This window comes from Mesorhizobium sp. B2-3-15 (genome assembly GCF_006442875.1).
GTDB classification, from domain to species: domain Bacteria; phylum Pseudomonadota; class Alphaproteobacteria; order Rhizobiales; family Rhizobiaceae; genus Mesorhizobium; species Mesorhizobium australicum.
In genome coordinates this window covers 56,960-167,321 of record NZ_VFVO01000003.1, presented here as the reverse complement: position 1 = coordinate 167,321, position 110,362 = coordinate 56,960, and the positions used below count along the sequence as shown (strand labels likewise).

113 protein-coding genes, 1 tRNA gene, 1 other RNA gene, 2 pseudogenes and 1 riboswitch (2 of these 118 cut by a window edge) are annotated in these 110,362 nt (G+C 64.2%); of the genes and pseudogenes, 49 read left to right on the top strand and 68 right to left on the bottom strand.

Annotated elements, in window-relative coordinates; genetic code table 11:
• The 15 genes and pseudogenes from nuoN to FJ954_RS07910 form a co-directional block, all read right to left on the bottom strand.
• On the bottom strand, positions 1–725 hold the 5' portion of the coding sequence (gene nuoN, locus FJ954_RS07980; RefSeq protein WP_140661006.1) for an NADH-quinone oxidoreductase subunit NuoN. Its footprint begins 712 nt before the window's first position; only the first 725 of its 1,437 coding nucleotides appear in the window; the start codon lies at positions 723–725; its stop codon lies off the left edge, out of view.
• Between the two features lie 19 nt (positions 726–744).
• Positions 745–2,250, bottom strand: coding sequence for an NADH-quinone oxidoreductase subunit M (locus FJ954_RS07975; RefSeq protein ID WP_140661005.1), 1,506 nt, complete (start codon positions 2,248–2,250; stop codon positions 745–747).
• On the bottom strand, positions 2,250–4,223 hold the full coding sequence (gene nuoL / locus FJ954_RS07970; protein WP_140661004.1) for an NADH-quinone oxidoreductase subunit L: 1,974 nt from the start codon (positions 4,221–4,223) through the stop codon (positions 2,250–2,252). The genes FJ954_RS07975 and nuoL overlap by 1 nt, the downstream gene beginning before the upstream one ends.
• Before the next feature lie 10 nt (positions 4,224–4,233).
• Positions 4,234–4,542 carry an NADH-quinone oxidoreductase subunit NuoK gene (gene nuoK / locus FJ954_RS07965; protein WP_023798863.1) on the bottom strand — a complete coding sequence of 103 codons (309 nt, stop codon included), beginning with the start codon at positions 4,540–4,542 and terminating at the stop codon, positions 4,234–4,236.
• Between the two features lies 1 nt (position 4,543).
• On the bottom strand, positions 4,544–5,164 hold the full coding sequence (locus tag FJ954_RS07960) for an NADH-quinone oxidoreductase subunit J (RefSeq protein WP_015317347.1): 621 nt from the start codon (positions 5,162–5,164) through the stop codon (positions 4,544–4,546).
• A 235-nt stretch (positions 5,165–5,399) separates the two neighbouring features.
• Entirely contained in the window at positions 5,400–5,891 is a 492-nt protein-coding gene (gene nuoI / locus FJ954_RS07955; protein WP_015317346.1) for an NADH-quinone oxidoreductase subunit NuoI, read from the bottom strand.
• The gene (gene nuoH / locus FJ954_RS07950) at positions 5,891–6,934 is read right to left on the bottom strand and encodes an NADH-quinone oxidoreductase subunit NuoH (RefSeq protein ID WP_015317345.1); all 1,044 of its coding nucleotides are present in this window, start codon (positions 6,932–6,934) and stop codon (positions 5,891–5,893) included. Before nuoH ends, nuoI begins: the two co-directional genes overlap by 1 nt.
• 2 nt (positions 6,935–6,936) lie before the next feature.
• Entirely contained in the window at positions 6,937–9,018 is a 2,082-nt protein-coding gene (gene nuoG, locus FJ954_RS07945) for an NADH-quinone oxidoreductase subunit NuoG (protein ID WP_140661003.1), read from the bottom strand.
• A gap of 73 nt (positions 9,019–9,091) precedes the next feature.
• Positions 9,092–9,787 carry an NADH-ubiquinone dehydrogenase gene (locus FJ954_RS07940; protein ID WP_140661002.1) on the bottom strand — a complete coding sequence of 232 codons (696 nt, stop codon included), beginning with the start codon at positions 9,785–9,787 and terminating at the stop codon, positions 9,092–9,094.
• Positions 9,788–9,852: 65 nt separating this feature from the next.
• Positions 9,853–11,157 carry an NADH-quinone oxidoreductase subunit NuoF gene (gene nuoF, locus FJ954_RS07935; RefSeq protein WP_015317342.1) on the bottom strand — a complete coding sequence of 435 codons (1,305 nt, stop codon included), beginning with the start codon at positions 11,155–11,157 and terminating at the stop codon, positions 9,853–9,855.
• Positions 11,158–11,179: 22 nt separating this feature from the next.
• Positions 11,180–12,181, bottom strand: a pseudogene (gene nuoE, locus FJ954_RS07930) (NADH-quinone oxidoreductase subunit NuoE); the annotation flags it as partial.
• The gene (locus FJ954_RS07925; RefSeq protein WP_015317340.1) at positions 12,182–13,372 is read right to left on the bottom strand and encodes an NADH-quinone oxidoreductase subunit D; all 1,191 of its coding nucleotides are present in this window, start codon (positions 13,370–13,372) and stop codon (positions 12,182–12,184) included. It abuts the pseudogene before it with no gap.
• Positions 13,372–13,974 carry an NADH-quinone oxidoreductase subunit C gene (locus FJ954_RS07920; RefSeq protein ID WP_140661000.1) on the bottom strand — a complete coding sequence of 201 codons (603 nt, stop codon included), beginning with the start codon at positions 13,972–13,974 and terminating at the stop codon, positions 13,372–13,374. Before FJ954_RS07920 ends, FJ954_RS07925 begins: the two co-directional genes overlap by 1 nt.
• Positions 13,975–13,978: 4 nt before the next feature.
• Entirely contained in the window at positions 13,979–14,560 is a 582-nt protein-coding gene (locus FJ954_RS07915) for an NADH-quinone oxidoreductase subunit B (RefSeq protein ID WP_015317338.1), read from the bottom strand.
• Positions 14,551–14,916, bottom strand: coding sequence for an NADH-quinone oxidoreductase subunit A (locus FJ954_RS07910; protein WP_010910112.1), 366 nt, complete (start codon positions 14,914–14,916; stop codon positions 14,551–14,553). The genes FJ954_RS07915 and FJ954_RS07910 overlap by 10 nt, the downstream gene beginning before the upstream one ends.
• Before the next feature lie 335 nt (positions 14,917–15,251).
• Between FJ954_RS07910 and FJ954_RS07905 the strand changes: the two genes are divergently transcribed.
• The 8 genes from FJ954_RS07905 to FJ954_RS07870 all read left to right on the top strand — a co-directional run bounded on the left by FJ954_RS07905 (position 15,252) and on the right by FJ954_RS07870 (position 25,073).
• On the top strand, positions 15,252–16,451 hold the full coding sequence (locus FJ954_RS07905) for a winged helix-turn-helix domain-containing protein (protein ID WP_140660999.1): 1,200 nt from the start codon (positions 15,252–15,254) through the stop codon (positions 16,449–16,451).
• 29 nt (positions 16,452–16,480) lie between these two features.
• Positions 16,481–16,688, top strand: a riboswitch (cobalamin riboswitch).
• Between the two features lie 37 nt (positions 16,689–16,725).
• Complete coding sequence (locus FJ954_RS07900; RefSeq protein WP_140616490.1) at positions 16,726–17,154, top strand: DUF1636 family protein; 429 nt, start codon at positions 16,726–16,728, stop codon at positions 17,152–17,154.
• Between the two features lie 2 nt (positions 17,155–17,156).
• A complete protein-coding gene (gene cobW, locus FJ954_RS07895; RefSeq protein WP_140660998.1) occupies positions 17,157–18,194 on the top strand; it encodes a cobalamin biosynthesis protein CobW in 1,038 nt (345 codons plus the stop codon).
• A gap of 19 nt (positions 18,195–18,213) precedes the next feature.
• Entirely contained in the window at positions 18,214–21,588 is a 3,375-nt protein-coding gene (gene cobN, locus FJ954_RS07890; protein WP_140660997.1) for a cobaltochelatase subunit CobN, read from the top strand.
• Entirely contained in the window at positions 21,585–22,922 is a 1,338-nt protein-coding gene (gene cobG / locus FJ954_RS07885; protein ID WP_140660996.1) for a precorrin-3B synthase, read from the top strand. The genes cobN and cobG overlap by 4 nt, the downstream gene beginning before the upstream one ends.
• 2 nt (positions 22,923–22,924) lie before the next feature.
• Positions 22,925–23,557 (top strand): precorrin-8X methylmutase, encoded by a 633-nt coding sequence (locus FJ954_RS07880; RefSeq protein ID WP_140660995.1) that lies wholly within the window; start codon positions 22,925–22,927, stop codon positions 23,555–23,557.
• The gene (locus tag FJ954_RS07875) at positions 23,554–24,312 is read left to right on the top strand and encodes a precorrin-2 C(20)-methyltransferase (protein ID WP_140660994.1); all 759 of its coding nucleotides are present in this window, start codon (positions 23,554–23,556) and stop codon (positions 24,310–24,312) included. Before FJ954_RS07880 ends, FJ954_RS07875 begins: the two co-directional genes overlap by 4 nt.
• A complete protein-coding gene (locus tag FJ954_RS07870; RefSeq protein ID WP_140615799.1) occupies positions 24,309–25,073 on the top strand; it encodes a precorrin-3B C(17)-methyltransferase in 765 nt (254 codons plus the stop codon). The genes FJ954_RS07875 and FJ954_RS07870 overlap by 4 nt, the downstream gene beginning before the upstream one ends.
• Here FJ954_RS07870 and FJ954_RS07865 read toward each other — a convergent pair.
• The gene (locus FJ954_RS07865; protein ID WP_140660993.1) at positions 25,037–25,804 is read right to left on the bottom strand and encodes a cobalt-precorrin-6A reductase; all 768 of its coding nucleotides are present in this window, start codon (positions 25,802–25,804) and stop codon (positions 25,037–25,039) included. The two genes, FJ954_RS07870 and FJ954_RS07865, sit on opposite strands and share 37 nt — an antisense overlap.
• 1 nt (position 25,805) lies before the next feature.
• Here FJ954_RS07865 and cbiE point away from each other — a divergent pair, with 1 nt between their 5' ends.
• The 8 genes from cbiE to FJ954_RS07825 all read left to right on the top strand — a co-directional run bounded on the left by cbiE (position 25,806) and on the right by FJ954_RS07825 (position 32,634).
• Positions 25,806–27,047 carry a precorrin-6y C5,15-methyltransferase (decarboxylating) subunit CbiE gene (gene cbiE / locus FJ954_RS07860; protein WP_140660992.1) on the top strand — a complete coding sequence of 414 codons (1,242 nt, stop codon included), beginning with the start codon at positions 25,806–25,808 and terminating at the stop codon, positions 27,045–27,047.
• On the top strand, positions 27,044–27,430 hold the full coding sequence (locus tag FJ954_RS07855; RefSeq protein WP_140660991.1) for a cobalamin biosynthesis protein: 387 nt from the start codon (positions 27,044–27,046) through the stop codon (positions 27,428–27,430). The genes cbiE and FJ954_RS07855 overlap by 4 nt, the downstream gene beginning before the upstream one ends.
• Entirely contained in the window at positions 27,427–28,191 is a 765-nt protein-coding gene (cobM, locus tag FJ954_RS07850; protein WP_140660990.1) for a precorrin-4 C(11)-methyltransferase, read from the top strand. The genes FJ954_RS07855 and cobM overlap by 4 nt, the downstream gene beginning before the upstream one ends.
• A complete protein-coding gene (cobA, locus tag FJ954_RS07845) occupies positions 28,188–29,006 on the top strand; it encodes a uroporphyrinogen-III C-methyltransferase (protein ID WP_140660989.1) in 819 nt (272 codons plus the stop codon). Before cobM ends, cobA begins: the two co-directional genes overlap by 4 nt.
• Positions 29,003–30,316 carry a cobyrinate a,c-diamide synthase gene (locus tag FJ954_RS07840; RefSeq protein WP_140660988.1) on the top strand — a complete coding sequence of 438 codons (1,314 nt, stop codon included), beginning with the start codon at positions 29,003–29,005 and terminating at the stop codon, positions 30,314–30,316. The genes cobA and FJ954_RS07840 overlap by 4 nt, the downstream gene beginning before the upstream one ends.
• A gap of 4 nt (positions 30,317–30,320) precedes the next feature.
• A complete protein-coding gene (gene cobS / locus FJ954_RS07835; protein ID WP_140660987.1) occupies positions 30,321–31,097 on the top strand; it encodes an adenosylcobinamide-GDP ribazoletransferase in 777 nt (258 codons plus the stop codon).
• A gap of 37 nt (positions 31,098–31,134) precedes the next feature.
• Complete coding sequence (gene cobT, locus FJ954_RS07830; RefSeq protein ID WP_140660986.1) at positions 31,135–32,145, top strand: nicotinate-nucleotide--dimethylbenzimidazole phosphoribosyltransferase; 1,011 nt, start codon at positions 31,135–31,137, stop codon at positions 32,143–32,145.
• 90 nt (positions 32,146–32,235) lie between these two features.
• Positions 32,236–32,634 carry a hypothetical protein gene (locus FJ954_RS07825; RefSeq protein WP_140660985.1) on the top strand — a complete coding sequence of 133 codons (399 nt, stop codon included), beginning with the start codon at positions 32,236–32,238 and terminating at the stop codon, positions 32,632–32,634.
• Positions 32,635–32,706: 72 nt separating this feature from the next.
• Here FJ954_RS07825 and FJ954_RS07820 read toward each other — a convergent pair.
• Both FJ954_RS07820 and FJ954_RS07815 read right to left on the bottom strand, forming a co-directional pair.
• A tRNA-Lys gene (locus tag FJ954_RS07820) sits at positions 32,707–32,782 on the bottom strand.
• Positions 32,783–32,888: 106 nt separating this feature from the next.
• Positions 32,889–33,797 (bottom strand): PhzF family phenazine biosynthesis protein, encoded by a 909-nt coding sequence (locus FJ954_RS07815; protein ID WP_140660984.1) that lies wholly within the window; start codon positions 33,795–33,797, stop codon positions 32,889–32,891.
• Between the two features lie 101 nt (positions 33,798–33,898).
• On the opposite strand from FJ954_RS07815, the gene FJ954_RS07810 reads away from it, so the two are divergent.
• The 4 genes from FJ954_RS07810 (at position 33,899) to FJ954_RS07795 (ending at position 37,482) form a co-directional block, all read left to right on the top strand.
• Positions 33,899–35,185 carry an efflux RND transporter periplasmic adaptor subunit gene (locus FJ954_RS07810; protein ID WP_140660983.1) on the top strand — a complete coding sequence of 429 codons (1,287 nt, stop codon included), beginning with the start codon at positions 33,899–33,901 and terminating at the stop codon, positions 35,183–35,185.
• A gap of 4 nt (positions 35,186–35,189) precedes the next feature.
• On the top strand, positions 35,190–35,897 hold the full coding sequence (locus FJ954_RS07805; protein WP_140660982.1) for an ABC transporter ATP-binding protein: 708 nt from the start codon (positions 35,190–35,192) through the stop codon (positions 35,895–35,897).
• Positions 35,894–37,111: an ABC transporter permease gene (locus tag FJ954_RS07800; RefSeq protein WP_140660981.1), complete on the top strand. Its 1,218-nt coding sequence runs from the start codon at positions 35,894–35,896 to the stop codon at positions 37,109–37,111. The genes FJ954_RS07805 and FJ954_RS07800 overlap by 4 nt, the downstream gene beginning before the upstream one ends.
• A gap of 131 nt (positions 37,112–37,242) precedes the next feature.
• Positions 37,243–37,482, top strand: coding sequence for a hypothetical protein (locus FJ954_RS07795; protein ID WP_140660980.1), 240 nt, complete (start codon positions 37,243–37,245; stop codon positions 37,480–37,482).
• A 60-nt stretch (positions 37,483–37,542) separates the two neighbouring features.
• On the opposite strand, the gene FJ954_RS07790 is transcribed toward FJ954_RS07795, so the two are convergent.
• The 4 genes from FJ954_RS07790 to FJ954_RS07775 form a co-directional block, all read right to left on the bottom strand.
• Positions 37,543–37,968, bottom strand: a complete 426-nt coding sequence (locus FJ954_RS07790; protein WP_140660979.1) for a type II toxin-antitoxin system VapC family toxin — start codon at positions 37,966–37,968, stop codon at positions 37,543–37,545.
• Positions 37,965–38,219: a plasmid stabilization protein gene (locus tag FJ954_RS07785; RefSeq protein ID WP_140615778.1), complete on the bottom strand. Its 255-nt coding sequence runs from the start codon at positions 38,217–38,219 to the stop codon at positions 37,965–37,967. Before FJ954_RS07785 ends, FJ954_RS07790 begins: the two co-directional genes overlap by 4 nt.
• 80 nt (positions 38,220–38,299) lie before the next feature.
• Positions 38,300–39,016: a hypothetical protein gene (locus FJ954_RS07780; protein ID WP_140660978.1), complete on the bottom strand. Its 717-nt coding sequence runs from the start codon at positions 39,014–39,016 to the stop codon at positions 38,300–38,302.
• Positions 39,017–39,022: 6 nt separating this feature from the next.
• Positions 39,023–40,135, bottom strand: a complete 1,113-nt coding sequence (locus FJ954_RS07775) for an endonuclease/exonuclease/phosphatase family protein (RefSeq protein ID WP_015317313.1) — start codon at positions 40,133–40,135, stop codon at positions 39,023–39,025.
• Positions 40,136–40,324: 189 nt separating this feature from the next.
• Here FJ954_RS07775 and FJ954_RS07770 point away from each other — a divergent pair, with 189 nt between their 5' ends.
• Positions 40,325–40,906, top strand: a complete 582-nt coding sequence (locus FJ954_RS07770) for a BA14K family protein (RefSeq protein ID WP_015317312.1) — start codon at positions 40,325–40,327, stop codon at positions 40,904–40,906.
• A gap of 78 nt (positions 40,907–40,984) precedes the next feature.
• Here the strand turns inward: FJ954_RS07770 and ilvC are convergent, their stop codons facing one another.
• The 3 genes from ilvC to FJ954_RS07755 form a co-directional block, all read right to left on the bottom strand.
• On the bottom strand, positions 40,985–42,004 hold the full coding sequence (gene ilvC / locus FJ954_RS07765) for a ketol-acid reductoisomerase (protein ID WP_140660977.1): 1,020 nt from the start codon (positions 42,002–42,004) through the stop codon (positions 40,985–40,987).
• 26 nt (positions 42,005–42,030) lie between these two features.
• Positions 42,031–42,684, bottom strand: a complete 654-nt coding sequence (locus tag FJ954_RS07760; protein WP_181177773.1) for a TetR/AcrR family transcriptional regulator — start codon at positions 42,682–42,684, stop codon at positions 42,031–42,033.
• Between the two features lie 148 nt (positions 42,685–42,832).
• Positions 42,833–43,291 (bottom strand): MarR family winged helix-turn-helix transcriptional regulator, encoded by a 459-nt coding sequence (locus FJ954_RS07755; RefSeq protein ID WP_140660975.1) that lies wholly within the window; start codon positions 43,289–43,291, stop codon positions 42,833–42,835.
• Positions 43,292–43,391: 100 nt separating this feature from the next.
• Here FJ954_RS07755 and FJ954_RS07750 point away from each other — a divergent pair, with 100 nt between their 5' ends.
• Positions 43,392–44,129, top strand: a complete 738-nt coding sequence (locus FJ954_RS07750; protein WP_140660974.1) for a glutathione S-transferase family protein — start codon at positions 43,392–43,394, stop codon at positions 44,127–44,129.
• Here the strand turns inward: FJ954_RS07750 and FJ954_RS07745 are convergent.
• Both FJ954_RS07745 and FJ954_RS07740 read right to left on the bottom strand, forming a co-directional pair.
• Positions 44,077–45,342: an NAD(P)/FAD-dependent oxidoreductase gene (locus tag FJ954_RS07745; protein ID WP_140660973.1), complete on the bottom strand. Its 1,266-nt coding sequence runs from the start codon at positions 45,340–45,342 to the stop codon at positions 44,077–44,079. The genes FJ954_RS07750 and FJ954_RS07745 overlap by 53 nt on opposite strands.
• A gap of 53 nt (positions 45,343–45,395) precedes the next feature.
• On the bottom strand, positions 45,396–45,806 hold the full coding sequence (locus FJ954_RS07740) for a helix-turn-helix domain-containing protein (RefSeq protein ID WP_015317307.1): 411 nt from the start codon (positions 45,804–45,806) through the stop codon (positions 45,396–45,398).
• A gap of 135 nt (positions 45,807–45,941) precedes the next feature.
• Here FJ954_RS07740 and FJ954_RS07735 point away from each other — a divergent pair, with 135 nt between their 5' ends.
• The gene (locus FJ954_RS07735) at positions 45,942–46,832 is read left to right on the top strand and encodes an SDR family oxidoreductase (RefSeq protein ID WP_140660972.1); all 891 of its coding nucleotides are present in this window, start codon (positions 45,942–45,944) and stop codon (positions 46,830–46,832) included.
• A gap of 34 nt (positions 46,833–46,866) precedes the next feature.
• Here the strand turns inward: FJ954_RS07735 and FJ954_RS07730 are convergent, their stop codons facing one another.
• From FJ954_RS07730 to FJ954_RS07715, 4 genes are all read right to left on the bottom strand, one after another.
• Positions 46,867–47,907: an aldehyde reductase gene (locus FJ954_RS07730; RefSeq protein WP_140660971.1), complete on the bottom strand. Its 1,041-nt coding sequence runs from the start codon at positions 47,905–47,907 to the stop codon at positions 46,867–46,869.
• A 36-nt stretch (positions 47,908–47,943) separates the two neighbouring features.
• Entirely contained in the window at positions 47,944–49,863 is a 1,920-nt protein-coding gene (locus FJ954_RS07725) for a potassium transporter Kup (protein ID WP_140660970.1), read from the bottom strand.
• A gap of 191 nt (positions 49,864–50,054) precedes the next feature.
• Positions 50,055–51,968 carry a potassium transporter Kup gene (locus FJ954_RS07720; RefSeq protein ID WP_015317303.1) on the bottom strand — a complete coding sequence of 638 codons (1,914 nt, stop codon included), beginning with the start codon at positions 51,966–51,968 and terminating at the stop codon, positions 50,055–50,057.
• Between the two features lie 96 nt (positions 51,969–52,064).
• Positions 52,065–52,805, bottom strand: a complete 741-nt coding sequence (locus FJ954_RS07715; protein WP_140661190.1) for a pyridoxine 5'-phosphate synthase — start codon at positions 52,803–52,805, stop codon at positions 52,065–52,067.
• A 160-nt stretch (positions 52,806–52,965) separates the two neighbouring features.
• On the opposite strand from FJ954_RS07715, the gene FJ954_RS07710 reads away from it, so the two are divergent.
• Positions 52,966–53,394, top strand: a complete 429-nt coding sequence (locus FJ954_RS07710) for an STAS/SEC14 domain-containing protein (RefSeq protein ID WP_015317301.1) — start codon at positions 52,966–52,968, stop codon at positions 53,392–53,394.
• Between the two features lie 30 nt (positions 53,395–53,424).
• Here the strand turns inward: FJ954_RS07710 and FJ954_RS07705 are convergent, their stop codons facing one another.
• The 9 genes from FJ954_RS07705 to FJ954_RS07665 form a co-directional block, all read right to left on the bottom strand.
• Complete coding sequence (locus FJ954_RS07705) at positions 53,425–54,552, bottom strand: ATP-dependent RecD-like DNA helicase (RefSeq protein WP_140660969.1); 1,128 nt, start codon at positions 54,550–54,552, stop codon at positions 53,425–53,427.
• A gap of 126 nt (positions 54,553–54,678) precedes the next feature.
• Positions 54,679–55,044, bottom strand: a complete 366-nt coding sequence (locus FJ954_RS07700; RefSeq protein WP_015317299.1) for a nitrile hydratase accessory protein — start codon at positions 55,042–55,044, stop codon at positions 54,679–54,681.
• Complete coding sequence (gene nthB, locus FJ954_RS07695; protein ID WP_140615756.1) at positions 55,031–55,690, bottom strand: nitrile hydratase subunit beta; 660 nt, start codon at positions 55,688–55,690, stop codon at positions 55,031–55,033. Before nthB ends, FJ954_RS07700 begins: the two co-directional genes overlap by 14 nt.
• A complete protein-coding gene (nthA, locus tag FJ954_RS07690) occupies positions 55,687–56,292 on the bottom strand; it encodes a nitrile hydratase subunit alpha (RefSeq protein WP_015317297.1) in 606 nt (201 codons plus the stop codon). The genes nthB and nthA overlap by 4 nt, the downstream gene beginning before the upstream one ends.
• 78 nt (positions 56,293–56,370) lie before the next feature.
• Positions 56,371–59,532: an efflux RND transporter permease subunit gene (locus tag FJ954_RS07685; RefSeq protein WP_140660968.1), complete on the bottom strand. Its 3,162-nt coding sequence runs from the start codon at positions 59,530–59,532 to the stop codon at positions 56,371–56,373.
• On the bottom strand, positions 59,529–60,791 hold the full coding sequence (locus FJ954_RS07680; protein WP_140615751.1) for an efflux RND transporter periplasmic adaptor subunit: 1,263 nt from the start codon (positions 60,789–60,791) through the stop codon (positions 59,529–59,531). Before FJ954_RS07680 ends, FJ954_RS07685 begins: the two co-directional genes overlap by 4 nt.
• A 235-nt stretch (positions 60,792–61,026) precedes the next feature.
• Positions 61,027–61,623 carry a LysE family transporter gene (locus tag FJ954_RS07675; protein ID WP_015317294.1) on the bottom strand — a complete coding sequence of 199 codons (597 nt, stop codon included), beginning with the start codon at positions 61,621–61,623 and terminating at the stop codon, positions 61,027–61,029.
• 364 nt (positions 61,624–61,987) lie between these two features.
• Positions 61,988–62,563, bottom strand: a complete 576-nt coding sequence (gene ilvN / locus FJ954_RS07670; RefSeq protein ID WP_013894763.1) for an acetolactate synthase small subunit — start codon at positions 62,561–62,563, stop codon at positions 61,988–61,990.
• Between the two features lie 78 nt (positions 62,564–62,641).
• Positions 62,642–64,438, bottom strand: a complete 1,797-nt coding sequence (locus FJ954_RS07665; RefSeq protein WP_140660967.1) for an acetolactate synthase 3 large subunit — start codon at positions 64,436–64,438, stop codon at positions 62,642–62,644.
• Between the two features lie 445 nt (positions 64,439–64,883).
• Between FJ954_RS07665 and FJ954_RS07655 the strand changes: the two genes are divergently transcribed.
• Positions 64,884–66,692: an NAD(P)/FAD-dependent oxidoreductase gene (locus tag FJ954_RS07655; protein WP_140660966.1), complete on the top strand. Its 1,809-nt coding sequence runs from the start codon at positions 64,884–64,886 to the stop codon at positions 66,690–66,692.
• Here the strand turns inward: FJ954_RS07655 and FJ954_RS07650 are convergent.
• The 3 genes from FJ954_RS07650 to FJ954_RS07640 are packed head-to-tail and all read right to left on the bottom strand — an operon-like array spanning position 66,680 to position 68,635.
• Positions 66,680–66,874 carry a hypothetical protein gene (locus FJ954_RS07650; RefSeq protein ID WP_140660965.1) on the bottom strand — a complete coding sequence of 65 codons (195 nt, stop codon included), beginning with the start codon at positions 66,872–66,874 and terminating at the stop codon, positions 66,680–66,682. The genes FJ954_RS07655 and FJ954_RS07650 overlap by 13 nt on opposite strands.
• A gap of 28 nt (positions 66,875–66,902) precedes the next feature.
• Complete coding sequence (locus FJ954_RS07645; RefSeq protein WP_140660964.1) at positions 66,903–67,487, bottom strand: HD domain-containing protein; 585 nt, start codon at positions 67,485–67,487, stop codon at positions 66,903–66,905.
• Positions 67,484–68,635 (bottom strand): gamma-butyrobetaine dioxygenase, encoded by a 1,152-nt coding sequence (locus tag FJ954_RS07640; protein ID WP_140660963.1) that lies wholly within the window; start codon positions 68,633–68,635, stop codon positions 67,484–67,486. Before FJ954_RS07640 ends, FJ954_RS07645 begins: the two co-directional genes overlap by 4 nt.
• 118 nt (positions 68,636–68,753) lie before the next feature.
• Here FJ954_RS07640 and FJ954_RS07635 point away from each other — a divergent pair, with 118 nt between their 5' ends.
• Positions 68,754–69,635, top strand: coding sequence for a LysR substrate-binding domain-containing protein (locus tag FJ954_RS07635; protein ID WP_140660962.1), 882 nt, complete (start codon positions 68,754–68,756; stop codon positions 69,633–69,635).
• A gap of 10 nt (positions 69,636–69,645) precedes the next feature.
• On the opposite strand, the gene FJ954_RS07630 is transcribed toward FJ954_RS07635, so the two are convergent.
• From FJ954_RS07630 to FJ954_RS07620, 3 genes are read right to left on the bottom strand one after another with little or no spacing between them, the layout of a single operon-like run.
• Entirely contained in the window at positions 69,646–70,176 is a 531-nt protein-coding gene (locus FJ954_RS07630) for a GNAT family N-acetyltransferase (RefSeq protein ID WP_140660961.1), read from the bottom strand.
• Between the two features lie 42 nt (positions 70,177–70,218).
• On the bottom strand, positions 70,219–70,527 hold the full coding sequence (locus FJ954_RS07625; protein WP_140660960.1) for a hypothetical protein: 309 nt from the start codon (positions 70,525–70,527) through the stop codon (positions 70,219–70,221).
• A gap of 4 nt (positions 70,528–70,531) precedes the next feature.
• Positions 70,532–71,095: an XRE family transcriptional regulator gene (locus tag FJ954_RS07620; protein WP_140660959.1), complete on the bottom strand. Its 564-nt coding sequence runs from the start codon at positions 71,093–71,095 to the stop codon at positions 70,532–70,534.
• A 154-nt stretch (positions 71,096–71,249) separates the two neighbouring features.
• Here FJ954_RS07620 and FJ954_RS07615 point away from each other — a divergent pair, with 154 nt between their 5' ends.
• Positions 71,250–73,082 carry an ATP-binding protein gene (locus tag FJ954_RS07615; protein ID WP_140615730.1) on the top strand — a complete coding sequence of 611 codons (1,833 nt, stop codon included), beginning with the start codon at positions 71,250–71,252 and terminating at the stop codon, positions 73,080–73,082.
• Between the two features lie 253 nt (positions 73,083–73,335).
• On the opposite strand, the gene FJ954_RS07610 is transcribed toward FJ954_RS07615, so the two are convergent.
• Together FJ954_RS07610 and miaA are read right to left on the bottom strand one after the other, a co-directional pair.
• The gene (locus FJ954_RS07610) at positions 73,336–74,130 is read right to left on the bottom strand and encodes a GGDEF domain-containing protein (protein WP_140660958.1); all 795 of its coding nucleotides are present in this window, start codon (positions 74,128–74,130) and stop codon (positions 73,336–73,338) included.
• Positions 74,131–74,235: 105 nt separating this feature from the next.
• On the bottom strand, positions 74,236–75,201 hold the full coding sequence (gene miaA / locus FJ954_RS07605) for a tRNA (adenosine(37)-N6)-dimethylallyltransferase MiaA (RefSeq protein ID WP_140660957.1): 966 nt from the start codon (positions 75,199–75,201) through the stop codon (positions 74,236–74,238).
• Between miaA and serB the strand changes: the two genes are divergently transcribed.
• Together serB and FJ954_RS07595 are read left to right on the top strand one after the other, a co-directional pair.
• The gene (gene serB, locus FJ954_RS07600) at positions 75,191–76,078 is read left to right on the top strand and encodes a phosphoserine phosphatase SerB (RefSeq protein ID WP_140660956.1); all 888 of its coding nucleotides are present in this window, start codon (positions 75,191–75,193) and stop codon (positions 76,076–76,078) included. The genes miaA and serB overlap by 11 nt on opposite strands.
• On the top strand, positions 76,075–76,647 hold the full coding sequence (locus FJ954_RS07595; protein ID WP_140660955.1) for a GNAT family N-acetyltransferase: 573 nt from the start codon (positions 76,075–76,077) through the stop codon (positions 76,645–76,647). Before serB ends, FJ954_RS07595 begins: the two co-directional genes overlap by 4 nt.
• Positions 76,648–76,677: 30 nt before the next feature.
• On the opposite strand, the gene FJ954_RS07590 is transcribed toward FJ954_RS07595, so the two are convergent.
• From FJ954_RS07590 to FJ954_RS07565, 6 genes are all read right to left on the bottom strand, one after another.
• Positions 76,678–78,195 carry a DegQ family serine endoprotease gene (locus tag FJ954_RS07590; RefSeq protein ID WP_140660954.1) on the bottom strand — a complete coding sequence of 506 codons (1,518 nt, stop codon included), beginning with the start codon at positions 78,193–78,195 and terminating at the stop codon, positions 76,678–76,680.
• A gap of 144 nt (positions 78,196–78,339) precedes the next feature.
• The gene (locus FJ954_RS07585) at positions 78,340–78,528 is read right to left on the bottom strand and encodes a DUF2065 domain-containing protein (protein WP_015317277.1); all 189 of its coding nucleotides are present in this window, start codon (positions 78,526–78,528) and stop codon (positions 78,340–78,342) included.
• Between the two features lie 6 nt (positions 78,529–78,534).
• Positions 78,535–79,488, bottom strand: a complete 954-nt coding sequence (locus tag FJ954_RS07580; protein WP_140615721.1) for a protease modulator HflC — start codon at positions 79,486–79,488, stop codon at positions 78,535–78,537.
• Positions 79,488–80,603, bottom strand: coding sequence for an FtsH protease activity modulator HflK (gene hflK, locus FJ954_RS07575; protein WP_140660953.1), 1,116 nt, complete (start codon positions 80,601–80,603; stop codon positions 79,488–79,490). The genes FJ954_RS07580 and hflK overlap by 1 nt, the downstream gene beginning before the upstream one ends.
• Positions 80,604–80,778: 175 nt before the next feature.
• Complete coding sequence (locus tag FJ954_RS07570; RefSeq protein ID WP_140660952.1) at positions 80,779–81,297, bottom strand: dihydrofolate reductase; 519 nt, start codon at positions 81,295–81,297, stop codon at positions 80,779–80,781.
• Positions 81,297–82,310 carry a DUF4424 domain-containing protein gene (locus tag FJ954_RS07565; protein WP_140660951.1) on the bottom strand — a complete coding sequence of 338 codons (1,014 nt, stop codon included), beginning with the start codon at positions 82,308–82,310 and terminating at the stop codon, positions 81,297–81,299. Before FJ954_RS07565 ends, FJ954_RS07570 begins: the two co-directional genes overlap by 1 nt.
• A gap of 181 nt (positions 82,311–82,491) precedes the next feature.
• On the opposite strand from FJ954_RS07565, the gene cobF reads away from it, so the two are divergent.
• Positions 82,492–83,253, top strand: a complete 762-nt coding sequence (gene cobF / locus FJ954_RS07560; RefSeq protein ID WP_140660950.1) for a precorrin-6A synthase (deacetylating) — start codon at positions 82,492–82,494, stop codon at positions 83,251–83,253.
• Between the two features lie 89 nt (positions 83,254–83,342).
• Here cobF and FJ954_RS07555 read toward each other — a convergent pair whose 3' ends face one another.
• From FJ954_RS07555 to modA, 4 genes are all read right to left on the bottom strand, one after another.
• Positions 83,343–83,684: a winged helix-turn-helix domain-containing protein gene (locus tag FJ954_RS07555; protein ID WP_140615713.1), complete on the bottom strand. Its 342-nt coding sequence runs from the start codon at positions 83,682–83,684 to the stop codon at positions 83,343–83,345.
• A 74-nt stretch (positions 83,685–83,758) separates the two neighbouring features.
• Positions 83,759–84,871, bottom strand: coding sequence for a molybdenum ABC transporter ATP-binding protein (modC, locus tag FJ954_RS07550; protein WP_140660949.1), 1,113 nt, complete (start codon positions 84,869–84,871; stop codon positions 83,759–83,761).
• Positions 84,868–85,572, bottom strand: a complete 705-nt coding sequence (modB, locus tag FJ954_RS07545; protein ID WP_023782669.1) for a molybdate ABC transporter permease subunit — start codon at positions 85,570–85,572, stop codon at positions 84,868–84,870. Before modB ends, modC begins: the two co-directional genes overlap by 4 nt.
• A 41-nt stretch (positions 85,573–85,613) precedes the next feature.
• The gene (modA, locus tag FJ954_RS07540; protein WP_015317268.1) at positions 85,614–86,408 is read right to left on the bottom strand and encodes a molybdate ABC transporter substrate-binding protein; all 795 of its coding nucleotides are present in this window, start codon (positions 86,406–86,408) and stop codon (positions 85,614–85,616) included.
• Positions 86,409–86,561: 153 nt separating this feature from the next.
• On the opposite strand from modA, the gene FJ954_RS07535 reads away from it, so the two are divergent.
• Positions 86,562–86,771, top strand: a complete 210-nt coding sequence (locus tag FJ954_RS07535) for a molybdopterin-binding protein (protein WP_015317267.1) — start codon at positions 86,562–86,564, stop codon at positions 86,769–86,771.
• Between the two features lie 11 nt (positions 86,772–86,782).
• Here FJ954_RS07535 and FJ954_RS07530 read toward each other — a convergent pair whose 3' ends face one another.
• Both FJ954_RS07530 and FJ954_RS07525 read right to left on the bottom strand, forming a co-directional pair.
• Positions 86,783–87,577, bottom strand: coding sequence for a thymidylate synthase (locus FJ954_RS07530; protein ID WP_015317266.1), 795 nt, complete (start codon positions 87,575–87,577; stop codon positions 86,783–86,785).
• A gap of 173 nt (positions 87,578–87,750) precedes the next feature.
• A complete protein-coding gene (locus FJ954_RS07525; protein ID WP_015317265.1) occupies positions 87,751–88,062 on the bottom strand; it encodes a DUF2853 family protein in 312 nt (103 codons plus the stop codon).
• 168 nt (positions 88,063–88,230) lie between these two features.
• On the opposite strand from FJ954_RS07525, the gene ssrA reads away from it, so the two are divergent.
• The 3 genes from ssrA (at position 88,231) to FJ954_RS07510 (ending at position 89,791) form a co-directional block, all read left to right on the top strand.
• Positions 88,231–88,591, top strand: a transfer-messenger RNA (tmRNA) gene (ssrA, locus tag FJ954_RS07520).
• Positions 88,592–88,697: 106 nt separating this feature from the next.
• Positions 88,698–89,264, top strand: a complete 567-nt coding sequence (locus tag FJ954_RS07515; protein WP_140660948.1) for an AAA family ATPase — start codon at positions 88,698–88,700, stop codon at positions 89,262–89,264.
• Between the two features lie 89 nt (positions 89,265–89,353).
• Positions 89,354–89,791 carry a VOC family protein gene (locus FJ954_RS07510; RefSeq protein WP_140660947.1) on the top strand — a complete coding sequence of 146 codons (438 nt, stop codon included), beginning with the start codon at positions 89,354–89,356 and terminating at the stop codon, positions 89,789–89,791.
• 105 nt (positions 89,792–89,896) lie between these two features.
• Here the strand turns inward: FJ954_RS07510 and FJ954_RS07505 are convergent, their stop codons facing one another.
• Positions 89,897–91,102: a multidrug effflux MFS transporter gene (locus FJ954_RS07505; protein ID WP_140660946.1), complete on the bottom strand. Its 1,206-nt coding sequence runs from the start codon at positions 91,100–91,102 to the stop codon at positions 89,897–89,899.
• A 184-nt stretch (positions 91,103–91,286) separates the two neighbouring features.
• Between FJ954_RS07505 and FJ954_RS07500 the strand changes: the two genes are divergently transcribed.
• The 4 genes from FJ954_RS07500 to FJ954_RS07485 all read left to right on the top strand — a co-directional run bounded on the left by FJ954_RS07500 (position 91,287) and on the right by FJ954_RS07485 (position 93,089).
• The gene (locus tag FJ954_RS07500) at positions 91,287–91,976 is read left to right on the top strand and encodes a TetR/AcrR family transcriptional regulator (RefSeq protein ID WP_140660945.1); all 690 of its coding nucleotides are present in this window, start codon (positions 91,287–91,289) and stop codon (positions 91,974–91,976) included.
• Between the two features lie 146 nt (positions 91,977–92,122).
• A complete protein-coding gene (locus tag FJ954_RS07495; RefSeq protein ID WP_140615701.1) occupies positions 92,123–92,659 on the top strand; it encodes an SspB family protein in 537 nt (178 codons plus the stop codon).
• 11 nt (positions 92,660–92,670) lie between these two features.
• Positions 92,671–92,868 (top strand): DUF4169 family protein, encoded by a 198-nt coding sequence (locus tag FJ954_RS07490; protein ID WP_015317260.1) that lies wholly within the window; start codon positions 92,671–92,673, stop codon positions 92,866–92,868.
• Complete coding sequence (locus FJ954_RS07485; RefSeq protein WP_015317259.1) at positions 92,865–93,089, top strand: ribbon-helix-helix domain-containing protein; 225 nt, start codon at positions 92,865–92,867, stop codon at positions 93,087–93,089. The genes FJ954_RS07490 and FJ954_RS07485 overlap by 4 nt, the downstream gene beginning before the upstream one ends.
• 2 nt (positions 93,090–93,091) lie before the next feature.
• Here the strand turns inward: FJ954_RS07485 and FJ954_RS07480 are convergent, their stop codons facing one another.
• Entirely contained in the window at positions 93,092–94,888 is a 1,797-nt protein-coding gene (locus FJ954_RS07480; RefSeq protein ID WP_140660944.1) for a chloride channel protein, read from the bottom strand.
• A gap of 165 nt (positions 94,889–95,053) precedes the next feature.
• On the opposite strand from FJ954_RS07480, the gene FJ954_RS07475 reads away from it, so the two are divergent.
• From FJ954_RS07475 to FJ954_RS07465, 3 genes are all read left to right on the top strand, one after another.
• The gene (locus FJ954_RS07475; RefSeq protein WP_181177772.1) at positions 95,054–95,482 is read left to right on the top strand and encodes a helix-turn-helix domain-containing protein; all 429 of its coding nucleotides are present in this window, start codon (positions 95,054–95,056) and stop codon (positions 95,480–95,482) included.
• A 105-nt stretch (positions 95,483–95,587) separates the two neighbouring features.
• Entirely contained in the window at positions 95,588–95,893 is a 306-nt protein-coding gene (locus tag FJ954_RS07470; RefSeq protein ID WP_140660943.1) for a hypothetical protein, read from the top strand.
• Between the two features lie 33 nt (positions 95,894–95,926).
• A complete protein-coding gene (locus FJ954_RS07465) occupies positions 95,927–96,844 on the top strand; it encodes a sigma-70 family RNA polymerase sigma factor (protein ID WP_140660942.1) in 918 nt (305 codons plus the stop codon).
• Between the two features lie 9 nt (positions 96,845–96,853).
• On the opposite strand, the gene FJ954_RS07460 is transcribed toward FJ954_RS07465, so the two are convergent.
• Complete coding sequence (locus tag FJ954_RS07460) at positions 96,854–100,882, bottom strand: AsmA family protein (protein ID WP_140660941.1); 4,029 nt, start codon at positions 100,880–100,882, stop codon at positions 96,854–96,856.
• Between the two features lie 130 nt (positions 100,883–101,012).
• Here FJ954_RS07460 and FJ954_RS07455 point away from each other — a divergent pair, with 130 nt between their 5' ends.
• A complete protein-coding gene (locus FJ954_RS07455; RefSeq protein WP_140660940.1) occupies positions 101,013–101,999 on the top strand; it encodes a Dyp-type peroxidase in 987 nt (328 codons plus the stop codon).
• Positions 102,000–102,029: 30 nt separating this feature from the next.
• Here FJ954_RS07455 and FJ954_RS07450 read toward each other — a convergent pair.
• Positions 102,030–102,299, bottom strand: a pseudogene (locus FJ954_RS07450) (hypothetical protein); the annotation flags it as partial.
• 46 nt (positions 102,300–102,345) lie between these two features.
• Complete coding sequence (locus tag FJ954_RS07445) at positions 102,346–103,761, bottom strand: FAD-linked oxidase C-terminal domain-containing protein (RefSeq protein ID WP_140660939.1); 1,416 nt, start codon at positions 103,759–103,761, stop codon at positions 102,346–102,348.
• Positions 103,762–103,923: 162 nt separating this feature from the next.
• Between FJ954_RS07445 and FJ954_RS07440 the strand changes: the two genes are divergently transcribed.
• Both FJ954_RS07440 and FJ954_RS07435 read left to right on the top strand, forming a co-directional pair.
• Positions 103,924–104,403: a thioesterase family protein gene (locus FJ954_RS07440; protein WP_140660938.1), complete on the top strand. Its 480-nt coding sequence runs from the start codon at positions 103,924–103,926 to the stop codon at positions 104,401–104,403.
• 237 nt (positions 104,404–104,640) lie between these two features.
• Positions 104,641–104,838: a hypothetical protein gene (locus tag FJ954_RS07435; protein ID WP_015317249.1), complete on the top strand. Its 198-nt coding sequence runs from the start codon at positions 104,641–104,643 to the stop codon at positions 104,836–104,838.
• On the opposite strand, the gene FJ954_RS07430 is transcribed toward FJ954_RS07435, so the two are convergent.
• Positions 104,835–105,314, bottom strand: coding sequence for an Lrp/AsnC family transcriptional regulator (locus tag FJ954_RS07430; RefSeq protein WP_140660937.1), 480 nt, complete (start codon positions 105,312–105,314; stop codon positions 104,835–104,837). The two genes, FJ954_RS07435 and FJ954_RS07430, sit on opposite strands and share 4 nt — an antisense overlap.
• A gap of 89 nt (positions 105,315–105,403) precedes the next feature.
• On the opposite strand from FJ954_RS07430, the gene FJ954_RS07425 reads away from it, so the two are divergent.
• From FJ954_RS07425 to FJ954_RS07415, 3 genes are all read left to right on the top strand, one after another.
• The gene (locus FJ954_RS07425) at positions 105,404–106,327 is read left to right on the top strand and encodes an EamA family transporter (protein ID WP_140660936.1); all 924 of its coding nucleotides are present in this window, start codon (positions 105,404–105,406) and stop codon (positions 106,325–106,327) included.
• 184 nt (positions 106,328–106,511) lie between these two features.
• Positions 106,512–107,618: a histidine kinase dimerization/phosphoacceptor domain -containing protein gene (locus tag FJ954_RS07420; RefSeq protein WP_167331122.1), complete on the top strand. Its 1,107-nt coding sequence runs from the start codon at positions 106,512–106,514 to the stop codon at positions 107,616–107,618.
• Positions 107,615–108,061, top strand: coding sequence for a response regulator (locus FJ954_RS07415; RefSeq protein ID WP_015317245.1), 447 nt, complete (start codon positions 107,615–107,617; stop codon positions 108,059–108,061). The genes FJ954_RS07420 and FJ954_RS07415 overlap by 4 nt, the downstream gene beginning before the upstream one ends.
• Before the next feature lie 9 nt (positions 108,062–108,070).
• Here FJ954_RS07415 and FJ954_RS07410 read toward each other — a convergent pair whose 3' ends face one another.
• On the bottom strand, positions 108,071–108,958 hold the full coding sequence (locus tag FJ954_RS07410) for a dienelactone hydrolase family protein (RefSeq protein ID WP_140660935.1): 888 nt from the start codon (positions 108,956–108,958) through the stop codon (positions 108,071–108,073).
• Between the two features lie 247 nt (positions 108,959–109,205).
• Here FJ954_RS07410 and FJ954_RS31495 point away from each other — a divergent pair, with 247 nt between their 5' ends.
• Positions 109,206–109,367: a hypothetical protein gene (locus FJ954_RS31495; protein ID WP_210243312.1), complete on the top strand. Its 162-nt coding sequence runs from the start codon at positions 109,206–109,208 to the stop codon at positions 109,365–109,367.
• Positions 109,368–109,376: 9 nt separating this feature from the next.
• A complete protein-coding gene (locus FJ954_RS07405) occupies positions 109,377–109,811 on the top strand; it encodes a hypothetical protein (protein WP_015317242.1) in 435 nt (144 codons plus the stop codon).
• 34 nt (positions 109,812–109,845) lie between these two features.
• Here the strand turns inward: FJ954_RS07405 and FJ954_RS07400 are convergent, their stop codons facing one another.
• Positions 109,846–110,362: the 3' end of a glucose/quinate/shikimate family membrane-bound PQQ-dependent dehydrogenase gene (locus FJ954_RS07400; protein WP_140660934.1), read on the bottom strand. 1,799 nt of this gene lie beyond the right edge of the window; only the last 517 of its 2,316 coding nucleotides appear in the window; the start codon falls outside the window, past its right edge; the stop codon is at positions 109,846–109,848.

The following is a 110,362-nucleotide window of genomic DNA, read 5'->3' as shown; positions in this document are numbered from 1 at the left end:
AAGGCCGTCACCGGTGTCGGTGCGCCCTCATAGACGTCTGGCGTCCACATGTGGAACGGCACCGCCGAGATCTTGAAGGCAAGCCCGGCCAGCACAAAGACGAGGCCGACGACAAGGCCAAGCTGGCGCTCGCCGCCGCCCAGCGCCGTGGCGATCTCCTGGAAGCCGGTGTTGCCGGTATAGCCGTAGATCAGGCTGATGCCGTAGAGCAGCATGCCCGAGGACAGCGCGCCGAGGACGAAATATTTCAGGCCGGCTTCTGTCGAACGCAAATTGTCGCGATTGATCGCCGCCAGCACATAGATCGCAAGCGACTGCAGTTCGAGGCCGAGATAGAGCCCGATCATGCCGTTGGCCGAGATCATCAGCATCATGCCGAGCGTGCAAAGCAGGATCAGCACCGGATATTCGAACTTGTCGAAACGCTCCGCCTTGGCAAAGCGCATCGACATGGTCAGCGTCACCGCCGAGCCGATCAGCGCCAGCACCTTCATGAAGCTGGCGAAGGAATCCTGGATGAAGGCATTGCCATAGGCGCTGCCCTGCCCTGCGTGGAAGATCAGCCAGGCGCCTGCGATCACCAGCACGGCGACGGCAAGGCCGGTCACCGTAACGGCGGTGTTGGAACGCGAATAGGCCCCGACCATCAGCAGCGCGAGCGCGCCGATGGCAAGGATCAGCTCGGGCGTCGAGAGCGACAGGCTGGAGAGAAGGTCCGGCGTCATGGTTCGCAAAACCCCTGGGTCAGTTCGCCGCCGCGGTCTGCGCGGCGCCGATGGATGCGGTGACATTGGTGACGAGCGACTTGACCGACTGGGCCGTCGCGTCGAAGACGGGTGCGGGATAGACGCCGAAGAAGATGACCAGCACGACCAGCGGATAGATGATCGCCTTCTCGCGGGCCGACAGGTCGAGCAGCCCCTTCAGGCTGTCCTTGGTCAGAGCGCCGAAGATCACCCTTCGGTAGAGCCAAAGCGCGTAAGCCGCCGACAGGATGACGCCGGTGGCGGCGAAGAACGCCACCCAGGTGTTGACCCGGAACACGCCGAGCATGGTCAGGAACTCGCCGACGAAGCCTGACGTGCCCGGCAGGCCGACATTGGCCATGGTGAAGATCAGGAACACGGTCGCGTATTTCGGCATGTTGTTGACGAGACCGCCATAGGCGGCGATCTCGCGCGTGTGCATGCGGTCATAGATGACGCCGACGCACAGGAACAGCGCGCCCGACACCAGGCCATGGCTGAGCATCTGGAAGATGGCGCCCTGCACGCCTTCCTGGTTCATGGCAAAGATACCCATGGTGACGAAGCCCATATGGGCGACCGACGAATAGGCGATCAGCTTCTTCATGTCCTCCTGCATCAGCGCCACCAGCGAGGTGTAGATGATGGCGACGACCGACAGCGTGAACACCAGCGGCGCGAACATTTCGGAGGCCAGCGGGAACATCGGCAAGGAGAAGCGCAGGAAGCCGTATCCGCCCATTTTCAGCAGGATGCCGGCCAGGATGACCGAGCCCGCCGTCGGCGCCTCGACGTGGGCGTCGGGCAGCCAGGTGTGCACCGGCCACATCGGCATCTTCACCGCGAAGGAGGCGAAGAAGGCAAGCCACAGCCAGGTCTGCATGTTGGCCGGGAAGCTGTGCGTCAGAAGCGTCGGGATGTCGGTGGTGCCGGACTGGAAGAACATCGCCATGATGGCGAGCAGCATCAGCACCGAGCCGGCCAGCGTATAGAGGAAGAACTTGAACGAGGCGTAGACGCGCCGCTTGCCGCCCCATACGCCGATGATGATGAACATCGGGATAAGTCCGGCTTCGAAGAAGACGTAGAACAGCACGATGTCCAGCGCGCAGAACACGCCGATCATCAGCGTTTCCAGAAGCAGGAAGGCGATCATGTAGGCCTTGACGCGCTTTTCGATCGCTTCCCACGAGGCCAGGATGCAAAGCGGCATCAGGAAGGTCGTCAGAATGACGAACAGCATGGAAATGCCGTCGACGCCCATATGGTAGGAAATGCCGGAATCGAGCCAGGCGACCTTTTCGACAAACTGGAATCCGGCCTGCGAATTGTCGAAGCCGGCCCAGATGAACAGCGACACCAGGAAGGTGAACGCCGTGGTGATGAACGCAATGGCGCGGATGTTGCGGCGCGCGTTTTCGCTGTCATCGTTGATGAACAGGATCAGCAGCACACCAACCAGCGGCAGGAAGGTGACCAGCGAGAGGATTGGCCAGGCGGTCATCAGAGCATCATCCAGGTGACGAGTGCGGCAACGCCGATCAGCATGGCGAAGGCGTAGTGGTAGAGGTAGCCGGTCTGCAGCTTGACGACGCGGTTGGTGACGTCGACGACGCGCGCCGAAATGCCGTCAGGCCCGAGCCCATCGATGATGGTCCCGTCACCGGTCTTCCACAGGAAGTGGCCGAGACGCTTGGCCGGGCGAACGAACAGGAAGTCGTAAAGCTCGTCGAAATACCACTTGTTGAGCAGGAAGGCGTAAAGCCCGCGATGCTGGGCGGCCAGATTGACCGGCATCTCCGGCGAGCGGATGTAGAACTTCCAGGCCAGAGCGAAACCGATCAGCATGGCGATGAAGGGCGAGAGCTCCACCCACAGCGGCAATTCGTGGATCTCGTGCAGGATATGGTTGTCCGGCAGCGTGAACAGCGACGCCTTCCAGAATTCGGCATAGCCTTCGCCGATAAAGGAATTGTGGAAGATGACACCGGCAAACAGCGCCCCAGCCGCCAGGATGAACAGCGGCACCAGCATCACCGGCGGCGATTCATGGACGTGGTGCATCACCTCGTGGCTCGCCCGCGGCTTGCCATGGAAGGTCATGAAGATCAGCCGCCAGGAATAGAAGGAGGTGAAGCAGGCGGCGATGACCAGCAGGATGAAAGCCAGGCCGGCGACCGAATTGTGGCCGGCGAAGGAGGCCTCGATGATGGCGTCCTTGGAGAAGAAGCCGGCGGTGCCGATGACGGTCACCGGAATGCCGACGCCGGTCAGCGCCAGCGTGCCGATCACCATCATCCAATAGGTGGTCGGGATCAGCTGCCTCAGGCCACCCATCTTGCGCATGTCCTGCTCGTCGGAGACGGCGTGGATGACCGAGCCGGAACCGAGGAACAGCAGCGCCTTGAAGAAGGCATGCGTGAACAAATGGAAGATCGCCGCGCCATAGGCGCCGACGCCAAGCGCCACGAACATGTAGCCGAGCTGTGAGCAGGTCGAATAGGCGATGACGCGCTTGATGTCGTTCTGGACCAGGCCGACGGTCGCCGCGAAGAAGGCGGTGAAGGCGCCGATGAAGGTGACCACCGTCAGCGCCGAGTGCGACAATTCGAACAGCGGCGAAAGCCGCGCCAGCATGAACACGCCGGCCGTCACCATGGTGGCGGCATGGATCAGCGCCGACACCGGGGTCGGGCCCTCCATGGCGTCCGGCAGCCAGGTGTGCAGCGGCACCTGCGCCGACTTGCCCATGGCGCCCATGAACAGCAGCAGGCAGACGACGGTCATTGCCGCCTGCTTGTCGAGCGCATGGCCGAGGAAGGTGAGCACGGCGGCACCCTGCGGCGCGCCTTCGGCCGGGATGAACGTCGCCGCATTGGCAAAGATGGTGCCGAGATTGACCGAGCCGAACAGCACGAAGACGCCGAAAATGCCGAGCGCGAAGCCGAAATCGCCGACGCGGTTGACGACGAAGGCCTTGATTGCCGCGGCATTGGCCGACGGCTTCTTGTACCAGAAACCGATCAGCAGGTAGGACGCGAGGCCCACCCCTTCCCAGCCGAAGAACATCTGCACGAGGTTGTCGGCCGTCACCAGCATCAGCATGGCGAAGGTGAACAGCGACAGATAGGCGAAGAAGCGCGGCCGGTTCGGATCGTGGTGCATGTAGCCGATCGAATAGATGTGAACCAGCGCCGACACTGTGTTGACCACCACCAGCATCACCACCGTCAGCGTGTCGATCCTGAGCGCCCAGGAGACGTCCAGCCCGCCGGACTGGATCCAGTGCAGCACCGGCACGGTGAACACCTCGCCGTGGCCGAAGCCGACGGAAAAGAAGGCGACCCATGACAGCACGGCCGCGATCACCAGGAAGCAGGAGGTGATGTATTCGGATGCCTTGGCACCGAGCGCATTGCCGAACAGGCCTACGATCAGGAAGCCGAGCAGCGGAAGGAAGACGATCGCTTGATACATAGTCGCCCCGTCAACCCTTCATCATGTTCACGTCTTCGACCGCGATCGAGCCGCGGTTGCGGAAGAAGACGACGAGAATGGCAAGCCCGATAGCGGCTTCAGCCGCCGCGACCGTCAGCACGAACAGCGCGAACACCTGGCCGACCAGATCGCCGAGCGCCGCCGAAAAGGCGACGAAATTGATGTTGACCGCCAGCAGGATCAGCTCGATCGACATCAGGATGACGATGATGTTGCGGCGGTTGAGGAAGATGCCGAACACGCCGAGCGTGAACAGGATCGCCGATACGGTCAGATAATGTGCGATGCCGACGACCATCTCAGACTCCTTCGCCCGACTTGACCTTGCGGATTTCCATGCCGGTCGCCGCGGTGCGGCCGACCTGGGCTGCGATCGACTGCCGCTTGACCCCTTCCTTGTGGCGCAGCGTCAAGACGATGGCGCCGATCATGGCGACCAGCAGGATGAGGCCCGAAATCTGGAAGTAGTAGAGGTAGTCGGTATAGAGGATGTCGCCGAGCGCCGCCGTGTTCGATCGCGCGGCGAGATCCGGGATGGGCTTTGCGACCGTCGAGGCGAGCTTCGGCGCGAAGGTGTAGCCGCCCAGCACCACGATCAGCTCCGCCGCCAGGATCAGCCCGACCAGCGCGCCGATCGGCGCGTATTGCAGGGCGCCGCTCTTCAATTCGGCGAAATCGACGTCGAGCATCATGACGACGAACAGGAACAGCACCAGGACCGCGCCGACATAGACGACGAGCAGGATCATCGCCAGGAACTCGGCGCCGGTCAGCATGAACAGGCCGGCGGCGTTGAAGAAGGTCAGGATCAGGAACAGCACCGAATGCACGGGGTTGCGCGACGAAATGACCATGAACGCCGATGCCACGGCGACAAAGGCGAAGAGGTAGAAGAAGGCCGCCTCTAGTCCACTCAGCATTGGGGATCCCCCGGGTTCCTATCCAAACAGGACGCTCGTCCTGTTTGATGTTTGCGACCGCCTCCGGTCGGCAAGTTTCGTTGTGTCCTATCGCATGTTCCGATCGGGTTGAAATACCCGATCGAAAGAAACATGCGACACTTTTGTCTTCCGGAGGATGATCTGTCCGAAAAGTCCGCAACTTTTCGGGATCATCCCCTGGCCGAGGCCCCTCGGCCCGTCCGTGCGTCAGATCTCAGCGATAGGGCGAGTCCAGTGAGATGTTGCGTGCCAGTTCGCGCTCCCACCGGTCGCCATTCGCCAGCAGCCGGTCCTTGTCGTAGTAGAGTTCCTCGCGCGTTTCCGTCGCGAATTCGAAATTCGGCCCCTCGACAATGGCGTCGACCGGGCAGGCTTCCTGGCAGAAGCCGCAATAGATGCACTTCACCATGTCGATATCGTAACGCACCGTGCGGCGTGTGCCGTCATTGCGGCGCGGGCCGGCCTCGATGGTGATCGCCTGCGCCGGGCAGATCGCCTCGCACAATTTGCAGGCGATGCAGCGTTCCTCCCCATTGGGATAGCGGCGCAACGCATGCTCGCCGCGAAAGCGCGGGCTGATCGGGCCCTTCTCGTGCGGATAGTTGATCGTCTCCTTCGGCGCGAAGAACTGGCGCATCGACAGGAAGAAGGCGCTGACGAAATCCTGCAGCAACAGCGATTTGGCGGCCTGGGACAAAGCGGACATCACGCAAACCCCGTGATCTTGAGGAAGGCGGCGGTGGCGACCACCATGAACAGCGAGATCGGCAGGAACACTTTCCAGCCCAGCCGCATCAGCTGGTCGTAGCGGTAGCGCGGCACGAAGGCCTTCACCATCGAGATGCCGAAGAACACGAAACAGACCTTCAGCACGAACCAGATGACGCCGGGCACCCAGGTGAAGGGCGCGAAGTCGAAGGGAGGCAGCCAGCCGCCGAGGAACAGGATGGTGGCCAGCGCGCACATCAGCACGATCGCGACATACTCGCCGAGGAAGAACAAAAGGAACGGCGTCGACGAATATTCGACCATGTGGCCGGCGACCAGCTCCGATTCGGCTTCGACCAGATCGAAGGGCGGACGGTTGGTCTCCGCCAACGCCGAGATGAAGAAGATGACGAACATCGGGAACAGCGCCAGCCAGTTCCAGTCGAGGAACGTGTTGGGCAGCCCGAGCCGCGTACCAAGCCCACCCTGCTGCGACAGCACGATATCGCTGAGGTTGAGCGAGCCGGCGGTGAGCAGCACGGTGACGATGACGAAGCCGATCGAAACTTCGTAGGACACCATCTGCGCCGCCGAACGCAACGCGCCGAGGAAAGGATATTTCGAGTTGGACGCCCAGCCGCCCATGATCACGCCATAGACCTCGAGCGAGGAGATGGCGAAGACATAGAGGATGCCGACATTGACGTTGGCGATCGCCCAACCCTGGCTGACCGGTATGACCGCCCAAGCCGAGATCGCCAGCACGGCGGAGACAAGGGGCGCCAGCAGGAAGACGCCCTTGTTGGCGCCCGACGGGATGACCGGTTCCTTGAAGACGAATTTCAGCAGGTCGGCGAAGGCCTGCAGCGTGCCCCAGGGGCCGACGACATTCGGGCCACGGCGAAGCTGCACCGCCGCCCAGATCTTGCGGTCGGCATAAAGGATGTAGGCGACGAAGATCAGCAGCACCACGATCAGCACGACCGACTTCAAGAGGATCAGCAGCGCCGGCAGCACGTAGAAGGAGAAGAAGGTGTCCATGCTTATTCCGCCGCCTGCTTGAAGCCGCTCTTGGCCAGTGCCGAGCATTCAGCCATCACGGCCGATGCGCGCGCGATCGGGTTGGTCAGGTAGAAATCCTTGACCGGCGAGGTGAAGGTTCCCTTGTTCAACCGCCCGCCGAGCTTCGCCACGCCGGCGATATCCACGGCGTTGCCGGCCGCGACCTGGTCGATGCGGGCCAGATGCGGGTATTCGCCATAGAGCTTTGCGCGCAGCTGCGGCAGCGAATCGAACGGCAGTTTCTTGCCCAGTACGTCGGACAGCGCCCGCAAGATCGCCCAATCCTCGCGCGCGTCGCCCGGCGCGAAGCCAGCGCGGTTGGTCTGCTGCACGCGCCCTTCGGTGTTGACGTAGGTGCCGGACTTTTCGGTATAGGCAGCCGCCGGCAGGATGACATTGGCGCGATGCGCGCCGGCGTCGCCGTGCGTGCCAACATAGACGACGAAGGCGCCGCCGGTCTTGCTCATATCGATCTCGTCGGCGCCGAGCAGGAACAGGACATCCGTCTCGCCCAGCATGCCGGCGACGTTCTTGCCGCCCTCGCCCGGCACGAAGCCGAGGTCCAGGCCGCCGACGCGCGCCGCTGCGGTGTGCAGCACGGCAAAGCCATTCCAGTCGGCGCGTGCGGCATTCACGGCGGCGGCGAGCCTGGCCGCTTGGCCGAGCACGGCCGCGCCATCGGCGCGCGCCAGAGCGCCCTGACCGACGATAATAAGGGGATGCGTCGCCTTCTTCAGCGTCTGGAAGAACTTGCCGTTGCCGTCCGCCAGATCCTTCAGCGAATCCGGCCCGGCGCCCAATTGTTCGTAGTCATAGCGCGTGTCGCCGACATCGCCGATGACACCGACCGGCAGATTGCCGAGGCGCCAGCGCTTGCGGATGCGGGCGTTGAGCACCGAGGCCTCGAAGCGCGGATTGGCCCCGATGATCAGCACCGCGTCGGCCTGCTCGATGCCTTCGATGGTCGGGTTGAAGATATAGCTGGCGCGTCCGAGTGCCGGATCGAGCGTCGCGCCATCCTGGCGGCAGTCGGTGTTCTTCGAACCGAGCGAGGCCATCAGGAGCTTCAGCGCGTAGATTTCCTCAACCGCCGCGAGATCGCCCGCGATGGCGCCGATCTTGTCGGGGGCCGCCGCCGAAACCGCGCCCTTGATCGCCGCGAACGCTTCGGCCCAGCTCGCCGGAACCAGCCTGCCGTCCTTGCGCACATAGGGGCGATCGAGGCGCTGCGTGCGCAGGCCGTCCCAGATGAAGCGGGTCTTGTCGGAAATCCATTCCTCGTTCACGGCTTCGTTGACGCGCGGCAGGATGCGCATCACTTCGCGCCCACGGCTATCGACGCGGATCGCCGAGCCGACGGCATCCATCACGTCGATGGATTCGGTCTTGGTCAGCTCCCACGGCCGGGCCTGGAAGGCGAAGGGCTTGGAGGTCAGCGCGCCGACCGGGCAGAGATCGATCACGTTGCCCTGCAACTCCGAGGTCATTGCCTGTTCGAGATAGGTGGTGATCTCGGCATCCTCGCCGCGGCCGATCAGGCCGAGTTCGGAAATGCCGGCAACTTCGGTGGTGAAGCGGACGCAGCGCGTGCAGTGGATGCAGCGGTTCATCACTGTCTTGACCAGCGGGCCGATATACTTGTCTTCCACCGCGCGCTTGTTCTCGTGGTAGCGCGAGGAATCGACGCCGAAGGCCATCGCCTGGTCCTGCAGGTCGCACTCGCCGCCCTGATCGCAGATCGGGCAGTCCAGCGGATGGTTGATCAGCAGGAATTCCATCACGCCTTCCCGGGCCTTCTTGACCATCGGCGTGTTGGTGAAGATTTCCGGCGGCTCGCCGTTCGGGCCGGGGCGCAGGTCGCGCACGCCCATGGCGCAGGAGGCCTGCGGCTTGGGCGGTCCGCCCTTCACCTCGATCAGGCACATGCGGCAATTGCCGGCGATCGACAGCCGCTCATGGAAGCAGAAGCGCGGCACTTCCGCGCCCGCGTCCTCGGCCGCCTGCAGCAGCGTGTAATGGTCGGGTACAGTGATTTCTTTCCCGTCGACCTTGAGCTTTGCCATTCGCCTCAAACCCCTGCGGATTTCCCGCAATCTCATTTTCCGGGCGCGACAGACGCAGCGCCCGAGATTTCATTCACTTCTTCGCGGCCAGCGCCGCCGCCTGGGCAGTCCAGTCGTCACGGCCGATGCGGCCCTTGAACGACAGATAATCGTCGACCCAGGCAATCTCTTGCGGCGACCATGCGGCGATCTGGGCAAACGTCCAGATACCGAGGCCGTTCAGCACTCTTTCCAGCTTCGGGCCGATGCCCGATATCGCCTTGAGGTCGGACGGCCTCGTCGGCTTCTCCATGGCCTTGGGCTGCCTGAAATCTTCCGGCAGCAGCACATCCGCTGCCTCGCTTGTTGCCGGAGCGGCATTGGCGGCCGGCGCGGTGGTGGCGGCTTCCCTGGCTGCGATATCGGTGACTTCCTGGGCGAAGGACTGCGCCTCGGCAATCATCGTCTTCGCGGTCGCCCGCGCCCTGATGGACGACGAGTTCGCATCCTCGAATTGCTCGACGCGTTCCTCGAAATCCTCGATCAGCGGCTGCATGAGGCGGTGTGATGCCTCGGCGGCCCCCGAAAGCGCGCCCATCCAGACGCCGAACGCATGATTGGCGAGCCCCATGCCAAGCGCCGACATCGCCGCCGCACCCGCGACAGGGTGCGCGAAAAGGTTGACGGCGCTGGCCATCTCCTTCGGCATCATCCTGGTCAGGTCCTGGTTCATCTTCTCGATCTGGTCCAAATTGGGCATCAATGGGTAGGGTGTCGAATACGGCGCCATAGAGTTCTCCTGGTCGTTTCTTCGTTCGCCCCGCCCCGTTTCTTCCCGCGTTCAAAAGTTTCTTGTTATTCCGCCGCCACCATCACCGGTTCGGCCCGGTGCGCGTTGCGCGAAAACTCGTCGATGCGCCGCTCCACCTCGCCGCGGAAATGCCGCATCAGGCCCTGGATCGGCCATGCCGCCGCATCGCCCAGCGCGCAGATCGTGTGGCCTTCGACCTGCTTGGTGACGTCGAGCAGCATGTCGATCTCGCGCTTCTGAGCCTCGCCGCGCACCAGCCGCTCCATCACCCGCCACATCCAGCCGGTGCCCTCGCGGCACGGCGTGCACTGGCCGCAGCTTTCATGCTTGTAGAAGTAGGAAAGCCGCGCGATCGCCTTCACGACATCGGTCGACTTGTCCATGACGATGACGGCGGCCGTGCCGAGGCCGGACTTGAGATCGCGCAGCGCGTCGAAATCCATCGGCGTATCGATGATCTGCTCCGCCGGCACCAGTGGCACCGAGGCGCCGCCCGGAATGACGGCGAGCAGATTGTCCCAGCCGCCGCGGATGCCGCCGCAATGGGTTTCGATCAGCTCGCGGAACGGGATCGACATCGCCTCTTCGACGGTGCACGGATTGTTGACGTGGCCGGAAACGCAGAACAGCTTGGTGCCGACATTGTTGGGCCGGCCGAAGGACGAGAACCAGGCAGCCCCCCGGCGCAGGATGGTCGGCGCCACCGCGATCGATTCGACATTGTTGACAGTGGTCGGGCAGCCATAGAGGCCGACATTGGCCGGGAATGGCGGCTTCAGCCGGGGCTGGCCCTTCTTGCCTTCGAGGCTTTCCAGCAGCGCCGTTTCCTCGCCGCAGATATAGGCGCCGGCGCCGTGATGCATGTAGATTTCAAAATCGTAGCCCGACGTGTTGTTCTTGCCGATCAGCTTGGCCTCGTAGGCCTCCTCGATCGCCCGCTGCAGCGCCTCGCGCTCCCGGATGAACTCGCCGCGCACATAGATGTAGGCGGCAATCGCGCCCATGGCGAAGCCGGCCAGGAACGCGCCCTCGACCAGCGTGTGCGGATCGTTGCGCAGGATGTCGCGGTCCTTGCAGGTGCCGGGCTCGGATTCGTCGGCGTTGATGACGAGATAGCTCGGCCGGCCGTCGCTCTGCTTGGGCATGAACGACCATTTCAGCCCGGTCGGGAAGCCGGCGCCGCCGCGTCCGCGCAGTCCCGACGCCTTCATCTCGTTGACGATCCACTCACGCCCCTTGGCGACGATGCCGGGCGTGTTGTCCCAGGCGCCGCGCGCCATGGCGCCGGCCAGCGACTTGTCGAAGAGGCCGTATATGTTGGTAAAGATGCGGTCTTTGTCCTGAAGCATTTTTCGTCCCTCAGACCGGCTTCTTGGTCGGCTTGGCGGCAGGCTGCTTGGTCTCCGGCGCCTTGAAGGCGCTGCCCGGTTCGGCCCGGTTCTTCGGCCCATTGCGTTGTTTTGGAGTCGCCTCGACTTCAGGAGCGGCCTTGTTGGCGTTGGCGGCCGAGTGAAGGGGTGGCGCAACGCTAGCCGCGTTCTCGGTGACCGGCGCGACCTTGGCCGGCGACGGCGTCTTCAACGTCGGGTTGGTCTCTGGCGCGGCGGTCTTCGGCCTGCTGGATTTCGACGGAGCAACCGGACCAGGCGCAGCTGAGGCGGCCGGTGCCGGCACAGGCGCAACGATGATCGCGTCGGGCGCTGCCTTCGCGGCCCTGGCCGCTTCCCGGGCTTCACGGTCGCGGGTCGACTTGAGGATCGCCTTTTCGCTCTTCAACGTGGTCAGGCCGGAGGCCGGCTCCGAGCCGGTGCGGCCGTTCTGCGGTCCCGGCGTCACCGAGGCGCCCTTGCCCGCATCGTAGAGATCGATGATTTCAGCCAGCCGTTCCGGTGTCAGATCCTCGAACGTATCCTTGAACACCATGACCATCGGCGCGTTGACGCAGGCGCCGAGGCACTCGACCTCTTCCCACGACAAGGTGCCCTTGTCGTTGGTGTGGAATTGGTCGTGATGGATCTTCGAGCGGCACACATCCATCAGCGCTTCCGAGCCGCGCAGCATGCAGGGCGTGGTACCGCAAACCTGGATGTGCGCACGGGTGCCGACGGGGTTCAACTGGTACTGCGTATAGAAGGTCGCGACCTCGAGGCCGCGGATACGCGGCATGCCGAGCATGTCGGAAATCGTCTCGATCGCCGCCTTGGTGACCCAGCCTTCCTGCTCCTGCGCTATCATCAGCAGGGGAATGATCGCCGACTGCTCGCGGCCCTTGGGATACTTCTTGATCCATTGCTTCGCCGCTGCCGCATTCGCCCGGTTGAAGGCGAAGGAGGCTGGCTGGACGCTGGCTTCTGCGAGACGGCGGACTGACATTTAGCGATCGACCTCACCAAACACGATGTCGAGGGAGCCGAGGACGGCGGTGACGTCGGCCAGCATGTGGCCGCGGCAGAGGAAGTCCATGGCTTGCAGATGCGCGAAACCGGGTGCGCGCAGCTTGCAGCGGTAGGGCTTGTTGGTGCCGTCGGAGACCAGGTAGACGCCGAACTCGCCCTTTGGCGCCTCGACCGCCGCATAGACTTCGCCGGCCGGGACGCGGTAGCCCTCGGTATAGAGCTTGAAGTGATGGATGAGCGCTTCCATCGAACGCTTCATCGCCTGGCGCTTGGGCGGCACCACCTTGCCGTCGAGGTTCGACACCGGGCCGGTGCTTTCCTTGCCGAGCAAGAGATCGATGCACTGGCGCATGATCCGTGCCGACTGGCGCATTTCTTCCATGCGCACGAGGTAGCGGTCGAAACAGTCACCATTCTTGCCGACAGGAATGTCGAAATCCATTTCCGAATAGCATTCATAGGGCTGCGACTTGCGCAGGTCCCACGGCGAGCCCGAACCACGGACCATGACGCCCGAAAAGCCCCAGGCCCAGGCATCGGCCAGCGAGACGATGCCGATGTCGACATTGCGCTGCTTGAAAATGCGGTTGCCGGTGAGCAGCCTGTCGAGATCGTCGAGCGATTTCAGGAAAGGGTCGATCCACTTGCCGATGTCCTCGACCAGCTGGCGCGGCAGGTCCTGGTGGACGCCGCCCGGACGGAAATAGGCCGCATGCATGCGCGAGCCCGAGGCGCGCTCATAGAACACCATCAGCTTTTCGCGCTCGACGAAGCCCCACAGCGGCGGCGTCAGCGCGCCGACGTCCATGGCTTGCGTCGTCACATTGAGGATGTGCGACATGATACGGCCGATTTCGCAATAGAGCACGCGGATCAGCTGGCCGCGCCTCGGCACCTCGATGCCGAGCAGGCGCTCGGCGGCCAGCGCGAAGGCGTGCTCCTGGTTCATCGGCGCGCAATAATCGAGCCGGTCGAGATAAGGCAGCGCCTGCAGATAGGTTTTTGCCTCGATCAGCTTCTCCGTACCGCGATGCAAGAGCCCGATATGCGGATCGACGCGGTCGACGACTTCGCCGTCCAACTCCAGCACGAGGCGCAAAACGCCGTGCGCGGCAGGGTGTTGAGGTCCGAAGTTGATGTTAAAGTTGCGGACGGAGGTTTCAGCCATTACTGCTTTGCCTTCTCATCCCCTGGCAGCACGTAATCCGTGCCTTCCCATGGGGACAGAAAATCGAAATTGCGGAATTCCTGCTTCAGTTCCACCGGCTCGTAGATGACGCGCTTGGCTTCGTCGTCGTAACGCACTTCGACGAAACCGGTGAGCGGGAAATCCTTGCGCAGCGGATGGCCTTCGAAACCGTAGTCGGTCAGCAGGCGGCGCAGGTCCGGGTGGCCCGAAAACAGCACGCCATAGAGATCGTAGGTTTCGCGCTCGAACCAGTCGGCGCCAGGATAGACGCCGGTGATCGAAGGCACCATCGTCTCCTCGTCGGTCTGCACCTTGATGCGAATGCGCACATTCTGCTTCGGCGAAAGCAGGTGATAGACGACGTCGAAGCGCTTGGCCCGCGACGGGTAGTCGGCACCGCAGACATCGATGATCGAGATGAACTGGCAGCGCGCATCGTCGCGCAGGAAGGTCATCACCTCGATCAGGTTTTGAGGCTCGACGTGAACGGTGAGCTCGCCATAGGCGAATACCGCATCGCCGAAGCGGCCAGGCAGCTTCTCGCCGAGATAGGTCGACAGTTCGCTTAAGGAGGCGGCCATGGATTTACCGTTCGATCGTGCCGGTGCGGCGGATCTTCTTCTGCAGCAGAAGAATGCCATAGAGCAGGGCTTCGGCGCTCGGCGGGCAGCCGGGCACATAGATGTCGACCGGCACGACGCGGTCGCAGCCGCGTACCACCGAATAGGAATAGTGATAGTAGCCGCCGCCATTGGCGCACGAGCCCATCGAGATGACGTAGCGCGGCTCCGGCATCTGGTCGTAGACCTTGCGCAGCGCCGGCGCCATCTTGTTGGTCAGCGTGCCGGCGACGATCATGATGTCGGACTGGCGCGGAGACGCGCGCGGCGCGACACCGAACCGCTCCGAATCGTAGCGCGGCATCGAGGTGTGGATCATCTCGACCGCGCAGCAAGCCAGACCGAAGGTCATGAACATCAGCGAGCCGCTGCGCGCCCAGGTGATCAGCGCCTCGGTCGAGGTGACCAGAAAACCCTTGTCGGCAAGCTCATTGTTGATTTCGAGGAAGAAGGGATCGTCCTCCCCTACCGGCCTGCCGGTGTTGGGGTCGATAATACCTTTGGGCTTCGGCGCGACGAGGGTGCCTGAACTGTCGTTCAATCCCATTCCAGCGCTCCTTTTTTCCATTCATAGGCAAAGCCGATGGTCAGCACTGCCAAAAACACCATCATTGACCAGAAACCGAGCATGCCGATCTTCGAGAAGGACACTGCCCAGGGGAAGAGGAAGGCAACTTCCAGGTCGAATATAATGAACAGGATCGACACCAGGTAGAAGCGGATGTCGAATTTCATGCGGGCATCGTCGAACGAGTTGAAACCGCACTCGTAGGCGGAAAGCTTTTCGGGATCGGGGTTGCGATACGCCACCAGGAACGGAGCCGCCAGCAGCGCCAGGCCGACGACCAGTGCCACGCCGATAAACAGGACGATGGGCAGGTACGAACTGAGAAGTGCGTTCATGCAGCGGCTTTCCGTTGGCGCCAATCCACTTTGACTACAGCACCGAACCTTAATGCGGAAGCGTGACAGATTAACCGCTGAACCGTTTTAAGGGGCCTATGCTGCAACGCGGCGAGGGTTAGCGCAGCACTTCCAGCGAAGCAAGTCAAACCTTGTTCAAAACACCGAGCTGGACGGCATTCCGGGAGAAACTGGTCCCATCCGCTCCTGTTTGATTTCCTTCGCTTTTTACTCCACTTTTATCTCCTGACAGGGTTGCCGCCAAAACCCTGCTAGCATGGACGGGAATCACGCCGGGCAATGACGCCAGACAGGTCCATCAGGGACGCATACGCATGAAGGAAAAGATCTCGCTTGCCGCCGCCCGGCGCATTGCCCTCGCCGCCCAGGGATTTCTCGATCCCCGCCCCGCCGGCACGCCGGACCGCCGCCATTTCGCCCGCGTTCTGTCCCGCACCGGCCTGTTGCAGATCGATTCCGTCAGTGCGGTGGTGCGCGCTCATTACATGCCGCTCTATTCGCGTCTCGGCCCCTATCCCCTCGCTTTGCTCGACAACGCCGCCGTAACGCGCAAGCGCACCGTCTTCGAATATTGGGCGCATGAAGCCTCGTTCCTGCCGGTCGGGACCTACCCACTGATGCGCTGGCGCATGCAGCGCGCCGAGCAAGGCGATGAAATGTATCTGGGGCTGGCCAAATGGGGCCGCGAGCACGCCGCCTATATAGAAGAGATCTACCGCGAGGTCGTCGCGCGCGGGCCGATCGCCGCTTCGGCGCTCGAAGGCCAGAAAGGCTCCGGTGGCTGGTGGGGTTGGAGCCATGCCAAGCACGCCTTCGAATGGCTGTTCTGGGCCGGGCGCATCACCACCGCGCACCGGCGCGGCTTCGAGCGCTTTTACGACCTGCCGGAGCGCGTGCTGCCGCAGGCGATCCTCGATCTGCCGGTACCGACACCTGAGGACGCGCACCGCGAATTGCTGCGCATTTCCGCCCGTGCCCATGGCGTGGCGACATCAGGCGACCTGCGCGATTATTTTCGGCTCTCGCCGGCCGACATGAAAGGCCGGCTGGAGGAACTGGTCGAACTCGGCGACTTGCTGCCGGTCCGTGTCGAGGGCTGGGACAAGCCGGCTTACCTTCACAAGGACGCCCGTATCCCGCGCAAGATCGAGGCCCGCGCTCTGCTGGCGCCGTTCGATCCGGTCGTCTTCGAGCATTCGCGCTCGGAGCGGCTGTTCGACTTCCATTACCGCATCGAAATCTACACGCCGGCCGACAAGCGCCAATACGGCTACTATGTCCTGCCTTTCCTGCTCGGCGACAGGATCGTGGCGCGCGTCGACCTCAAGGCTGACCGGCCGGCCAGTGTCCTGCGTGTCCATGCGGCCTATGCGCAGGCCAACGCACCGGCGGAGACTGCGGCTCAACTCTTCGAGGAATTGAAGCAGATGCAGGGCTGGCTTGGCCTCGAGCGCATGGAAATAACGCCTGCCGGCGATCTCGGCCCGGCGCTGTCCGACATCGCGGTGTCGTAAGCTCGCGTTGACACCGCTGCCCGCAAGAGCCTAAATCCCATCCAGACGGTCTCCTCTCGGCAAAGGGAGGAGCCAAGAGGGAATGCGGTGCGGGATTGAAGATCCCAAATCCGCGGCTGTCCCCGCAACTGTGAGCGAAGAGCCAAGGCCGAAAGCCACTGGGATTGTCCCGGGAAGGCGGCTACCCAAGGCGATGACCCGCGAGCCAGGAGACCTGCCGTCTGGAATGCAAGAATCCGATCGCCTGGCGGGTTTTCCGGGCAAGGAGCCTGATGTGGATCGCGACAGCAGTTTTTCGGCTGAAACAACCGACATTTCGTCCGGCGGGGATCATCCCCTGGCCGGCATCACGGTCATCGTCTGCGCTTCCTGTCGCGACGAGACCGGCTCCGATGCCCATCCCCGGGCCGGCGAACTTTTGGCCGAAGATACGCGCCAAGCCGCCTCGGGCGAGAACATTCGCATCCGCACGGTCGAATGCCTCGGCAATTGCAAGCGCCGGCTGAGCGCCGCGGTCCTGCGCGACGGCTGCTGGAGCTATGTGTTCGGCGATCTAACCACGACCAGCGGCGCCGATCTCGTCACCGGCGCGAAACTCTTCGCCACCTCGAGCGACGGCCTCATTCCCTGGCGGGGCAGGCCCGATAGCCTCAAGCGCGGCCTCGTTGCCCGCATCCCTCCCCTCGACATGCTGAAAGACTGATCATGACAACATCTCTGTCCCGCGTTCCCTGCACCGTCGTCACCGGCTTCCTCGGCGCCGGCAAGACGACACTGGTCCGCCATCTCCTGGAAAATGCCGGCGGCAAGCGGATTGCCATCATCGTCAACGAGTTCGGCGACATCGGCATCGACGGCGAGATCCTCAAGGGATGCGGCATCGACACCTGCCCAGAGGAAAACATCGTCGAACTGGCCAATGGCTGTATCTGCTGCACCGTGGCCGATGATTTCGTGCCGGCGCTCGACCAGATCCTGTCGCTGACGCCTAAGGTCGACCATATCCTGATCGAAACCTCGGGCCTCGCCCTGCCCAAGCCGCTGGTCCAGGCTTTCCAGTGGCCGACGGTGAAGAGCCGCGTAACGGTCGATGGCGTCATCGCCGTGGTCGACGGTCCCGCACTGGCGGAAGGCCGCGTCGCCAATGACATGGACGCCCTGCAGGCGCAGCGCGCGCAGGACGAGAGCCTCGACCATGACGACCCCGTCGAGGAAGTGTTCGAGGACCAGATTGCCTGCGCCGACCTGATCATCCTGTCGAAGAGCGACTTGATGGATGCCGCCGGTTCAGCCCGCGCCAACGCCATTATCAACGAACACTCCGCCCGCGCCGTAAAGATCGTGCCGACGTCTCATGGCAAGGTCGATCCCTCGGTGCTGCTCGGGCTCGGTCTCGCCGTCGAGGACGACATCGAGAACCGCAAGTCCCACCATGACGGCGCATTCGACCATGAGCATGACGACTTCGACACGTTCATCGTCGACATTCCCTCGATCGCCAATCCCGGCGAGCTGGCAAAGCGCGTCGCCGCGGCCGCCGAACAGGAAAACGTGCTGCGCGTGAAAGGCTTCGTCGAGGTCGGCGGCAAACCTATGCGGCTCCTGCTGCAAGCCGTCGGCCCGCGCGTCAATCATTACTATGACCGCGCCTGGACCGCTGGGGACGACCGTCGCTCGCGCCTCGTCGTCATTGGCCTCAAGGGGCTGAACCGCCCGGCGATCGAACGTATCCTCGCCGGCTGATTTTCAGGCCCGGGCCGCGATGCACATCCTCACCACGACCTCCGCCTCGCTCGACGATCTCGCCGAGCCTGTCGATCTCAGGCAGGTGCCGGCGGATATCGTGGCCCTGTCCTTCACCGACAGCGATCTCGCCGGACTGGCTGCGGCGTGGAAGGCCGATGCCGGTCGCCTGCCCTCGATGCGGCTGGCCGCACTGCGCGACCTGCGCCATCCCATGTCCGTCGACCTCTGGATAGACAGCGTCGCCCGCCACGCCAAAATCATCCTGGTGCGCATCCTCGGCGGCTACGACTGGTGGCGCTATGGCTGCGACCAACTGGCGGTGATTGCCCGCGAACGCGGCATCAAACTGGCGCTGCTTCCCGGTGAAAGCCATGACGAGGATCTCAGGCTGATCGAAGCCTCGACGCTGCCGCGCGCCGAACTGGACGGCCTGCTCGGCTATTTCCGCGAGGGCGGCCCGGCCAATATGGGCGCGCTGGTGCACAGGCTGGCAGGCTTGGCTGGACAGGATGCGCCCGTCGCCAACCCGGTCAGCGTGCCGAAGGCCGGTTACTATCAGGCTGGATTGGGGGTCGCGGAGGAGCCGACCGGTTCCAATAGCGGCACTCCCATTATCCCGATTCTCTTCTACCGATCGATGCTGCTCGCCGCCGATGTCGCCCCGATCGATGCGCTGGCCGAGGCTTTGCGCTCCAGGGGATTGGCACCGGTGCCGATCTTCGTTTCCAGTCTGAAGGATCCGGTGTCGCTGGCGTTCGTCGAAAATGCCATCGCATCGCTGAAACCCGCCGCGATCGTCACCGCGACCGCGTTCGCTTCCGGCGCCGAGCCCGGCGTCGAAACCCTGTTCGACCGCGCCAGCGTGCCCGTCTTCCAGGTCATCGTCGCCACCACGCGCCGCGACATCTGGGAAAAGAACCAGCGCGGCCTGGCGCCCGCCGACCTTGCCATGCATGTCGTGCTGCCCGAACTCGACGGCCGCATCCTCGCCGGCGCCATTTCCTTCAAGGCCGAGAGCGATATCGATCCGGCGCTTGGCCATCGTGCGTTGGCGAACCGGCCGGAACTGGATCGGGTGGAGCAAGTGGCGGGGCGAGTCGCGGCTTTCATCCGGCTGCGGGAGACAAGACGGGAGGAGCGCAAGCTCGCGATCCTCATTCCCGATTATCCCGGTGCACCTGGCCGCACCGGCTATGCGGTCGGGCTGGACGTGCCGTCCAGCGTGCTGGCCATGCTGCACGACTTGAGCGAACAGGGCTATGCCGTTGAGGGGATTCCGCAAACACCGCGTGAATTGCTGGATTTGCTGGAGCGGGGCAGTGATGGGCTGAGGCTGGCAGACTATAACTCCTTTTCGACGGAGTTACCGACGTCTGCAACTGCCGCTGTAGAGGCTGCTTGGGGCAGAGCGGAAAGCGAGACAGGTTTGCGCTCGCACACACCTTCGCTATCCGGCAAACACCACTTCCCCTTCCGCGCCGCGCATTTCGGCAATGTCACCGTGGCCCTCGCCCCCGACCGGGGCCGCTCGGCCGACCGTCGCGCCGACTACCACGATCCGACCCTCCCCCCGCGCCATGCCCTGATCGCCTTTGGCCTGTGGCTGCGCAAATCGCTCAGCGTCCACGCTCTCGTCCATGTCGGCGCCCACGGCACGCTGGAATGGTTGCCCGGCAAGACCGTCGCGCTGTCGCCAACCTGCTTTCCCGAGATCGTCACCGGCGCATTACCCGTCATCTATCCCTTCATCGTCTCCAATCCCGGCGAAGCAGCGCAGGCCAAACGGCGCATTGCCGCCGTCACGCTTGGCCATTTGCCGCCGCCGCTGGCAGGCGCCGGGCTGGACGAGGACCAGCACGAGCTCGAGCGGCTGGTCGACGAATACGCCCAGGCCGACGGGCTCGACCGCCGTCGCCGCGACCGGCTCGCCAGGCTGATTGTCGAAACCGCGCAAAAGACCGGCCTTGCCTCGGAAGCCGGCGTCGCCAAGACCGACGCGCCCGACGAAGCGCTGCGCCGCATCGACGCCTGGCTCTGCGACCTCAAGGATTTCGCCATCAAGGACGGGCTGCACATCTACGGCCGCGTTCCAAACGACGAACCAGACTCCAGGCGCCGGCAAAGCGCGGACACCGAGAAAGCCTCCCTGCTCGCGGCGCTCGATGGCCGTCACGTCAAGGCGGGCCCGGCCGGCGCACCCGCGCGCGGTCGTTCCGATGTTTTGCCCACCGGCCGCAACCTGTTCACCTCGGATCCGCGCACCATGCCGACGCCCACCGCATATGATCTTGGCAAAGCCGCGGCGGAAGAAGTGGTGCGCGGCTACACGCAGTCGCATGGCGACTGGCCGCGTTCGCTGGTGATCGATCTCTGGGGCTCGGCTTCGCTGCGCACCGGCGGCGAGGAGATCGCGCAGGGCCTGGCCTTGATGGGCTGCCGACCGCAATGGGACACTGCCACCGGCCGCGTCACCGGCATCGAGGTACTGCCCCCGGCGGCGCTCGGCCGCCCGCGTGTCGACGTCACCTGGCGTATATCAGGTCTGTTCCGCGACATGTTCCCGACCCAGATTGCACTGATCGACGCCGCCGCCAAGGCCGTTGCCGCGCGCGACGAGGACGATTCGGAAAACCCGCTCGCCGCCAAAACCCGCGCCGACGGCAAGGTCAGCCCACGGATCTTCGGCACTTCGCCCGGCACGTACGGCGCCGGCGTCGAAGACATGCTGTCGAGTGGCGACTGGACGGCGCGCGAAGAGATCGGCCGCGCCTATCTCGACGCGACCTCGCATGCCTATGGCGGTGCCGGCGGCGAAGGCGTCTCGGCACCTGGAGCATTTGAAGGCCGCATCGCCGAGGCCGATCTTCTCGTCCACACCGGCGACGACCCCGGCCGCGACATTCTCGAAGGCTCCGCCGACGTCGCTTTCATCGGCGGCTTCTCGGCCGCCTTGGCCACACTTGGCAGGAACGCCGACATCATCGTGCTCGACACCACGGATCCGCAGAGGCCGAAACCGCGATCGGTCGCCGAGGCGGTCTCGCGCGTGGTGCGCGCCCGTGCGGTCAATTCACGTTTCATATCGGGCCAGATGCGCCACGGCCCGCGCGGCGCCTCCGAATTCGCCGAAACCGTCGACCGGCTGGTCGGCTTCGCCGAGACCACCCATGCGATTTCAGGCGCGCTGATCCAGGCCGTGCACGATGCCTATCTTGGCGACGCCGACGTCCGCGCCTTTATCCTGCGCGAAAATCCCGCTGCCGCCAAAGTCATTGCCGAGCGCTTCCTGTCGGCGCGCCGGCGCGGCCTCTGGCATCCCTTGCGCAATTCCATCGACGACGATCTCGCCGCGCTGATCGCCGAGGCCAACGCGCTCGGGGTCGCGGCATGAACGCCTTCTCGCGCCGTGGCGCCTGCCCTGCTCTGTCCGCACCGATGCAGACAGGCGACGGCCTGCTGGTGCGGCTCAACCCGGTCGCTGGAGGCCCATCTTCCGGAGGGTTGTCCCCGAAGCTCTTGATCGCCCTGGCTGAGTCCGCCTCGCGGCACGGCAACGGCATCATGGAAGTGACGGCCCGCGGCAGCCTGCAGATCCGCGGCCTGACAACGGAAAGTGCCGCGTTGCTGGCGGCGGAGGTCGATGCGCTGGGCATCGCGGTGCGCACCGGCGTACCGGTCGAGACCGGCCCGCTGGCGGGTATCGACCCACACGAGATTGCGGATCCCCGGGCGATGGCTGAGCGGATCATGGCGGCGATCGAAGATGCCGGACTGGCACCAAGGCTGGGGCCGAAGGTTTCGGTGGTCGTCGACGGCGGCGGGCAGCTGACTCTGGATGCGGTGACGGCCGATGTCAGGCTGAAGGCGGTTGGGGTCAGCGCTGGCACTCTTTGGGCTATATCAGTTGCCGGTGACAGCCAAAGTGAGAAGCGACTTGCGACGGCTGGCGAAGATGCGGCGCGCGACATTGCTGTCGCGGCGCTTCGGATGGTCGCTGAGAAAGGTCAGGACGCACACACACGGGATTTGTCGGAGCGGCAGTTGGCCTCTCTCGCAGGTTGGCACTCTACGGCGCCCCCCTCAGAGGGGAGCGCCTCGCGCAAGCCTATCGGCCTTTTCTCCTTAGCCGGCGACATTTTCACCTTCGGCATCGGCCTCCCCTACGGCAGCATGCCGGCGGACAAGATCATCGGCCTCGCGCAAAAAGCTCTTGCTCTCGGCACGTCAGAGATCCGCCTCGCCCCCGGCCGCGCCTTGCTTTTCCTCGGCCAGCCGACGGAAGCCAATCAATCCCTTCAAGATACCGCCGCCACCCTCGGCTTCGTCACCTCTCCCACCGACCCGCGCACGCGCATCGCGGCTTGCCCCGGCGCCCCGGCCTGCGACTCCGCCCGGATCGCGACCCGCGACATCGCCGAGGCGATCGCCACCGAAAACGCGGACATCCTGGATTTCACGCTGCACGTGTCGGGCTGCGCCAAGGGCTGCGCCAATCCCGCCCCGGCAGCGCTCACAATAGTCGGCGGCGAAAATGGAGCCGGACTTGTCGTGAACGCGACGGCAAAGTCTCTTCCTGACGGCTACAGGCCGGGCTATGACGCCCCGCGCGGCTTCAGCCGCGTCGCGGCGATGATCCGCGGCGCACGACATCAGGGCGAAACCGCCGCCGCTTGCCTGACAAGGCTTGGCACGGCAGCAATCGCCGAAATGTACCAACAGGAATGAGCATGGCCGCCTACGACTATATCCACGACGGCACGGCGATCTACGAGCGCTCCTTCGCCATCATCCGCGCCGAGGCCGATCTCTCGCGCTTTTCCGAGGCCGAGGCCGATGTCGCCATCCGCATGATCCATGCCTGCGGCCAGGTCGAGGCGGCAAGTCATTTCGTTTTCTCCCCCGATTTCGTCAGCGCCGCGCGCAAAGCTCTGGCGGCCGGCGCGCCGATCTTCTGCGACGCCGAAATGGTCTCGCATGGCGTCACCCGCGCCCGGCTGCCGACCGGCAATGAGGTGATCTGCACCTTGCGCGACCCGCGCACGCACGACATCGCGAGGCAGATCGGCAATACCCGCTCGGCGGCCGCCATCGACCTCTGGGGCGAGCGCATCGCCGGTTCGGTGGTCGCCATCGGCAACGCACCGACCGCGCTCTTTTATCTCCTGGAGAAGTTGCGCGATGGCGCGCCCAAGCCGGCAGCCATCATAGGCATGCCGGTCGGCTTCGTCGGCGCTGCCGAATCCAAGGACGCACTGGCCGAGAATTCCTATGGCGTGCCCTATGCCATCGTGCGCGGCAGGCTTGGCGGCAGCGCCATGACCGCCGCCGCGCTCAATTCACTGGCGAGCCCGGGTCTGTGAACGCGCTCCCCAAAGGCCGTCTCGTTGGTGTCGGCACCGGTCCCGGCGACCCAGAATTGTTGACGCTGAAGGCCGCGCGGGTGCTGGCCGAGGCCGATGTCGTGGCGTATTTCGCCAAACGCGGCAACAACAGCAATGCGCGCGCCATCGTCGAGGCGCGCTTCCGGCCCGACATGCTGGAACTGCCGCTGCTCTATCCCGTGACCACCGAGATCGAGAAGGACCACGACGATTACCGGTCGCAGATCACGGGTTTCTACGAGGAGTCGGCGGAACAGGTCGCCGAGCACCTCGACGCCGGCAGGGTGGTTGCCGTGCTGTCCGAAGGCGATCCCCTGTTCTACGGGTCCTACATGCATCTGCATGTCCGCCTTGCCCATCGTTTCCCCACCGAGGTCATCCCCGGCGTCACCGCAATGTCCGGTTGCTGGTCGCAGACCGGTGTGCCGATCGTCCAGGGCGACGACGTGCTGACCGTGCTGCCCGGCACGATGAGCGAGTTCGAGCTGACGCGCCGCCTCGCCGACACCGACGCCGCCGTCATCATGAAGGTCGGCCGCAACCTGCCCAAGATCAGGCGCGCGCTTGAGGCGACCGGCAGGCTGACGCGCGCCGTCTATGTCGAGCGCGGCACGATGGCCGGGAGCGTCTCGATGAAACTTGCCGACAAGCCGGACGACAAGGCGCCCTACTTCGCCATCGTGCTGGTTGCCGGCTGGTCCGGTCGACCGGGCGCGGCTGGAGCCCAGATATGAGCGGCCGTCTCACCGTCATCGGCCTTGGGCCCGGCAATGCCGACCAGGTCACGCCGCAAGCCAGCCGCGCTATCGTCGAGGCAAAATTCTTCTACGGCTACAAGCCATATCTCGACCGGCTCGACCTGCGCCCGGACCAGACCCGTGTCGCTTCAGACAACCGCGAGGAACTCGCCCGCTCCAAGGATGCCTTGACCAAGGCCGCCGAGGGTCACGACGTCGCCGTGGTGTCGGGCGGCGATCCCGGCGTCTTCGCCATGGCCGCAGCGGTCTGCGAGGCCATCGAGGCCGGTCCGGCCGAATGGCGCGCGGTCGATGTCGCTGTCGTGCCCGGCGTCACCGCCATGCTCGCGGTCGCCGCCCGCATCGGCGCGCCGCTTGGCCACGACTTCTGCGCTATCTCGCTGTCCGACAATCTGAAGCCTTGGGATCTGATCGAACTGCGTCTTCTGGCGGCGGCCGGCGCCGGCTTCGTCATTGCGCTCTACAATCCGATCAGCAAGGCGCGTCCCTGGCAGCTTGGCCGCGCCTTCGAATGCCTGGCCGCCATCCTGCCCGGCACGACGCCGGTGATCTTCGGCCGCGCCGCCGGCCGGCCCGACGAGCGCATCGAGGTCTATCTGCTGGCCGATGTCGACGCAGAAAAGGCCGACATGGCGACCTGCATCATCATCGGCTCGCCGGAGACCCGGATCATCAGGCGCGGCGAAAAGCCGGCGCTGGTCTACACGCCGCGCTCGGCATCGGGCTCGACGAAATGACGGACCATCGCGGCCAGCGCTTCGACTGTTTCAGCCGAGGGCACATCCGGCAGGACGGGCCTGCGCACCATGATCACCTCGATGCCGAGCGTTCGCGCCGCGGCAATCTTCCCGTATGTCGCCGTGCCGCCGCTGTTCTTCGACACCACGACATCGATGCGATGCTTTTCGAGCAGCACGCGCTCGTCGGTCTCGCCAAACGGCCCGCGCGCCAGCAGATAGTCGGCATCGGGCACAACCAGCTTCGGCTCGACCGGATCGACACTGCGGATGAGGTAGTGGTGCTGGGGTGCGGCCTCGAAGGCGGTGACCTCCTGCCGGCCAAGCGCCAGAAATACACGGCGTGGCGCCGGTCCAAGCGCCCGTGCCGCCCCGGCAACGCTGTCCACCTCAAGCCAGCGGTCGCCCTGGACGACATCCCAGCCCGGACGCCGCAAGGCAAGGATCGGCACGCCAGTGGCGCGTGCCGCTTGCGCGGCATTGACGGAGATACGCGCCGCGTAGGGATGCGTGGCGTCGATCAGCAGACCAGTGCCTGTCTCCCTGAGATAAGCGACCAAACCGTCGGCACCGCCGAACCCTCCACTTCGCACGGGTACGCCCTGCGCGACGGGGTTTTCCGTACGGCCGGCCAGCGACAGCGTGACCGAGCAATGGGCGCGCGCCGCCAGTCTTCCGGCCAGTTGCCGGGCTTCGGTGGTGCCGCCAAGGATCAGAATGCGGTGGGTCATCATGCCTGCTGAGGGTCCGCGCGCCGCCAAGCCCAACCCGAGATGGCTCACAATCATCGGCATCGGTGAGGACGGTTTAGCGGGTCTCGGCGACGAGGCCAAGCGGCGGATCGCCGAGGCGGAGTTCATCTTCGGCGGCAAGCGGCACCTGGCGCTCGTCGCTTCCTTCGCCAAGGGCAAGCCGCGTCCCTGGCCGGTTCCTTTCGATGCCGGGATGGCCGACGTCCTGGCGCTTGCCGGTAGGAACGTCTGCGTGCTCGCCTCCGGCGACCCGTTCTTCCACGGGGTCGGCGCCACCCTCGCCCGCAAGGTCAAGCCGCGCGAGATGCACGTCATACCAGCGCCGTCGGCGTTGTCGCTGGCCGCGGCGCGGCTTGGCTGGGCGCTACAGGATATCGAGACCGTCTCACTGCACGGCCACCCGATCGACCTGATCCGCCCACTGCTGCAGCCCAACGCCCGCATCCTGGCGCTGACATCCGATGGCTTCGCTCCGGCGGCGGTTGCCCGCCTGCTCGCCGAACTCGACTTCGGCACTTCGCGGCTGACGGTGCTGGAAGCGCTGGGCGGGCCGGAGGAGACATTGCGCTCGGTTCGCGCCGATGCCTTCGACCTCGAAAACATCAATCCGCTCAATGTCCTGGCCATCGAAATTGATTCGGCCCCGCAGGCGCGCGTGCTGTCGCTCACGGCAGGCCTCGCCGACCATCTGTTTGAGCATGACGGCCAGATCACCAAGCGCGAAATCCGCGCTATCACCCTGTCGGCGCTGGCGCCGAGGCGGGGCGAATTGCTGTGGGATGTCGGCGCCGGCTCGGGCTCGATCGGCATCGAATGGATGCTCGCCCACCCTTCGCTGTGCGCCATCGCCATCGAGGTCGACCCGTCCCGCGCCGCCCGCATCGCCCATAACGCCGTCGCCTGCGGCGTTCCCGGCCTCGTCATTGTGGAAGGCAGCGCGCCCAAGGCCCTGGCCAGACTGGAGACACCTGATGCCATCTTCATCGGCGGCGGCGGCAGCGACGCCGGCGTCATGAATGCCGCCATCAGAGCCTTGCGCGCCGGCGGCCGTCTTGTCGCCAACGCGGTGACGTTGGAAATGGAAGCCCTGCTCCTCGCCCAGCACACAAAGCGCGGCGGCGACCTCACCCGCATCGGCATCTCCCGCGCTTCGCCGGTCGGCTCCATGCAGGCATGGCGGCCGGCCATGCCCGTCACGCAATGGAGCTGGGTGAAGCCATGATGGTCGCGGGCATCGGCAGCCGAAGGGGCGTCACCGTCGAGGACGTGCTCGCGGCCATAGAAACCGCACTCGAAACGCATGGCCTCGCGATGACAGCTCTTTCGGCACTGGCCACCGCGGCGCTCAAGAAGGATGAAGACGCCATCGCCGCCGCCGGTCGCAAGCTGAACCTTCCCGTCATTATCGTCGACGACGCAGCCCTTCAGGCCGCCTCGCCGGGGACGCTCAGCAGCTCCAGCCTCTCGCGGGAGCTGGCGGGCACGTCATCGGTCTCGGAAGCCTCCGCCCTTGCCGTCGCCGGCAAAGGCGCGACGCTGCTTGGGTCCCGCACCGTGCTCGGTCCGGTCACCTGCGCCATCGCCATCAGCGGAGACGCGCCATGACCGTCCATTTCATCGGCGCCGGCCCAGGTGCGGCGGACCTCATCACGCTGCGTGGCGCAAGGCTCCTGGCGAGTTGCCCGGTCTGCCTCCACGCCGGCTCCATCGTCGCGCCGGAACTGCTGCAACATTGCGCGCCGGGAACGAAGCTGATCGACACCGCGCCGATGTCGCTCGACGAGATCGAGGCTGAATATGTGGCCGCCCACATGGCCGGTCATGATGTTGCCCGCCTGCATTCCGGCGACCTGTCGGTGTGGAGTGCCGTCGCCGAGCAGATCCGCCGGTTGGAAAAGCATAACATCCCCTACACGCTGACGCCGGGTGTCCCTTCCTTCGCGGCCGCCGCCGCCGCACTTCGCCGCGAGCTGACCATCCCCGAAGTCGCGCAAAGCCTGGTGCTGACCCGCGTTTCCGGACGTGCGTCGAAAATGCCGCCGGGCGAAACCCTGGCCGGCTTCGGCCGCACCGGCGCCACGCTGGCCATCCACCTTGCCATCCACGCCATCGACCGTGTCGTCGCCGAGCTGACGCCGCACTATGGCGGCGATTGCCCGGTGGCGATCGTCTTCCGCGCCTCCTGGCCGGACCAGCGCGTGATGACCGGCACGCTGGAATCCATCGAGGCACAACTGGCGGCCGATCCGATGGAGCGCACGGCCATCATCTTCGTCGGCCGCTCGCTGGCGGCACAAGATTTCGGCGAGAGTTCATTGTACGACGCCCACTACCAGCGGCGTTTTCGCGGACGGGACGGATTGTGAGCGCCAGCACTGGAAATAACCGCGAAAACGCCACACTCGAACAGGCGCTCGCGCGGCTGAACTTCAAGCCGCGTCCGCTTGAGCCGGGGCATGTCTGGCTCGCCGGCGCCGGTCCCGGCGATCCCGGCTGCCTGACGCTGGAGGTGCTGGCGGCACTGGCCGAGGCGGATGCGCTGGTCTACGACGCGCTGGTTTCGCCCGATGTGGTTGCTGTTGCCGGAAATGCCGAGCTTTTCTTTGCGGGAAAACGCGGCGGCAAGCCCTCGATGAAGCAGGATGACATCACCGCTCTGCTGGTTCGACTGGCGCGCGAAGGCCGCCGCGTCATCAGGCTGAAGGGCGGCGATCCCTATATTTTCGGCCGTGGCGGCGAAGAGGCGCTGGCGCTGGCGCGTCAAAACATCCCTTTCCGGGTGCTGCCCGGCCTGACCTCGGGTCTCAGCGCGCTCGCCGCCACCGGCATTCCCGCCACCATGCGCGGCATCAACAAGGCTGTCATTCTGGCGACCGGCCACGCCGCCGGCACCGATGACGATCTCGACTGGGCGGCGATCGCCCGCACCGGCCAGCCGGTCGTCGTCTATATGGGCATGGCCAATCTGCCTCTGATAGCAGCCGCCCTGCTCGACGGCGGACTGGCGCCATCGACACCGGCGGCCGTGATCGTCGCCGCGACGACGCCGCGGGAAAGGACCGTCGTCGCCACGCTCGCCACCATTGCCGAGGCAGCGGCGGCGGCCGGGCTCGCCTCGCCGGCATTGATCGTCGTCGGCGGCATCGTCGCCATGCGCGCGGCACTGGCGGGCGGGGCATGACGGCCCGGGCGATCATCATCGGCGCGCCGCGCTCTGGTTCGGGCAAGACCAGCGTCACCATCGGCATCCTGCGCGCACTCACCCGGCGTGGCCTGAAAGTGCGCGGCGCCAAATCCGGCCCCGATTACATCGATCCCGGCTTCCACACCGCCGCCACCGGCCTGTCCGGCGTCAATCTCGACAGCTGGGCGATGTCGCCGCCGCTGCTCAATGCGCTCGCCGCACAAGCGGCCGACGACACCGATTTCGTCATCCTCGAAAGCGCCATGGGCCTGTTCGACGGCATCCCGGCCTCGCCTGGCCGCACCGGTTCGGCTGCCGATCTGGCCCGGCTCTACGGTCTGCCGGTGCTGCTGGTGCTCGACGTGTCAGGCCAGTCGACGACGGCGGCGGCCGTCGCCAAGGGTTTTGCCACGTACGACCCGGATGTGCGCATGGCCGGCGTCGTGCTCAACCGGCTGGGCAGCGAGCGCCATCGGAAGCTGTCCGGCGACGCCATCGAGGCGATCGGCCTGCCCGTCGTCGGCGCTATTTTGCGCGACCCCTCGCTCAATTTGCCCGAGCGCCATCTCGGCCTCGTCCAGGCCGGCGAATATGACGACCTGATGGCGCATCTCGACCGGCTCGCCGACACGGCGGAGAAGTCGCTCGACCTCGACGCGGTCATGGCGCTGGCAACACCTCTCGTCCCCGCGGTCGGCGACTTCGCCGACGCGCTGCGGCCGCCCGGCCAACGCATCGCGCTGGCCGAGGACGCCGCCTTCACCTTCCTCTACCCGCACGTCGCCGCCTATTGGCGCAAGGCCGGCGCGGAAATCGTCCCGTTCTCGCCGCTCGCCGACGAAGCGCCCGATGAGGATTGCGACGTCTGCTGGCTGCCCGGCGGCTATCCCGAGCTTCATGCCGGCAAACTCGCGGCCGCCGTGAATTTCCATGCGGGGATGGCACGTTTCGCCACGACAAAGCCGATCCATGGCGAATGCGGTGGCTTCATGGTGCTTGGTGAAGCGATGGAGGATGCATCAGGCGAAACGCATCGCATGCTCGGCCTGCTCGGCCATTCCACCAGCTTCGCCAGGCGCAAGATGAATCTTGGCTACCGCGAGGCTCGGCTGCGTGCCGATTGCCCGCTGGGTTCGCAGGGCGCGCTGATCCGGGGTCACGAATTCCACTATGCGCAGATGACGGCCACCGGCAATGACGAGCCGCTGGCTGACCTTGCCGATGGCCAGGGCAATCCGCTCGGCGCCTCAGGCTACCGGCGCGGCCATGTCAGCGGCACCTTCTTTCATGCGATTGCGAGGAGCTAGGGTCATGAAGCTCCCGAAAATCACCCTGTCGCCCCGGCAAGTCCTCGACGACATCGCGCTTTGCCTGCTCTTCTTCACCCGCCTGCCGCTGCCCGTGTTTGATTTTCGCGGCCGCAACCTCGCCGCCGCGATCTGGGCCGCCCCCATTGCCGGCCTTGTCGTCGGCCTGATCGGCGCCATCGTTTTTGCCACGGCGGAACGCTTTGGCCTTGCCATTGGGCCGGCGGCTGCCCTTGCCCTTGTTGCAACCGTGGTTACCACGGGGTGCCTGCACGAGGATGGATTGTCGGACGTTGCCGACGGCTTCGGCGGCGGCAAGTCGCGCGGCCGCAAGCTCGAGATCATGCGCGACAGCCGCATCGGCGCTTATGGCGCCATGGCGCTGGCGCTGTCGCTGCTGATCCGCTGGAGCGCGCTGTCGCAAGTGGTGGAACCCACACAGGCTCTGTTTGCGCTCGTGGCGGCGCACGCAGCCTCGCGTGGCGTGCTCGGCGCCTTCATGCATCTCTTGCCACCGGCGCGGTCCGACGGCCTGTCGGCTGGCGCCGGCACCGTTTCGCTCGAAACTGCAATAGCCGGAGCCGTGCTCGGCGCGATACCACTGCTCCTGCTCGGGCTTGGCGGCGCCATTGCCGCGCTCATCCTGCTCGGCCTGTTCTTTGCCGCCTTCCACGCCCTTTGCCTCAACCAGATCGAGGGCCAGACCGGCGACACGGTTGGCGCCTTGCAGCAGTTGAGCGAAATCGCGGTGCTTCTCGTCGCTTCCGTCGCCCTTTCCTGACCCCTTGACCTGATTCCCTTCCGGAGACGTTGCCCCCATGTCCTTCAAATCCCTCGCTGAACTGCGCGCCGCCTGCCTCGACCTGCCTGCCGGCAGCGAGGTGGCCGCCAGTGCCGTCGCCCGCCGCCAGGACACGCTGACCAAGCCGCAAGGCAGCCTCGGCAAACTCGAAGCGATCGCCGCCTGGCTGGCGCGCTGGCAAGGCCGCGACATGCCAAGGCTCGACCGCGTGAAAGTCTTCGTCTTCGCCGGCAACCACGGCGTCACCGCGCAGGGCGTGTCGGCCTACCCCTCCGAAGTCACCGTGCAGATGGTGGCGAATTTTGCCGGCGGCGGTGCCGCCATCAACCAGCTCGCCCGCATCGCCGGCGCGGAACTCGACGTCATCCCGCTCGATCTCGACCATCCCACCGGTGACTTCACGCAAGTGCCGGCAATGGATGAGAAGGCCTTCCTCGCCGCTGTTTCGGCCGGCTATGACGCCGTGACGAAAGACCTCGACCTGGTCTGCTTTGGCGAAATGGGCATCGGCAACACGACGCCCGCCGCCGCCATTTCGGCTGCCTTGTTCGGCGGCGGCGCCGAAAAATGGACCGGGCGCGGCACTGGCGTCGACGATGCCGGCCTGAAGCGCAAGGTGGTCGCCATCGAAGCCGGCCTGAAGCGCCACGCCGCGGCCCTTGCAGACCCGTTGGGGGTCGCAGCCACGCTCGGGGGGCGCGAACTCGCCGCCATCTTCGGCGCCACGGTAGCCGCCCGTCATCTCGGCGTACCCGTGCTGCTCGACGGCTTCGTCTGCACCGCCGCCGCCGCGCCGCTGGCGAAGCTGCACCCGACCGGCCTTGCCCATACGATCGCCGCCCATGTCTCAGCCGAATCGGGTCACCGCGGCCTGCTCGAAGCGCTCGCAATGCCGCCGCTGCTCGATCTCGGCATGCGGCTCGGCGAAGGCTCCGGCGCATGCCTCGCCGTCAACATCGTGCGCTCGGCGCTGGAATGCCATGCAGGGATGGCAAGCTTTGCCGAGGCTGGGGTTTCGGAGAAGTAATCCGTCAAACTTTTAACGTGATTGAGCCAAAATAATAACGTCGTTTTGATTGTTACGTGAGATCAGTAGATCTCATGTGGAGATCAGGCGATGTATTTGAAGGCGATAATTGTCATTGCACTGCTTTTCGGCACTGCTGCGCCAGCTTTTTCGCAGTATGTCGATGAGAACGGCCGCTTCCGGCACGCGGGCGACGATGGGCTGGCCAAGGTCCAGTCCAGCCTGACCATGACCCTTCCGGTCAAGGACGAAGAGGATGTCGCCACACAGCAGCAAGCCGCGCTGCGTTCGTTCTACAAGGTCGCTGCCCCCAGTTGCGCCATGGTGCTCGATACCGTCGCCGACACGTGCGAGGTAACCAGCGTGACCACGAACGTCAACGCCAGGGATCGCAGCATGGGAGGCGCTGCGGGATCGCAGATGACGGTGACCGGGCAGATCGCCATGAAGGTCAAGTTCAAGGCCAGTATTGGCAAACCGGCGCAGTGAACGGCCATTGCGGTACGAGACGCGCCAAACGCGTCTCGTCTCTAGGTCTTTCCACCAAGTCTTCTAGGAATTTGGTGGGTGCGCACAGGATTGAACTGTGGACCCGCTGATTAAGAGTCAGCTGCTCTACCAACTGAGCTACGCACCCACTCGGCCGGCAAAAACCGGCGTTGGCGGGCATATAGCCGCCGATACCGGTCCTGTCCAGCCCTGCTGGAATCATTTCCCGACAAATCGACCGGGGCTCTCTCCAATCAGGCGAAAAGCTTGCCTTCCGCCACCTTGATCGCATGCCCGCCAATGCGCGCGGACGCCAGTTTTCCGCCTTGCACGGTCAGTTCGAGGCGGATGCGCGACGGCCGGCCCATCTCCAGTCCCTGTTCGATCCATAGCTGCGAAACCCCGTCCGTCGGACCGTCGAAATGCATGATGGCGCCGGCGAAGGCCGCCGCTGCCGAACCGGTCGCCGGGTCCTCATAGGAAGGCGTGCCGGGAACGATCATGCGGACATGGAAAGCGCTTTCGTGGTTCACCGTTTCGCGGCAATAGACGTACGGGCTGGCGAAGGCCCATTCGCTCTTGCGCGGCGCCAGTTCCGACCATGCCTGGTTGTCCAGCCGGATGCGGCCCGCCGCTTCGAGATTGGCGACAGGAATGGTCACATAGGGCACGCCGGCCGACCAGAAGGCGATGCGGTGATTCTCGAAGCCGATCTCGTGCGGCGCCAGGCCAAGGGCAGCGCCGATCGCCTCCGGATCGGCCTCCAGCTTCAGCGGCTCCGGCAATTTCGCCAGGTCGAACTCGGCGAAGGTGGCGCCGTCATGCGTGCTGACCGCGCAACGCACCGGGCCGATGTTCTCTTCAAGCACGAAGATGCCGGCGCCGCCCTCGCCCGCCAGTTCGGCCAACGCGATGGCCGAGCCCACCGTCGGATGGCCGGCGAATGGCATTTCATAATCGGGCGTGAAGATGCGGATGCGGTTGCGGTGCTTGGGATTGTCCGGCGGCAACACGAAAACCGATTCGGACAGGTTGAACTCGCGCGCGATGGCCTGCATCGCGGCCGTGTCCAGACCTTTGCAATCCAACACCACCGCCAGCGGGTTGCCAGCCAGTCGCTCGGTCGTAAACACATCGTAAAGCAAGTAATTCCGGGTTTGCATCCCTGCCTCAATCCCAACATGGGCGAAATTTAATTTGATATTCGAACCGGTAAGCCTGATCTGTGCACAGACAGGGACATTACGCATCATAGGGGTCCGACGTGGACCAGATTGTCAATCTGCCAAAGACGGAATCGGATTCCGCCATCGAGACGGCGCTTGGGCTCGACCAGACCGGTCGGCGCAGGACGCGCCGGCGTGGCTGGCTCTATGCGTTGCTGACCCTCATCGTGCTTGCCGCCGGCCTTGGCCTCTATCAATGGTATGCGGGCACGCCGACCAGGATTGACTACACCACGGTGCCGGCCGCCAAGGCCGACCTCACAGTCCAGGTGTCGGCGACAGGCACGCTGCAGCCGCTCACCCAGGTCGACATATCAAGCCAGCTCTCAGGCATCATACGCTCGGTCGCGGTCAACGAGAACCAGCAGGTGAAGAAGGGCGACGTGCTGGCGGCCCTCGACACCGCCAAGCTGCAGGTCCAGATCGAACGCGCCGAAGCGTCCGCTAAGGGAGCGGCCGCCAATGTGGAGGACGCCAGGGTGACGCTCGCCGAGAACGAGAGTGCGCTTGTCCGCGCCGCGGCCCTGACCAAGCGTGGCATGGCAACCGACCAGTCGCTCGAGGCGGCGACGGCGACGCGCGACCGTTCCAAGGCGGCACTCGATAGCGCCGAGGCCAATCTCGCCATCGCCAATGCCGATCTCAAGTCGCAGCAGACCGACCTTGCCAACAGCACCATCTACGCGCCGATCGACGGCATCGTGCTGACGCGTTCGGTCGACCCCGGCCAGACGGTCGCTTCCTCGCTGCAGGCGCCGGTGCTGTTCATCATCGCCGCCGATTTGAGGAACATGGAACTGGTGGCGGCGGTCGACGAAGCCGATATCGGCGCGGTCAAGTCGGGCCAGCATGCCCGTTTCACCGTCGACGCTTTCCCGGAGCGGCCGTTCGATGCCAAAATCCGCGACATCTCCTATGCCTCGGTCACGACGGACGGCGTCGTCACCTACAATGCGCGGCTCGAAGTCGACAACAACGAGTTGCTGCTGCGGCCCGGCATGACCGCCACCGTTTCTGTGGTCACGAGGGAAGCCAAGGGCGTGCTCACCGTGCCCTCGTCCGCTTTCCGCTATCGCCCGGCGCAGCAAGCGGCGCGCGGCTGGAGCCTGAGCGACCTGTTCACCGGCCGCATGGGCCGCGGCAATCGCCAGCGCCCGGTTGCGAAGGCCCCGACCGATGGTTCCCGCACGCTCTATGTGCTGGAGAACGGCCGCCCGCATCCGGTCAACGTCAAGATCGGTTCGACCGATGGCGAACTGACCGAGATCACCTCCGGCCTGGAGGAAGGCGCGCAGATCATCACCGCTTCGCAGTCGCGGAGCTGAGGCAGTGGCCGCGGGCGCCCCCCTCATCACCTTCGACAAGGTCTGGAAGAGCTACGGCCAGGGCGAAGCCAAGGTGCATGCGCTGGCCGGAGTCGACCTTGCCATCCGGCGCGGTGAATTCGTCGCCATCATGGGCCCATCGGGCTCCGGCAAGTCGACGGCGATGAACATCATCGGTTGCCTCGACACGCCGACGGCCGGAACCTATTCCTTCATGGGCGTCGATGCCGGCCGGCTCGACCGCAACCGCCGCGCCATGCTGCGCAACCTCTATGTCGGCTTCGTCTTCCAGGGCTACAATCTCTTGGCCCGCACCACCGCGGCCGAAAATGTGGAATTGCCGCTGATCTATCGCGGTGTCGCCGCCCGCGAGCGCCGCGACCTTGCCATGCAGGCGCTGGCCGAGGTCGGCCTTGTCGGCCGCGAGCATCACACGCCGGCCGAACTCTCCGGCGGCCAGCAGCAGCGCGTGGCGATCGCACGCGCCATCGTCACCAGGCCGACGCTGCTCGTCGCCGACGAGCCGACCGGCAATCTCGACACCGCACGCACGCATGAGATCATGGAGCTGCTGACGCGTCTGAACAAAGAGCTTGGCCTGACCGTCACCATGGTCACCCACGAAGCCGATGTCGCCGAATATGCCGAGCGTACCATCCGCTTCCTCGACGGCCATGTCGCCTCCGACACCATGAATATAGAGGTGGCATGATCTGGGAAACCGTCCGCCTCTCGCTGCGCTCGATCCGCCGCAACGTGCTGCGCTCGTTCCTGACCTTGCTCGGCATCGTCATCGGCGTTGCCGCCGTCATTGCCATGCTGACCATCGGCTCCGGCACTACGCAAAAGGTCAAGTCCGACATTTCCAAGCTCGGCAGCAATCTGCTGGTCGTCCGAGCCGGGCGCCCGGCCGGCCCCGGCGGTCCGGGCGGGCTCGACCAGACGGTGCGGCCGCTGGCGGAAAAGGATCTGGCGGCGCTGGTTGCGCATCTCACCGGCGCCCGCGCCATCTCGCCGGCCGCGCAGAAGCAGGTGCGCGTCATCTTCGGCACCGAGAGCCTGACCTCTGGCGTCACCGGCACCGACAGCGCCTATCTCGACGCACGCGACTGGAAACTGGTGTCCGGCCGCCCGTTCAGCGATTCCGAAACCCGCTCCGGCACCGGTGTGTGCCTGATCGGCGAGACGGTGCGCCAGCAATTCTTCGGCGCCGGCGATCCCGAGGGCGAGATCATCCGCGTCAACCGCACCTCCTGCAGGATCGTCGGGCTGCTCGAGCCGAAAGGCTACACCGGCTTCGGCCAGGACCAGGACAATGTCGTGCTGATGCCCCTCGCCGCCTATCAGCGCCGCATCGCCGGCAATCGCGACATCGACAACATCTACATCGCCGCCGACGACCGCACGCCGACCACCGAATTGCAGCCGCGCGTCGAGGACATCTTGCGCGATGCGCGCCGCATCACGCCCGATCGCGAGAGCGATTTCGGCATCCGCGACATGACCCAGATCGCCGACGCCATGGCCAGCGCCACCACGACGATGACCGGCATGCTGGGCGCGGTCGCCGGTGTCAGCCTGCTGGTCGGCGGCATCGGCATCATGAACATCATGCTGGTGTCGGTCACCGAACGCACGCGCGAGATCGGCATCAGGCTCGCCATCGGCGCGCATGAAAAGCACATCCTCATCCAGTTCCTGGTCGAGGCGACCGTGCTGTCGCTGCTTGGCGGCATCATCGGCATCCTGATTGGGCTGGCGCTGGCCGGCCTTGCCTCGGTGACGCTGACCATACCTTTCGCGCCTAGCCCGGCCGTCATTCTGCTTGCCGTCGGCTTCTCCGCGCTGATCGGCATGGTGTTCGGCTTCTTCCCGGCGCTGCGCGGCGCCAGGCTCGATCCGATCGACGCCTTGCGTCACGAGTAAAAGGGCAAGCTGCGAGGGCGTCCGGCACTCCGGGCCGGTTTTACACAACCTTCGACGTTTCCGCCTTGCCCAACCTATCGTCACTGTGTTGGCGATGTTATGCCAAGGCATATCTGGTCGAGGAGCAGCTGATGAGCAAGAAGGCGCGCGTGATCCTGGTGATGATCATCATCGAGGCCGCCCTTGCAGGCATCTGGTGGTATCTCGCCCGCTACGGCATGACCAATCCCGATCGCGTCACCGCCGATTTCCAGGCGGTCGTTGGCCAGACGATGGGAATGGCCATGGGTGGGTTGCTGGGTATCGGCTTCATCCTGTTCTTCGCCGCCGCGCGCAACGACCGCAAGGCACTCAAAAGCAAGACATCATAGGGCCTGGCCGCTCCACGATATGATCGCGGCACCGACGTACGGTTTCAGTGGCAGGCGGGGCTACGACGCGCTTTCCCACGGATTGACGATGTTCAAACCGGCGGCCGCGAATAGACCGGTGTCACGTGTGGCGACAGTGAGACCGTGCGCTACGGCCGTCGCCGCGATATAACCGTCGGCGTTGCCGATCGCCTTGCCTGCGGCACGCGCCTGTACCATAAGGTCGGCATAGGCGCGCGACGCGTCGAGGTCGAACGGCAGAATGCGGCCTGCAAACAACGGCAACGCGTCCTGCTCAAGACGATCATGCAGGGTCGTGCGGCGCTTGCCGGAAGGCATGGCCGCGATCCCGAAACGCAACTCAGCCACGGTGACGGCCGAAAGATATAGGGTTTCGACGGCCTGGGCGTCGATCCACGCGATGACGCGAGGATCGGGTGCAGGTCTCCATGGCTCAAACATGACGCTGGTGTCGATGAGGATCATTCGAACCGCACCGGCTCGCCCGGTGTTTTGTCGCGGAGCTGCTGCAAGGTATCGACATCCTCTTGCGACAATCCGGCCTCGCGGCCGATGGCGGCGAGCAGCGAACCGAGCTTGACCCGATTGGCCGGCCGCACGGCCGTTTCCAGGATCTCACGCATTTCGGCCTCAGTGCTGCGGCCATGATGCGCAGCCCGCACCTTCAAGGCGCGGAGCGTCTCCTCTGGCAAATTGCGGATCGTGACGGCGCTCATCGATATCATTCCAATCTACAATGATGTCACTGCTATCAATATAGAAAATCTGCTATCGATACAACTGGTACGCACCGATATTAGTCTGCGCGCGCGAAATGCCACTCGATCAGCGGCTTCATGTGCGGCGACAGGCCGTCCGGCAGGTCGCCGGCATGGCGGATGATCACCGGCCCCTCGATCTCCGGGTCGGCTTCGGTGGCGACGAAGGCCAAGATTTGGCGCGCGATCTCATCGGCGGGCGCGTCGACGTGATAGCGGCGGAAGATGACGGTGCCGCTTGCCGTCGACAGAGCGTGCCAGCGCACACCACGCCTGGCATCCGACAGGTCGATACCGGTCTCCTCGCGCACCTCGCGCATCATGTTGAAATCGACATCGACGAGACCGTCGCGGAAATCGATCGGCTCGAACGAACCGGCGGCGAAATAGACCCAGCCGGCACTGACGGTTCGCGGTCCCATGCGGATCGCCACCAGAGCGTTGTCCCCGGCCACCAGCACGGCATGGGCATAGGCGTGTTCGGCGCCGGAATTCTCGCGCCGCTTCCGCCACAGCATGAAGGTCGAGTAATTGACCGCATGGCAGCGGCCGATAAGGCTGCGGTCGCGATAGGCAAGCTCGGAAAGCAGCACCACAATGCCGTCGAACAGCGCCGGATTGGCAGCGATCTCGCGGCGCCAGTTCTCGGCAATCGCCGCGGCATTCTCCACCGCGAAGGGATGCGGGCCGGGATCGAGACGGACATCGATGGCATCGACCGGCAGGATGACATTGCGCGGAAGATCAAAATTCATGTCGGCTCAGGCCATGTCCAGCGTGATCGCCACCGGGCAGTGGTCCGAAGCCTTGGGCCGGTCCCAGCCGGCGCGCGGGAAGCGCTCGACTTCCTGGCCCGCGGGAAAGATCGTGCGCCAGGGCTGGCCATTGCGGATGATGTCGGGAACTGCGGTGGCGTTCTTCGCCGCCAGCCCCTTCGACAGCAGGATATAGTCGAGCTGGCACAGATGCCGCTCTTGCGGCCCGCGTGTGTGATAGAAGGTCCAGCGGTTCATTTCCGGCCGCCGCTCGACCACATTTTCACAGAAGCCGCCCGCCGTCAGCACATTGATGCAGGACAGGTTCTCGTCGACCACCTCGAAACGGTAGCCGTCGACCTCATCGCCGGCGATCTTCACCCGCTGGCGGTAATCGTTCATGTCGCCGCAGATCGCCCAGCGCTTGTCGGCCGCGTGCTCCGCCCCGAAACGCTCCTCGATGATGCGCCGCACGGCCTGCGCCTCCGCGATGCGCACCGGCATCGTCGCCTCGCGTCCGTCGAGCCCGTTGCGGGGAGAGCCCATGGACTTGAAGTGCACGAGATAGAGCGTCATCGGCGCGCCGCCCACCTTGATGTCGACCTCCAGGCAGTCGCGCCGGAAGATGCGTTCATTGGGCTGGTTGCCGAGGGCCGCCAGCTCGGGCGTATGCAACCCGAACTGCTCGTAGGTGACATAGGCGTGGCTGGTCATGCGCACGAATTCGATCGGCTGTCCCTGCGCGGTCTCGTTGCGCATCATCACCGCGACATCGATGCCGCGCGAATCATTGCCCGACGTGGTGTATTTCTGGCGGTAGCCCTGCCCCACCATCTTGAACAGATAGCCGTACTCGAAGGCCTTCAAGGCCTCGATGTTGTCGACCTCCTGCATGCAGATGATGTCGGCACGGGCGGCGGCAATCGCCAACGCCGTCAGCTGGCGCGTGTCGTCGGATTGCGCGATGGCGCGCGCCTGTTCCAGCATCTTGTATTCGGCCTCGCTCTGGATATCGAAGAGCGCCAACGTGCGATCCTCATTGAGCTGGTTGCGAAAGCCGGAAAAATCGAACCTGTTCATCAGGTTCTCGACATTGAAGGTGGCAAGGCGCAGCGACATGCGCTGACCTTTGCCTGCAAGAGCGGCGGAAAACAAGATCGCAGGACCACAAGCAGGGATCCCTTGGTCCCGGTGGGTTTCACGCCATGGTTGACGGAACCTTTCCGTTCATCCGCCGTTCAGACGCAAAGGTCCACGGTAAGCCCATTCCCAGGGTAGGCGTGGGGCCTGTTCTCTTGGAGAAGTGCAATGAACGCGCTCTTTTCTTCCACTGTTAAATCCGGGCTGATAGCGCTCGGTATTGTCTCCGGCATCACGGCGCCATCCGCTGCCGCGCCGATTCTGCAGCCGGATGTGTCGATCCCGGCCAGCACCGCCGCGCCGACGGTCATCCCGGTCCGCGAGGGCTGGGCTGGCGGAAACAACGGCGGCGATTGGAGATGGCGCCGGTCAAGCAATTGGAACGGCCGCCATTGGAATGGCGGAGGCAACTGGAGCGGCCGCCACTGGAACGGTGGTGGCAACTGGAACCGCGGCGACAACTGGCGCTGGCGCCATGGCCGCCATCATTATCGTGGCGGACGCTACTACGATGATGGCGCTGCGGCGGTCCTCGGTCTCGGCCTGGGGCTCGGCCTCGGCAGCATGTACAACAACTACAACAACTACGATTACTATGCGCCGGCGCCGCGCCGCTATTATCGCGCCGGCCGCCTGTCGAACGCGCATGTGCAATGGTGCTACAACCGCTACCGCTCGTATCGCGCCTACGACAACACGTTCCAACCCTATAATGGCCCGCGCCAGCAATGCTGGTCGCCCTATAGTTGAGCTGCCTGCGGCTGATACCAGAAATGAAAACGGCGCCACGTGGCGCCGTTTTCGTTATTGATCGCGAAGCGTGGATCCTCAGTTCTTGGCCTTGTCGACCAGCTTGTTCTTGGAAATCCACGGCATCATGGCGCGCAGCTTGGCGCCGACTTCCTCGATCTGGTGGCTGTCGTTGTTGCGGCGGATGCCCTTGAAGCGGGCCATGCCGGCGCGGTATTCCTGCATCCATTCCGAGGTGAACTTTCCCGTCTGGATGTCCTTCAGCACGCGCTTCATCTCGGCCTTGGTCTCGGCGGTGATGATGCGCGGACCCGAGACATATTCGCCCCACTCGGCGGTGTTAGAGATCGAGTAGTTCATGTTGGCGATGCCGCCTTCATAGATCAGGTCGACGATCAGCTTGACCTCGTGAAGGCACTCGAAATAGGCCATTTCCGGCGCATAGCCGGCTTCCACCAGCGTCTCGAAGCCGGCGCGGATCAGTTCGACCAGGCCGCCGCACAGCACGACCTGCTCGCCGAACAGGTCGGTCTCGCATTCCTCGCGGAAATTGGTCTCGATGATGCCCGAACGGCCGCCGCCAACGCCGCAGGCGTAGGAAAGCGCGAGATCGAGCGCGTTGCCCGAGGCGTCCTGGTTGACGGCGACCAGGCACGGCACGCCGCCGCCCTTCTGGTATTCGCCGCGCACCGTGTGGCCCGGGCCCTTTGGCGCGATCATGACGACGTCGACGGTCGACTTCGGCTCGATGAGGCCGAAATGCACGTTGAGGCCGTGCGCGAAAGCGATCGCGGCGCCGTCGCGGATGTTCGGCGCGATTTCGTTCTTGTAGATGTCGGCCTGCAATTCGTCGGGCGTCGCCATCATCATCAGATCGGCCCATTTGGCGGCGTCGGCGACGCTCATCACCTTGAGCCCGTCGGCCTCGACCTTCTTGGCGGTCGCCGAGCCGGCCTTGAGACCGATGGCGATCTCCTTGGCGCCGGAATCCTTGAGGTTGAGCGCATGCGCCCTGCCCTGGCTGCCATAGCCAATGATGGCGACCTTCTTGCCCTTGATCAGGTTCAGATCGGCATCACGATCGTAATAGACACGCATTTTGTCTTCCTTCCCGTTTTTGAAGATCAGAGGCCTTGCGGCCCGGTTTTTGCTCCGAAAAGAGCGAGAAACTGCTGCGTCGCGCGGACGGCATCGCCGCCGATCGTCGCTTCAGTCAATTCCAGCCGGTCGCCGAGCAGCAGGCGGATCTGCACGTCCCGGCCAACCAGCCCGAAAAAGGTACGGAACGCCGTCTCGGCATCCGTAAATTCAAGGAGCCCGGCCTGCCGGCCGGCTTCCAGCACGGGCTTCAGCCGCTTGGCCAGCGCAAAGCGCCCATTCTCCAGCACGACGGCGCCGAGATTGTCCTTCCCCGAACCGGCATGGCCGACCGCCACCCTATTGAGGGCGATCGACGTATCGCTGGAGATCACCTTCAACCAGTCGGAGGCAAAGCGCTCCAGGCTCGCCGTGAGCGAGGCAAGGTCAAGCCCCTTGCCGTCGACCGAAGCCACCCGCACTTTCGAGGCCTGCCACTGCACGGTCGCCGTCAAGAGTCCGTCGCGATCGCCGAACCATTTGTAGAGTGTTTCCTTCGAGCAGCTCGCGCGACGCGCCACGGCGGTCATGGTCAGATGATCGCCCTCCTCAACCAGCAGCCGCAAAGCCGCGTCCAGGACGGCCTGCTGCCGCTCCGTCAGCGCCTCGCTGTTGTCGATGTCGGGCACGCTGTGCAACACGCTCTTCCCTCGGAAGGACAAGGCAGGGCGTGAATTCGACCTGCCGTACCGTACGTTACGGTTCGGCATATTGCGCAATCCGGTGAGCGGCGCAAGGGCAAAGGAGAAAAAATCCGCTTATGTCCGCGCAGCCGCGCAATCCGTGTGCTCAGTCCGCGGTAGGCGGATGACGCAGGCGGCCCAGCAGCGCCGAGACCGTGCTCAGCTCATCCGACGACAGCTTCGCGCCAACCAACTCCTCAATCGACCTGCCATAGATCGCCCACATGCGGCGGCGCGTCTCCCGTCCCTTGGGCGTGACGCGGATGGTCTGGCCGCGGCCATCATCGGCCACCGGCAGTTTCTCAACCAGCCCGTCGGCCTCGAGCCGAGCCAATAGACGCGAGATGTTGTACTGCGCGAACAGGGTGCGTTCGATCAGTTGAAACGGCCGCAACCCACCCTCGCCCGCCTCGGCAAGCTCGTGCAGCACATCGTACCAGGCGAGCGGCGGCAGGCCGCCCTCCTTCAGCGCGTCTTCGGCCCGTTCCATCAGTTGGCGCGAAACCCGCATCAGGCGGGCCCAGGCCTTGATGGCTTCGGGCGAAGGCTTGGCTTTTTCGATCATGGCCCACCCTAGGCGATAGATGCAGATGCATCAAGCTTGACGCTCAATGCACATGCATCTACATAAATGCAATTGCATCGACATTGAAAGGCACATTCCTATGAAACCCGCCGACACCCTCGTTCTCGTCAGCCATCCGCTCTGCCCCTATGTCCAGCGCGCCGCGATCTCGCTGGCCGAGAAAGGCGTGCCTTTCGAGCGGATCGACATCGACCTTGCCGACAAACCGGACTGGTTCAAGGCAATCTCGCCGCTCGGCAAGGTGCCATTGCTGTGCGTACGGCAAAATGGCGACGAGACGATAATCTTCGAATCCGCGGTCATCCTCGAATTCCTCGAGGAAACGCAGGCCAATCCCCTCCATCCCGCCGACCCCTATGCACGCGCCCGGCACCGTGCCTGGATCGAGTATGGCTCAGCCATCCTCAACACCATCGGCCGGTTCTATTCAGCGCCGAGCGAGGCCGGCTTCCTCGCCGAAGCCAGCGCGCTGTCGGCGATGTTCGACCGTGTTGAGGCTGAACTGCCGGGCGGCGCCGGGCGGAGCGGGCCATGGTTCGCTGGCAGCCGCTTTTCCCTCGTCGATGCCGTTTACGGTCCGGTCTTCCGCTACCTGGACGCCTTCGATCGGATCGGCGATTTCGGCATTCTTGACGGCAAGCCGCTTGTCCAGGCCTGGCGCAGTGCGTCGAGTGACCGTCCGTCGATCAGGCAGGCCGTGGCGCCGGATTATCCGCAGCGCCTGCATGCCTTCCTGCGGGCGAAGGGATCGTTTCTATCGAGCCTCATTCGGCAAGGCGATCCGGCCATCGCGCTTCGGCAAGCCCAGCCCGCCTGAACGGATCGATCACCGTGCCGGCGACCATGGAGGCCAGCAACCGCGGCCCCGGCGGGATCTTGGCGATCGTCGCCACCAGCCTGTCGCGGATGAAGGGCAGCGCCACCGAATCCGACTGGTAGAAGGGCGTGAACGCCAGCGACAGTGCCTGAAAGACCCTGACATGCCGGCGACGCGCTCGCGCATAGACTTCCAGCGCTGTCTCCACGCCGTCCGCTCGCGCCAGCGCATAGCTAAGTGCCGCGGCGTCGAGTAGCGCCATGTTGGCGCCCTGGCCAAGCTGCGGGCTGGTCGAATGGGCGGCGTCGCCGATCACGGCCAGCCGCCGGCAAACCGGAAACTTCATCGTGTGATGGCCGTAGCGGGCCAGCGAGAGCTGGTCGAAACTGTCGATCTGGCTGGTGAACGCCTCGGCCTGCGGCCACAGCCGCACCACCCGCTCCTTCCAGGCATCGATGCCGAGGCTGCGGACTACATCGGCATCCGCCGGTTTCAGGCTCCAGAAGAAGGCCGCCATCCTTTCGGCACCCGGTTCCGGCCGGCCGATCGGCAGCACGCCGATCATCACGCTGGCCTTGTCGTAGCGCTGCAAGAGCGCGTGCTCGTCAAAGCCCTCGCCGCGCCAGTCGAGCGATGCCCAGAACGCGCCATAGGTGAGTGGCCGTGGCGCTTCGGCACTGCCGGCGCACCGCCGCAGCTTCGAGCGCGCGCCGCTGGCGTCGACAATCAGATCGAACGGCCCTTCCCTTCGGCCGTTGCCCCGGATCAGCGTCGCCCGCTCGCCGGTCTCCAGGGCCTCGATTTCGACGCCGGTCTCGATGGGGATCGCCTCGCGCCGGGCAGCGCGAAAGAGTACGCCGAACAGGGCGGCCCTGTGTACCGCCAGGCCGAAACGGTTGCCGCGCTGGGCATCGTAGCGGACATCGAGCACGGTGCGGCCGCTCGACGCATCGACGCCATGCAGCCGGTCGATCCTGCTGCCCAGCGCCATGATGTCGTCGAGCAGGCCGAGATCGGCGAGCACCGTCAGCCCAGTCGGCTGCAGGATCAGCCCGGAGCCGACCGGCCTCGGTTCCTCGAAGCGCTCGAAGATGGTTACGCGGTGGCCGGCGCGCTTGAGATAGAGCGCCGCGGCGAGCCCGGCCGGACCAGCGCCGGCGATTGCGATATCGTAGGAAATGCCGCTGCCCCCAAGCCGAACTGGCCGGGACAATCCTTCAGCCGCCGGATGAAATCAAGTCGCGACGCCGAGCGCTACCCGGTGGGTCAAGCCTGCGTCGAATCGAAGGCAGTCCGCGCGCCGCGCACTGCGTCGTGGTTGTTTTCGGCCCACTGCAGCAGATACTGCAAAGCGTCGAACATCGATCGCCCAAGGTCGGTCAGGCTGTATTCGACGCTGGGCGGCTTGGTCGGAAACACCTCGCGGCGCACATAGCCGTCGCGCTGCAGATCGTAGAGCGTCTGAGTCAACATGCGCTGCGAGATATCGGGAACCAGCCGCCGCAGCTCGCCGAAGCGATAAGGCTGCTCGGCCAGCGCCGCCGTCAGCAGCGAACTCCATTTGCCATTGAGTCCCTGGATGACATCGCGGACCGGGCAATCGGCAATGTTTCCGCCGTCGGTCATCGCTTTGTAGACTTCGAGTTTGGATTTCAGATTGACGGTCCGGCTGTCCATGGCTGGTTCCCTGCGTGTGCCTACCTCCCCAAAAACTGCCTTCTTTACGGCACCGGGTCAATTCCTATTTTAGTGCTGGTCTCTTTTTGAGACCACCGCCCGAACCGCCCTTCCGGCGCAATGTCAGGATCCCCCATGACCGCAACTCTTCTCGTCACCGGCGCGTCCGGCCAGCTAGGCCGCAGCGTCATCAACCATCTGCTGGACACGTTCGAGGTGCCGGCGGCCCGGATCATCGCCACGACCCGCACGCCCGCCAATCTTGCCGACCTGTCGGCGCGCGGCGTCACCGTTCGCGAGGCCGATTTCGACGACCGGGCCTCGCTTGCCCAAGCCTTCGCGGGCGCCGACCGGGCGCTCATCATTTCGACCAACGAGCTGGCGATCCAGGGAAAGCGGCGCGAGCAGCAGCTTGCCGCCGTCGCGGCGGCCAGGCAGGCTGGTGTCGGCCACCTGCTTTACACCTCGTTGCCCAACACCGAACCCGGCTCCGCCGTGCTCTTTGCCCCCGATCATTACGACACCGAACAGGCGATCAAGGCCAGCGGCATTCCCTACACGATCTTCCGCAACGGCTGGTACGACGAGAACCTGTTCATGGCGATGCCGCAAATCCTCGCATCGGGCCAATGGTATACGTCGGCGGCCGACGGCGCCATTTCCTACGGCGCGCGTGACGACCTCGCCGCGGCCATAGCCGCGGGGCTGGCTTCGGATAACACCGAAAGCACGACTTACACGCTGACTGGCCCCAAGGCCTATACATCAGCCGAAGTCGCCGTGCTCGTCACCGAAGTCACAGGCAAGCCGATCCAGGTCGTCCAGCTCTCCGATGAAGCGCTGACCGAAGGCATGAAGGCAGCCGGGCTTCCCGAGCCGATTGCCAGGCTCCTGGTGTCCTTCGACGCCGCCACGCGCGCCGGCGACCTTGGCATGGTAACGGACTCGGTTGAGACACTTTCCGGTCGGAAATCGGTACCGCTGAAGCGGTTCCTCGAGGCCAACAAGGCCGCACTGGCGGGTTGATATCAGCGCGGCGGGAAGTCTTTCTCCCGCCGCGCTATTTCGGGGTCTTGACCAGCCCGAGCCGGACCAGGCTTTCGGCGGTGGCGGCCAGCGCGTCCTCGCGCGAGCGTGGCGCCCAGCCGAGCATGCGCACCGCCTTGGCGTTGGTGGCGTTCTTGACCTTGCCGAGTTCCGTCACGAGTTGCGCGGCTTCCGCGTTGAACAGTCCCACCACCCGCACCAACCAATCGGGAAGCTCCCGCGTCGTGACCCGCGAGGCGGCCGCGCCGAGCCGCGTTTTCACCGTCTGGGCGATCTCCCGCACGGTCATGAAATCGCCGGCAACGGCCAGGAAGCGCTCGCCACTGGCGGCGGGATTGGTCATTGCGCGCACATGCAGGTCCGCCACGTCGCGCGCGTCGACCACGCCGAACGACAGGTGCGGCAACCCAGGCATCGCACCGTTCATCATGCGCTGAACAAATTCGGTGGAGGTCGAATGGTCGGACCCGAGCACTGGTCCGAAAATGCCGACCGGATTGACGACGGCCAACTCCAGCTTGCCACCCTCGGCGGCGATGAAATCCCAGGCCGCGCGCTCAGCGAGCGTCTTCGATTTCACATAGGCGCTGACCTTGGCTGTCGGATCGGTCCAGCTCTCCTCGGTGAAAGACCGACCGCCGGGTGGCATCTTGCCATAGCCGATGGCGGCGAAGGACGAGGTCAGCACGACGCGTTTGACGTCAGCGTCTCGCGCCGCCCTGAGCACGCGCAATGCGCCTTCGCGAGCCGGGATGATTAGGTCGTCCTGATGCTTCGGCACGCCGGGCGGAAATGGTGACGCGACATGCAGGACATAGTCGCAGCCGGCGACAGCGTCGGGCCAGCCGGCATCGCTCATGAGGTCGGCGATGGCAAAGGAAAGCCTGTCGCCCGGCTCGCCGCCGCCGGCCTTGAGCATGGCGATAACGTCGGCTTCGCGCTTGGCGGCGCGCACCGTCGTGCGCACGCGATAGCCCGCCTTCAACAGGGCAAGAATACAGTGCGCGCCGAGGAAACCCGATCCGCCGGTGACAAGCACCAATTCGCCGCCCATGGCCACCTCCCCGTCAGGCCGAGGCGATCGACCTCCTCAGATCGCCACCTGCGTGCCGATTTCTACCACACGCCCGGTCGGGATCTGGAAATATTCGGTCGCGTCGGCCGCCGTGCGCGCCAGGCCGATGAACAGCCGGTCCTGCCACACCGGCATGCCTGAATTGGGCGAGGCTTTCAGCGACCGCCGCGACAGGAAGAACGACGTCGTCATGATGTCGAACTTCCAGCCCTGCTTGCGGCAGATCGCCAGCGCGCGCGGAATGTTGGGCTGTTCCATGTAGCCGAAGGTCAGCGTGACCCGCATGAACAACTCGTTGACCGTCTCCATCTTGACACGCTCGCTGTCGGGCACGACGGGCTGCGGCGCGGTCACCACCGAAAGGATGACGTTCTGCTCGTGCAGCACCTTGTAGTGTTTGAGGCTGTGCATCAGCGCGGTTGGCGCGCTGAGCGGATCGCTGGTCAGGAACACCGCGGTGCCGGACACCAGCTGCGGTTTCTTCTTCAGCAGATTGCCGGCGAGGAAATCGAGCGGGATTTCGTTGCGGCGGGTCTTGTCGAAGAGATAGCGGCTGCCACGCACCCAGGTCCACATGCCCAGCACGATGGTGAAGGCCACCACCAGCGACGCCCAGCCGCCTTCGAACACCTTGACGATGTTGGAGGCGAAGAAGCCGACATCGATGAAAGCGAACAGCACGGTCAGCGGGACCGCCACCGACAGCTTCCACTTCCAGATACGGGTCATAACCACATAGAGCAGCACCGTCGTCACCAGCATGTTGCCGGTCACCGAGATGCCGTAGGCGGAGGCCAGCTTGCTGGACTCGCCGAAGCCGACCACCAGCATCATCACCACCAGCGCCAGCAGCAGGTTGACGCGCGGCATGTAGATCTGGCCGGACTGCTTTTCCGACGTGTGCAGGATTTGGAGCCTGGGCAGCATGTTGAGCTGCACCGCCTGGCGGGTCAGCGAAAAAGCCCCTGAAATGACCGCCTGGCTGGCAATGACCGTCGCCGCCGTCGCCAGCACCACCATCGGGATCAGTGCCCAACCCTCGTTCATTTCGAAGAACGGATGGCCGACCACGCCGTTCTTCGCCAGCACGAAGGCGCCCTGCCCGGCATAATTCAACAGCAGGCAGGGGAACACGATCGAGAGCCAGGCGAGCACGATGGGTTTGCGGCCGAAATGGCCGAGATCGGCGTAAAGCGCCTCCGCGCCGGTGACGGCAAGGAAGATGGCGCCGATGGTGACGAAAGCCACATCGGGCGAATGGATCAGGAAGGCGACGATATAGTGCGGGCTGACCGCCCACAGGATCTCCGGATCTGCGATGATGTGCTTGAGACCGGAAAGGCCGATGGCCAGGAACCAGATCGCGGTCACCGGGCCGAAGACCAGACCGACGCCGCCGGTGCCGAAACGCTGAACCGCGAACACCATGGCGAGGATGACCAGCGTCAGTGGCACGACATAGGGCTGGAAGGTGGGGGTGACGACATTCATGCCCTCGACCGCCGACAGCACCGAAATCGCCGGCGTGATGACGGCGTCGCCGAAAAACAGCGAGGCGCCGACGATGCCGATGCCGAGCATCAGCGCCGAACGCTTTGGAAAACTGCCGCGCGCCAGCGCCATCAGCGACAGCACGCCGCCCTCGCCGCGATTGTCGGCACGCAGCACGAACATGATGTATTTGATGGTGACGATGATCGTCAGCGACCAGATGATCAGCGACAAAACGCCAAGAATGTCGCCACGGTCGGCAACTTGCCCGCCCGACGACGCGACCAGCGCCTCGCGGAACGCATAGATCGGGCTGGTGCCGATATCGCCATAGACCACGCCGAGCGCGCCCAGCATCAACACCTTGGTGCTGTGCTGTTCGATTTCGGGATGGCTCGATTGGTCGACGGGTTCTGCCTCACTACCAGCACTGGCAAGGGCCATGTACGACACTCCGATAAACGCGCGGTGCTCTACGCTTGCTGCACTGCAATATCAAGTGCCGTAACGTTATGGCACTCATGTTGGCAGCGCGCGGCTTCTTGTGGGCGACTTCGAGCGAAGCCGGTCAATGCGACATTCGCGGCCTCATGTCCGGACCCATGGCAAAACCTGCGGGCCGGCGAGCACGTCTGTTAAATGGCGACCTGCGTGCCGATTTCAACGACGCGGCCGGTCGGGATCTGGAAATACTCCGTCGCGTCGGCCGCCGAGCGCGCCAGGCCGATGAACAGCCGGTCCTGCCACACCGGCATGCCTGAATTGGGCGAGGCTTTCAGCGACCGCCGCGACAGGAAGAACGACGTCGTCATGATGTCGAACTTCCAGCCCTGCTTGCGGCAGATCGCCAGCGCGCGCGGAATGTTGGGCTGTTCCATGTAGCCGAAGGTCAGCGTCACCCGCATGAACAACTCGTTGACCGTCTCCATCTTGACACGCTCGCTGTCGGGCACGACGGGCTGCGGCGCGGTCACCACCGAAAGGATGACGTTCTGCTCGTGCAGCACCTTGTAGTGCTTGAGGCTGTGCATCAGGGCGGTCGGCGCGCTCAAGGGATCGCTGGTCAGGAACACCGCGGTGCCGGACACCAGCTGCGGCTTCTTCTTCAGCAGATTGCCGGCGAGGAAATCGAGCGGGATTTCGTTGCGGCGGGTCTTGTCGAAGAGATAGCGGGTGCCGCGTATCCACGTCCACATGATCAGTCCCATCAGGCAGGCAACGGTGATCGAGACCCAGCCGCCTTCCACGATCTTCACGACATTGGCCAGGAAGAAGCCGCTGTCGATGACGCCGAACAGCAAGGTCAGCGCCAGGGCGAGCGCCAGCTTCCATTTCCACATCTTGCGCATCACCACGAACAGCAGGATCGTCGTCATCAGCATTTCGCCGGTCACCGAGATGCCGTAGGCGGACGCCAGCGAACTCGAACTGCCGAAACCGACCACCAGCAGCATCACACCCATTGCTATGAGCAGGTTGACGCGCGGCATGTAGATCTGCCCGGACTGCATTTCCGAGGTGTGCTGCACCTCGATGCGCGGCAGAAGATTGAGCTGCACCGCCTGGCGGGTCAGCGAAAAAGCTCCTGAAATGACCGCCTGGCTGGCAATGACAGTCGCGGCCGTTGCAAGTCCCACCATCGGCATCAGTGCCCAGTCAGGCAGCATCTGGAAGAACGGATTGGTCGGTTTTCCGTCATTGGCGAGCACAAAGGCGCCCTGCCCGAAATAGTTGAGCAGCAGGCAGGGGAAAACCACGGAAAACCATGCCAGCACGATCGGCTTGCGTCCGAAATGGCCGAGATCGACATAAAGCGCCTCGGCCCCGGTTACCGCCAGGAACACGGCGCCGACGGTGACAAAGGCGGCGGTCGGTGTGCTGGCCAGATAAATGACCGCGTAATAGGGATTGATGGCAAGCAGGATCGATGGATCGTCCATCAAGTGATAGATGCCGGCAACGCCGATGGCCAGGAACCACAGTGCCGTCACCGGCCCGAACACCGCCGCCACCTTTCCCGTGCCGAAGCGTTGCACGGAGAACAGGATGGCAAGGATGACCAGCGTGATCGGCACGACATAGGCGTCGAGCGTTGGGGTCACCACGGTGAGGCCTTCGACCGCCGACAGCACCGAGATGGCCGGCGTTATGATCGAATCGCCGAAAAACAGCGCCGCGCCGCAAAGACCGATCACCAGAATCAGTCGAGCGCCTTTGGGATAGGCGCTGCGTGCCAATGACATCAGCGACAGCGTGCCGCCTTCGCCCTTGTTGTCGGCACGAAGCACGAAGGCAACGTATTTGACGGTCACGATGATCGTCAGCGCCCAGACGATCAGCGACAGCACGCCAAGCACGTGAACGCGCGTATCGATGCCGGGCGAAGCGTGAAGCGCCTCGCGAAAGGCGTAGATCGGACTTGTGCCTATGTCGCCATAGACAACGCCGAGTGCGCCCAGCATGAGAACCTTGGTGCTGTGCTGCTCGACCCCGGCATGGCTCGATTGCTCGACGGTTTCAGCTTCGCTCCCGCTATTGGCAAGGGCCATCGACCACTCTCCGATAAGCGCGCGGTGCTTTATGCATGCTGCGATACGATATCAAATGCACGCGATGGCTGCCATACCAATACGAAGCACTACCCCCTACCAGCCGCAGGCCCTGAGGAAGCGACCCACCGTTCCGGCCATGCCATACTCCAACGCGTCGGCTGTCAACCCATGTCCGATCGACACTTCGGCCAGTGCCGGAATGCGCCTGGCCAGCGCGGGCAGATTGGCCACCGTCAGATCGTGCCCGGCATTGACCTGGAGACCGGCGGCAAATGCCGCGTCAGCGGTTTTGCCCAATCTTTCCAGTTCTTTGGCCGCCTTACCCGAATCGGAATGGTAGCTGCCATAAGGACCGGTATAGAGTTCGATACGATCGGCGCCCGTGTCGCGCGCGGCCGCCATGCCGGCGGGATCGGCATCGGAAAACAGCGAGACCCTGAAACCACCCTTCTTCAGACGTCTGACGATCGGCGTCAGCAACGCGGCATCGGCGATGAAGTTCCAGCCATGGTCGGAGGTTGCCTGGGAGGGATCGTCGGGCACAAGCGTCACCTGTTCGGGCTGATGCTTCTCCACCAGCGCCAGGAAATCCTCGCTCGGGTAGCCCTCGATGTTGAATTCCGCCCGCGGGAACTCGTCATCGATCAGCGCCCTGATCTCGGGCAGGTCGGAATGCCGTGTGTGACGTTCGTCGGGCCGCGGATGCACCGTCAGCCCATGCGCTCCGGCGGCAAGGGCGAGGCGGCCGACACCGATCACATCGGGCCACGGCAGGTCGCGCCGGTTGCGCAGCATGGCGATGGCGTTGAGGTTGACGGAAAGCTTGGCGGGCATGGTTTGGCGTCCGTGAAACAGGCGATCGAGGCGCGCCACGCTCATTCGTTCCGGCACGGCGCATTTGAGACGGCGCATCTATAGCGTCTTTGACGGGAACAGATAGGGCCTTTCCGGTGTTCCAGAAGACCAACATACTCCACGAAAGGGAGGCACCACCTTGAATTTCCTCCAATCCGTGCCGGCGATCCGACGCATCGAGACCAGCCGCGACGACCTCTTTGCCATTGATGTGGTCGGCCATGTCTCGGCCGCCGATGCCGAAAACCTGTTCGGCCTGCTGGAGGCGGCCTATTTGCTCCATCAGAAAATCGACGTGGCCGTGCGCATAGTCGATCACGAGGGCGTCGACTGGGCCGACATCTCGGACGAGACCATCAAGAAGGGTGCCGTCCATGCATTGGAACATATTGGCCGTTGCGCGGCGATCGGCGCCCCTGACTGGACGCCGAACGCACGACACGCCTTGCCGGCTTCCTCGCCCGTCGAATTCAGGCATTTCAAGATCGAGGACGAAGCCGCTGCCTGGGAATGGCTCGGCGCGAGGCCGACGAGTGAGGAGGCGACCGCCGCTCCAGAAAGAGGATGAAATGGTTCTCCCGGCTACCCGCCGAGCTTTCTACCTGACGATGGTCAGGCGTTCGGCGGCCCGGGTGATAGCTGTGTAAAGCCAGCGCTGGCGCGTTTCCTTGAAGGCCCAGCTCTCGTCGAACAGCACGATCTCGTTCCACTGCGAGCCCTGCGCCTTGTGCACCGTCAGCGCATAGCCATAGTCGAAATCGTCGAAGCGCTTCTTCTGCTGCCAAGGGATTTCGGCGTCCGGATCCTCGAACGCCGCCTTCAGCAACTTGATTTTCGCGACGCCGCGATCCGGATCGTCCTCCTCGGGCGAAACCAGAAGATTGATCCCGGGCTTGACCGTCTCGCGCGACGAGGTCATCACCTTCCACAGCGAGCCGTTGAGCAAGCCCTTGGCGGGATCGTTACGCAGGCACACCAGCTTGTCGCCGGCTTGCGGAAAATCGGCATTGAAGCCCTTGAGCTCGCGCAGGCGCTGGTTGTAGCGCCGCCGCGTGCGGTTGGTGCCGACCAGCACCTGGTCCGCCCTCAGCACCAGTTCCTGATTGACGTCTTCCTTGCCGATCACCTTCGCGGTGCCGTAGTCGCCGCGCATGAATTCGCGGCCCTCGCGCACATCGAGCGCCAGCCGCAGGATCGGATTGTCGCGCGCCTGCCGGTGGATCTCGGTCAGCAGGAAGTCTGGCTCATGGTCGGTGAAGAAGCCGCCACCCGAGATCGGCGGCAACTGGCCGGGGTCGCCCAGCACCAGGATCGGCGTGCCGAAACTCATCAGGTCACGGCCAAGCTGCTCGTCGACCATCGAGCACTCGTCGATGACGACCAGTTTGGCGCGCGAGATCGGGCTCTGCCGGTTGAGTGAGAAGGTTGGCGACATCGAGGTCTTGCCGGTGACCTCGTCGGCCACCGATTCCTCGCCCTTGGGCCGGTAGATCAGCGAATGGATGGTGCGGGCGTTGACCGCGCCCTTGGAGCGCAGCACCTGGGCGGCCTTGCCGGTGAAGGCTGCGAACTGCACCTGGCCGTCGACATGTTCGGCGAAATAGCGCGCCAGCGTCGTCTTGCCGGTGCCGGCATAGCCAAACAGCCGGAACAGCTGCGGCGTGCCGGTCTTCAGCCAGCGGGCGACCGCTTGCAGCGCCTCATCTTGTTGGGGTGAAAATTCCATCTGATCGTGTGACCGGATTCGCGAGGCAAACACAAGATCGCCGCCACCACCATCGACACGCCGGTGGCGAACTTCCCTGCTGTTCAGGCTATCAGCCGCAAGCAAGAACGTAAAGGGAACGAAAATTCAGTTGGCAGCGTGCGGATCGTTCTCCAGCAGGATCGGCTTGCCGTGTGGCGTGGCGTGCGCGGCGCGCTCCCAGGCCCGCGCCATCGCATCGACGTCCGGCTTGGCAGCCAGCCCCTTGGAGGCGAGCAGCCCTTCCAGCGCCGCCAGCCAATGCTCGTAATAGTCATGGCCGTCCGCCGCGGCATCCGGCTTCTTCACCTCGGCTGACAGGGCATCCGCCCATTCGTTCCACGAAAACAGGCCCTTGTCGTGCAGTGCCACAGTCATGGCGAAGGCTTCGGCCTGCCATGGCTCGGCGAACACCGGTGCGTCGAAGCCGGCGGGCAAACTGGCGGCGGATCCCTTCGCTTCAGGCCGGCTCAAGATAGCTCTCCCAGGCGTCGATCGAGACGGTCAGTGTCGGGTCGGCGCCCTCGCCCCAGATTTCCGTGCCATCGAAAACCACGGTATAGACCCATTGCGGATTCTCGCCCTGCCCATGCGCGTTGCTGTCGGGAAAGACGAAGCCGTCGCGCACCGCCTCGATGGTGCCCTGCTTGTCGCGCGCATAGCGCGGCAGCCTGGTATGGCCGGTGGGGTTGAAGTTTTTCGTCCGCACAGAATCCCCGGCCTTGAAGCGTGGCGCTGTCTCCACCGGCCGATCGCAAGGACCGCCCTTGGCCAGCACAGCGGGAACGTTTTCCGCCTTCAGCACTCTTTTGGGTGTCGCCGCCGGATCGATCGCCTCGCCCGCCCCGAGGTCGCGCTCGCTGACGAAACCATGCCGCTTGAGCAAGATCTCAAGCGCCTTGATCCATATCTGATAGTAGCTGGAGCCATAATAATCGGCCGGATGCAGCGATTCCCGTGCGTGCCGGCTCTCGTCGATGTTCCAGGCGCCCATGCCGCCGGCGCAGAGCGTCAAGCCGAGCGCCCGCCTCTCCCAGTCGGCATGGAAATACGGCTCGTCTCGTTCGGGCGCGACCGGCCCGAAACCCATCTGTCCGCCGAGATCCTGCGGCCCGTTCATGCCGGGTGACTCGCCAGAGCCGTGCCGATCATGGCATCGCGGCTCACCAGCTCGGCCAGCCGCTCCTCGCTCCAGCCTTCGGTTCCCTCCGGTCGCATCGGCACGACGAGATAGCGCAGTTCCGCTGTCGAATCCCAGACGCGTATCTTCGTCCCGGCCGGCAGCACCAGCCCGAACTCCTCGAGCACGCCGCGCGGATCGATCACCGCGCGCGACCTGTAGGGCGGCGCCTTGTACCACACCGGCGGCAGGCCAAGCACCGACCACGGATAACAGGAGCACAATGTGCAGACGACGAGGTTGTGGGTATTCCCGGTGTTGAACACCGCCTGCATATGCTCGCCTTGCCGACCGGTATAGCTCAGCGATTCGATCGCCGCCGTCGCGTCGCGCCTCAGCCACGCGGCAAAAGCGGGATCGCTCCAGGCCTTGGCCACCACCCGGGCGCCGTTGCGCGGACCGATCTTCGTCTCGTAGGTATCGACGATGACGTCGATCGCAGCCGGATCGATCAGCCCCTTGCGGGTCAGGATGGTTTCCAGCGCGCGCACACGCGCGGCAAACGGATCGAGTTCGTTGTCGTGGTCATGATCGTGGGACATGACGGCAAACTAAAGTTCCGATCCGCCGGCCGCAAGTATCACGGCTTGGGCCAGCGGAACTGGGTGCGTGGCGACCTGCTACTCGGCGGCGGTCTTCTGCGGCTCACCGGGGATGTCGTCATTGGTGCCGAATAGCGAGGGCTGGTCGCCCTCTTCGACCAGGTGCAACTCGGCCTTGCGCTTCGGCATGAGTCCGACCAGCCAGCCCGAGAAATTCTCCATGTAGACGTAGATCACCGGTGTCACGAACAGGGTCAGCGCCTGCGAGGCGAGCAGGCCGCCGACGACGGCAACGCCCAGCGGCTGGCGCAGTTCCGCGCTGGCGCCGGTGCCGAGCGCGATCGGGAACGTGCCCATCAGTGCCGCCAGCGTCGTCATCATGATCGGCCTGAACCGCATCAGGCAGGCTTTGTGGATGGAATCGGTGGCCGACATGCCCTCTCGTCGCAGTTCAAGCGCGACGTCGACCATCATGATGCCGTTCTTCTTGACGATGCCGATGAGCATCAGGATGCCGATCACCGCGATGACGGACAGATCCATGCCGGCGAAGCGCAAGGCGACAACCGCCCCGAGCACAGCCGACGGCAGGCCGGTCAGAATCGTCAGCGGGTGGATGAAGCTCTCATACAGAATGCCGAGCACGATATAGATGGTCAGGATGGCGCCGCCGACCAGCAGGCCCTGGTTGGCAAGCGAATCCTGGAAGGTCTTGGCGGTGCCGGCGAAGGTCGTGGAGATCGCCGTCGGCATGCCGATCTGCTCTTTCAGCGCGTCGATGCGTTTCACACTGTCGCCCAGCGCCACGCCCTGCGGCAGGTTGTAGGAGATCGTCACCGCCGGAAGCTGGCCGAGCTGGTTGACCGTCAAGGCTCCGGCCGTGCGATCGACCCTGGCGAAGGCGCCGAGCGGCACCAGGCTGCCGCTCGCCGTCCGCATCTGGATGGCAAGCATCCGCTCCGGCGACCATTCGATCTTGGGATCGAGTTCGGCGATGACTTCGTAACTGTCGGCCGAGCCGAAGATCGTTGAAACCTGGTCGGTGCCGAACCCACCATAAAGAGCCGAGCGCAGCGTGTCGGTGTCGATACCGAGTTGGGCGGCCTTGTCGCGGTCCACCACCAGCGTCGCCTGCAAGGCGTTGTTCTGCAGGTCGCTGGTGACGTCGGTGAAGGTCGTGTGGTCGGCCGCCATCGCGTCATTCAGTTTCTGCGCCCACTGATCCGTCAGGCCGGTATCGAGGCCCTGAACCACAAGCTGGTAGGCACTGGCCGACGAGCGCGAGCCGAGCCGCAGATTCTGCACCGGCTGCATGTAGGTCTCGATGCCCGCCACGCCGGCCAGTTGCTTGCGCAGATCCGCAAGCACCTTCTCGATATCGGGACGCTGGTCCTTGCCCTTGAGCTGGACGAAGAGCTGTCCCTGGTTCAGCGCATTGTTACCGCTGCCCGCCGACCACGCCACATGGTCGACATAGGGTGACTTCGAGAACACGCTGGCCACCTGCCCTTGCAGCTTGGCCATGGCGTCGAACGAAATGTCCTGGCGCGCGATGGTGGTCACCGAAATCTGGCCGATATCTTCTTGCGGGAAGAAACCCTTCGGCGAAACCTCGATCAGCCACACCGAGGCTGCCGCGGTGCCGACGAAGACGAGGAACACCAGGAAGGTGTGCCGCAGGCAGAAGCTCAGAATCCGATCGTAGCCGCGCGTGAGGAAATCGCGCTTGTGGCCAGCACCATGTGCCTCGCGGTCGGCCTTGGTCACCGACAGCAGCCGCGAGCACAACATCGGCGTCAGCGTCAGCGACACGAACATGGAGGCCAGGATGGCGACGGTCACCACGACGGCGAACTCGTTGAAGATGCGCCCGATCACGCCACCCATCAGAAGCACCGGGATGAACACCGCCACCAGCGAGATCGAGATCGAGATGATGGTGAAACCGATTTCGCGCGCGCCCTTCAGCGACGCGTCGAAGGCCGACAGCCCATCCTCTTCCATATGGCGGAAGATGTTTTCGAGCATCACGATGGCATCGTCGACGACAAGGCCGACGGCGAGCGTCAGGCCCATCAGCGATATGTTGTCGATGGAAAAGCCGAACAGGAACATCGCGCCGAGCGTGGCGATCAGCGAGATCGGCACCGCCACGGCCGGGATGATGGTCGCCGTGACGCGACGCAGGAACACGAAGATCACCATCACCACCAGCGCGATGGTCAAAAGCAGCGTGAACTGCACGTCGTCGACCGCCTGGCGGATCGAGCTCGAGCGGTCGTTGAGCAGCTTGATCTGGGCTGCGGCCGGCATCTGGTCCTGGAAGGACGGCAGCATCGCCTTGACCTTGTCGACGACGTCGACCGTGTTGGCGTCCGGCTGGCGCTGCACCGCCATGATGATCGCGCGGGTACCGTCATACCAGCTTGCGGTTGTGGTGGTCTGCACCGAATCGACGACACGGGTCACCTCGCCCAGCCGCACCGGGTGGCCGTTCTTGGTGGCGATGATGAGGTTTGAGAAACCGGCCGCGTCGGTAAGCTGCGTGTTGGCGGTGATGGTGAGCTGCTGCTTGTTGTTTTGCAGAACGCCGAGCGGCGTGTTGCTGTTGGCGGACGCGACCGCCGCCTGCAGCTGATCGATCGAGATGCCGCGCGCGGCAAGCGCGGTCGGATCGATCTGGATGCGCACCGCGTATTTCTGCTGGCCGAAGATCGAGACCTGCGCGACGCCGTCGATGGTCGACAGCGACGGCGAGATGACGTTTTCGGCGAAGGCATCGAGGTCGGTCAGCGGCACCGTGTCGCTGACCAGCGACATCAAGAGGATCGGCGCATCGGCCGGATTGACCTTGCGGTAGCTTGGCGGCGCCGTCATCTGCGGCGGTAGCGATTTCTGCGTGCGCGCGATCGCCGCCTGGACGTCGGCGGCGGCCGCGTCGATGTTGCGGTTGAGCACGAACTGGATGGCGATCGAGGTCTGGCCGAGCGAGTTGGTGGTCGAAATGGAATCGATGCCGGCGATGGTCGCGAACTGCTTGATCAGCGGCGTCGCCACCGACGTGGCCATGGTTTCGGGCGAAGCGCCGGGCAGCGAGGCCGAGACGTTGACGACCGGGAATTCGGCGCTCGGCAGTGCCGCCACCGGCAGGAATTTGTAGGCGAACAGTCCGCCCAGCACGAGGGCGAACGACATCAGAAGGGTGGCGACCGGCCTGCGGATACAGAATTCGGAGATCATTGGGCCGCCTCGCCGGCGTTGGTCGCCTCGGCAACCTTCGGCGCGGCCGCCTTGCCTTCATGCACCGCGGCGCCGTTCTTCAGCCTTGTCTGGCCCTCGGTGACGACCTTCTCGCCGCTTTTCAGCCCCTGACTGATGGCGCTGTTTGCGCCTTCGGTCAGCGCCACCTGCACCGGCCGCATCTCGACAGTGCTGTCCGGCTTGACCACGTACACGAACGGCCCCTTCTGGCTGGGCTGCACCGCCACGGTCGGAACCGAGGTCATCCGCGGCATGATGCCGGCGTCGAGCACGACATTCACATACTGGCCCGGCCAAAGGGAAAGATCGGCATTCGGAATGCTTGCCCGCGTCGCGATCGTGCCCGATGCGGTGTCGACGCTGGAATCGACGAAATCGAGCGTACCCTTGCCGATCGGCGTCGGGTCGCCGTTCTGGATCAACGTCACCGCGTTCTGCTGTGGATTGGCAAGCGCCTTGTGAAGCAGCGCAAGGTTGCTTTCCGGCAGATTGAAGTTGACCTGCAGCGGGTCCATCTGGGTGATGGTTACCAGTGGCGTCGCCGTGCTGCTGTTCCCGTTGCTGACGGTGACGAGGTCGCCGACGGCGACATTCACGGCACCCAGCCTGCCGGCGATCGGCGCGGTGATGGTGGCAAAGCCAAGCTGGACATTGTCGGCGTCGATCGTCGCCTTGTCGGCATCGACGGTCGCCGCCGCCGCCTTCTGCGCGGCAACGGCCTGGTCGTAGGTCTGCTGCGTACCGGCCTGCTTGGCGACAAGGTCCTTGGCGCGCTGAAGGTCGGAGTTCGAGCTGGCAAGCAGCGCCTGGTCCTTGGCAAGCGCTGCCTGATCCTTGGCGAGTTGCGCCTTCAGCGCCCGATCGTCGAGCGAGAACAGGAGGTCGCCCGCCTTCACCATCTGCCCGTCCTTGACGTCGATCGACACGATCTGGCTGGAGACGCGCGCGTTGATGTTGACCACGGCCGGAGAGGAGACGAAGCCAATGGCATAGCGGCGGATCGGGAAATCCGCGGTCGTCGCCGTCGCCGAAACGATCGAGGCCGAACGGGCACCGTTGCCGCCACCCGCCGCCTTGTCCCCCGCCGCCGGCTTTTCGGTCGCTGGCTTGTCTGTCGCGGCGACCTGCTTTGCGCCGAGGAACTGCTGAGCCTTGTTCAGCGCGTCCGGCGACAGATAGAGCCAGGCCGCGCCGACACAGGCGACCGCCAGCAATGAAAGCATGACTTTTCCACGCATCGACAAAAGACCTCTCCGTCCGACACGCCATAGCCAGGTGGTCGTATTCTAGCGCAATTCCCGGCTCACTGCCGCGATTTCGCCGAATAGATAGGACGCGGGTTTGTCGGAAAAGGGCCAAAACACGGCATTACGAAGATTTAATGTGCACTGCACAATAGCTGTGCAGCCGGCTATCCTCAAAGCCGGAAGCCGGATGGGCTCCGAAAAATGGCCTCCGAGAGGGCAGCCTTATCTAGCGCAGCATCGGCCAAAGCGTCGCCGCCAGCAGCACGCCCATGGCGATGTTGAACCATTTCAACCGCACCGGGTCGGACAGGAAGCCGCGTAGTGCCGTGCCGAATCCGGCCCAGACCGAGACACTGGGAAGATTGACCACAGTGAAAGCCACGCCGATCAGAATGACGGACAAGAATGGCCGTTCGGGATTGGTATAGACGGCCATCGCGGTGATTGCCATCACCCAAGCCTTGGGGTTGACCCACTGGAAGGCCGCGGCATCGATGAATCGCATCGGCCGCGCATCCGTCTCGCCCTTGCCGCTGAGCGAGCGCGACATGGCAATCTTCCAGGCGAGATAGAGCAGATAGACGGCGCCGGCGATCTTAAGCCCGGTGTGCAGCGCGGGGAACGCGGTCAGCACCGCCCCAAGCCCGAAGCCGACGGCAAGCAAAAGGACGAGAAATCCGATGCTGATGCCGAGCATATGCGGGATAGTCCGCACGATGCCGAAATTCACGCCCGACGCCAGCAGCATAAAGTTGTTCGGGCCCGGCGTGACCGAGGTCACCAGGGCGTAGAGCAGCAGGGCAAGGAAGGCGTCGAGGGTCATGACGGCTCCAAAGGTCAGCAATACTGACTTAAATCGACCGGGCGCCGGACGCAACGTCATTCGAGTGGTCCAATGCGCGCCGCAGTGATCCGCCTGTACGGCCAGCGGCGCGTCTGGACCCCGCGTGGAAGAAGATCAGGTCCCAGAATCTGGTTGGAGGGCAACCCATTCATTGCCTCGTAAGGCTGGGACTGTCATCGTCACCCAGCCGTGGGCAAGCACCCAGATCGAGTATGCGATCAGTGCGTACATCATCACATGTATCACCAGATCTTGTCGTGGGGTCATGCGCCACCAAGTCTCAGTTCGCTTTTCGGATCGCCTCGCCCGACCGTGATTGCTGAACTTTAATTTCGTATGACTGCTACATCCCCTGCGGGCCGCGGTTCATGGCTGCCACGCCGGTGCGGCAGATCTCGACCAGGCCGAGCGGCTTCATGATGGCGATGAACTGGTCGAGCTTGGAGCCCTTGCCGGTGATCTCGAAGATGAAATGCTCGGTGTTGGCGTCGATGACGCTGGCGCGGAACGCGTCGGCGAGCCTGAGCGCCTCGACCCGGGCCTCGCCGGTGCCGGCAACCTTGACCAGCGCCAGTTCCCGTTCCAGCGGCCGCTCCTGTCCGAACTCGTGCGAACGCACGGTGAGATCGACCACGCGATGCACCGGCACGATGCGCTCGAGCTGATGCTTGATCTGCTCCAGCACATGCGGCGTGCCGCGCGTCACGATGGTGATTCGCGACAGGTGTTTTTCATGCTCGGTTTCCGAGACGGTCAGGCTCTCGATGTTGTAGCCACGCCCGGAAAACAGGCCGATGACCCGGGCAAGCACGCCCGGTTCGTTATCGACCAGCACGGAAAGCGTGTGGTTTTCCGGCCGTTCCGTTTCCTTGGCGATGAAGTAGGCGGAACCGGTGGGTTGAAGGTGCTGTGCGTTCATGACATGAATCTCAAATTCTTGATCTAACTATCTGTTTCCGCACGGCTTATCTTGACAAGCCCTGCCCCGGTCCGTCGTCTACACCAGTTCCCTGCCCTTGGCGTCGATTGCATTGGCCACTACCTCGTCGGTGGCCTCGTCCGGCAACAGCATCTCGTTATGCGCCTTGCCAGACGGGATCATCGGGAAGCAGTTGGCGAGCGTCGCCACGCGGCAGTCGAACAGCACCGGTTTCCTGACCGAGATCATCTCCTTGATCGCGTCGTCCAGTTCGTCTGGCTTGTCGCAGCGAATGCCATGGCCGCCATAGGCCTCGGCCAGCTTGACGAAGTCGGGCATCGCTTCGGTGTAGGAATGCGACAACCGGTTGCCGTGCAGCAGCTGCTGCCACTGGCGCACCATGCCCATATACTGGTTGTTGAGGATGAAGATCTTGATCGGCGCGTCGTGCTGCACGGCGGCGCTCATCTCCTGCATGGTCATCTGCACCGAAGCATCGCCGGCAATGTCGACGACCAGCGCGTCGGGATGCGCGATCTGCACGCCGAGCGCGGCCGGCAGGCCGTAGCCCATCGTGCCCAGCCCGCCAGAGGTCATCCAGCGGTTCGGCTTCTCGAAATGATAATGCTGCGCCGCCCACATCTGGTGCTGGCCGACCTCGGTGGTGATGTAGGTATCCATGTCCTTGGTCAGCTCGTAGAGCCGCTGGATGGCGTATTGCGGCATGATCACGTCGTTGTTCATCTTGAAGGCGAGGGAATCGCGCCCGCGCCATTTGGCGATCTGCTCCCACCAGGGGTAGAGCGCCTTCTTGTCGGCCTTTGCGGTTGCCCGCCACAGCCGCACCATGTCTTCCAGCACGCGCCCGACATCGCCGATGATGGGCACTTCGGTGTGGACGTTCTTGTTGATGGAGGACGGATCGATATCGATGTGGATCTTGCGCGAGTTCGGCGAGAACGCACTCAGCCTGCCGGTGATACGGTCGTCGAAGCGCGCGCCGATGCAGAGCATGACGTCGCAGTCATGCATGGCCATGTTGGCTTCGTAGGTGCCGTGCATGCCGAGCATGCCGAGCCAGTTCTTGCCAGACGCCGGGTAGGCGCCGAGCCCCATCAGCGTCGAGGTGACCGGGAACCCGGTGAGGTCGACCAGTTCGCGCAAGAGATGGCTCGCTTCAGGGCCGGAATTGATGACACCGCCGCCCGAATAGATCACCGGTTTCCTGGCGCCGGCCATCAGTTCGACCGCCGCCTTGATCTTCTCCAGGTCGCCCTGGACCTTGGGCTGGTAGCTGGTGCGCGGCGCGATCTGCGGCGGCACATAAAAGCCCTTGGCGAACTGCACGTCCTTCGGGATGTCGACCACGACCGGACCGGGACGGCCGGTCGTCGCGACATGGAACGCCTCGTGGATGGTCGCGGCGAGTTCGTTGACGTCCTTCACCAGCCAGTTGTGCTTGGTGCAGGGCCGCGTAATGCCGACCGTGTCGCATTCCTGGAACGCGTCGGAGCCGATGAGCGAGGTCGGCACCTGACCGGTCAGGCAGACCAGCGGGATCGAATCCATCAGCGCATCCTGCAGCGGCGTCACCGCATTGGTGGCGCCGGGACCCGATGTCACCAGCATGACGCCGGCCTTGCCGGTCGACCGCGCATATCCCTCTGCCGCATGGCCGGCGCCCTGCTCGTGCCGCACGAGGATGTGCTCGACCTCGTCCTGCTGGAAGATCTCGTCATAGATCGGGAGAACGGCGCCGCCGGGATAACCGAAGACATGCTTGACGCCATTGTCCTTCAGCGCCTGCACCACCATTTCGGCGCCGGTCATTTCCCTACCTGCCATCTCGCGCCGCTCGTTCTGTCCATTGCTCATCGGTCTGGTCCCGTACTGTCCGCCATTGGGCGTTGCTGGTCGTTTAGTCGTGTTTCAGGCAATAAAAAAGGCCCCCGAGGGAGCCTGTGTCTGCGCATGGGGGGTTTTCGCCCGGCGGTTACACCGCCTTGCCCACGCGCCTTCCTACGAGAATGAGTGCCGTTTTCATGGTGGCAGACCATAAAGGCGAAGTCGCGGGGTCGTCAATGGGGTACCGCACGAATTCACTCAGCCGTGAGATCGGCTCCGCCGCGCGCTACCATAGTACAGTTGAGCCCATCCCATCGACGCACCACTATGCCGGGCTGACGACGTGCCTGGGAGGAGACGCGTTGCCGGCGAATGGGAGTCCCATCCCCAGGCAGGGAGGTCCTGGCCGGCCGCTTGCTGTTCCAGTGGAAGCCTGAACAGGCGTTCTTGGAAACCGACAACCGGAGGAGAAACCATGCTCGAGAGAACACCCACCACGAAGGCGCAGGCCCTGCTCGACAAGCTTGGCAAGGCGCTGGAGACCGGCGACATCGACGCGGCGGTCAACTGTTTCCAGGCGGATTGCTACTGGCGCGACCTCGTCACCTTCACCTGGAATCTCCGGACGATGGAGGGCCAGGAGCAGGTCCGCGACATGCTGAAAGCGACGCTGGCTGGAACCCGGCCGAGCGACTGGAGGGTGGCCGAAGGCGAGGAGGCGACCGAAGCGGACGGCGTCACCACCGCCTGGATCACCTTCGAGACCGAGGTGGCGCGCGGCTTCGGCCTGGTGCGGTTCAAGGGCGACCTGATCTGGACCTTGCTCACCACCATGGCCGAACTCAAGGGCCATGAGGAGAAGGCCGGTTTCAATCGGCCGCTCGGCGCCAAGCACGGTCACGGCAAGGACAGGAAATCCTGGCGCGAGGAGCGTGATGACGAGATCGCCGAACTCGGCCGCGGCAAGCAGCCTTATGTCGTGATCATCGGCGGTGGCCAGGGCGGCATTGCGCTCGGCGCGCGCCTGCGCCAGCTCGGCGTATCGGCCATCATCATTGAGAAGAACGAGCGTCCCGGCGATTCCTGGCGCAAGCGCTACAAGTCGCTCTGCCTGCACGATCCGGTCTGGTACGACCATCTGCCTTATATCGACTTCCCCAAGAACTGGCCGGTCTTCGCCCCGAAGGACAAGATCGGCGACTGGCTGGAGATGTACACGAAGGTGATGGAGCTGAACTACTGGTCCTCCACCTCCGCTAAATCCGCGAAATACGACGAGACGGCCAAGGAATGGACCGTCGTGGTCGAGCGAGACGGCGAAGAGATCGTCCTCAAGCCCAAGCAGTTGGTGCTGGCCACGGGCATGTCCGGCAAGGCGAACTGGCCGAAATACAAGGGCCAGGACATCTTCAAGGGCGAGCAGCAGCATTCCTCGACCCATCCCGGCCCCGACAAATATCGCGGCAAGAAGGTCGTGGTCATCGGCTCCAACAACTCCGCCCACGACATCTGCGCGGCTCTCTGGGAGGGAGGCGCGGACGTGACCATGGTGCAGCGCTCCTCCACCCATATCGTCAAGTCCGACACGTTGATGGATATCGGGCTCAGCGCACTCTATTCCGAGCAGGCGGTGGAGAACGGCATGACGACGCGCAAGGCCGACCTGATCTTCGCCTCCCTGCCCTATCGCATCCTGCACGAGTTCCAGATCCCGCTTTACCAGCAGATGAAGGAACGCGACGCGAAGTTCTACGCGGACCTTGAGAAGGCCGGCTTCCTGCTCGACTGGGGCGATGACGGCTCAGGCCTGTTCATGAAATATCTGCGCCGGGGTTCGGGCTACTACATCGATGTCGGCGCCTGCGACCTGGTCATAGACGGCTCGATCAAGCTCAAGAGCGGACCAGGTGCGGCGGTGCGGGAATTGACGCAAACCGGCGTCAAATTCGCCGATGGCACCGAATTGCCGGCCGATCTCGTGATCTACGCCACAGGCTACGGCTCGATGAACGGATGGGCGGCGGACCTCATCTCGCAGGAGGTGGCCGACAAGGTCGGCAAGGTCTGGGGCCTTGGCTCCAACACCGCCAAGGATCCCGGCCCCTGGGAAGGCGAGCAGCGCAACATGTGGAAGCCGACCCAGCAGGAGGCGCTGTGGTTCCATGGCGGCAACCTCCATCAGTCACGCCACTATTCGCAATATCTGGCGCTGCAGCTCAAAGCCCGGCAGGTTGGCTTGCCGACACCAGTCTACGGGCTGCAGCAGGTCCATCACAAGGGATAGTCAGCTTCTCCTGCATCGACACGGTGAACCTGTCCCGCGTCGGCGACATCGAACAAGGCGGCAACGGCGAGTTCGCCGCTGGGGCTGGTCGGCGATGGCGTGAAAACGCCCTCGTCAGCCAAACGCTCGCGGCAGGGCCGGTATGCCGCCACCGCGCTTTCGCGGTCGAAGCAGAAGCACATGGCTGTCTCCTCCTGATGATTGGTCTCGTCAGGGCCGATTGGCGAAGTCGTGCACGACGCGCTGCAGCAACGGCACATAGTCGCGAAACGCCCGCGTCCGCATATTGGCGACCTTGCCGCCCTCGTCCCAGATGCGAACCCGCACCGCTTCCTCGTGGAACGGGTTCTCGCGGAACGCAGCCACCTCGTCGGCACTCATCGGTCCGCCCTGCAGCGACAAGGTATGAACCGAAGCCGGCGACAGCCTGGAGAAATAGGTCGGGTCGGTGGCGCAGAGATAGCGCTTGGCGGCAACGTGCAGCCGGACGCACTCGACGATGACAGGCGGGAAGAACGGTGCCAGCACTTCGCCGCCGGCCTCGTCATGGTGCTTGTCCTCGACATCGTCAGGCGAATAGGTGCCGAACTCGCTGGTGTAATGGCCGATGTCGTGCAGCAGCGCGGCGGCCACCAGCACGTCTGGGGCTCCATCCTGTTCCGCCAGCCAAGCCCCTTGCAGCATATGCTCGGACATCGTCACCGGCTCGCCGAGATAAGATTCGGCGCCCCGGCGCTCAAAAATGTCGGCGATGAATTCGACGATGGTGTCCGCGTTCAGATCCTGGCCGATCATTCCGCGGCCTCCTTGAAGCCGTGTTCGATCGCCGCGAGCGTCGACAACAGGCCGTCCTTGTCGGCGTAGCATCCCTGCAGCCAGCGCTTGCCGGTGCCGGAAAACGCCTTGCGGGCATGCATGACGCGGGTGTTGTCGACGATGAAGGCCTGGCCGGGCTCAAGCTTGAAGGTGACTTCGAAGGATGGATCCTCGATCAGCTCGGCGAAGCGGCGGTAGGCGGCATAATAAGCGCCCATCTCGGCGAACGGCACGTCGACGGTCGGCGCCAGCGAACGGTTGTTGAAGCGGATGCAGATCAGTTCGCCGTCGGGTCCAAGCTCGATCATCGGGCGCTTCGCCTGCAGCCGCACGCCGGACGACCCCGCATATTCGAACCGCGCCGCATGGGAACTCAACAGCCGAAAACCTTCGGGATTTTCCGTTTGAAGAGCGGCCGCGACGGCAAAGCCGTCGACGACGCTGGATTCACCGCCCTCCACCGTGTTCTCGATGCAGGACAGGATCTGCAGCGTCGGCACCGGATCGCGATAGGGATTGTCGGTATGCGCCTGCAGGCCCAGATTGGTGTAGGCGAGATTGTTCGGGTTGACCTCGGCGCGCACTTCGAACCAGCGCCCGTAATTGGTCTCCCTGACATAGCCGAACAGGTCGGACACCTTGCACAGCGCCCCGGATTCGGCCGGCAGCCCGTCCATCACCGCAAAACCATAAGTCCTCACCGCCGAAAGCCATTCGCGCAGGACACCGCGGCCATGCAAGGCCGCCGGATAGCTGGCGCGCGGCACCGCGTTCTGCATCGTCGCCCTGGTCCAGCGCTGGATGACATCGCCTGTCCAACCAGGCTGGCGTGTCTCGTCGCGATCATAGGCGTTCGCACGCAGCCATTGGGCGGGAAAGCTGACCGTTTTTCCCTCCGGCTCGAAGCTGATCTCCAGCGCTCCGGCCTTGATGGCGGCAGCGCCAATTCTCGTCTTCGCCGGAATGTCGAGGATGGTGATCAGGCGTTGGCCATTGCCGGCGCTGCGCGTCTTGTCGTCAAGCGCGTTGTCGCGCAGCCAGACGGCGTGGAAGCGGGTACGCTTGCCGTCTGTCCAACCAAGTTCGATTGTTCTGCCTTCATCGCCAACCAGCACGTGGGTGAGCATGGAAATCCGTCCTGTCGCCTTGTTGCCCACGGTTCGTACCGTGGTTTGGATTGCATGTTGACCTCCCGAAAGGCATAATTCCAATTATCATTTTTTGGCCAATGGCAGCGATTTGGTAATGGCTCGGCGAACCGCTCCTACCCTCCCTCCACTCGACTGGCTGCGCAGTTTCGAGGCTGCGGCACGGCTGTCGAACTTCACCGCGGCGGCAGCCGAACTCGGCCTGACCCAGGCGGCCGTCAGTCAGCACATCCGGCTGCTCGAGGAAAGGCTGAAGACGCGTCTGTTCTCGCGGCTGGCGCGTGGGGTCGCGCTGTCGCCGGAAGGTGCCGCCTACCTGCCCCACATCCAGTCGGCCTTCGCCACCATTGGCAGCAGCACCACGGAACTGTTCGAACCGCGCGCCGTCCAGACCGTCTCGCTCCGGGTGCCGATCTCGTTTGCGCTGCTGGCGCTGGTTCCGGCGCTGCCCGACCTGGCCGAGGCGCTGCCGCGCATCCAGCTTGATCTGGTGACGATCCATCGCCCGACCGACTACGATTTGCCAGGCTCGGCGCTCGACATCCGTTTCGGCAACGGATCCTTTCCCGGACGCGAGGCCGAGAGGCTGACCGCCGAGCGGCTTGTGCCGGTGGCAAGCCCGGCCTTGGCCAGTGCCGCCGACTGGACATCGCTGCCGCTGCTTCTGGTGGCCGGCGCACGCGAGATGTGGGCCGAATGGTTCGCGGCGGCCGGATTGGCCGGCCATCCCCGGCGCTCGCATCGCTTCGACAGTTTCGTTGCCGCCATGCATGCGGCGAGCGCCGGTGCCGGCGTTCTCCTTGGGTCGCGGCCCCTAATCGACGCGGCGCTCGACGGCGGAGCGCTGGTCCGGCTTTCCGTTTTTGAGCTGCCCAGCACGTCAGGGCATTTCCTGACGAGGCCGTCGACCGCGCACCTGACCAGCGCCGAGCAGGATTTCCGCCATTGGCTGCTGAAGCGCCTCGCCGGGAAGGCATGAGTGACTGGCGTTACCGCGACGCTGTGCCGATGCGCTTCCAGTAGATCAGCGTGCCCGTCAGCCCGCCATGCGGCTTCAGCGCATAGTCCGGAACTTCGCCGGCCAAGGTGAAGCCGAGCTTCTCATAAAGTCCCGACGCACCCTCTTCGCTCGCCGTATCCAGAACCAGCAGCGTGCGTCCCTTCCCCGCCGCGAGGTGTTCGGCGGCTCGCATCAGGCGCGTCCCGACACCCCTACCCCGCTGCACGACCGATGTCATCAGCTTGGCGATCTCGGCCCGATGCGGCTGATTGGGCGGACAGTCGAGCAGCAGGGTGACGGTGCCGACCAGAGCGCCGCCGTCCCACGCCCCAAGCACCACTCTTTGCCCTCGTGCCGCCGCGGCCAGCGACGTCTCCCAGAACGCGCAGGCCGCATCCGACGCCAGCGGATGCATGAAGCTGACCGATCCGCCGGCGGCAACCGTTTCGACCAGCAGATCGGTAAGCTGTGCGAGTGTTTCCCGGCTTGCGGTCAACGGCCCGATTTCTATGACGTTCATACCTGGTCCTCTGGAAACGATTGATGGGTCGACAGCGCCGCTTCAGTCGAGATGGCGCACACGCCGCCGCTTGCGCGCGGCCTTGATGGCGCCGATGCGTTCGGTGTCTTCTTCCTTGAGATGCCGACCGCGCTCCAGGATTTCGAGCGTGTATTCCTCATAGGTCAGGCCCAGCCGTTCAGCCTTGTCCATGCGCATCAGCATGACTTCGCGGCTCGGCGCCTTCCATGCCTTGGCGTGCGCGGCCTGCCAGGCCAGGAAGATGTATGGATCGCCCTTGCCCCATGGCGGCCCCTTGTAGTCGTCAAGAGGCGGCCCCCCATTGTGGGAGCGCTTTGGCCGGCTTGCCATGACGTCAGCTCCTGACCAGGGCGACGAGATAGTCGGCGCCCGGCTCCAGCGCATGAAAGGTGCAATCCGACGGCGCTCCGAGCGCCAGGCAGTCGCCCGGTTCGAGCCTGTGCACCTGGTCACCCTCGGTGAATTCGAGTCTTCCCGAGATCAGCCAGATCTGCTGCTTGATGAAGGCGTAGGAAGCCGCCGGCAAGCTGACCTTCGCGCCCGCCGGCAGATGGACCTTGATCAGTTCGAGCGGCATGTCGCAGGCCGGCGACAAATGCCGCCTGACATAGCCTGTGTCGGGGTCGCGCCACACTGGCTGGACGGCTGCGCGCAGCAGCCCGCCACCCTGCAATTCCGCCCGTGCGATGAGGGTCGAGAGCGTCATGCCGAAGGCAGCCGCTATGCGTACCAGAAGTGCCGCCGTCGGGCTGGTCATGCCACGCTCGATCGTGCTCAGCATTGCCTTGGAAACACCGGATTGTTCGGCGAGCTCGGCCAGCGACCAGTCCCGCATGGTCCTTTCGGTATGGATACGCCTGCCGATGGTCGAGGAAATGTCGTTCGCTATATCATCCATTCGTCCATTATAACGAAACCAACAAGTGCGTGAAGAGCCATTTCAAAGCAATTTTCACCAGGACCTTAATCCTCTCTACACCATCCGACCTCATCCGACCTTAACCCCGTTCCTGTAGGGTACGGCCTCAAGGGAAATGGGGATTGGCCTGTCCATGTATGTCGAACGCGAAGCTTCGGTCGGAGAACCGACATCGCAGGAACGCCGCACAGCCGACCAGAACGACAAGCGCATCCTGGGCAATGTCGTGCAATGCGACGGTGCGCGCGCCACCATCAGCGCCTATGCCGACGACGCCGACGGCGCGATCACCGGCCTGTGGACGGTCGGCAAGATGATCTCGATCAATCTTGGCACGACGCGAACCGTCGGCCTGGTCTACGCGATCGGCAAGTCGGATCTGGCCTGGAACAGTGACGGCAAGAACGCCATCGAGGTCAGCATCGAGCTGATCGGCGAAGTCCGTGACGGCGCCGAACCCGGGGCCAGGCCGATCTTCGACCGCGGCATCACCATCTATCCGCATATCGGCGCCGTCGCGCACCGCATCCGCACCCGCGACCTGCAGGCGGTCTATGACCTGGCCGGCCGCCATTCCATCACCATCGGCTCGCTGGCGCAGGACGAGGCGATCGCCGCCAACATCGCCATCGATGACACGCTGGCGCGCCACTTCGCCATTGTCGGCACGACCGGCGTCGGCAAGTCGACAGCGGTGTCGCTGCTGCTGCGCAAGTCGATCGCGGCGCGACCGGACCTGCGCATCCTGATCCTCGATCCGCACAACGAGTTCGCGGCCTCGCTGCCCGAATATTGCGTCAGGGTCGATTCCAAGACGCTCGACCTGCCGTTCTGGATGTTCACGCTGGAGGAATTCGCCGAAGTGCTGTTTCGCGGACGCGAAACGGTGCCGGAAGAGATCGATGCCCTTCGCGACCTCATTCCGCTCGCCAAGAATCTCTATCGCAACCCCGGTTCAGGCGCCTACCTGAGGCGCGGCAGCGATGCGCTGACCGCCGATACGCCGGTGCCCTACCGCATCGCCGACCTGCTCAAGCAGATCGACGAGCGCATGGGCATGCTCGAAAGCAAGACCGATCGTCCAACCCTCAAATCGCTGAAGACACGCATCGAATCGGCGGCGGCCGATCCGCGCTACCGCTTCATGTTCAATTCGCGCCTGATCGAGGACACCATCCACGAGACGATCGGCAACATCTTCCGCGTGCCGCATCATGGCCGTCCGGTGACCTGCTTCGAGATGGCCGGCATGCCGTCGGAAGTGGTCAATTCCGTCTGCTCGGTGCTGGCGCGTCTGGCCTTCGACCTCGCTCTGTGGAGCGAAGGCAAGCTGCAGCTGCTGTTCCTATGCGAGGAAGCGCACCGCTACATGCCCGCCGATGCGCGTCTCGGCTTCGCGCCGACCCGGCACGCGCTGTCGCGCATCGCCAAGGAAGGCCGCAAATATGGCTGCTATCTCGGCGTCGTCACCCAGCGCCCCGGCGAGCTCGACCCGACCATTCTCTCGCAGTGCTCGACCTTCTTCGCCATGCGGCTCGCCAACGAGCAGGACCAGGCGATCATCCGCTCGGCGATCGCAGACTCTTCCGCCTCCACGCTCGCTTTCCTGTCCTCCATGGGCCAGCGCGAAGCGATCGCCTTCGGCGAAGGCGTAGCGACGACCATGCGGCTGAAATTCGAAAGATTGCCCGCTCACCTGCTTCCAGGCACGGCCAAGCGCGAGGAAGACGTGACGTCCAAGGCCGGCGAGGTCGACCTTGTGGCGATCGTGGAGCGGCTGCGCAACGTGCCGAAACCGCAGAGCCAGGCGATGGCTTTCGCCGAGGTGGTCGATTCCGGCCGGCAGGCCGGCGACCCCGACTACCGCAAAGCGCCGGCGGCGGCGCGCGTGCAGTCGGACGAAGATTTCGACACACGCTACGGCCTCAAACCCGCGACCTTCGGCCTGCGCCCGCAGAACGATTGAGCTGAGCGTCACGCCTCCATGAATAGTCCTGAGAATCCGTGCAAGCGGCCTATCCCGTCTTCGTCGGAAAGCTTGGGTAAATCCCGTCAGGGAGGTGGTCAGGCTGAGCCGATTGGTGTTTTGGTCCGCGAGCATCGGCCTTCGCCGGCCGCAGCCTTAAAGCGCAACGTCTCATAAGTGCTTTGGCCGGCGAAGGCCGGAAGCGCAGAAGTCGGCAGCAAACGGCCGGCATCACGAATTCAGGGATGGGATTTTAGGCGCAGACGCGGTTGCGGCCTTGCCTTTTGGCTTCGTAGAGCTGGCGGTCGGCGCGGCGGTAGAATTCCTCGGCCGTTTCCTTGCGATCCCAGACGGCAAGCCCGACGCTGGTGGTGATCTTGAGCCGGACATTGTTGCCGGAGAGGATCGACATGTTGGCGATCGCCTTGCGGATGCGCTCGGCGAATTTGGCCAGAAGGTCCGCCTCCATGTTGGGCGTGACCACGGCGAACTCCTCACCACCCAGGCGCGCGACCACATCGTGGAAACGTGTCATGTCCCTGAGGCATCTGGCGACAGCCTTGAGCACCTCGTCGCCGACATCGTGGCCGTGCGTGTCGTTGACCTGCTTGAAATGGTCGAGATCGAGGATCATCAGCCCGACCGGCTTTTCGATGCGCCGGAACTCCTCGAGATATTCCTTCAGCGCGTCGTCGAAATAGCGCCGGTTCTGCATGCCGGTCAGGCCGTCGGTCAGGGCGGCATGCTCGAGCGTTTCGGAGCGGGCGCTGAGCGACACCGTCATGGCGCGCAGCTTGCCCTCTTCGGTCGCCTGCTTGCGGATCAGCGGATAGATGAAGAAGATGCCGAAAAACAGCGCGGTGGCGAGCAGTACGCCGGTCGCGAACAGGAGTTTGTTGAGGTAGATGACCTTGTCCAGGCCGGAGGCCGTATGGAGTTCAGTGGCGAAGGATTGCAGTTGCCCATAGGCGTGCAGGGTCACCAGGCCAGCAGCCAGGATCACGAAGATAAAGACGAAAAAAGCGGATTCCGCTTTGTGGAAACGCATCTGCTCCCCGATGGAAAAGTACCCCATGACCTTATCGCATCGACCGACTTACGGAGCGTTAATTCCGACAACTTCGGCGAGAACCCTTCCCTCAGGGGCAACTTTTTAAGTTGCATTAGCAACAAGTGTTTGGATCGTGGTTTCGAGAGCGTCACCGGGGCGAAGTCTCTGCCATTCCGGTCCCAGCTGATGGCGAAACCAGGTGGCCTGCCGCTTGGCATATTGCCTTGTCGCGATCTTGGCGCGTTCGATCGCCTCGGGAAAGCTCGACTGCCCTGAGATCGCGGCCTGGAGCTCGCGGACCCCGATCGCCTTCATCGCCGGCAGGTCTGGATCCAGACGAAGGGCCGCAAGCTGCTTGACTTCCTCCAGCGCGCCCTTGTCCAGCATCTGGTCGAAACGCCTTTCGATGCGATCAACCAATGCTGCCCGATCCGGCTCGACGACCAGGAAATGCGCGCTCGGCCTGTCGATGAGCGGCAGGCCGCGCTCTGCCTGCCAGTCCAAGATCGACCGGCCGGAGGCGTCGAGCACCTCGAGCGCCCGCACGATGCGCTGACTGTCGGTTGGCTTCAACTGCATGGCGACGCTCGAATCCTCGCGTAGCAGCAAGGCATGCAGCTTGACCGCGCCTTGCTCCTTCAATTCGTAGCGCCAGCGGTCGCGTATCCGTTGCGGAATATCAGGCATTTCCGAAATCCCTTCAGCCAGCGCACGAAAGTAGAGGCCGGTGCCACCGACGAAGATTGGCCGCCGCGAGAGCGTCCCGTCATCAATGAGTTTCATGACGTCGCGCAGCCAGGCGCCGGTCGAGTAGGCGGTGCCGGGATGGACATGCCCATAGAGAAAATGCGGCGCTCGTGCGAGCTCGGCCGCCTGCGGCCGGGCCGTCAGCACGTCGAGAACCGCATAGCCCTGCATGGAATCGGTGTTGACGATGACGCCGCCTGTGCGTTCGGCCAGTTCAAGCGCCAGCGCCGACTTGCCGCTGGCGGTCGGCCCGGCTATCAGGATCGCGTTCTTCACGCGGCCTTCGCCCGCATCCGTGCCGGAATTCTCGATGCCGCTCATTGCCACGCTTGTTTCCCGTCCCGCCGATCGCGCTCTGTCGCCATCGCTTGCGAATATGGCCTCACGGTCGGTGGGCGCAAGCGCTGTCATATGGCTGGCCGAAGGCATTGCCTGTGACATTGCCCTGCCGCCAGCGGCGCAGGCTGATGAAACGACCGCGAGCCTTCGTACCGCACTGGCCGCTGAGCCCGTCGACGTGATCGTCCAGCAGGCTGAAACACGCCGCAAGAAAATCCTTCTCGCCGACATGGACTCGACCATGATCGACCAGGAGTGCATCGACGAGCTGGCCGACGAGATCGGCGTCAAGGATCATGTCGCGGCGATCACCGCACGGTCGATGAACGGCGAGATCGCCTTCGAGCCGGCGCTGCGCGAGCGCGTGGCGCTCCTCAAGGGGCTCGATGCCGCCGTCGTCGACCATATCGTCGCCAATCGGCTGACCTTGGCCTCGGGCGGCCGCGCGCTGGTCCAGACCATGCGCGCCAACGGCGCCTGGACGGCGCTCGTCTCGGGTGGGTTCGAGGTTTTCACCACGCGCATCGCTGCGATGCTTGGCTTTCAGGAAGACCGCGCCAACCGCCTTCTCGACCAGGACGGACGCTTCACCGGGCTGGTCGGCGAGCCGATCCTCGGCCGCGCCGCCAAGGCCGAGGCGCTGCTCGAAATCTGTGCCCGTCTTGGCCTGACGCCGGCCGATGCCATCGCCGTCGGCGACGGCGCCAACGATCTCGACATGATCCGCCTGGCCGGAACCGGTGTCGCGCTGCATGCCAAGCCTTCCGTCGCGGCGCAGGCAAAAGTCCGGATCGACCATGCCGACCTCACTGCGCTGCTCTATCTGCAGGGCTACCGGCAGGAAGAATTCGTCCAATGAAGCCAATCCGTACCGAACGCCTGATCCTGCGCAATTGGGAGGATCGCGACCGCGAATTGTTCCATCGCATCAATTCCGATGATCGCGTGATGGAGTTCTTCCCGTTTCGCCGCGACCGTGCCGCCGCCGACGCCAAGATGGATGAGTTCCGCGCCTGGGTCGATGAGGACGGCTACGGCTTCGCCGCGGCCGAGATTGCCGCGACCGGCGAATGCATCGGTTTCGTCGGCCTCCTCGCGACCGATGATGTGCCATCGCTGCCGGCCGACACAATCGAGATCGGCTGGCGGTTGGCTCCCGAATTCTGGGGCAAGGGCTATGTCACCGAGGCCTCGGAGGCATGGCTGGCCTACGGCTTCGAGACACTGGCCGTCGACGAGATCGTTTCCTTCGCCGTGGCGGAAAACCACCGCTCGACCGCCGTTATGAAACGCCTCGGCATGACCGCCGACCCATCGAGCGATTTCGACCACCCCAGCATTCCGGACAGCCATCCCGCGCTCAAGCGGCATGTGCTCTACCGGCTGTCGCGCGAGGACTGGCAGGCAAGAAAAAGGGCGGCGGGTTAGCCGCCCTTTCCAAATCGCCGGATTGAAATTTCAATCCATCCGGATCGTAACGAAGCGCAATTCACCGGTCTTCGACGCCAGCATCAAGAGCGCGTTCTTGCGGCCCTGCTCCTTCAGCGCGCCAATCCGGTCCATGACGTCCTTGGGCGTGGCGACCGACTCCTGCGCGATCTCGGTGATCACCTCGCCCGGCTGGATACCGCGTTCCGCGGCGGCGGAGTCCTTGGCCACGTCGGTGATGACGACGCCGGAGACATCGCCGGCGATGCTGAACTTCTTGCGCGTCTCGTCGTTGAGTTCGCCGACCGTCATGCCAAGCACCGAGGCGGTCGAGACGGCCGGAGCCTTGTCAGCGCCCTTGTTCTGGTCGGTATTGCCATTCTCGCCGCTCGCCAGCTTCTCGCCATCCTCGAGCCGGCCGAGCGTCACCTTCACCGTCTGCTCGACACCCTTGCGCACGATCAACACGTCGACGGCCTTGCCCACCGGGCTTTCGGCGACGACGCGCGGCAGGTCGCGCATTTCATGGATGTCCTTGCCGTCGAACTTGATGATGACGTCGCCGGCCTGGATGGTGCCGTTGTCGACTGGTCCGCCCTTGATGACGCCGGCCACCAGCGCGCCCTTGGCGGTCGCCATGCCGAGGCTTTCCGCGATGTCGTCCGTCACCGGCTGGATGCGCACGCCGAGCCAGCCGCGCCGCGTCTCGCCATATTGGCGCAACTGCTCGACGACGCCAGAGGCGAGCTGCGAGGGAATGGAGAAGCCGATGCCGATCGAACCGCCGGACGGCGAAATGATCGCCGTGTTCATGCCGATGACCTCACCGGCGCTGTTGAACAGCGGTCCGCCCGAATTGCCGCGGTTGATCGCGGCGTCGGTCTGGATGAAGTCGTCATAGGGGCCTGAATTGATATCGCGGTTGCGCGCCGAGACGATGCCGACCGTGACCGTGCCGCCGAGGCCGAACGGATTGCCGACCGCCATCACCCAGTCGCCGACGCGCATCTTGGTGGAATCGCCGAATTTCACCGCGGTCAGCTTGTGACCTTTCGGATCGACCTTCAGCACCGCGACGTCGGTCTTGGTGTCGGTGCCGACCAGCGTCGCTTTCAAGGTCACGCCATCGGAGAAATTGACCTCGATGTCGTCGGCATCGGCGATCACGTGGTTGTTGGTGACGACGATGCCTTGTTCGGCGTCGATGACGAAACCCGAACCGAGCGACTGCACCTTCTGCGAGCCGCCATCCTTTTCGCCACCGCGGTTCTTGAAGAAATCGTCGAAGAAATCCTGGAACGGCGAGCCTTCGGGCAGTTGCGGCATCGGCACCGCGCCCGGCCCTTCCGTGCCCTTCACCGTTTGTGATGTCGAGATATTGACCACCGCGCCAAGCACGCCTTGCGCCAGGTCGGCGACCGAGGCCGGTCCGTCGGCGGCGAATGTCGGGGCCATGAAGGACGGAACGGCGACGGCGCCCAGGACCAGCGCTGCCGCGCCGGCGACCAATGTCCGTCGAGCGGCGTCCAAAAGGGTGTTGGATGTCATCGAGAAGCCTCCCGGCATTTCTAAAAGAGAAAAGCGCTTCGACGAAAACGCCGTGTCGCGCCATGATGGCAAGAAATACGGCACGTTTGCGGCTATGACTATCGGTGGAGTGTAAATCGAGCGTTATTCCGCAAACCGCCGCCTCTACACGCCCCGCACCAGCCAGACGACGCCGACACCAATGGCGATCGCCGCCAGCCCGCCGATCCGCAACGCATTCTCCGGCATCGACAGCACTTCGCCCGCGAGCTTCTTCGCAAGGCGGGGAAAGCCGCCATAGACCAGGCCCTCTATGACGAGGACCAGGCCTATCGCCGCGAAGAAATCCTGCACCGGCCGTTACTGGCCGGTGCTGGGTTGTGTCGTCGGCGCGGCAGGTGCCGCAGCCGGCGCCGTCGGTTTCGCCGGTCCTTCCTTGCCGTCGGGATCGCGGAAGTAGCGGAAGAACTCCGAACTCGGCGACAGCACCATGGTCGTCCCGGTGTTGTCCAGCGCGGTGCCATAGGCATTCATCGACCGGTAGAAGTCGAAGAAGGCGGGATCGCGCTTGTAGGCATCGGCGAAGGTGGCGCTGCGCTGCGCCTCGCCCTCACCGCGCAGGATCTCGGACTCCTTCTGCGCTTCGGCAACGATCTCGACCACTTCACGATCGGCGCGCGCCGTGATGCGCTGTGCCGCTTCGTTGCCGCGTGCCCGCAGCCGCGCAGCCTCCGCCAGGCGTTCCGCCTTCATGCGGTCGTAGGTCTGCTGTGAAACTTCGGCCGTCAGGTCGGTGCGGCGGATGCGAACATCCTCGATCTGCAAGCCGAGCGACGTGGCGTCGGGCCTGAGCTGATCGCGCACTTCGCGCATCATCACGGCACGCTCTTCGGAAAGCGCGGCCTCGAAATCGCGCAGACCGTAGACGCGGCGCAGGGCAGCGTCGAGACGCGTCCTGAGCCGCGCTTCGGCCAGTTCGATCTGACCGGACACGGCGGCCCGGAAGACGCGCGGATCCGAGATGCGATAGGCGATGAAGGCATCGACCTCATAGAACTTGCCGCCGGAGACCTGGACGCGGATGTTGTCGAGGTCGAAGCGCAGCACCCTGTTTTCGATCAGTTGCACCGTATCGGCGTCGAAGAACGAGAACGGCGCCTTGAAGTAGATGCCGGGCTCGCTCTTGACGTCGACGATCTCACCGAAGCGGAGCACCAGCGCCTGCTGGCGCGCATTGACCACGAAGACCGAGGAATAGATCAGGAACAGGACGACCGCCGCCACGGCGACGACGATGGGAAGACGGTTGGCCATCACTTGGTACCTCCCGTGTTCGCGGCGGGCGCGGCCGGTGCTGGCGGTTTCGGCTGCAATGCGGGCAGCGGCAGATAAGGCACGACACCCTGTCCGTTGCCCTGCTCGACGATGACCTTGCTCGAGTCCTTCAGAACCCTCTCCATGGTTTCCAGATAAAGGCGTTTGCGCGTGACATCGGGGGCTTTGGCATATTCGTCGTAGACCGAGATGAAGCGCTGCGCCTCACCTTCGGCTTCCTGCACCACACGGTTTTTGTAGGCGGCCGCGTCTTCGCGGACCTGGGCTGCCTCGCCGCGTGCCTGGCCGAGTTTCTGGTTGGAATACTGATTGGCCTGCTCGACGAACTTGTCCTCGTCCTGCTCGGCGCGCTGCACCTCGTCGAACGCATCTGCCACCTCGCGTGGCGGTGCCGCATCCTCGATGGAGACGGCGTTAACGTTGAGACCGGCCTTGTAGCCGTCCAGCGTCGTCTGGATGATCTCGCGCACCGAGGCCGCGATGCCCTGGCGATCGTCGCGGAAAATGTCCTGCGCCGGCCGGCGGCCGACGGCTTCGCGCATGGCGCTCTCGGCAACCTGCCGCAGCATGCCGTCCGGGTCGGAGACGTCGAACAGGTAAGCGCGGGGATCGGAGACCTGGTAGGCCACCGAAAACTGCACATTGACGATATTCTGGTCGCCCGAGAGCATCAGCCCGTTGCCGCTGGTATTGCCGCCGCCAATGTCGACAAGCTGCTCTGAAATCTTCGCCGTCTCGACGGTCTCGAGAGGCCACCAGTGGAAATGCAGGCCTGGCTGGGAAAGCTCGGCCTTCGGCTTGCCGAAGCGCAGTTCGACCGCGACCTCGTCGGGCTGCACGGTATAGACCGCCTGGAAGGCCCACAGAACAACCAGCACCGCGGCGATCAGGCCGAACACCGCCGGACTGGCGCCACCGCCGCCGGGCAGCGCGCGCCGCAGCCGATCCTGGCCACGGCGAATGATGTCTTCGAGGTCGGGAGGCGACCCCTGCGGGCCGCTTGGCCCCTTCGGTCCCTGCCCCCAGGGTCCCTGATTGTTACCGCCGCCACCCCACGGGCCGCCGCCTCCGCCACCTTTGTCGTTCCAGGGCATGAATGTCCTTTCGCTTGGAATTCCCTCAAGCGCCGCGGTTACGGCGCAAATCCAGTGTCGTTCTTCTATATCCAGTGTCGTTCTTCTATAGGGACGCCACGGCGCGCTTTCAACGCGATGCGCCGCCGACTTCATCCGTTTTGGGCCGGTAGCGACCCTTTGTCGTCCTTTATCTTCAAACTGTCTCGCGGCGGCGCTCATAAACCGTATAGCGCGTCGCATGGCTGTCCTTTTCTCCTGACGCAATCTCCCGCGAATTGACCGCTTGCCATGTATCAGGGTCGATCGGCGGGAAACGCGCGTCGCCGTCGACGGCGGCCAGCACATGAGTGACATGCAGACGGTCGGCCAGCGGCAGCGCCTGGGCATAGATTTCGCCGCCGCCGATGATGCAGACCTCGTCGACGCCTGTCATGCGGCGTCCGCGCACGGTCGCCAGCTGGATCGCGGCTTCAAGCGTATGCGCCACCTCGACGCCCTCGGCGCGCCAGGCCTTGTCGCGGGTGACGACGATGTTCAGCCTGCCCGGCAGCGGCCGGCCGATGCCTTCATAGGTCTTGCGGCCCATGATGATGGGCTTGCCCATCGTGTCGGCCTTGAACCGCTTGAGGTCGGTGGAGAGCCGCCAGGGCAACCCGCCGTCCCGCCCGATCACGCCGTTCTCGGCAATGGCGACATAGATCGCGACATGCATCAGTTTGCATCCCCGCCATTGCTGTCCGACGGGACAAGCAGGAGGATGTCGATGTCGTGCTCGGGATAGAAATCGTTCGCCTTCATCTCGAAACGCGTCGGCCCGACCTTTTTGACGTTGTCGCCGCAGAACGAGACCAGGGCTTTCGGGTTGCCCTTGTCAATGGTCAGCTTGAACTTGCCGATGGTGCCCGCCGCCCAGTTGCCGCCGGTGGTCAGGATATAGGCGATGCGGCTTTCGTAGAATTTGGGATAGCCGTCCGGATTGTCCTTCGCCGCCTTGCGCACCGCATTCTCGAATGTGTCGTCCATGCAGTAGCGGCTCTTGTAGGCCGCGTATGCGTTCTGGAACTGGCCTTCATTGAAGAAACTGACCGAGGATGTGCCGCCCACGCTGGGCTTGTAGCGGTGCGAGACGTGAACGTCCTTGTTGGCCGGAAAGGCCGCGCGCCACCAATAGGTCGAGCGCAATTGCCAGAACGGCGAATAGACCGGTTTTTGGCCACTGTCGGCTGTGGAATCCCCGATGATGATGCCGCGGTCGACCCAGTCGTCAGCCACCCCTTGCGGCAGCTTCGCCAGCGCCGCCTTGGCCGCGTCGCCGAACGGGTTGAAGGGCACGTTTTGCGCCTTGAGGTCGGCGCCGATGTCGATGCCGAGCGCGAGCACCTTCTGCTCGAGTTGGGGCTTGGCCGCGACGCCGTCGATCGTCACCTCGAAGCCGAGGAAATTATCGCTCTGGTTTTCCGGGATCGCCGGCATCTCTTCGGGATCGCCCGAAATGTCGGGCATCGGGAAGGCGACTATCGCCTCGACATCCTTGTCGGTGTTGTTGTGGAAGACGTAGTCCACCGTCACCTTTTCGGGCGAGATGAAAAGATCCTCGCTTTGCATCGCCACGGCATCGCTGCGCGACAGGATCAGGCCGCCGGTGCCAAGCTCGGCAACCGAATCATTGGCCATTGCAGGCGCGACCGAAAGCGCCAACGCTAAAGCCAGAACAGATCGCAACATCGAAGCCCCCTCGGCTGGAATGCCTGGATGACCCTAGCCGTTTCGATGCGGCGTTTCAAAGCCCTTCCGCTTGCTGGGCGTGCGTGACCGGTCTGGACACGCGGGCGGTCTGGACACGCAGGCGGTCTGGACACGCACGCGGTCTGGACTAACAGGTTCCGATGGGGCAGGAGTTCGCGCCATGCGCAAGCTTCTCGTCATCGGCATCGGCGCCGGCAATCCCGACCACATGACTGTCCAGGCCATAGCAGGGTTGAACAGGGCGGACGTCCTGTTTATTCCCGACAAGGGCACCGACAAGACCGATCTTGCCAACCTGCGGCGCGGCATCTGCGACCGCTTCGTCACCAACCCGGCCTCACGCCGGGTCGAGTTCGACGTGCCGGTGCGCGCCGAACCAACCTCTTCCTATCGCTCGACCGTCGACGACTGGCATGAAGCCATCGCCGCCATCTACGAGGGACTGATCCGCGACGAGATCTCCGGGGGTGGCTGCGGCGCCTTCCTGATCTGGGGCGATCCTTCGCTCTACGACAGCGCTCTGCGCATCCTCGAGCGCGTGCGCCTGAGGGGCAATGTTGCATTCGACCTGGAAGTCATTCCCGGCATAACGGCCGTCCAGGCGCTGGCAGCCAGCCACAAAACGGCGCTGAACCGCATCGGCGATCCCGTGCTGATCACCACCGGCCGCCGCCTGACCGAGGAAGGCATGCCGGACAATGCCGGCAGCGCCGTCGTCATGCTCGACGGCAAATGCGCCTTCAACACGCTGGCCGACCAGGACCTTTTCATCCAATGGGGCGCCTATCTCGGCACGCCCGACGAGATCATCATCTCCGGCCGCCTTGGCGATGTCGGCGCCGAGATCGAAAAGCGCCGCGACGAAGCCCGTCGGAAGAAAGGCTGGATCATGGATACGTATTTGCTGCGAAAGCCGGAGTAGTGGAATAGTGAGTAGTGAGTAGTGAGTAGCCAGTAGTCAGTAGTCAGTGGGGACTAGGCTGTACTCACTACTCACTACTCACTACTCCCCTATCCCGCCTCAATCTCCGACTGCAACGCGTCCATATGCGTTGCCGCGGCCGCACTCGCCGCGCGCTCGATGGCGCGAAAACGGCTGACCACGGCCAGGCCGACGGTCGTCAGTTGCGCGCCGCCGCCCTTGCGGCCGCCGGTCTGCGCCGCCACCAGCGGCTTGCCGAACACCCGGTTCATGTCCTCGACCAGGTCCCAGGCGTGCTTGTAGGACATCGCCATGCCGCGCGCGGCGGCCGAGATCGAACCGAAGGTGGCGATGTGCTCCAGAAGCTCGATCTTGCCAGGACCGATCCGTCCGTCCGGATCGAGATTTATCCGCAAGCTCAGCGACGGCATTTTTGCTCCTCCGCGACCGCTTCAGCTTCCGCGACCGTTATTCCAAAACAATATAGCGCCGATCGCCGCCGCTGTCAGCCATCGACGTCGAGCGGCAGACCGGCGCCGGTATTTCCCCGATCGAAGCTCACGGTCTTGACCACCGCGAAAACCTTGCCGCCGAGCCGCAGCTTCAGCGCCTGCCGCGACTGTTCCGTGATGCGGGCGAGCACCGTTGCCCCATTGCAGTCGATGCCGATTTCGACCGTCGGCCCCTCGCCGGGACTGATCGCGACGATCGTGCCGGGCAGGATGTTGAGGGCACTGAGGCCCGTCGGTTTCTCCGCGGCGATCATCACGTCGCGAGCGCGAATGCGGATACGCACGGGAGCCCCGGCCTTCATCCCAAGACGCGGCACGCGGATCTCGCCGGCGGCCGAGCCGAGCACGGTCATCCCAAAAGCCTCCTCGTGACGCAGCACCTTCGTGTCCAGCACGGCGCCGCCCTCGCCGCGCTCTTCCACCGGCAACAGGTCGAGCCTTTGCATGACAGCGTCGGTCGGGCCGCTGGCCGTGACCTTGCCCCGCGCCAGCATCACGACGTCGCTCGCCAGCCGCGCCACCTCGGCGACCGAATGGCTGACATAGACGATCGGGATCTTCGTTTCGTCGCGCAGCCGCTCGATATAGGGCAGGATCTCGGCCTTGCGCGCTTCGTCGAGCGAGGCCAGCGGCTCGTCCATGAGCAGCAGTCTGGGGCTGGCCAGCAGCGCCCTGCCGATCGCCACGCGCTGCTTCTCGCCGCCCGAAAGTTTTGCCGGTCGTCGCCCAAGCAGCGGGCCGATGCCCAGCAATTCTACAACGGCGTCCATGTCCGCATAGCGTTCCGCCGCCGGCGTGAACCAGCGGCCGTAGCACAGATTGCTCATCACGCTCATATGCGGAAACAGGCGCGCATCCTGGAACACCATGCCGATGCGGCGTTTGTGCCTTGGCACGAAAATGCCGGCACCAGTGTCGACCAGCACGCGGCCATCGACCTCGATGCGCCCCTTGTCCGGCCGGATCAGCCCGGCAATCATGTTGATCAGGGTCGTCTTGCCGGAACCGGACGGCCCGAACAGCGCCGTCAGCCGTCCGGCGTTCTCGAAGCGGGCATCGATGGCGAAATCGCCAAGCCGGTGGCCAATGTCGACAAGGACGCTCATTCGATGTCCATCCGCCGCCCGACCCGCCGCGCCAGCACTTCCGATGCGACCAATGCCGCCATCGAGATGACGATCGAAATCAGCGTCAGTCGCAGCGCCCCTTCGTCGCCGCCCGGCACCTGGGTAAAAGTGTAGATCGCCGACGGCAGCGTCTGCGTCTCGCCAGGAATGTTGGAGACGAAAGTGATCGTCGCGCCGAACTCGCCCATCGCCTTGGCGAAGGACAGGATGGCGCCGGCGATCAGCCCGGGCAGGATCAGCGGCAGCGTGATGGTGCCGAACACCCACAGCGGGTTGGCGCCGAGCGTTCCCGCCGCCGCCTCCATCTTGCGATCCACCGCCTCGATCGACAGCCGGATCGCCCGCACCATCAGGGGAAAGCCCATGACACCGCAGGCAAGGGCGGCACCCGTCCAGCGAAACGAGAAAACGATGCCGAAATGTTCGGCGAGGAAGGCCCCGGCCGGGCCGCGTTTGCCGAACGTCAAAAGCAAGAGATAACCGGTCACCACGGGCGGCAGGATCAGCGGCAGGTGCACCACCCCGTTGAGCAGCGTCTTGCCCCAGAATTGCCCCCGGGCAAGCAGCAGCGCGATCGCTATGCCCGGCGGCAGGCTGGCGAGCATCGCCACCGTCGCCACCTTGATGGACAGCCGGACCGCATTCCATTCGTCGGGAGTGAGGTCCAGCAGCCAACTCATAGTGCGGTATCGGGCCTTTTCGAACTCAGTTGCTCGCCGACTCAGTTGCTGGGCGTGAGCACGGTAAAACCCTGTTCCCTAAAGAGCGCGCCAGCCTTGGCGGACTGCAGGCACTTCAGGAAGGCCAGCGTATCCTTGTCCTTCGAATCGGCGGTCTGGGCAACCGGATAGATGATCGGCGGATGTGAATCCTCGGGGAAGGTGCCGACCACCTTGACGCCCTTTTCGGCGTGCGCGTCGGTGGCATAGACGATGCCGAGGGCGGCCTCACCAGTTGAAACCAGCTTCAGCGCCGCACGGACATTCTCGGCCTGCGCCACCTTGCCCTCGACCGAGGACCAGACGCCGAGCGATTCAAGCGCCGCCTTGCCGTATTTGCCGGCCGGCACGGCCTTGAAATCGCCCATGGCAAGCTTGCCGTCGCCGACGAGCTTGGCGAGGTCAAAGCCTTTCTCGATCTTGGTTTCGACCGTCGAATCCTTCGGCGCCACCAGCACGATCTCGTTGCCCAGCAGCTTCACTTCCGTGTCGGGCTTGGTCAGCTTCTTGTCGGAGAGATATTTCATCCAGTCTAGATCGGCGGAGATGAAGACATCGGCCGGCGCCCCACCCTCGATCTGCTTGGCCAATGCCGAACTCGCGGCATAGGAAACGGTCGCGGCCTCGCCGACATCGGCTTCGCAGGCCTTGTTCACCGCATCGAGCGCATCCTTGAGACTGGCCGCCGCGAACACCACGACCTTGTCTTCCGCGTGCGCTGCCGGCATTGCCGCCATCAATGTCGCCGCAAAGCCGCCAATGGCGATCATCCTCAACCCGAAACCTTTGCGTGTCATCGAAAACTCTCCCTGGGTTCAAACTCCGGTTGGCTCGAAGCCTGTAGACCGATATATCCGCATGGATATAACAAGGGAAGGCCCGGCCGGCTGAAACTCGATCCGGCGCTGCATGATTGTTCTGATAAGACCGCCGCCGCGAAAGGAACTGCAATGAAGATCAGCGCCCGCAACGTGCTCGAGGGAACGATCACCGAAATCGTCAAGGGAGCCACCACCTCGCATGTCCGCATCGACATCGGCGGCGGCATCATCGTCACCGCCTCGATCACCAATGAAGCTGTCGCCGACCTCAAGCTCGAAAAGGGCAAGCAGGCCTACGACGTGGTCAAGGCCTCGGAAGTGATGGTCGGCATCGACTGAAAAGCCGCGGCTCAGACCGCGATGGGCGCCTTGATCGACGCGTCGGCGACGTAGTTTTCCAGCCGGAAATCCTCGAAGCGGAAGGCGAAAAGGTCCTTCACCTCAGGATTGATCCACATCGTCGGCAGGGTCTTTGGCGTGCGCCGCAACTGTTCGCGCGCCTGCTCGAAATGGTTCGAGTAGAGATGCGCGTCGCCAAGCGTGTGGACGAAATCGCCCGGCTTCAGCCCGGTCACCTGCGCCACCATCAGCGTCAGCAGCGCGTAGGACGCGATGTTGAACGGCACGCCGAGGAAGATGTCGGCGGAGCGCTGGTAGAGCTGGCAGGAAAGCCGGCCCTCGGACACGTAGAACTGGAAAAGGCAGTGGCAAGGCGGCAGCGCCATTGCTTCCACCTCGGCGGGATTCCAGGCCGAGACGATCAGCCGCCGTGATTGAGGATTGCGGCGGATCTCCTTGAGAAGATTGGCGATTTGGTCGATCGAGCCGCCATGGCCGTCTGGCCAGGATCGCCACTGCCTGCCGTAGACCGGGCCGAGATCGCCATTCTCGTCGGCCCATTCATCCCAGATCGAAACGCCGTGGTCGGTCAGGTACTTGATGTTGGTGTCGCCGGCCAGGAACCAGAGGAGTTCATGGATGATCGACTTCAGATGCAGCTTCTTGGTGGTGGTGACCGGAAATCCGCGCGCCAGATCGAAGCGCATCTGGTAGCCGAAGACGGAGCGCGTGCCGGTGCCGGTGCGGTCGCCACGATCGGCGCCGTTGTCCAGCACATGCTGCAGGAGATCGAGATATTGGCGCATCGGTTCCGGGCTCGATTCGGGATCTCTCCGATCATAGCGCATATAGGCGCTGACGCCACGCTTGTCTGAGATCGTCCCCACTTAGCAGGGACGAAGCCCGCCCAGAATCCTCACCGGCGAACCGGAAGCGCGGAAATCGCCAACCGGCCGCCAGGATGAAGTAACCAAAGGTCTCAGAGAGAGCCGAGCTTGCCCAGGTCCTTGGCCACCAGATAGTAGAAGGTCACGCGGTTCTTGGTGTTGTCGGCGTGCATCGCCTTGCAGGTCTTCTCGATCGCGGCGTCGGCTTTCGCCCCGTCGCTGACGCCGAGCTTCTTGGCCACCCAGCTCTCCTTGACCCGCGCCAATTCCTTCGGATCCGTGCAGGACACCAGCGAGGAATCGCGGTTCCTCAGCGCAATGCCCAGGTGCTTGACGATTTTTTCGACCGCATCGGCGCTTGCCGCGGCGTCATATTTCTTCACATCCGCAAGATAGTCGGCCATCAGAATTCCCCTCGTCGGCGCCACGGATCCGGTCGATGAGGGCTGTGGCGCGCTTCGCAACTTGTGCGCTAGGTCGGTAACTCCTCACCGCCCGCAAAGCTTCGGTTGAGACCGCGCCCAAGTCAACCCTTCGCGTCGCGATTTGACACAGGGACAAAGCACCATTGCGGCCTTTCATTTCCGCGCAAGCCCCCCTATATTCGTTTTGTCGGCTTGACCGACTATGGCGATAAATGGGCGATGAAATAAGCCGTTCGGACCCGGGGGCGGTACCCGGCGCCTCCACCAAAAGCCGCTGTTGAGGACAGAGCGGTTTTTGCTGGGGGCGAAATAGGATCGACGAAGGTGTAAAGATCGTACTTTTGCCCGGCATTGTACCACCGTCATCGGGCTAAACTTATAGTTGCCAACGACAACTATGCGGAAGCACGTCTCGCTGCTTAATGCAGTGCGATAGCTTCAAATCAAGCCCTAGGGGTTCGCACTTCTAGGCGGGGTTCGGAGGTACCTGGCAACAGAAACCTCCACTTCTCCCCGTTTCATTTTGCGTGACGCACAACGGTTCCTGCCGTCAAGACTTCGCACGTCCACGGCTGCGAAGCCGCTGCGTCGCGTGCCCTTTCTCCATGGACAAAATGCAAAACAATTCCGATCGATTCTTCGTGCTGACCGGCGGCCCCGGCTCCGGCAAGACCACCTTGATCGAAGCCTTGCGGCAGGCGGGCTTTGCGACATCCGCCGAGGCCGGGCGCGGCATCATCCGCGACCAATCCGCCATTGGTGGAACCGCCCTGCCCTGGAGCGATCGCGCATTGTTCGCCGAACTGATGCTGTCGTGGGAAATGCGCTCGTACCGTGCGGCCCGCGATCTGGCCGGTCCGGTCTTCTTTGATCGCGGCGTGCCGGACACGATCGGCTATCTCAGGCTCTGCGGCCTGCCGGTGCCGGATCACCTCACCAGTGCCACCACGGAATTCCGCTATGCGCGTCGCGTCTTCGTCGCCCCGCCATGGCCGGAGATCTTCATCCAGGACGAAGAACGCAAGCAAACCCTCGACGAGGCCGAGCGCACTTGCCAATCGGTGGCCAATGTCTATGCCGAACTCGGCTACGAATTGGTGACCTTGCCGCTTGCGCCAGTCGAGGAGCGCGTGCGCTTCCTCCTCGACGCTGCTGGATTGCCGCTGACATCGCGGACATAAAGAAGTCGGACGGGTCCGGCCTTTCCTGTGCGTTGTTGGACCAGGCGATACCTTGTAAACTGAAACCACACCCCCTGGAGATCAGAAACATGGCGCTCAAGCGGATGGACAATGTAGGAATCGTCGTCGAAGACCTCGGAGGGACGATCGATTTCTTTCGCGAACTCGGCCTCGAGCTCGAAGGGCGGGCCACGGTCGAAGGAGAATGGGCCGGACGTGTCACCGGACTGGGCGACCAGCATGTCGAGATTGCCATGATGCGCACGCCGGACGGCCACAGCCGGCTGGAGCTCTCACGCTTCCTCGCGCCGCCTGTCGTCGCGGATCACCGGACCGCCCCCGTCAACGCCCTGGGCTATCTCCGCGTCATGTTCACCGTGGACGACATCGACGACACGCTTGAAAGGCTCCGCACGCGCGGCGCGCAACTCGTAGGCGAAGTGGTCGAGTACAAGGACGTGTATCGGCTCTGCTACATCCGTGGGCCTGAAGGGCTTCTCATCGGCCTCGCCCAGGAACTCAGCTGAGCGTCAGCCGCCAGAGCGCGGTCTTCAACCCGGGGGCAAACGCCGGCTTCAACACAAAAAAGGCCGGGATCGACCCGGCCTCCCCTGGTTTATTGGAAAAGGTGCTTACTCCGCCGGCGCTTCGACCGCTTCGCGCGAACGGCCAAGCGTGACTTTCGCCAGTGCGAACGAGATCACCGCGCAGAGCGTGATGCCGGCGACCATCGGCAGCGGCGTGCCGTCGAAGAACACACCGGCGACGCCCATGGCGAGCGCGCCGATGGCGAAGTGCAGCGTGCCCATCAGCGCCGACGCCGTGCCGGCGATCTCGCCATGCTCTTCCATGGCCAGCACCGATGTGGTCGGGATGACCAAGCCGAGGAAGCCGTAGCCGACGAACAGCAGGGCCGCCATCACGTCAAGCCGATCGACGCCCGTCACCATGATCGCGAACAGCACAACCATCGTCGTCGCGTAGCCGGTCACCGCCACCCACACCACGCGCTTCAGTCCGAACCGTTCGGAAAGCAGGCCCGTCAACTGCGACATGCCGATGAAGGCAACCGCGTTGATCGAGAAGAAGACGCTGTAGACCGAAGGCGACAGCCCGTAATGGTCGATCAGGATGAAGGACGAACTCGACAGATAGACGAAGAAGCTCGCAATGCCGAAGCCGGCGATCGCCACCAGGCCGAGGAAATTACGGTCGCCCATCAGGAAGCGGTAGCCGGCAAGGGCGGTACCGAAGGAGGACCCGACGCGTTCTTCCGCCGGCCGTGTCTCCTTGAGCGAGGTCGCGAGCAGGATGGTGGCAAGCACCGCCGCGCCGGTCACGGTCCAGAACACGGCGCGCCAGCCGAAATTCTCAATGATCTGGCTGCCGGTCAGCGGCGCCAGGATCGGCGACACCGAAAACACCAGCATCAGCAGCGACATCAGCTTGGCGGCCTCATTGCCGGTGTGCAGGTCGCGCACGATGGCGCGCGGAATGGCCATTCCGGCACTGGCGCCAAGCCCCTGCAGGAAGCGGAAGGCGATCAGCCACTCGATGGTCGGCGCCATTGCCGAGCCGATGCCGCCGGCCATGAACAGCGCCAGGCCGCCATAGAGCGGCAGCTTGCGGCCTACCATGTCTGAGATCGGCCCGACGACGATCTGGCCGAAGCCCATCGACAGGAAGAAGATCAAAAGGCTCATCTGCACGGCGGCGGTGCCGGCATGCAGATCGGTGCCGATCGACGGCAAAGCGGGCAGATACATGTCGATGGCGAACGGGCCGATGGCGGACAGCAGGCCGAGCACGACCGCGATGCGGAGGAATTTGGGGCTCATGATATTGGCTTCTTTCGAATCTGGTTGCCGCCGCCAGGCGACGTCTGACCCTAGGACGTTCCATCCCGTGGGTTTCCTACTCTTGGAGCAAATTTATTCGTCTCCGGAGCGAAATCCCGCTATATCGTGTCCACAAATTTAGACAGTCTTGTCTAAATCGTCAATCACCTCTATATAGATTTTCATGAGACCGGGCGTTTCTCCTGACACTTTCCCGCCACGCGGCCACGAGGCCAAGCGCCTGTCGATCGTCGACGCCGCTGCCGGCGTGTTCTGCCGCGAAGGTTTCGCCGGCGCCAATATAGACTTGATCGCGGTTGAGGCCGGCGTGTCGCGCCAGACGGTCTACAATCACCATGGCGACAAGGAAAAGCTGTTCATCGCGGTCGTGCGCGACCTGACCGAGCGCTGCAACGCCGGCATTTTCGCCACCATCGCCACCTTTCCCGATCAGCCTGGGGATCTCGAGGCCGACCTGATCGGTTTTGCCGTGCGCCTGAATCAGAACTGCATCTGCAACCGCGACGGAAAATTCCTGCGCAAGCTGATCCAGACCGAGGGCGAGCGCTATCCCGAGCTCTTTGCCGAATGGCGCGAACAGGGACCCGGCAGGACATGGCCGGCGATCGCCGCCCGCTTCGCCCGCCTCGCCTATGGCGGCTATCTCGCGATCGACGATCCCGACGTCGCCGCGCGCCAGTTCCTCGGCCTCGTCAATGCCGAATTGCAGACCACCTTCATGCTTGGCGGCACGCCGGGCGAGGACGAGGTGGTGCAATCGGCGACAAACGGCGTGCGCACCTTCCTGCGCGCTTTCGGCAAGCGCCCTTCCCCGACCAGCGTCAAAAGACACGCTGCGCTGGCTAACGCATAACATTTGGCGTTGCCGCCAAACCGCCTTGCCGATCAAATCGTTTGCAATAGTCCTGGCTTCGGCGCGGCGGCGGTCTATATCAGGTTTACGCCGCGCCCAAGCTTGATTACAGCTATGCGGACGATTCAACGGAACCCGACCACCTCATGGCCGACGACCACATCCGCTACGACATTCTGGCCCAGGAGGCGTTGCGCGGCGTCATGCGCAAGGTCCTGGCAGAGGTCGCGCGCACCGGCCTCCCCGGCAACCATCATTTCTTCATCACCTTCCTGACCGGCGCGCCGGGCGTGCGCGTCTCATCGCGGCTGCGCGAGCGCTATCCCGAGCAGATGACCATCGTCATCCAGTTCCAGTATTGGGACCTGAAGGTGACCGACACCGGTTTCGAGGTCGGTCTCTCCTTCTCCGACGTGCCGGAGAAACTGGAAATCCCGTTCTCGGCCGTGCGCGGCTTCTACGACCCGTCGGTCAATTTCGAGCTCGAATTCGACGTCAAGACCGATGCGCAGCCCGACGAGGAACCGGCAGCACCGGTGCCCGAGCCGCTGACCATCGTCTCCGAGAAGAAGCCGAAGGCCGAGAAGAAGGCCGCCGCCGAAGCGGAGAAGAAGGCAACCGCCGCGGATGCCGGCGCCAAGGGCGCCGAAGTGGTCTCGCTCGACGCCTTCCGCAAGAAGTAGGCTCGCGGTCCGTGGCCGACATCGTCAATCTCCGCCAGGCTCGCAAGCGGAAGGCGCGGGACGACAAGGCACAAACGGCCAGCCAGAATCGCGCCTTGCACGGTCGCACCAAGGCCGAAAAGGAACGCGACCGCCTGATCGCCGACAAGAGCGAAAGATTTGTCGCGGGCCATCATCGCGAAAAGCCCACCCTGCCTGACGATCAATGAGCGCCGTCGAAAAACGCTCGGTGACCATTCGCGGCCATCGCACTAGCTATTCCCTCGAAAAGCCCTTCTATGACGATCTCGTCGCCATCGCGGCGACCAGGAAGCTGACGCTCGCCGCCCTTGTCGCCGAAATCGACGAGACCCGGCCCCGTGACACCAACCTGTCCTCGGCGCTCAGGCTGCATGTCCTGGAGTGGGCGAAGCGCGCGACGAGCGCCTGAACTTACGCACGCTCGACCGGGTCCGCCTTTTTCCCGCGTCCGAAGCCGAGCAAGGTGGAGCGCTCACGTTCCTCGGCCTGCTTGCGCGAGCGCACGCGCATCAGATCCTTCCAGCCGACATAGCCGACCAACCTTCCATCCTCACGCGCCACGACCGGCAGATGCGAGACATTGGCGGTCAGCAATTTGTCCGACAAGCCTTCCAGATATTCGTCGGGATGGGCCAGCGTCACCTTGCTTCCAGCCAGCAGCTCGCCGAGTGTCGTCGTCCGGTGCTTGCCGGCACGGCGCCAGCGCAGGATCGCCGGCGGATCGATGAGGCCAAGCACCTGCCTGTTTTCATCGACCACGGGAAAACTCGGATGCCGGGTTTCCGGCGCGGTCAGGAAGGCGGCCGCACCATGCAGCGTCATCGTTGCCGGCACGCTCTCGACCTGCGCCGTCATCACCTCGCGCACCCTGGTCAGCGCGAAGGGGTCGACGCGATATTCGCGAACCAGATGGTGCCCCCGCCTGGCGATCTTCTCGGTCAGGATCGAACGCTTCATCAGCAGCACGGTGACCGCGTGCGCCGCGGCACAAGCCGCGATCAGCGGCACCAGCACATGCGTGTTGCCGGTAAGCTCGACCGCGAAGAACGTGGCTGTCAGCGGCGCGCGCATCGTGCCGCCCATGGTGGCGGCCATGGCCAGCAGTGCCCAGAAGCCCGGGTCCGCCGCCGGCAGGATGCCGGCAAGCACCGCCCCCATCGCGCCCCCCATGATCAACAGCGGCGCCAGCACGCCGCCCGAAGTCCCCGAGCCGAGCGCAACCGACCAAATGATGGCCTTGACCACCAGCAGCAGCAGCGCCGCGGTGGCGATCGTGCGGCCGCCCAGCATGTCGGCGATGTTGTCATAGCCGACGCCGAGCGCCCGTGGGTCGATCAAGCCGCCTATGCCGACCACCAGGCCGCCGAGCATCGGCCACCACATCCAGTGGATCGGCAGCTTCTGGAAGCCGTCCTCGCAGGCATAGACCATCTGCGTCAGCAGCCCGGACAACAGGCCGGCGCAGATGCCGACCAGCACCCAGCCGCCAAGGCCGACGAAGGAGATAGCCATGTTGCCCGCCAACGGAAAGATCGGCCCCGGCATGTGCAGCATGGTGCGCTCCACCTCGGCCACGATGGCCGCCACCGCGACGGGGATGAAGCTGCGTGGCGTCCATTCGAACAGCAGCAATTCGACCGCCAGCATGATGGCTGCGATCGGCGTGCCGAACACGGTGGTCATGCCGGCCGCCGCTCCCGCCACCAGCAATGTCTTGCGCTCGTTGTCCGAGACCGGCAGCATCTGCGCGATCAACGAGCCGATGGCGCCGCCGGTCATGATGATCGGACCCTCGGCGCCGAACGGCCCGCCCGAGCCGATCGAGATCGCCGACGACAGCGGCTTCAGGATCGCCACCTTGGCGTCGAGCTTGGAGCGCCCAAGCAGGATCGCCTCGATGGCCTCGGGAATGCCGTGGCCGCGGATCTTCTCGCTGCCGTAGCGCGCCATCAGGCCGATGATCAGCGCGCCGATGACCGGAACGATGACGGCGGCAAGCCCGAGCGGCGTATCCTGCAGCTTCAGCTCGGCAAGCGAGAACTGGCCGAAATAGGCGATGTTGGTGGCGAGCCGGATCAGCTTCAGAAGCGCGATGCCGGCAAACAGCCCGGCGGTCGCCACCACCACCGCTATCGCGGCGACGAGCAACACTCGGGCATCCGTGGTGAAATCCCGGAGGTGATCGGGATTGGAGTTATGGGTCTTCATGGTGGCTTTGCTTCCTGGCGGCGGCCGTATCTGGGTTCTGCGGCACGGTCGAAGTGGCCAGCCGGTTGTCGGCGGGGTATATATCGTAACACGATATATCTGTTCAAGCGGCTTTCGCTCGAAATTTCGTTTGAGCTTTCACCGGAAAACGAAGACATCTCCGACATGACGCAGCCCAAGACACCACGCCCCGCCATCAGGCAATCCGACTACCAGCGGCTGTCCGAGTTCCGCTACCTCATCCGCCGCTTCCTCGAATTCAGCCAGGTGCAGGCCGAGGACGCCGGCCTGACCCCGCGCCAGCACCAGGCGCTGCTGGCGATCAAAGGATATCCCGGCGGCGGGCCGGTGACGGTCGGCGACCTGGCGGAACGCCTGCGCATCCGTCACCACAGCGCCGTCGAACTGGTCAACCGTCTCGGCGAGGCAGGACTGGTCGCACGCGACCAGGACAAGGACGACCACCGCCGCGTCCTGCTGCGGCTGACCGAACGCGCCGACGATTGCCTGGCCGAACTGTCGGCCGCGCATCTCGACGAGCTCTCGCGCATCGAACCCATGCTGCGGCGCCTGCTTGACCGGAACCAGGACTGACGTCCAGCATCCGTGCGGGCCGATACCGAACTATTTTTCCGGAATTCGAATCCTTTGGCCTGGCCGCGGCGTCTTGGACACGCGACAGCCAAGGGAGCCGATGCGATGAAACGCCATTTGATACGCTACAAGACGAAGCCGGACCGGGCCGACGAGAACGAGCGCCTGGTCAAGGCAGTGTTCGAGGAACTGCGCGGCAAATCGCCGGAAGGCGTTCGCTACATGACCTGGCGCTCCGGCAATGGCACTTTCGTCCATCTCGTCGAGACCGAAACCGACGGGCATGCCGACCTCATCACAGGGCTTGCCGCCTTCCAGGCTTTTCAGAGTGGCATCAGGGATCGCTGCGTCGACCCTCCGCATCGTGACGTGATGACAGTGGTGGGCCATTATCGGATGCTGGACGAGTAGCCTGAATAGAACCATGTCAAGAACGGCCGGTGCATGAACAATCCAGGCGAGATCCTAGAGCCTTTCGACCGCTTGTTCGGCGAATTGCGCCCCAAACTGCATCGCTACTGCGCCCGGATGACAGGCTCGGTCGTCGATGGCGAGGACGTCGTGCAGGAGGCGCTGGCCAAGGCATTCGAGGCCTTGGCCAGCGCCGTCCCGATCGCCAATCCCGAAGGCTGGCTGTTTCGCATCGCGCACAATGCGGCGCTCGACTTTTTGCGCCGCCGCGCCCGTGAGAAGACTTTCTCCGAGGAGGAGCCGGACATGATCGCCGACCCAGCAAATTCCATCGCCGACCGGCAGGCCGCGGCAGCCGGATTGCACAGTTTCATGCGCCTTCCCGTCGCGCAGCGAAGCAGCGTCATCATGATGGATGTGCTGGGCTATTCGCTGCGGGAAATCAGCACCATGCTCGACACCAGCATCCCCGCGATCAAGGCAGCGCTGCATCGTGGCCGTGGCCGGCTGCGTGAGCTCGCCGACGAACAGGACGATCGTCCTGTTCCCAGGCTGAGTGCGTCGGAGCGCCTGTTGCTCGACGCCTATGTCGATCGCTTCAACGCCCGCGACTTCGACGCCGTGCGAGACATGCTGGCCGACGAAGTGCGGCTGGAACTGGTGGCCAGGGCAAGGCTCAACGGCCGCAAGGAGGTGGCCACCTATTTCGGCAATTATTCCCGGGTGCGGGACTGGCATTTCCAGTCCGGTTTCGTCGAGGACCGTCCGGCAATCCTCGTGCGCGATCCCAACGACCCGACGGCAGCGCCGGCATACTTCATCCTGCTGGGTTGGCAGGGCGGCAAGCTTGCCGCCATCCGCGATTTCCGCCACGCCAGATACGTCGCCGACGGCGCCGAAACGTTCGTTCTTGAGACGATTGCCCGGCGGGTGACCAACCGGAAAGCCTAGCCCTGCTGCCTACTGCAGTGACTTCAACAGATTGTCGACCGTGAATGGATTGGCTTTCGGCTTGGCTGGAGGCGGATTGTCGTTGGCGGGCACCTGCTCGGCCTTGGGTGCCTGTTGCGCCGCCTTGCGCTCGGCTTCGAGCCTGGCTTTTTCCTGGGAGGCAATGCGCATCGCCTCCTCCGCCTTCTGGCGCTCCTGCTCGGCCTGCGCCTTGGCCGCCTCGTCCGCTGCCTGCTGTTCCGCCGCCGCCTTGGCCTCGGCATCCGCCTTGGCTTTTGCTTCCGCGTCGGCCTTTGCCTTGGCATCCGCTTCGGCCTTGGCCTGAGCGTCGGCCTCCGCTTTCGCCTTGGCGTCGGCCTCGGCTTTCAGGCGCGCCGCTTCCTCTTGTTGGCGCAGCTCCTCGGCGGCCTTGTCGCGGGCATCCTGAAGGGCCGCGTAATAGCGCACTTCGCGTCGCAGCCGCTGTTTCTCCAGCAGCGCGGCCTGCATCGCCTCGACGCGCTGCTGTTCTTTTTCCAGCGCACGCTGGGTCAGGAATTGCGCCAGCGGCTCGCTGTCGAACTGCCGTTTCACGGCGCCGAACCGCCCCTCGGCGGTGAAATTCACGGCCGGCTCGGAGCCGACCAGCGCTTCGTCGCCAGGCCGATAGGTGATCGCGCCCTTGGTGGAAACCGTGCTGGCGTTGAGGTCCGCCGTGATGTCGGCCGACAAGGTCGCCGCCGGGTTTTCAAGACTGATCGGCGGCGCCCTGAGCGTGCCGCCGGCAATCGTGAAGGCGACCTCGGCATTCCCGGCGGCGAAGCTGCCGTCGGCGGCGATGTCAGGCGCGAAGCCAGCCGTCTTGGCGGCGTCGATATCGCGTCCGATCGCATCCGCCTTGGCCAGGAATGCGCCGAACGCGTCAGGATTGACGCCGGCGATCCGCAAGCCCTTCAGCGTCGCCGTGCCGGATCCCGATAGAGCGGCAATCATCGCGTCGACGGATTTGCCGCTGGTCGACAGCGTCGTCGAGAAATCGCCGCTGCCGCCGATGCCCGCATCCGGCAAGACATCAGCCAGATCGGCACCCGCCAATTTCATCTGACCGGTGAAAAGCCCCGTGCCGTCATTGTTCTTCAGCTCGAACAGGCCGGAGAGCGCCCCGCCGAGGAATTTGGCCTTGAGATCGGTGACCCGAATGCCTTCCGGGTCGAGCTTGAGCGAGAGGGCCGCGTCATAGGCGGTGGCGAGCGGGCCGACGGTCAGCGAAGCCGTGGTCAGGTCGAGATCGGCCGTGAACGGCAGGCTGGACTTCTGGCTGAACGGCGCCGACGGCCACGCGCCGGATTTGTCATTCTTGTCGGCCCTATCATTCTTGTCGGCCCTGTCATTCTTGTCGGCCCTGTTATTCTTGTCGGCATTGTCACTCTTGTCGGACCCGTTCTTGTCCACGAGAAAAGCGGAATCGCCAAACAGCGCCACCGCCATCGGATCGAGGTCGAGTTCGTCGAGCGCCAGCGCCCCAGCCAGATGCGGCACGCCGTCCTTGCCGTCGACCCCCTGCTTGACATCGAGGTTGATGTCGCCGGACACAGCCGCCTCGTTGATGGCGCCGCTGAGCCCGGAGAGCACCAGCAGGCCATTGCCGTAATCGGCCTGCGCGGCCAGCGATGTCGACATGCCGGCGCCCATGCCGGGCAGGCCGATGCCCGTCGTCATCAGCCACGGCTCGATGTCGGAGGCGTCGAGGTTGATCTTGCCCTTGGCCGTCGGGCCTTGCGGCGTGTCGGCGACCACCCCCTCGAAGCCGGCCTTGAAGTCATTGCCGGCAAGGCTGAAGCTCGTCGCCAGGCCGCCGGAAAGCGTACCCTTGGCCTGGATGTCGGTGCTTGCTTCACCCAGCATGCCGAGCGGCAGCGCCGGCAGGCCGTAGAGCGCGAGCAAGGCGGTTGCGTCCGGGTTCCTGGCGTTGAAAGTCAGTGTCACTGGCGCGTCGGCAAGCCTGTCCACCGCGCCCTTTCCCGACAGCGACGCCGAAAAGGACGAGCCGCCGGCCTTGCCTTGCCCGCTCACCGCCAGGCCCGTGGTGCCGTCGCCATTGTCGGCGGCACTGGCCACGAGGTCGACGCGCGCGTCCTGGAACAAGTCGGGATAGGCCGCGGCGCGGTCTGCGAGCCCCTTCAGCACGGCATTGTCCGGATAGTGCCGTGCTGCGACATCGATCAGCGGTTTGAGGTCGACTGCCACCACCGAGGCGTCGAGCTTGCCGGTCGGGCTCGCAGGAAAATCCTTGATGCGGCCGGTGGCGCTGATCGAAGAACCGGCCAGTCCGCCGACAGACAGCCGGTCGATTTCGAGCAGCCCGTCGCGCAGCCTGAGCGCGGTATCGACCGTGTCGGCGGTCAAGCCGCCGGCGCTGACAGGGCCGGCCTTGATCTGGAAATCGAGGTCGCTGTCGGCAAAACGGTTGGCACCCTTGTCACTGACGAAGATCGAGGCGAAGGCCGCCAGCCCATCGACATCGAGATCGCCGCCCTCGAGCCGCATCAGCACCGATGGCTTTGCGTCTTCGGGCTGGCTGGAATCGATGCGGCCGGAAAACTTCGCCTTGCCGAGGATCAGTTCGAGATCGCTGAAGGATTGATGATTTTCCGAGAGATCGACCTTGGCCTTGAAACCGGCGGCAGGCAGACGGCGGATCGCCTCGTCGACATCCTTCGACAGCCAGGCGGCAAAACCCGAGGGCTGCGCCACGGCCAGCAGCAACGAGCCGGTAAAGCCGAAATGGCCCTGTACGTTGAGCATGACCTTGCCATCGGCTTCCAGCTTGGTGCGGCCGGGCAAGGTCGCGGCCAACGATTTCACCAACCAGCCGTCACCGACCGGCTCGGCCGAAAGATGAACATCGCGCACCGTCGTGTCGCCAGCCACCACCGCCGGCAACTTGACCTCGACCGTGCCGGGAATGGTCGGCTTCGGCAGATCGAGCAGCGCCTGCTCCAACCCGGCGATGCGCTGATCCAGCGTCAGGCCCGTACCCGCCTGGGCACCCACCGCCTCGTCGAACTGAACCTGCGCGCCATTCGCCTCGATGGCGAAACTCGGTTTCTGGCCGAGATCGACCGAGGCCTTGCCATCGGCGGTGTAGGGATTGTCGAGCGGACCGGTCTCGAAACGGAATTCGTCGACGCCAAGCTTCTGGTGATCGAGCGAGAACTTGCCGTTAAGCCGGAAGCCCGGATCGGACTTGCCGGTGCTGACTTTCACCGTCTCGCCGTCCGTGCCGCGCAACTCGGCTGAATTCTTGCCCGCGCTATCCTTGTCCGCGCCCGAAATCTTGAACTGGCCGGAATAGACGGCGGCACCGTTGACGATGCCGGCATTGCCGTCGGTCTCGATGACCAGCGGATAGGCGTCGGGATCCGCCTTCACCCGCAACCGCATCTGCCCGGAGGGTTCGGCCTTGCCGGTCGATGCCGCGACCGTGGTTCGCAACCCGTCCAGCCGCAACGTGCCGTCCATGCGCCATGGACCGGCCAGCGACTTGGCCGAAATGGTCGAGTTGATCTCCGAAAAGATATGGCTGCGGCCGCCGGCGGCATGGCGCAGTTCAATCTGCCCCTCCGTCACAGTCAGTTTCTCGATCGAGACCTGGCCGGGGTCGAAGGGCGAGGACGGGCGCATGGCCCAATCGACGGCTCCGTCGGCGGCGATGTCGATGGTCGCCTTTGGCCGCACCAGCCGCATGTCGAAGATCAGCACCTCGCCGCGCAGGAAGGGTGCCAGTTCCGCGTCCATCGAAAACGTCTCGACGGCCATGGCGGGCTGGCCGTCGGGGCCACCGGCGACGGCGACGTTGGAAAAGGTTACCGAGGGAAACGGCAGCAGCCTTGCCGTGGCGTCGCCCTGCACGGTTACCTTGCGGCCGAGGATGGCGCTTGCCTCGCGCTCGAACTCGGCGCGGTAGCCGGTCCAGTCGATAAAATGCGGCACCACCAGCGCCGCAAGCAGCACCAGCACGAACAGGCCACCGAAGATCACGAACAGGCGTGCGAGCATCAGCTCCGAACAGGTTGATTGCAATTCCGCCGCACTCTACCCGCATCCGCGTGTCGATAAAGAGGCAATTCGTCCCGTTGCGTCATGTCGGACGATCTGAAACAAATCCGGGAAAAGCGGAGATTCTCGGATGTCGGGCAAGAACTGGGATCGCGTGCCGATCGATGCGCAGAGTGTCGATGCCCCGCTATCGCAGTCGGCGATTTTCCTTGTCGGCACCGTCGCCGGCGATCAGCCGGCTCTGGCCAGGGTTTGTTCCGTGCTCGGCGAACTCGACGATCTGGTCAAGACTGTCGGATTCCGCGATCTCGGCGGGCGCCTGTCCTGCATCGCCGGCATCGGCCGCGATCTCTGGGACCGGCTCAGCCCCGGCCGGCGGCCGCTGGAACTGAAGCCGTTCGCGCCGATCAAGGGCGCGGTCCATTCGGCGCCAACGACACCGGGCGACCTGCTCTTTCACATCCGCGCCGAGCGGCCCGACATGTGCTTCGAATTCGAGCGTATCCTGCTCGACAGGCTTGGTCCCGGCGTCAGCGTCGTCGATGAAGTGATGGGCTTTCGCTATTTCGACGCCCGCGACCTGCTCGGCTTCGTCGACGGCACCGCCAACCCGGCCGGCCTCGATTTGCCCGCCTCGGCGCTGGTCGGTGACGAGGATGCCGATTTCGCCGGCGGCAGCTATGTCGTGGTCCAGAAATATCTGCACGACATGCAGGCCTGGGCTCGCATTCCCACGCCCGAGCAGGAGGCGATCATCGGCCGCACCAAGATCGACAACATCGAAATCGACGATGACGACGCGCTGCGCAAATCGCACAAGGCGCTTGCCACCGTGGTCGATGCCGACGGCAACGAACACGACATATTGCGCGACAACATGCCGTTCGGCAGGCCCGGGCAGAACGAATTCGGCACCTACTTCATCGGCTACAGCAGATATCTTTGGGTCACCGAGAAAATGCTGCAGCGCATGTATGTCGGCGACCCGCCGGGTGCATACGACCGGCTGCTCGATGTCTCCACGCCGCACACCGGCACGACCTTCTTCGCCCCGACCCGCCCCATGCTGCAGACGCTTGTGCAGGACGCCCGGGAGCAGCTTCCCACTGCAGGATAGAGCGGCGGTTGGCGGGCCCTAACCGCTCCCTTAGCGTGCGTCGCGTTTCGCCTGCGCCACCTTGGCCGCCTTGCGCTGGCGGCCGAGTTCGGCCGGCCGAACAAGGTTTGGAACCTTCTGGCTGGCCACGGCCCGCATGCCCTTGTGGGCGGTGCGCGAATTGTGCGTGGGACCGTCCGGAGCTTTCTGCTTCAAGGCCAGCGCTTTGCGCGCATTGTCGACCAGCGAAATGCGGGCCGCCAGTTGGCGGCGCCGTTCGGCTTCGCCGTTCAGCCGCCGCATCGCCATGGCCAGCACCGCCTCGCCCGAATGGCGGCGCGGTCAAGACGCGCTGTTCGCGATGCCCTTAGCCCGCGTCAGGCAGGATCTTGCCCGGATTCATGATGTTTTGCGGATCGAGCGCCTGCTTGATCGTGCGCATGATGTCGACGCCATGGCCGAGTTCGTGGCGCAGGAACCCTATCTTGCCTTGCCCGATGCCGTGCTCGCCGGTGCAGGTACCCTCCATGGCGATCGCCCGCATGTTGAGCCGTGCCACGAATTTTTCCGACAGCGCGATTTCCTTGGGATCGTTGACATCCATCAGCACCAGCACGTGGAAATTGCCGTCTCCGGCATGGCCGACGATGGGCGCGATAAGTCCCATCTCGGCAATGTCGGCCTCGGTTTCCATGACGCATTCGGCAAAGCGCGAGATCGGTACACAGACATCGGTCGACAGGCCCTTGGCGCCCGGGCGCAAGGTCAGCGACGCCCAGTAGGCGTCGTGCCTGGCCTTCCACAATTTGGTGCGTTCCTCGGCAACGCTGGTCCACAGGAACGGCCCGCCGCCATTGTCTTCCGCGATCGCCCCGAAGGTCTCGGCCTGTTCGGCAACGCCGGCGTCGCTGCCATGAAACTCGACGAACAGGCACGGGCTCTCGGGATAATCGAGCTTGGAATAGGTCTTCATCGCCCGCATCTGCAGCGCGTTGACCAGTTCGATGCGCGCCACCGGAATGCCCATCTGGATCGTCGCGATGACGGCGTTGCAGGCAGCTTCGACGCTCGGGAACGGGCAGACGCCGCCCGAGATCGCCTGCGGAATGCCTTGCAGCTTTAGGGTCAGCGCGGTGATGATGCCCAGCGTGCCCTCGGAGCCGACCAGCAGCCGGGTCAAATCATAACCGGCCGAGCTCTTTTTCGCCCGCTTGCCGGTCGTCACCATCTCGCCGTCGGCCATGACGGCGGTCAGCGACAGCACGTTCTCGCGCATCGTCCCGTAGCGGACCGCGTTGGTGCCCGACGCCCGCGTCGCCGCCATGCCGCCGAGCGAGGCATTGGCGCCCGGATCGATCGGAAAGAACAGGCCGGTGTCGCGCAGATGCCGGTTCAGGTCCTCGCGCGTGACGCCCGGCTCCACCGTGCAGTCGAGATCCTGCGGATTGACCGAAAGAATGCGGTTCATCCGCGACGTATCGAGCGAAATGCCTCCACCCGGCGCGTTGGTGTGGCCTTCGAGCGACGAGCCGACACCGAACGCGATCACCGGCACGCGATGCGCGGCACAGGCACGCACGATTTCCTGCACCTCGGCCGTCGTCTCGGGGAAAGCGACGCCGTCGGGCGCCTGCGTCGGAATATAGGTGGTCGTATGCGCGTGCTGCGAGCGGATGGCCTGTCCGGTCTGGAAGCGCTCGCCCAGCCGCTGCTTGAGGATGCCGAGCACCGCCGCGATGCCTTCCTCGTTGCGTTCGACCGGATTGAGGTCGCTCAGAGCCATGAATTCCTCCGCGAATGGACCAGCGTCCACGCTTGTTATGCGAGTATGGATGCCTAAAGCAATTTTCAGGAAAAGTGTGAAGCGGTTTTCCATCCGAAATTGCGTCAGAATGTAAAGACACTCACCGGCTACTCTGTCCAGCACCAGAACAAGGAAGTTTCGATGTCCATTCCCGCCCCCTTCGTCTCCAGGCCCATGGGCATCGAGAAGGACTGGATCGACTATAACGGCCATCTCAACATGGCCTATTACAACGTGCTGTTCGACCGCTGCTCGGACGAGGCCTTCGAGGCGATGGGCATGGGTCTGGACTATGTGAAAGAGCGGCGGCTCACCATCTACACCGCCGAAGTCCATGTCTGCTACGTCAGGGAGCTGCATCTCGACCACAAGGTCGCGGTCTCCTTCCAGCTCATCGACCATGACGAGAAGCGGCTGCGAGCCTATCAGGAAATCCGCCATGTCGACGGCTGGCTCGCCGCCACGTCCGAGACCTTGTCGCTGCATGTCGACATGTCGGGGCCGAAGGTGGCGCCTTTCCCGGCCGATGTACTGGCCAGGATCGAAGCCATGCGCGCCGCCCACTCCGTGCTCCTGATGCCCGAGCGCGCCGGCCGTTCGATCGGCATCAAGCGCAAATAGGGCGAAGCCCAGGCGACCGGGTCTGGCCTCAAAGCCACACCCGCGATCCAAAATCGCCGGGTTCCTCAAACCGGCTGGCACGCGTGCTTGAAGCCACCTCGCACCCGCATTAACCTTACCGAGGATTTAACGGGAACAAGCCATCTGAGCCGTTGAACGACTCAGCGGAGCGGTCGAAAACGTCCGCACAGGGTTGTTTTAGCGGGCGGCGCGGCGAAGCCGGTTCGAGGAACGTGCATGAAAACCGACATCAAGGTCGAGGTGGACAGGCTGGCGGCAGATCCGCGCATATCGGACTATGATTTCTGGCGTTCGCTCAAGAATGTCGACAACGAGATCTTTCACATCGCCAACAACAACGAACCGATCCCGTTCGACATGATCCGCTGGCGCAGCATCCTGAAGCGCGCCCGCCTGAAGCGCGGCCACGCTTAGCGCCGTTGCCTGATCGCCGCCAGCGGTGAGCGCGCGATCACCGGCGACGACTGGATGATCGCCGTGTTGGTCATCGCATAGGGGATGATGCGGTCGATCACCCGTTCGAGTTCGGCGACCGAGCCGACATGCGCCAGCGCGATGAAACAGTCCTCTCCGGTCACCCGGTCGCATTGTGCGATCTCCGGCAACTCACGGATGATCTCGGCCACGACTGACAATTGCCCAGGCACCGGCCGGATGCGCAGCCACGCCGACAGTTTCAGGCCAAGCGCCGCCGGGTTGATCCTGACGCAATAGGCCTCAATCACGCCGTTCTCCTGCAGCCGCTTGATGCGCTCCGCCACGCTCGGCGCAGACAGGCCGACGGAACGGGCCAGCTCCGCGGTGCTGATGCGCGCGTCCTCTTCCAGCAGGCGCAGGATCTTCATGTCGGCCGCGTCGAGATCGGTATTTTCGTTTCGAACGCGTTTCATGGAAAATTCCTTGCTTACGTGAAAAGAACGATGGGGCAAGCTGGTCATCATCCATATGAAAAAGAAAGATCGGCTACGATACTGATCCCATGGAGGACCACAGGCAAGCCCCGCATTCCAGCCCTGCCGCTGCCACCCCGGCCTTTGCCGGCCCCGCGCTCGCCGGGCTTGCGACAAGATTGCCGCCTCATATCTGGTTCGCCGTCAGCGCTGTCTTCCACTATCTCGGCCCGGCCTTCGCCGTGCTGCTTTTTGCGCAAGTCGGCGTGCTCGGCATGGCCTGGCTGCGCATAGCCACCGCGGCGCTGGTCTTCGCGCCATTGACCCGCCCATGGCGAACCTTCGCCAGCGCCGATCTCCCGACGCGGCTCCTGCTCGTTGCCTTCGGCGCTTGCCTGGCGGTGATGAACTGTTCGTTCTACCTGGCGCTCGACCGCCTGCCGATCTCGCTGGTTGCGGCGATCGAATTCGTCGGCACCATCGGCGTTGCGCTCGCCGGCCTCGGAAGCGCCCGCAATCTGGCCGCTCTTGCCGTCGCCGTGACCGGCACCTTGCTGCTGATCGACGTCAAATGGTCAAGCGACCCGGTCGGGCTGGTCTGGGCGTTCCTCAACGGCGCGCTCTTTGTCGGCTACATCGTGCTTGGCCACCGTGTCGCCCGCGCGGGCGCCGGCGACGGCATCGCCGGCCTGGGTGCGGCCATGGCGGTTGCTTTCGTCGTCGTGCTGCCCGTTGGCTTCACCGACGCCCTGCCCGCCTTTTTGTCGCCGCCGCTGCTCGTCGCCGCCATCGGCGTCGGCATCTGCTCGTCGGTCATTCCATACGTATGCGACCAGCTCGCCATGGCGCGGTTCCCGCGCGCGAGTTTCGCGCTGATGCTGTCGCTGCTGCCGGTCACCGCAACGCTGATCGGCGTCGTCGTGCTGCGCCAGGTACCCGGTCCGTCCGATTGCCTCGGCATCGCGCTGGTCGTGGCCGGCGTTGCGCTTCACAGGCCGGCCTCGGCTGGCTAGCCGGGAAACCCCTTCCTCGCGGTCGGTTGCGGAAAGCCTCCATCGGTTCCCGCCTGCGACGAACTGCGACAGGCCAGCCGAGATTGAAACCAAATTCTACTTTGAGCCGTTGTCTCCCGCGAAAATGGCTTGGAGCGACGCTATGGAACGGAAACGGACCAGGGAGCCGGCGGACGCATGGCATATGACCGACGACCTTCATGTCGAGCACGGCAAGGGCGACCCCTTCGCGGCGGCCATCCGCGCCACGCGCATGTCGATGATCATTACCGATCCGCGCCGGCAGGACAATCCGATCGTCTTTGCAAACGACGCCTTCCTGCGCCTGACGGGTTATGAGCGCGACGAGGTTCTCGGCAGGAACTGCCGCTTCCTGCAGGGGCCGGAGAGCGACAAGGAAGCGATCGCTCAGATACGCGCCGCGATCGCCGATGAAACCGACATCAGTGTCGATATCCTGAATTACCGCAAGGACGGGTCGACCTTCTGGAACGCGCTCTACATAAGCCCCGTCTCCAACGACAAAGGCGAAATGCAGTTCTTCTTCGCCTCGCAACTCGATGTTTCCGACCGGAAGCTCTGGGAAAATCGCATCACCGCGGACAAGGAGCGTTTCGAAAAGGCCGTCAAGGAACGCACGGCTGAGCTCGAAGCGGCGCTTGAGGCGCAGACCACGCTGCTGCATGAGGTCGATCATCGGGTGAAGAACAATCTGCAGATGATCTCCTCGCTTATCCTCATGCAGAGCCGCACCGTCTCCGACGCGAACCTCAAGCGCTCGCTTGGCACGATGTTGGAGCGCATAGAGGCGCTCAGCACCGTGCACCGCCGGCTCTATCAGTCCAAGGATGTCAGCAAGTTCGATGTTTCCGACTTCGCCAAGGATCTCATCTCCGACCTGCTGACTGCTTCGGGACGTTCGGAAATCAACCCGACACTCGATCTCGAGCCCGTCGTCGTCCCCGCCGAGAAGGCGACGCCGGTGGCGCTGATGGTCAACGAACTCGTCACCAACGCGCTCAAGCATGCCTTCAAGGAAAGGCCCGACGGCACGAGATCGGGCAGCATCGGCATCAAGATGAGCCAGCCGGACGGCCATTTGAACATCGAGGTCTCGGATGACGGCGTCGGCATGGCGGGCGCCAATGGCGACGCCTCCTTCGGCATGCGGCTGATCAAGTCGCTTGCCCGCCAATTGCGTGCCGACATCGAGTGGCGCGATGCCGGTCCCGGCACTCGCGTTGTCATCTCGATGCCCAATGGACCACAGCACAAAGGGAACCTGTCATGATTGAACCGCTCAAGGTCCTGATCGTCGAGGACGAGGCGCTGCTGGCCATGGAGTTGGAGAGCCTGGTCGAGGACGCCGGGCACAGCGTCGTCGGCTGGGCAACATCGCTCGCCGAAGCAAAGGACATGGTCGATACCACGCAGGCCGATATCGCCTTTGTCGACATCCATCTCACCGACGGCCCGACCGGCATCGACGTCGCCGAATATATTGGCGACAGAAAGAACTCGATGGTCATTTTCATGACCGCCAACCCGAAGCGCATCCCCGACCACTTCGCCGGTGCGATCGGCGTCATCGCCAAGCCCTACACGATGAACGGGCTGACCTCTGCCCTGCGCTATTTGCAGGAAGGCGTGCGGCGCCCGCCGCCGAAATCCGAGCGCCCGGCGGGCTTCACCCTGTCGCCGGCCTTCAAGACGATCTGGGCGCCGGCGGCCTGAAGGCGATGGTCATGCCAGCTTCTGCCTGAGGAAGGCGATCGTCCTGCCCCAGGCGAGGTCGGCCGCCTTCTTGTCGTAGCGCGCCGCCGAGGTGTCGTTGTTGAAGGCATGGTTGGCGCCTTCATAGACATAGACCGTGTATTCGACATGCGCGGCATCGAGTTCCTTCTTGAACGCATCGATGCCGGCATTGGTGCGCTCGTCGAGGCCGGCATAGTGCAGCAGCAACGCGGCCTTGATCATCGAGACGTCGGCGGCCTTCGGCTGCATGCCGTAATAGGCGACGCTCGCGGCAAGGTCGGGCGCATTGACGGCCAGCATGTTGGCCGCGCCGCCGCCCCAGCAGAAGCCGATGGCGCCGACCTTGCCGTTGCCGTCCTTGTCGCCCTTGACGAAGGCGACCGTCGCCACGCCATTGGCCACGGTCTGCGCCGGGTCGAGCTTCCCGAACATGTCGCGCGCCTTGTCCTCGTCAGTGGGCGTGCCGCCGAGCGGCGACAGGAAATCCGGCGCGAGCGCCACGAACCCTTCCAGCGCCACGCGCCGGGCGACGTCGCGGATATGCGGGTTGAGCCCCCTGTTTTCATGGATGACGATGACCGTGCCGAGCTTGCCGGCCTGGTTCGCGGGCCTGACCAGATAGCCCTTCATCTCGCCGCCGCTGCCGGGATAGGTGATGTCCTCACCCTTCACGCGGGCATCGTTGTCGGCGACGATCGCCGCCTGGGCCGAGTTCGCCGCCAGCATCGGCGCGATCGCGGCGGCCGCCGCGCCCGATCCGGCAAGCCTGGTCAGTTGCTCCATGAAGCGGCGGCGATCCAGTGTCAGATGCGTGTATTCGTCATAGGCATCGATCATCGCCTGAGTGATGACGGGTTTGGTGGTGACGTCGGCCATGGGCTTCCTCGATCTCGTCGCGACTGCGGTGTCCTTGCCGGTCGCAAGATAGGGGCGAGCCTCTCATCGTCCAGTCACCGGAGCGTGACATCTCGCTGCCTTGGCGGCCGCCGGTCAGTCGGCTGAAGATCATCACGTTTTTGTCATCGGTGACAAATCTTGATGGCGCTGCCACAATAGTGGGGGAAACTGGCTGGCCGGCCGCCCTCGGCGGTCACGGTCCTATAGGTCCGATCTGAAAGGAACAATGCCGATGACCATGCCCTCGCCGATCCTGGCAACCGCCTTCGTGGCAGCAGTGGCGGCCGTTCTGGCGATGCGCGCGGCTGTTGTCGCGGCAAGCCGCAAGTCCATGGTCACGGTCCGCAGCCGCAAGCGCCAGCCCGCGAACACGAAAACCCAAGGTTGAGGTGAAGTCATGGACGTTCAGGACATCGTGAACACCGTCTCGCAGAAGGCCGGTCTCGACCAGGCCACGACCGAAAAGGTCGTCGGCACCATTTTCTCGGTGCTCGAGCACGAGGCCGAAGGCACCAGCGCCTCCTCCTTCTTCGCCAAGATTCCGGGCGCCGATGCGCTGGCGCAGAAATATGACGTCATGGCCGCCCCGGCCGGCGGCGGTGGCGGCTTCCTGTCGTCGCTGCAGGGCGCGCTTGGCGGCGTTCTCGGCGAGAAGGCCGGCGCGCTGGTCAACGGCCTCGCCGCGCTCAAGGCCTCCGGCCTCGACTTGGCGCAGATCCAGAAGGCTGGCGAGACGCTTGTCCAGCAGGCCGAGGCGGCCGCAGGCCCCGATCTGACCAACCAAGTGCTTGGCTCGGTGCCGAGCCTAAAGAGCCATCTGGGGCTCGGCTGATCGTCGGCTCGCCGAGCCCGGTAATGCCGCCTGCCTATTTCGGCAGCGCGTAGGCCATCACGTAATCGCCCGGCTTGGTGCCCACCGAGCCGTGGCCGCCGGCGACGATGACCACGAACTGGCGTCCGTCCGCGACGGTGTAGGTCATCGGCGTCGATTGCCCTCCGGCCGGCAGCCGCGCCTGCCAGAGCTGCTTGCCTGACGTCAGCTCGTAGGCGCGCAGATAGTCGTCGACCGCGGCACCCAGGAAGGCGACACCGCCGGCGGTGATCATCGGCCCGCCAATGCCGGGCACCCCGACCTTAAACGGCAACGGCAGCGGCGTCATGTCGTAGACGGTGCCGTTGCGGTGCTTGTAGGCAATCGCGCCAGTCCTCAGATCGACGCCTGCGACATAGCCCCAGGGCGGCGCCTGGCACGGAATGCCGAGTGGCGACAGGAACGGTCCCATCACCACCGCATAGGGCGCGCCGTCATTGCGGTTCAGCCCCTGCTCGCTGCCCTTGGTGTCGCCTGGGGGCGGCACGTCGGCGCGCGGCACCAGCCGCGAC

What these genes read in the sequence shown, in the direction of transcription:
- FJ954_RS07610 (WP_140660958.1), bottom strand. Translation starts at nt 74,130, where the DNA reads ATGCGTTTCCACAAAGCGGAATCCGCTTTTTTCGTCTTTATCTTCGTG.
- FJ954_RS07405 (WP_015317242.1), top strand. Translation starts at nt 109,377, where the DNA reads ATGGACGTTCAGGACATCGTGAACACCGTCTCGCAGAAGGCCGGTCTC.
- FJ954_RS07915 (WP_015317338.1), bottom strand. Translation starts at nt 14,560, where the DNA reads ATGGGATTGAACGACAGTTCAGGCACCCTCGTCGCGCCGAAGCCCAAA.
- hflK (WP_140660953.1), bottom strand. Translation starts at nt 80,603, where the DNA reads ATGCCCTGGAACGACAAAGGTGGCGGAGGCGGCGGCCCGTGGGGTGGC.
- FJ954_RS07475 (WP_181177772.1), top strand. Translation starts at nt 95,054, where the DNA reads ATGACGCAGCCCAAGACACCACGCCCCGCCATCAGGCAATCCGACTAC.
- FJ954_RS07470 (WP_140660943.1), top strand. Translation starts at nt 95,588, where the DNA reads ATGAAACGCCATTTGATACGCTACAAGACGAAGCCGGACCGGGCCGAC.
- FJ954_RS07620 (WP_140660959.1), bottom strand. Translation starts at nt 71,095, where the DNA reads ATGGATGATATAGCGAACGACATTTCCTCGACCATCGGCAGGCGTATC.
- cobG (WP_140660996.1), top strand. Translation starts at nt 21,585, where the DNA reads ATGAACGCCTTCTCGCGCCGTGGCGCCTGCCCTGCTCTGTCCGCACCG.
- FJ954_RS07910 (WP_010910112.1), bottom strand. Translation starts at nt 14,916, where the DNA reads ATGAACGCACTTCTCAGTTCGTACCTGCCCATCGTCCTGTTTATCGGC.
- FJ954_RS07870 (WP_140615799.1), top strand. Translation starts at nt 24,309, where the DNA reads ATGAGCGGCCGTCTCACCGTCATCGGCCTTGGGCCCGGCAATGCCGAC.
- FJ954_RS07790 (WP_140660979.1), bottom strand. Translation starts at nt 37,968, where the DNA reads ATGATCCTCATCGACACCAGCGTCATGTTTGAGCCATGGAGACCTGCA.
- FJ954_RS07725 (WP_140660970.1), bottom strand. Translation starts at nt 49,863, where the DNA reads ATGGCCCTTGCCAGTGCTGGTAGTGAGGCAGAACCCGTCGACCAATCG.
- FJ954_RS07650 (WP_140660965.1), bottom strand. Translation starts at nt 66,874, where the DNA reads ATGTGCTTCTGCTTCGACCGCGAAAGCGCGGTGGCGGCATACCGGCCC.
- FJ954_RS07615 (WP_140615730.1), top strand. Translation starts at nt 71,250, where the DNA reads ATGTATGTCGAACGCGAAGCTTCGGTCGGAGAACCGACATCGCAGGAA.
- serB (WP_140660956.1), top strand. Translation starts at nt 75,191, where the DNA reads ATGCCGCTCATTGCCACGCTTGTTTCCCGTCCCGCCGATCGCGCTCTG.
- ilvC (WP_140660977.1), bottom strand. Translation starts at nt 42,004, where the DNA reads ATGCGTGTCTATTACGATCGTGATGCCGATCTGAACCTGATCAAGGGC.
- nuoI (WP_015317346.1), bottom strand. Translation starts at nt 5,891, where the DNA reads ATGTCCGCTTTGTCCCAGGCCGCCAAATCGCTGTTGCTGCAGGATTTC.
- FJ954_RS07665 (WP_140660967.1), bottom strand. Translation starts at nt 64,438, where the DNA reads ATGAGCAATGGACAGAACGAGCGGCGCGAGATGGCAGGTAGGGAAATG.
- FJ954_RS07655 (WP_140660966.1), top strand. Translation starts at nt 64,884, where the DNA reads ATGCTCGAGAGAACACCCACCACGAAGGCGCAGGCCCTGCTCGACAAG.
- nuoF (WP_015317342.1), bottom strand. Translation starts at nt 11,157, where the DNA reads ATGCTTCAGGACAAAGACCGCATCTTTACCAACATATACGGCCTCTTC.
- FJ954_RS07630 (WP_140660961.1), bottom strand. Translation starts at nt 70,176, where the DNA reads ATGAACGTCATAGAAATCGGGCCGTTGACCGCAAGCCGGGAAACACTC.
- FJ954_RS07770 (WP_015317312.1), top strand. Translation starts at nt 40,325, where the DNA reads ATGAACGCGCTCTTTTCTTCCACTGTTAAATCCGGGCTGATAGCGCTC.
- FJ954_RS07780 (WP_140660978.1), bottom strand. Translation starts at nt 39,016, where the DNA reads ATGAATTTTGATCTTCCGCGCAATGTCATCCTGCCGGTCGATGCCATC.
- FJ954_RS07730 (WP_140660971.1), bottom strand. Translation starts at nt 47,907, where the DNA reads ATGGGCGGCGAATTGGTGCTTGTCACCGGCGGATCGGGTTTCCTCGGC.
- FJ954_RS07535 (WP_015317267.1), top strand. Translation starts at nt 86,562, where the DNA reads ATGAAGATCAGCGCCCGCAACGTGCTCGAGGGAACGATCACCGAAATC.
- modA (WP_015317268.1), bottom strand. Translation starts at nt 86,408, where the DNA reads ATGACACGCAAAGGTTTCGGGTTGAGGATGATCGCCATTGGCGGCTTT.
- FJ954_RS07715 (WP_140661190.1), bottom strand. Translation starts at nt 52,805, where the DNA reads ATGCCCGCCAAGCTTTCCGTCAACCTCAACGCCATCGCCATGCTGCGC.
- FJ954_RS07440 (WP_140660938.1), top strand. Translation starts at nt 103,924, where the DNA reads ATGTCCATTCCCGCCCCCTTCGTCTCCAGGCCCATGGGCATCGAGAAG.
- cbiE (WP_140660992.1), top strand. Translation starts at nt 25,806, where the DNA reads ATGCCTGCTGAGGGTCCGCGCGCCGCCAAGCCCAACCCGAGATGGCTC.
- FJ954_RS07785 (WP_140615778.1), bottom strand. Translation starts at nt 38,219, where the DNA reads ATGAGCGCCGTCACGATCCGCAATTTGCCAGAGGAGACGCTCCGCGCC.
- nuoK (WP_023798863.1), bottom strand. Translation starts at nt 4,542, where the DNA reads ATGGTCGTCGGCATCGCACATTATCTGACCGTATCGGCGATCCTGTTC.
- modB (WP_023782669.1), bottom strand. Translation starts at nt 85,572, where the DNA reads ATGAGTTGGCTGCTGGACCTCACTCCCGACGAATGGAATGCGGTCCGG.
- FJ954_RS07645 (WP_140660964.1), bottom strand. Translation starts at nt 67,487, where the DNA reads ATGATCGGCCAGGATCTGAACGCGGACACCATCGTCGAATTCATCGCC.
- FJ954_RS07485 (WP_015317259.1), top strand. Translation starts at nt 92,865, where the DNA reads ATGAGCGCCGTCGAAAAACGCTCGGTGACCATTCGCGGCCATCGCACT.
- FJ954_RS07795 (WP_140660980.1), top strand. Translation starts at nt 37,243, where the DNA reads ATGAGCAAGAAGGCGCGCGTGATCCTGGTGATGATCATCATCGAGGCC.
- cobS (WP_140660987.1), top strand. Translation starts at nt 30,321, where the DNA reads ATGAAGCTCCCGAAAATCACCCTGTCGCCCCGGCAAGTCCTCGACGAC.
- FJ954_RS07570 (WP_140660952.1), bottom strand. Translation starts at nt 81,297, where the DNA reads ATGCATGTCGCGATCTATGTCGCCATTGCCGAGAACGGCGTGATCGGG.
- FJ954_RS07640 (WP_140660963.1), bottom strand. Translation starts at nt 68,635, where the DNA reads ATGCTCACCCACGTGCTGGTTGGCGATGAAGGCAGAACAATCGAACTT.
- FJ954_RS07430 (WP_140660937.1), bottom strand. Translation starts at nt 105,314, where the DNA reads ATGAAACGCGTTCGAAACGAAAATACCGATCTCGACGCGGCCGACATG.
- FJ954_RS07975 (WP_140661005.1), bottom strand. Translation starts at nt 2,250, where the DNA reads ATGACCGCCTGGCCAATCCTCTCGCTGGTCACCTTCCTGCCGCTGGTT.
- FJ954_RS07555 (WP_140615713.1), bottom strand. Translation starts at nt 83,684, where the DNA reads ATGCCGTCGCTGAGCTTGCGGATAAATCTCGATCCGGACGGACGGATC.
- FJ954_RS07515 (WP_140660948.1), top strand. Translation starts at nt 88,698, where the DNA reads ATGCAAAACAATTCCGATCGATTCTTCGTGCTGACCGGCGGCCCCGGC.
- FJ954_RS31495 (WP_210243312.1), top strand. Translation starts at nt 109,206, where the DNA reads ATGCCGATGACCATGCCCTCGCCGATCCTGGCAACCGCCTTCGTGGCA.
- FJ954_RS07635 (WP_140660962.1), top strand. Translation starts at nt 68,754, where the DNA reads ATGGCTCGGCGAACCGCTCCTACCCTCCCTCCACTCGACTGGCTGCGC.
- FJ954_RS07740 (WP_015317307.1), bottom strand. Translation starts at nt 45,806, where the DNA reads ATGGACAGCCGGACCGTCAATCTGAAATCCAAACTCGAAGTCTACAAA.
- FJ954_RS07800 (WP_140660981.1), top strand. Translation starts at nt 35,894, where the DNA reads ATGATCTGGGAAACCGTCCGCCTCTCGCTGCGCTCGATCCGCCGCAAC.
- nthA (WP_015317297.1), bottom strand. Translation starts at nt 56,292, where the DNA reads ATGTCCCACGATCATGACCACGACAACGAACTCGATCCGTTTGCCGCG.
- FJ954_RS07425 (WP_140660936.1), top strand. Translation starts at nt 105,404, where the DNA reads ATGGAGGACCACAGGCAAGCCCCGCATTCCAGCCCTGCCGCTGCCACC.
- FJ954_RS07705 (WP_140660969.1), bottom strand. Translation starts at nt 54,552, where the DNA reads ATGGAATTTTCACCCCAACAAGATGAGGCGCTGCAAGCGGTCGCCCGC.
- cobN (WP_140660997.1), top strand. Translation starts at nt 18,214, where the DNA reads ATGCACATCCTCACCACGACCTCCGCCTCGCTCGACGATCTCGCCGAG.
- cobF (WP_140660950.1), top strand. Translation starts at nt 82,492, where the DNA reads ATGCGCAAGCTTCTCGTCATCGGCATCGGCGCCGGCAATCCCGACCAC.
- FJ954_RS07735 (WP_140660972.1), top strand. Translation starts at nt 45,942, where the DNA reads ATGACCGCAACTCTTCTCGTCACCGGCGCGTCCGGCCAGCTAGGCCGC.
- FJ954_RS07920 (WP_140661000.1), bottom strand. Translation starts at nt 13,974, where the DNA reads ATGGCCGCCTCCTTAAGCGAACTGTCGACCTATCTCGGCGAGAAGCTG.
- FJ954_RS07750 (WP_140660974.1), top strand. Translation starts at nt 43,392, where the DNA reads ATGAAACCCGCCGACACCCTCGTTCTCGTCAGCCATCCGCTCTGCCCC.
- FJ954_RS07880 (WP_140660995.1), top strand. Translation starts at nt 22,925, where the DNA reads ATGGCCGCCTACGACTATATCCACGACGGCACGGCGATCTACGAGCGC.
- FJ954_RS07565 (WP_140660951.1), bottom strand. Translation starts at nt 82,310, where the DNA reads ATGTTGCGATCTGTTCTGGCTTTAGCGTTGGCGCTTTCGGTCGCGCCT.
- FJ954_RS07960 (WP_015317347.1), bottom strand. Translation starts at nt 5,164, where the DNA reads ATGCTGAGTGGACTAGAGGCGGCCTTCTTCTACCTCTTCGCCTTTGTC.
- FJ954_RS07865 (WP_140660993.1), bottom strand. Translation starts at nt 25,804, where the DNA reads ATGACCCACCGCATTCTGATCCTTGGCGGCACCACCGAAGCCCGGCAA.
- FJ954_RS07510 (WP_140660947.1), top strand. Translation starts at nt 89,354, where the DNA reads ATGGCGCTCAAGCGGATGGACAATGTAGGAATCGTCGTCGAAGACCTC.
- nuoH (WP_015317345.1), bottom strand. Translation starts at nt 6,934, where the DNA reads ATGGACACCTTCTTCTCCTTCTACGTGCTGCCGGCGCTGCTGATCCTC.
- FJ954_RS07495 (WP_140615701.1), top strand. Translation starts at nt 92,123, where the DNA reads ATGGCCGACGACCACATCCGCTACGACATTCTGGCCCAGGAGGCGTTG.
- FJ954_RS07940 (WP_140661002.1), bottom strand. Translation starts at nt 9,787, where the DNA reads ATGGCGCCGTATTCGACACCCTACCCATTGATGCCCAATTTGGACCAG.
- nthB (WP_140615756.1), bottom strand. Translation starts at nt 55,690, where the DNA reads ATGAACGGGCCGCAGGATCTCGGCGGACAGATGGGTTTCGGGCCGGTC.
- FJ954_RS07755 (WP_140660975.1), bottom strand. Translation starts at nt 43,291, where the DNA reads ATGATCGAAAAAGCCAAGCCTTCGCCCGAAGCCATCAAGGCCTGGGCC.
- FJ954_RS07500 (WP_140660945.1), top strand. Translation starts at nt 91,287, where the DNA reads ATGAGACCGGGCGTTTCTCCTGACACTTTCCCGCCACGCGGCCACGAG.
- FJ954_RS07420 (WP_167331122.1), top strand. Translation starts at nt 106,512, where the DNA reads ATGACCGACGACCTTCATGTCGAGCACGGCAAGGGCGACCCCTTCGCG.
- FJ954_RS07925 (WP_015317340.1), bottom strand. Translation starts at nt 13,372, where the DNA reads ATGGCTGAAACCTCCGTCCGCAACTTTAACATCAACTTCGGACCTCAA.
- FJ954_RS07775 (WP_015317313.1), bottom strand. Translation starts at nt 40,135, where the DNA reads ATGTCGCTGCGCCTTGCCACCTTCAATGTCGAGAACCTGATGAACAGG.
- cobM (WP_140660990.1), top strand. Translation starts at nt 27,427, where the DNA reads ATGACCGTCCATTTCATCGGCGCCGGCCCAGGTGCGGCGGACCTCATC.
- ilvN (WP_013894763.1), bottom strand. Translation starts at nt 62,563, where the DNA reads ATGAACGCACAGCACCTTCAACCCACCGGTTCCGCCTACTTCATCGCC.
- FJ954_RS07415 (WP_015317245.1), top strand. Translation starts at nt 107,615, where the DNA reads ATGATTGAACCGCTCAAGGTCCTGATCGTCGAGGACGAGGCGCTGCTG.
- FJ954_RS07460 (WP_140660941.1), bottom strand. Translation starts at nt 100,882, where the DNA reads ATGCTCGCACGCCTGTTCGTGATCTTCGGTGGCCTGTTCGTGCTGGTG.
- FJ954_RS07685 (WP_140660968.1), bottom strand. Translation starts at nt 59,532, where the DNA reads ATGATCTCCGAATTCTGTATCCGCAGGCCGGTCGCCACCCTTCTGATG.
- FJ954_RS07825 (WP_140660985.1), top strand. Translation starts at nt 32,236, where the DNA reads ATGTATTTGAAGGCGATAATTGTCATTGCACTGCTTTTCGGCACTGCT.
- FJ954_RS07595 (WP_140660955.1), top strand. Translation starts at nt 76,075, where the DNA reads ATGAAGCCAATCCGTACCGAACGCCTGATCCTGCGCAATTGGGAGGAT.
- FJ954_RS07445 (WP_140660939.1), bottom strand. Translation starts at nt 103,761, where the DNA reads ATGGCTCTGAGCGACCTCAATCCGGTCGAACGCAACGAGGAAGGCATC.
- FJ954_RS07410 (WP_140660935.1), bottom strand. Translation starts at nt 108,958, where the DNA reads ATGGCCGACGTCACCACCAAACCCGTCATCACTCAGGCGATGATCGAT.
- FJ954_RS07505 (WP_140660946.1), bottom strand. Translation starts at nt 91,102, where the DNA reads ATGAGCCCCAAATTCCTCCGCATCGCGGTCGTGCTCGGCCTGCTGTCC.
- cobW (WP_140660998.1), top strand. Translation starts at nt 17,157, where the DNA reads ATGACAACATCTCTGTCCCGCGTTCCCTGCACCGTCGTCACCGGCTTC.
- nuoL (WP_140661004.1), bottom strand. Translation starts at nt 4,223, where the DNA reads ATGTATCAAGCGATCGTCTTCCTTCCGCTGCTCGGCTTCCTGATCGTA.
- modC (WP_140660949.1), bottom strand. Translation starts at nt 84,871, where the DNA reads ATGAGCGTCCTTGTCGACATTGGCCACCGGCTTGGCGATTTCGCCATC.
- nuoG (WP_140661003.1), bottom strand. Translation starts at nt 9,018, where the DNA reads ATGGCAAAGCTCAAGGTCGACGGGAAAGAAATCACTGTACCCGACCAT.
- FJ954_RS07465 (WP_140660942.1), top strand. Translation starts at nt 95,927, where the DNA reads ATGAACAATCCAGGCGAGATCCTAGAGCCTTTCGACCGCTTGTTCGGC.
- FJ954_RS07840 (WP_140660988.1), top strand. Translation starts at nt 29,003, where the DNA reads ATGACGGCCCGGGCGATCATCATCGGCGCGCCGCGCTCTGGTTCGGGC.
- FJ954_RS07480 (WP_140660944.1), bottom strand. Translation starts at nt 94,888, where the DNA reads ATGAAGACCCATAACTCCAATCCCGATCACCTCCGGGATTTCACCACG.
- FJ954_RS07625 (WP_140660960.1), bottom strand. Translation starts at nt 70,527, where the DNA reads ATGGCAAGCCGGCCAAAGCGCTCCCACAATGGGGGGCCGCCTCTTGAC.
- FJ954_RS07590 (WP_140660954.1), bottom strand. Translation starts at nt 78,195, where the DNA reads ATGACATCCAACACCCTTTTGGACGCCGCTCGACGGACATTGGTCGCC.
- FJ954_RS07815 (WP_140660984.1), bottom strand. Translation starts at nt 33,797, where the DNA reads ATGCAAACCCGGAATTACTTGCTTTACGATGTGTTTACGACCGAGCGA.
- FJ954_RS07525 (WP_015317265.1), bottom strand. Translation starts at nt 88,062, where the DNA reads ATGGCCGACTATCTTGCGGATGTGAAGAAATATGACGCCGCGGCAAGC.
- miaA (WP_140660957.1), bottom strand. Translation starts at nt 75,201, where the DNA reads ATGAGCGGCATCGAGAATTCCGGCACGGATGCGGGCGAAGGCCGCGTG.
- FJ954_RS07580 (WP_140615721.1), bottom strand. Translation starts at nt 79,488, where the DNA reads ATGGCCAACCGTCTTCCCATCGTCGTCGCCGTGGCGGCGGTCGTCCTG.
- FJ954_RS07905 (WP_140660999.1), top strand. Translation starts at nt 15,252, where the DNA reads ATGAAGGAAAAGATCTCGCTTGCCGCCGCCCGGCGCATTGCCCTCGCC.
- FJ954_RS07455 (WP_140660940.1), top strand. Translation starts at nt 101,013, where the DNA reads ATGTCGGGCAAGAACTGGGATCGCGTGCCGATCGATGCGCAGAGTGTC.
- FJ954_RS07680 (WP_140615751.1), bottom strand. Translation starts at nt 60,791, where the DNA reads ATGCGTGGAAAAGTCATGCTTTCATTGCTGGCGGTCGCCTGTGTCGGC.
- FJ954_RS07530 (WP_015317266.1), bottom strand. Translation starts at nt 87,577, where the DNA reads ATGCGCCAATATCTCGATCTCCTGCAGCATGTGCTGGACAACGGCGCC.
- FJ954_RS07675 (WP_015317294.1), bottom strand. Translation starts at nt 61,623, where the DNA reads ATGACCCTCGACGCCTTCCTTGCCCTGCTGCTCTACGCCCTGGTGACC.
- FJ954_RS07720 (WP_015317303.1), bottom strand. Translation starts at nt 51,968, where the DNA reads ATGGCCCTTGCCAATAGCGGGAGCGAAGCTGAAACCGTCGAGCAATCG.
- FJ954_RS07435 (WP_015317249.1), top strand. Translation starts at nt 104,641, where the DNA reads ATGAAAACCGACATCAAGGTCGAGGTGGACAGGCTGGCGGCAGATCCG.
- FJ954_RS07855 (WP_140660991.1), top strand. Translation starts at nt 27,044, where the DNA reads ATGATGGTCGCGGGCATCGGCAGCCGAAGGGGCGTCACCGTCGAGGAC.
- cobT (WP_140660986.1), top strand. Translation starts at nt 31,135, where the DNA reads ATGTCCTTCAAATCCCTCGCTGAACTGCGCGCCGCCTGCCTCGACCTG.